Annotated in this window: 115 protein-coding genes and 1 riboswitch (1 of these 116 running past the window's edge); of the genes, 11 read left to right on the forward strand and 104 right to left on the reverse strand. The window is 41.1% G+C overall.

Annotation, left to right across the window (positions count from 1 at the left end; translation table 11 throughout):
• Positions 1–101, forward strand: a 101-nt coding sequence (locus tag FAY33_RS08100) for an IS3 family transposase (RefSeq protein WP_143320580.1), incomplete at its 5' end; no start/stop codon positions are given.
• Here FAY33_RS08100 and FAY33_RS08105 read toward each other — a convergent pair.
• From FAY33_RS08105 to FAY33_RS08290, 36 genes are all read right to left on the reverse strand, one after another.
• Positions 98–499, reverse strand: coding sequence for a DUF4163 domain-containing protein (locus tag FAY33_RS08105; RefSeq protein ID WP_143320582.1), 402 nt, complete (start codon positions 497–499; stop codon positions 98–100). The two genes, FAY33_RS08100 and FAY33_RS08105, sit on opposite strands and share 4 nt — an antisense overlap.
• A gap of 73 nt (positions 500–572) precedes the next feature.
• The gene (locus FAY33_RS08110) at positions 573–1,088 is read right to left on the reverse strand and encodes a hypothetical protein (RefSeq protein WP_143320583.1); all 516 of its coding nucleotides are present in this window, start codon (positions 1,086–1,088) and stop codon (positions 573–575) included.
• Positions 1,089–1,726: 638 nt separating this feature from the next.
• Entirely contained in the window at positions 1,727–2,386 is a 660-nt protein-coding gene (locus tag FAY33_RS08115) for a hypothetical protein (RefSeq protein ID WP_143320585.1), read from the reverse strand.
• A gap of 34 nt (positions 2,387–2,420) precedes the next feature.
• Positions 2,421–3,116: a lysozyme gene (locus FAY33_RS08120; RefSeq protein ID WP_143320587.1), complete on the reverse strand. Its 696-nt coding sequence runs from the start codon at positions 3,114–3,116 to the stop codon at positions 2,421–2,423.
• A 967-nt stretch (positions 3,117–4,083) separates the two neighbouring features.
• Positions 4,084–4,854, reverse strand: coding sequence for a hypothetical protein (locus tag FAY33_RS08125; protein ID WP_143320589.1), 771 nt, complete (start codon positions 4,852–4,854; stop codon positions 4,084–4,086).
• Positions 4,855–4,869: 15 nt separating this feature from the next.
• Positions 4,870–5,103 carry a hypothetical protein gene (locus FAY33_RS08130; protein WP_143320591.1) on the reverse strand — a complete coding sequence of 78 codons (234 nt, stop codon included), beginning with the start codon at positions 5,101–5,103 and terminating at the stop codon, positions 4,870–4,872.
• Positions 5,104–5,187: 84 nt separating this feature from the next.
• Positions 5,188–5,535 carry a hypothetical protein gene (locus FAY33_RS08135; protein WP_143320593.1) on the reverse strand — a complete coding sequence of 116 codons (348 nt, stop codon included), beginning with the start codon at positions 5,533–5,535 and terminating at the stop codon, positions 5,188–5,190.
• A gap of 8 nt (positions 5,536–5,543) precedes the next feature.
• On the reverse strand, positions 5,544–6,179 hold the full coding sequence (locus FAY33_RS08140; RefSeq protein ID WP_143320595.1) for a hypothetical protein: 636 nt from the start codon (positions 6,177–6,179) through the stop codon (positions 5,544–5,546).
• Positions 6,176–6,541: a lysozyme gene (locus FAY33_RS08145; protein ID WP_143320597.1), complete on the reverse strand. Its 366-nt coding sequence runs from the start codon at positions 6,539–6,541 to the stop codon at positions 6,176–6,178. The genes FAY33_RS08140 and FAY33_RS08145 overlap by 4 nt, the downstream gene beginning before the upstream one ends.
• Positions 6,542–7,351 carry a DUF4163 domain-containing protein gene (locus FAY33_RS08150; protein WP_143320599.1) on the reverse strand — a complete coding sequence of 270 codons (810 nt, stop codon included), beginning with the start codon at positions 7,349–7,351 and terminating at the stop codon, positions 6,542–6,544. It lies immediately after the preceding gene.
• Positions 7,352–7,645: 294 nt separating this feature from the next.
• Positions 7,646–8,416 (reverse strand): hypothetical protein, encoded by a 771-nt coding sequence (locus FAY33_RS08155; protein ID WP_143320601.1) that lies wholly within the window; start codon positions 8,414–8,416, stop codon positions 7,646–7,648.
• 210 nt (positions 8,417–8,626) lie between these two features.
• Positions 8,627–9,103, reverse strand: coding sequence for a PAAR-like protein (locus FAY33_RS08160; protein ID WP_143320603.1), 477 nt, complete (start codon positions 9,101–9,103; stop codon positions 8,627–8,629).
• Positions 9,104–9,247: 144 nt separating this feature from the next.
• On the reverse strand, positions 9,248–9,787 hold the full coding sequence (locus tag FAY33_RS08165) for a hypothetical protein (protein WP_143320605.1): 540 nt from the start codon (positions 9,785–9,787) through the stop codon (positions 9,248–9,250).
• Positions 9,788–9,806: 19 nt separating this feature from the next.
• Positions 9,807–10,499, reverse strand: a complete 693-nt coding sequence (locus FAY33_RS08170) for a hypothetical protein (RefSeq protein WP_143320607.1) — start codon at positions 10,497–10,499, stop codon at positions 9,807–9,809.
• On the reverse strand, positions 10,496–10,768 hold the full coding sequence (locus FAY33_RS08175; protein WP_143320608.1) for a hypothetical protein: 273 nt from the start codon (positions 10,766–10,768) through the stop codon (positions 10,496–10,498). The genes FAY33_RS08170 and FAY33_RS08175 overlap by 4 nt, the downstream gene beginning before the upstream one ends.
• Positions 10,769–11,302: 534 nt before the next feature.
• Positions 11,303–11,500 carry a hypothetical protein gene (locus FAY33_RS08180; RefSeq protein WP_143320610.1) on the reverse strand — a complete coding sequence of 66 codons (198 nt, stop codon included), beginning with the start codon at positions 11,498–11,500 and terminating at the stop codon, positions 11,303–11,305.
• A gap of 225 nt (positions 11,501–11,725) precedes the next feature.
• A complete protein-coding gene (locus tag FAY33_RS08195) occupies positions 11,726–12,379 on the reverse strand; it encodes a hypothetical protein (RefSeq protein ID WP_143320614.1) in 654 nt (217 codons plus the stop codon).
• A gap of 10 nt (positions 12,380–12,389) precedes the next feature.
• Positions 12,390–13,664, reverse strand: coding sequence for a PAAR-like protein (locus FAY33_RS08200; RefSeq protein ID WP_143320616.1), 1,275 nt, complete (start codon positions 13,662–13,664; stop codon positions 12,390–12,392).
• Positions 13,665–13,687: 23 nt separating this feature from the next.
• Positions 13,688–14,260 (reverse strand): hypothetical protein, encoded by a 573-nt coding sequence (locus FAY33_RS08205; RefSeq protein WP_143320618.1) that lies wholly within the window; start codon positions 14,258–14,260, stop codon positions 13,688–13,690.
• Between the two features lie 21 nt (positions 14,261–14,281).
• Positions 14,282–15,553: a contractile injection system protein, VgrG/Pvc8 family gene (locus tag FAY33_RS08210; RefSeq protein WP_143320620.1), complete on the reverse strand. Its 1,272-nt coding sequence runs from the start codon at positions 15,551–15,553 to the stop codon at positions 14,282–14,284.
• Between the two features lie 25 nt (positions 15,554–15,578).
• A complete protein-coding gene (locus tag FAY33_RS08215; protein WP_143320622.1) occupies positions 15,579–16,967 on the reverse strand; it encodes a contractile injection system protein, VgrG/Pvc8 family in 1,389 nt (462 codons plus the stop codon).
• Positions 16,968–16,969: 2 nt separating this feature from the next.
• Entirely contained in the window at positions 16,970–17,521 is a 552-nt protein-coding gene (locus FAY33_RS08220; protein ID WP_143320624.1) for a hypothetical protein, read from the reverse strand.
• Positions 17,522–17,558: 37 nt separating this feature from the next.
• Positions 17,559–18,251 carry a hypothetical protein gene (locus tag FAY33_RS08225; protein ID WP_143320626.1) on the reverse strand — a complete coding sequence of 231 codons (693 nt, stop codon included), beginning with the start codon at positions 18,249–18,251 and terminating at the stop codon, positions 17,559–17,561.
• On the reverse strand, positions 18,248–19,561 hold the full coding sequence (locus tag FAY33_RS08230; protein ID WP_143320628.1) for a hypothetical protein: 1,314 nt from the start codon (positions 19,559–19,561) through the stop codon (positions 18,248–18,250). The genes FAY33_RS08225 and FAY33_RS08230 overlap by 4 nt, the downstream gene beginning before the upstream one ends.
• Positions 19,562–19,600: 39 nt before the next feature.
• Complete coding sequence (locus FAY33_RS08235; RefSeq protein WP_143320630.1) at positions 19,601–21,478, reverse strand: PP2C family serine/threonine-protein phosphatase; 1,878 nt, start codon at positions 21,476–21,478, stop codon at positions 19,601–19,603.
• 30 nt (positions 21,479–21,508) lie between these two features.
• Entirely contained in the window at positions 21,509–22,354 is an 846-nt protein-coding gene (locus FAY33_RS08240) for a PP2C family serine/threonine-protein phosphatase (RefSeq protein WP_143320632.1), read from the reverse strand.
• A 21-nt stretch (positions 22,355–22,375) separates the two neighbouring features.
• The gene (locus tag FAY33_RS08245; protein ID WP_143320634.1) at positions 22,376–22,912 is read right to left on the reverse strand and encodes an FHA domain-containing protein; all 537 of its coding nucleotides are present in this window, start codon (positions 22,910–22,912) and stop codon (positions 22,376–22,378) included.
• Positions 22,913–22,992: 80 nt separating this feature from the next.
• Entirely contained in the window at positions 22,993–23,547 is a 555-nt protein-coding gene (locus tag FAY33_RS08250; protein ID WP_143320636.1) for an FHA domain-containing protein, read from the reverse strand.
• Between the two features lie 177 nt (positions 23,548–23,724).
• Complete coding sequence (locus FAY33_RS08255; RefSeq protein WP_143320638.1) at positions 23,725–24,258, reverse strand: hypothetical protein; 534 nt, start codon at positions 24,256–24,258, stop codon at positions 23,725–23,727.
• A gap of 62 nt (positions 24,259–24,320) precedes the next feature.
• Complete coding sequence (locus tag FAY33_RS20065) at positions 24,321–24,785, reverse strand: DnaJ domain-containing protein (protein WP_279231853.1); 465 nt, start codon at positions 24,783–24,785, stop codon at positions 24,321–24,323.
• Positions 24,786–24,887: 102 nt separating this feature from the next.
• Positions 24,888–25,316 (reverse strand): membrane-associated protease 1, encoded by a 429-nt coding sequence (locus tag FAY33_RS08265; RefSeq protein ID WP_143320640.1) that lies wholly within the window; start codon positions 25,314–25,316, stop codon positions 24,888–24,890.
• Positions 25,317–25,343: 27 nt separating this feature from the next.
• The gene (locus FAY33_RS08270; protein WP_143320642.1) at positions 25,344–25,775 is read right to left on the reverse strand and encodes a hypothetical protein; all 432 of its coding nucleotides are present in this window, start codon (positions 25,773–25,775) and stop codon (positions 25,344–25,346) included.
• 47 nt (positions 25,776–25,822) lie between these two features.
• Entirely contained in the window at positions 25,823–28,006 is a 2,184-nt protein-coding gene (locus tag FAY33_RS08275) for a transcriptional regulator (protein ID WP_143320644.1), read from the reverse strand.
• Positions 28,007–28,047: 41 nt separating this feature from the next.
• The gene (locus FAY33_RS08280; RefSeq protein ID WP_143320646.1) at positions 28,048–29,892 is read right to left on the reverse strand and encodes a vWA domain-containing protein; all 1,845 of its coding nucleotides are present in this window, start codon (positions 29,890–29,892) and stop codon (positions 28,048–28,050) included.
• Positions 29,893–30,107: 215 nt separating this feature from the next.
• Entirely contained in the window at positions 30,108–31,415 is a 1,308-nt protein-coding gene (locus FAY33_RS08285; protein WP_185967548.1) for a sensor histidine kinase, read from the reverse strand.
• Positions 31,412–32,134 carry a LytTR family DNA-binding domain-containing protein gene (locus FAY33_RS08290; RefSeq protein WP_143320649.1) on the reverse strand — a complete coding sequence of 241 codons (723 nt, stop codon included), beginning with the start codon at positions 32,132–32,134 and terminating at the stop codon, positions 31,412–31,414. The genes FAY33_RS08285 and FAY33_RS08290 overlap by 4 nt, the downstream gene beginning before the upstream one ends.
• Before the next feature lie 410 nt (positions 32,135–32,544).
• Between FAY33_RS08290 and FAY33_RS08295 the strand changes: the two genes are divergently transcribed.
• On the forward strand, positions 32,545–33,249 hold the full coding sequence (locus tag FAY33_RS08295) for a hypothetical protein (protein ID WP_207706010.1): 705 nt from the start codon (positions 32,545–32,547) through the stop codon (positions 33,247–33,249).
• Between the two features lie 19 nt (positions 33,250–33,268).
• Here the strand turns inward: FAY33_RS08295 and FAY33_RS08300 are convergent, their stop codons facing one another.
• The gene (locus tag FAY33_RS08300) at positions 33,269–33,595 is read right to left on the reverse strand and encodes a DUF4280 domain-containing protein (RefSeq protein ID WP_143320651.1); all 327 of its coding nucleotides are present in this window, start codon (positions 33,593–33,595) and stop codon (positions 33,269–33,271) included.
• A 190-nt stretch (positions 33,596–33,785) separates the two neighbouring features.
• Between FAY33_RS08300 and FAY33_RS08305 the strand changes: the two genes are divergently transcribed.
• Positions 33,786–34,250 (forward strand): TspO/MBR family protein, encoded by a 465-nt coding sequence (locus FAY33_RS08305; protein ID WP_143320653.1) that lies wholly within the window; start codon positions 33,786–33,788, stop codon positions 34,248–34,250.
• A 66-nt stretch (positions 34,251–34,316) separates the two neighbouring features.
• On the opposite strand, the gene FAY33_RS08310 is transcribed toward FAY33_RS08305, so the two are convergent.
• The 5 genes from FAY33_RS08310 to addB all read right to left on the reverse strand — a co-directional run bounded on the left by FAY33_RS08310 (position 34,317) and on the right by addB (position 44,453).
• Positions 34,317–35,711, reverse strand: coding sequence for an NCS2 family permease (locus FAY33_RS08310; RefSeq protein WP_143320654.1), 1,395 nt, complete (start codon positions 35,709–35,711; stop codon positions 34,317–34,319).
• A 31-nt stretch (positions 35,712–35,742) separates the two neighbouring features.
• The gene (locus tag FAY33_RS08315) at positions 35,743–36,672 is read right to left on the reverse strand and encodes an amidohydrolase family protein (RefSeq protein ID WP_347562670.1); all 930 of its coding nucleotides are present in this window, start codon (positions 36,670–36,672) and stop codon (positions 35,743–35,745) included.
• On the reverse strand, positions 36,669–37,022 hold the full coding sequence (locus FAY33_RS20135; protein WP_347562671.1) for a hypothetical protein: 354 nt from the start codon (positions 37,020–37,022) through the stop codon (positions 36,669–36,671). Before FAY33_RS20135 ends, FAY33_RS08315 begins: the two co-directional genes overlap by 4 nt.
• A gap of 141 nt (positions 37,023–37,163) precedes the next feature.
• A riboswitch (purine riboswitch) is annotated at positions 37,164–37,259 on the reverse strand.
• A gap of 80 nt (positions 37,260–37,339) precedes the next feature.
• Positions 37,340–41,032, reverse strand: a complete 3,693-nt coding sequence (gene addA, locus FAY33_RS08320; RefSeq protein ID WP_143320656.1) for a helicase-exonuclease AddAB subunit AddA — start codon at positions 41,030–41,032, stop codon at positions 37,340–37,342.
• Complete coding sequence (gene addB, locus FAY33_RS08325; RefSeq protein WP_143320658.1) at positions 41,010–44,453, reverse strand: helicase-exonuclease AddAB subunit AddB; 3,444 nt, start codon at positions 44,451–44,453, stop codon at positions 41,010–41,012. Before addB ends, addA begins: the two co-directional genes overlap by 23 nt.
• Before the next feature lie 157 nt (positions 44,454–44,610).
• Between addB and FAY33_RS08330 the strand changes: the two genes are divergently transcribed.
• Both FAY33_RS08330 and FAY33_RS08335 read left to right on the forward strand, forming a co-directional pair.
• Positions 44,611–45,051, forward strand: a complete 441-nt coding sequence (locus tag FAY33_RS08330) for a hypothetical protein (protein WP_143320660.1) — start codon at positions 44,611–44,613, stop codon at positions 45,049–45,051.
• A 77-nt stretch (positions 45,052–45,128) separates the two neighbouring features.
• Positions 45,129–46,517 (forward strand): MATE family efflux transporter, encoded by a 1,389-nt coding sequence (locus FAY33_RS08335; protein ID WP_143320662.1) that lies wholly within the window; start codon positions 45,129–45,131, stop codon positions 46,515–46,517.
• Positions 46,518–46,536: 19 nt separating this feature from the next.
• On the opposite strand, the gene FAY33_RS08340 is transcribed toward FAY33_RS08335, so the two are convergent.
• On the reverse strand, positions 46,537–47,409 hold the full coding sequence (locus FAY33_RS08340) for a YitT family protein (RefSeq protein WP_143320664.1): 873 nt from the start codon (positions 47,407–47,409) through the stop codon (positions 46,537–46,539).
• 441 nt (positions 47,410–47,850) lie between these two features.
• Between FAY33_RS08340 and FAY33_RS08345 the strand changes: the two genes are divergently transcribed.
• Positions 47,851–49,260, forward strand: a complete 1,410-nt coding sequence (locus tag FAY33_RS08345; RefSeq protein WP_143320666.1) for a spore germination protein — start codon at positions 47,851–47,853, stop codon at positions 49,258–49,260.
• A 44-nt stretch (positions 49,261–49,304) separates the two neighbouring features.
• On the opposite strand, the gene guaB is transcribed toward FAY33_RS08345, so the two are convergent.
• The 4 genes from guaB to FAY33_RS08365 form a co-directional block, all read right to left on the reverse strand.
• Positions 49,305–50,759, reverse strand: a complete 1,455-nt coding sequence (gene guaB, locus FAY33_RS08350) for an IMP dehydrogenase (RefSeq protein WP_143320668.1) — start codon at positions 50,757–50,759, stop codon at positions 49,305–49,307.
• A 204-nt stretch (positions 50,760–50,963) separates the two neighbouring features.
• Positions 50,964–51,473 carry a DUF6106 family protein gene (locus tag FAY33_RS08355; RefSeq protein ID WP_143320670.1) on the reverse strand — a complete coding sequence of 170 codons (510 nt, stop codon included), beginning with the start codon at positions 51,471–51,473 and terminating at the stop codon, positions 50,964–50,966.
• Positions 51,474–51,609: 136 nt separating this feature from the next.
• Positions 51,610–53,229: a chaperonin GroEL gene (groL, locus tag FAY33_RS08360; RefSeq protein ID WP_143320672.1), complete on the reverse strand. Its 1,620-nt coding sequence runs from the start codon at positions 53,227–53,229 to the stop codon at positions 51,610–51,612.
• Between the two features lie 56 nt (positions 53,230–53,285).
• On the reverse strand, positions 53,286–53,576 hold the full coding sequence (locus FAY33_RS08365; protein WP_124067675.1) for a co-chaperone GroES: 291 nt from the start codon (positions 53,574–53,576) through the stop codon (positions 53,286–53,288).
• A gap of 262 nt (positions 53,577–53,838) precedes the next feature.
• Between FAY33_RS08365 and FAY33_RS08370 the strand changes: the two genes are divergently transcribed.
• On the forward strand, positions 53,839–54,399 hold the full coding sequence (locus tag FAY33_RS08370) for a hypothetical protein (RefSeq protein WP_143320674.1): 561 nt from the start codon (positions 53,839–53,841) through the stop codon (positions 54,397–54,399).
• A gap of 85 nt (positions 54,400–54,484) precedes the next feature.
• Here the strand turns inward: FAY33_RS08370 and bioB are convergent, their stop codons facing one another.
• The 6 genes from bioB to rhaB all read right to left on the reverse strand — a co-directional run bounded on the left by bioB (position 54,485) and on the right by rhaB (position 60,258).
• Positions 54,485–55,441, reverse strand: coding sequence for a biotin synthase BioB (gene bioB, locus FAY33_RS08375; protein ID WP_143320676.1), 957 nt, complete (start codon positions 55,439–55,441; stop codon positions 54,485–54,487).
• 43 nt (positions 55,442–55,484) lie between these two features.
• Positions 55,485–56,021 carry a biotin transporter BioY gene (locus tag FAY33_RS08380; protein ID WP_207706011.1) on the reverse strand — a complete coding sequence of 179 codons (537 nt, stop codon included), beginning with the start codon at positions 56,019–56,021 and terminating at the stop codon, positions 55,485–55,487.
• A gap of 350 nt (positions 56,022–56,371) precedes the next feature.
• Positions 56,372–57,199, reverse strand: coding sequence for a rhamnulose-1-phosphate aldolase (rhaD, locus tag FAY33_RS08385; protein WP_143320678.1), 828 nt, complete (start codon positions 57,197–57,199; stop codon positions 56,372–56,374).
• A gap of 13 nt (positions 57,200–57,212) precedes the next feature.
• The gene (locus FAY33_RS08390) at positions 57,213–58,463 is read right to left on the reverse strand and encodes an L-rhamnose isomerase (RefSeq protein ID WP_143320680.1); all 1,251 of its coding nucleotides are present in this window, start codon (positions 58,461–58,463) and stop codon (positions 57,213–57,215) included.
• Positions 58,464–58,489: 26 nt separating this feature from the next.
• The gene (gene rhaM / locus FAY33_RS08395) at positions 58,490–58,804 is read right to left on the reverse strand and encodes an L-rhamnose mutarotase (protein WP_143320682.1); all 315 of its coding nucleotides are present in this window, start codon (positions 58,802–58,804) and stop codon (positions 58,490–58,492) included.
• Positions 58,805–58,818: 14 nt separating this feature from the next.
• Positions 58,819–60,258 carry a rhamnulokinase gene (gene rhaB / locus FAY33_RS08400; RefSeq protein ID WP_143320684.1) on the reverse strand — a complete coding sequence of 480 codons (1,440 nt, stop codon included), beginning with the start codon at positions 60,256–60,258 and terminating at the stop codon, positions 58,819–58,821.
• 357 nt (positions 60,259–60,615) lie between these two features.
• Here rhaB and FAY33_RS08405 point away from each other — a divergent pair, with 357 nt between their 5' ends.
• Positions 60,616–61,653, forward strand: a complete 1,038-nt coding sequence (locus FAY33_RS08405; protein WP_243126657.1) for a MerR family transcriptional regulator — start codon at positions 60,616–60,618, stop codon at positions 61,651–61,653.
• Between the two features lie 404 nt (positions 61,654–62,057).
• Here the strand turns inward: FAY33_RS08405 and FAY33_RS08410 are convergent, their stop codons facing one another.
• From FAY33_RS08410 to FAY33_RS08445, 8 genes are all read right to left on the reverse strand, one after another.
• Positions 62,058–62,579 carry a hypothetical protein gene (locus FAY33_RS08410; protein WP_143320686.1) on the reverse strand — a complete coding sequence of 174 codons (522 nt, stop codon included), beginning with the start codon at positions 62,577–62,579 and terminating at the stop codon, positions 62,058–62,060.
• A 232-nt stretch (positions 62,580–62,811) separates the two neighbouring features.
• Positions 62,812–63,057, reverse strand: coding sequence for a hypothetical protein (locus FAY33_RS08415; RefSeq protein WP_143320688.1), 246 nt, complete (start codon positions 63,055–63,057; stop codon positions 62,812–62,814).
• A 195-nt stretch (positions 63,058–63,252) separates the two neighbouring features.
• Entirely contained in the window at positions 63,253–64,242 is a 990-nt protein-coding gene (locus FAY33_RS08420) for an AraC family transcriptional regulator (RefSeq protein ID WP_143320690.1), read from the reverse strand.
• A 15-nt stretch (positions 64,243–64,257) separates the two neighbouring features.
• The gene (locus FAY33_RS08425; protein WP_143320691.1) at positions 64,258–65,100 is read right to left on the reverse strand and encodes a hypothetical protein; all 843 of its coding nucleotides are present in this window, start codon (positions 65,098–65,100) and stop codon (positions 64,258–64,260) included.
• A 15-nt stretch (positions 65,101–65,115) separates the two neighbouring features.
• Positions 65,116–66,537, reverse strand: a complete 1,422-nt coding sequence (locus tag FAY33_RS08430; RefSeq protein WP_143320693.1) for a PLP-dependent aminotransferase family protein — start codon at positions 66,535–66,537, stop codon at positions 65,116–65,118.
• 97 nt (positions 66,538–66,634) lie between these two features.
• Positions 66,635–68,308 (reverse strand): glutamine--tRNA ligase/YqeY domain fusion protein, encoded by a 1,674-nt coding sequence (locus FAY33_RS08435; RefSeq protein ID WP_143320695.1) that lies wholly within the window; start codon positions 68,306–68,308, stop codon positions 66,635–66,637.
• Between the two features lie 74 nt (positions 68,309–68,382).
• Positions 68,383–68,658: a GNAT family acetyltransferase gene (locus tag FAY33_RS08440; protein WP_143320697.1), complete on the reverse strand. Its 276-nt coding sequence runs from the start codon at positions 68,656–68,658 to the stop codon at positions 68,383–68,385.
• Positions 68,659–68,782: 124 nt separating this feature from the next.
• A complete protein-coding gene (locus FAY33_RS08445) occupies positions 68,783–70,471 on the reverse strand; it encodes a L,D-transpeptidase family protein (protein WP_143320699.1) in 1,689 nt (562 codons plus the stop codon).
• Positions 70,472–70,653: 182 nt separating this feature from the next.
• On the opposite strand from FAY33_RS08445, the gene FAY33_RS08450 reads away from it, so the two are divergent.
• Complete coding sequence (locus tag FAY33_RS08450) at positions 70,654–71,145, forward strand: hypothetical protein (RefSeq protein ID WP_143320701.1); 492 nt, start codon at positions 70,654–70,656, stop codon at positions 71,143–71,145.
• Between the two features lie 65 nt (positions 71,146–71,210).
• On the opposite strand, the gene FAY33_RS08455 is transcribed toward FAY33_RS08450, so the two are convergent.
• The 13 genes from FAY33_RS08455 to FAY33_RS08515 all read right to left on the reverse strand — a co-directional run bounded on the left by FAY33_RS08455 (position 71,211) and on the right by FAY33_RS08515 (position 83,410).
• Positions 71,211–71,735, reverse strand: coding sequence for a transcription repressor NadR (locus tag FAY33_RS08455; RefSeq protein ID WP_143320703.1), 525 nt, complete (start codon positions 71,733–71,735; stop codon positions 71,211–71,213).
• Between the two features lie 6 nt (positions 71,736–71,741).
• Positions 71,742–73,436 carry an ABC transporter ATP-binding protein gene (locus FAY33_RS08460; RefSeq protein ID WP_143320705.1) on the reverse strand — a complete coding sequence of 565 codons (1,695 nt, stop codon included), beginning with the start codon at positions 73,434–73,436 and terminating at the stop codon, positions 71,742–71,744.
• Entirely contained in the window at positions 73,424–74,200 is a 777-nt protein-coding gene (locus FAY33_RS08465) for an energy-coupling factor transporter transmembrane component T (protein ID WP_143320707.1), read from the reverse strand. Before FAY33_RS08465 ends, FAY33_RS08460 begins: the two co-directional genes overlap by 13 nt.
• A 14-nt stretch (positions 74,201–74,214) precedes the next feature.
• Positions 74,215–74,817 (reverse strand): ECF transporter S component, encoded by a 603-nt coding sequence (locus FAY33_RS08470; protein ID WP_143320709.1) that lies wholly within the window; start codon positions 74,815–74,817, stop codon positions 74,215–74,217.
• Positions 74,801–75,568, reverse strand: a complete 768-nt coding sequence (locus tag FAY33_RS08475) for a nucleoside phosphorylase (RefSeq protein WP_143320711.1) — start codon at positions 75,566–75,568, stop codon at positions 74,801–74,803. Before FAY33_RS08475 ends, FAY33_RS08470 begins: the two co-directional genes overlap by 17 nt.
• Positions 75,569–75,672: 104 nt before the next feature.
• Positions 75,673–77,082 (reverse strand): L,D-transpeptidase family protein, encoded by a 1,410-nt coding sequence (locus FAY33_RS08480; protein WP_143320713.1) that lies wholly within the window; start codon positions 77,080–77,082, stop codon positions 75,673–75,675.
• A 106-nt stretch (positions 77,083–77,188) separates the two neighbouring features.
• A complete protein-coding gene (locus FAY33_RS08485; RefSeq protein WP_143320715.1) occupies positions 77,189–79,267 on the reverse strand; it encodes a heavy metal translocating P-type ATPase in 2,079 nt (692 codons plus the stop codon).
• Positions 79,268–79,352: 85 nt separating this feature from the next.
• Positions 79,353–79,628, reverse strand: coding sequence for a DUF6110 family protein (locus tag FAY33_RS08490; protein WP_143320717.1), 276 nt, complete (start codon positions 79,626–79,628; stop codon positions 79,353–79,355).
• A gap of 322 nt (positions 79,629–79,950) precedes the next feature.
• Entirely contained in the window at positions 79,951–80,442 is a 492-nt protein-coding gene (locus FAY33_RS08495; protein WP_143320719.1) for a transcriptional repressor, read from the reverse strand.
• A gap of 60 nt (positions 80,443–80,502) precedes the next feature.
• Complete coding sequence (locus tag FAY33_RS08500) at positions 80,503–80,643, reverse strand: FeoB-associated Cys-rich membrane protein (protein ID WP_143320721.1); 141 nt, start codon at positions 80,641–80,643, stop codon at positions 80,503–80,505.
• A gap of 61 nt (positions 80,644–80,704) precedes the next feature.
• A complete protein-coding gene (gene feoB, locus FAY33_RS08505) occupies positions 80,705–82,888 on the reverse strand; it encodes a ferrous iron transport protein B (protein WP_143320723.1) in 2,184 nt (727 codons plus the stop codon).
• 72 nt (positions 82,889–82,960) lie between these two features.
• Positions 82,961–83,179 (reverse strand): ferrous iron transport protein A, encoded by a 219-nt coding sequence (locus FAY33_RS08510; protein WP_143320725.1) that lies wholly within the window; start codon positions 83,177–83,179, stop codon positions 82,961–82,963.
• Between the two features lie 15 nt (positions 83,180–83,194).
• Positions 83,195–83,410, reverse strand: a complete 216-nt coding sequence (locus FAY33_RS08515; protein WP_143320727.1) for a FeoA family protein — start codon at positions 83,408–83,410, stop codon at positions 83,195–83,197.
• A 175-nt stretch (positions 83,411–83,585) separates the two neighbouring features.
• On the opposite strand from FAY33_RS08515, the gene FAY33_RS08520 reads away from it, so the two are divergent.
• Complete coding sequence (locus tag FAY33_RS08520) at positions 83,586–83,945, forward strand: metal-dependent transcriptional regulator (protein WP_143320729.1); 360 nt, start codon at positions 83,586–83,588, stop codon at positions 83,943–83,945.
• Between the two features lie 100 nt (positions 83,946–84,045).
• On the opposite strand, the gene FAY33_RS08525 is transcribed toward FAY33_RS08520, so the two are convergent.
• The 9 genes from FAY33_RS08525 to FAY33_RS08565 all read right to left on the reverse strand — a co-directional run bounded on the left by FAY33_RS08525 (position 84,046) and on the right by FAY33_RS08565 (position 94,739).
• Complete coding sequence (locus FAY33_RS08525; RefSeq protein ID WP_143320731.1) at positions 84,046–86,106, reverse strand: M13 family metallopeptidase; 2,061 nt, start codon at positions 86,104–86,106, stop codon at positions 84,046–84,048.
• Positions 86,107–86,193: 87 nt separating this feature from the next.
• Complete coding sequence (gene rpsA / locus FAY33_RS08530; RefSeq protein ID WP_143320733.1) at positions 86,194–87,285, reverse strand: 30S ribosomal protein S1; 1,092 nt, start codon at positions 87,283–87,285, stop codon at positions 86,194–86,196.
• The gene (gene ispH / locus FAY33_RS08535; protein WP_143320735.1) at positions 87,266–88,117 is read right to left on the reverse strand and encodes a 4-hydroxy-3-methylbut-2-enyl diphosphate reductase; all 852 of its coding nucleotides are present in this window, start codon (positions 88,115–88,117) and stop codon (positions 87,266–87,268) included. The genes rpsA and ispH overlap by 20 nt, the downstream gene beginning before the upstream one ends.
• Positions 88,117–88,806 (reverse strand): (d)CMP kinase, encoded by a 690-nt coding sequence (gene cmk / locus FAY33_RS08540; protein ID WP_143320737.1) that lies wholly within the window; start codon positions 88,804–88,806, stop codon positions 88,117–88,119. The genes ispH and cmk overlap by 1 nt, the downstream gene beginning before the upstream one ends.
• Positions 88,803–90,059, reverse strand: a complete 1,257-nt coding sequence (locus tag FAY33_RS08545; RefSeq protein ID WP_143320739.1) for an NAD(P)/FAD-dependent oxidoreductase — start codon at positions 90,057–90,059, stop codon at positions 88,803–88,805. Before FAY33_RS08545 ends, cmk begins: the two co-directional genes overlap by 4 nt.
• A 66-nt stretch (positions 90,060–90,125) precedes the next feature.
• The gene (pap, locus tag FAY33_RS08550) at positions 90,126–91,625 is read right to left on the reverse strand and encodes a polyphosphate:AMP phosphotransferase (RefSeq protein WP_143320741.1); all 1,500 of its coding nucleotides are present in this window, start codon (positions 91,623–91,625) and stop codon (positions 90,126–90,128) included.
• 23 nt (positions 91,626–91,648) lie between these two features.
• Entirely contained in the window at positions 91,649–92,770 is a 1,122-nt protein-coding gene (locus tag FAY33_RS08555) for an aldo/keto reductase (protein WP_143320743.1), read from the reverse strand.
• A 131-nt stretch (positions 92,771–92,901) separates the two neighbouring features.
• Entirely contained in the window at positions 92,902–94,221 is a 1,320-nt protein-coding gene (locus tag FAY33_RS08560; protein ID WP_143320745.1) for an aspartate kinase, read from the reverse strand.
• Between the two features lie 59 nt (positions 94,222–94,280).
• Positions 94,281–94,739, reverse strand: coding sequence for a DUF523 domain-containing protein (locus tag FAY33_RS08565; protein ID WP_185967549.1), 459 nt, complete (start codon positions 94,737–94,739; stop codon positions 94,281–94,283).
• A gap of 261 nt (positions 94,740–95,000) precedes the next feature.
• On the opposite strand from FAY33_RS08565, the gene FAY33_RS08570 reads away from it, so the two are divergent.
• On the forward strand, positions 95,001–96,200 hold the full coding sequence (locus FAY33_RS08570) for an FprA family A-type flavoprotein (RefSeq protein ID WP_143320747.1): 1,200 nt from the start codon (positions 95,001–95,003) through the stop codon (positions 96,198–96,200).
• 96 nt (positions 96,201–96,296) lie between these two features.
• On the opposite strand, the gene FAY33_RS08575 is transcribed toward FAY33_RS08570, so the two are convergent.
• From FAY33_RS08575 to FAY33_RS08675, 21 genes are all read right to left on the reverse strand, one after another.
• Positions 96,297–96,869, reverse strand: a complete 573-nt coding sequence (locus tag FAY33_RS08575) for an accessory gene regulator B family protein (RefSeq protein WP_143320749.1) — start codon at positions 96,867–96,869, stop codon at positions 96,297–96,299.
• 13 nt (positions 96,870–96,882) lie between these two features.
• Positions 96,883–97,029 (reverse strand): cyclic lactone autoinducer peptide, encoded by a 147-nt coding sequence (locus FAY33_RS08580; RefSeq protein WP_143320751.1) that lies wholly within the window; start codon positions 97,027–97,029, stop codon positions 96,883–96,885.
• Between the two features lie 112 nt (positions 97,030–97,141).
• Complete coding sequence (locus tag FAY33_RS08585; RefSeq protein ID WP_143320753.1) at positions 97,142–97,798, reverse strand: 3-oxoacid CoA-transferase subunit B; 657 nt, start codon at positions 97,796–97,798, stop codon at positions 97,142–97,144.
• A gap of 4 nt (positions 97,799–97,802) precedes the next feature.
• The gene (locus FAY33_RS08590; protein WP_143320755.1) at positions 97,803–98,459 is read right to left on the reverse strand and encodes a CoA transferase subunit A; all 657 of its coding nucleotides are present in this window, start codon (positions 98,457–98,459) and stop codon (positions 97,803–97,805) included.
• The gene (locus FAY33_RS08595; RefSeq protein ID WP_143320757.1) at positions 98,456–99,211 is read right to left on the reverse strand and encodes an acetoacetate decarboxylase; all 756 of its coding nucleotides are present in this window, start codon (positions 99,209–99,211) and stop codon (positions 98,456–98,458) included. The genes FAY33_RS08590 and FAY33_RS08595 overlap by 4 nt, the downstream gene beginning before the upstream one ends.
• Positions 99,212–99,241: 30 nt before the next feature.
• Entirely contained in the window at positions 99,242–100,426 is a 1,185-nt protein-coding gene (locus FAY33_RS08600; RefSeq protein ID WP_143320759.1) for an acetyl-CoA C-acetyltransferase, read from the reverse strand.
• A gap of 209 nt (positions 100,427–100,635) precedes the next feature.
• Complete coding sequence (locus tag FAY33_RS08605; protein WP_143320761.1) at positions 100,636–101,946, reverse strand: sensor histidine kinase; 1,311 nt, start codon at positions 101,944–101,946, stop codon at positions 100,636–100,638.
• 8 nt (positions 101,947–101,954) lie between these two features.
• Complete coding sequence (locus tag FAY33_RS08610; RefSeq protein ID WP_143320763.1) at positions 101,955–102,698, reverse strand: LytTR family DNA-binding domain-containing protein; 744 nt, start codon at positions 102,696–102,698, stop codon at positions 101,955–101,957.
• 174 nt (positions 102,699–102,872) lie between these two features.
• On the reverse strand, positions 102,873–103,625 hold the full coding sequence (locus tag FAY33_RS08615; RefSeq protein WP_143320765.1) for a 5-oxoprolinase subunit PxpA: 753 nt from the start codon (positions 103,623–103,625) through the stop codon (positions 102,873–102,875).
• Between the two features lie 39 nt (positions 103,626–103,664).
• Complete coding sequence (locus FAY33_RS08620; protein WP_143320779.1) at positions 103,665–104,465, reverse strand: putative hydro-lyase; 801 nt, start codon at positions 104,463–104,465, stop codon at positions 103,665–103,667.
• Between the two features lie 32 nt (positions 104,466–104,497).
• On the reverse strand, positions 104,498–105,583 hold the full coding sequence (locus FAY33_RS08625) for a biotin-dependent carboxyltransferase family protein (RefSeq protein WP_185967550.1): 1,086 nt from the start codon (positions 105,581–105,583) through the stop codon (positions 104,498–104,500).
• Positions 105,529–106,212 (reverse strand): 5-oxoprolinase subunit PxpB, encoded by a 684-nt coding sequence (pxpB, locus tag FAY33_RS08630; protein WP_143320783.1) that lies wholly within the window; start codon positions 106,210–106,212, stop codon positions 105,529–105,531. Before pxpB ends, FAY33_RS08625 begins: the two co-directional genes overlap by 55 nt.
• Positions 106,213–106,217: 5 nt before the next feature.
• Positions 106,218–107,291, reverse strand: a complete 1,074-nt coding sequence (locus FAY33_RS08635) for a DUF4392 domain-containing protein (protein WP_143320784.1) — start codon at positions 107,289–107,291, stop codon at positions 106,218–106,220.
• A gap of 39 nt (positions 107,292–107,330) precedes the next feature.
• Positions 107,331–108,188 carry an aminotransferase class IV gene (locus tag FAY33_RS08640; RefSeq protein ID WP_143320786.1) on the reverse strand — a complete coding sequence of 286 codons (858 nt, stop codon included), beginning with the start codon at positions 108,186–108,188 and terminating at the stop codon, positions 107,331–107,333.
• Between the two features lie 9 nt (positions 108,189–108,197).
• Entirely contained in the window at positions 108,198–108,896 is a 699-nt protein-coding gene (locus tag FAY33_RS08645) for an ABC transporter ATP-binding protein (RefSeq protein WP_143320788.1), read from the reverse strand.
• Between the two features lie 4 nt (positions 108,897–108,900).
• Positions 108,901–109,689 (reverse strand): ABC transporter ATP-binding protein, encoded by a 789-nt coding sequence (locus tag FAY33_RS08650; protein WP_143320790.1) that lies wholly within the window; start codon positions 109,687–109,689, stop codon positions 108,901–108,903.
• A 2-nt stretch (positions 109,690–109,691) separates the two neighbouring features.
• On the reverse strand, positions 109,692–110,708 hold the full coding sequence (locus tag FAY33_RS08655; protein WP_185967551.1) for a branched-chain amino acid ABC transporter permease: 1,017 nt from the start codon (positions 110,706–110,708) through the stop codon (positions 109,692–109,694).
• A gap of 10 nt (positions 110,709–110,718) precedes the next feature.
• On the reverse strand, positions 110,719–111,609 hold the full coding sequence (locus FAY33_RS08660; protein ID WP_143320794.1) for a branched-chain amino acid ABC transporter permease: 891 nt from the start codon (positions 111,607–111,609) through the stop codon (positions 110,719–110,721).
• Positions 111,610–111,698: 89 nt separating this feature from the next.
• Positions 111,699–112,901 carry an ABC transporter substrate-binding protein gene (locus FAY33_RS08665; RefSeq protein WP_143320796.1) on the reverse strand — a complete coding sequence of 401 codons (1,203 nt, stop codon included), beginning with the start codon at positions 112,899–112,901 and terminating at the stop codon, positions 111,699–111,701.
• 273 nt (positions 112,902–113,174) lie between these two features.
• Positions 113,175–114,500, reverse strand: a complete 1,326-nt coding sequence (locus FAY33_RS08670; protein WP_143320798.1) for a glycosyl hydrolase family 28 protein — start codon at positions 114,498–114,500, stop codon at positions 113,175–113,177.
• Positions 114,484–115,343 carry the end of a glycoside hydrolase family 88 protein gene (locus FAY33_RS08675; protein ID WP_143320800.1) on the reverse strand. Its footprint extends 1,306 nt past the window's final position, so only the last 860 of its 2,166 coding nucleotides appear in the window; its start codon lies beyond the right edge, outside the window; the stop codon is at positions 114,484–114,486. Before FAY33_RS08675 ends, FAY33_RS08670 begins: the two co-directional genes overlap by 17 nt.

A 115,343-nucleotide genomic window follows, 5' to 3' on the forward strand; every position in this document is an offset into this window, starting at 1 on the left:
CTGATTATGTAAATTGGTTTAACAACCGTAGGATTCATTCTTCGCTAGGATACCTGACTCCGGTGAAGTATAGAATAAATACCCTTAAAAAAACTGTCTAAAAAACTGTTGACAATCCACTTGTGGGATATGAGCCTGATTGGCCTATTCCTTTAAATCTTACACTTATATAGGATTCACTCATATAGGATATATCATAGTTAATTTCAAGCATTAAGCCATCCATATTCCAATAATTCGCATAATCATTTAACGCTCCGTCTTTTAATCGTTTATTAATCTTAGTTTGTATATTTATATCTTCCAATCCATCTATTTGCGGATAGTATATTTTCACATTTGTGTTGTCTTCCTGGTTTTCATAAACATATTCGCATCTTTTATCAGAAACACTTTTAGATGCAGATTCATTGAAATTACCGTGGCTTATACTCTTCGAGCAACCACATAATAAAATCAAAAGTAAAGTTAATAAACATATCGAGTTTATTCTTTTCATTATCACTCCTTAAAAATCTTTTTATTGACTTTGTAATCAGTGGATATCTCTATTGGAATTCTCATAGGCAATCCTAACTTAACCGTTTCAATAAATATGTTATTCTTCCATTTGAGGCATAAATAGTTTCATTGTTCTTTATATACAAAAAACACAAATCATCAATTCGTATTTTATGTATGTATTCCTGTTCCCTTAAGACTTGATAATTATTAGGTAATAAAAAGTATACTATTGAATAATAGTCGCCTGTAATGCCTAAACTGCTGGCATAATTATAACCAATTTGCTCATCCTCTGATTGTAACGCATGGGTGTAAGTTTCTGGACCATATGCATATTGATATCTGTTCCCATTATACTCTGTATAATCCACTTCGAAATCTATTTCCTCACCTATAATACTCGTAATATCTGGGCCTCTTAAATTACCTTTTTCATCAAACCCAGAATAACTAGATGGTAATGAAAAATCTACTGGAACAGAATCAACAATTTTCCATTTCCCATAAAATAATTGGTCATAAGTAATGGTATTTCCTAATTCATATTCATCAACCTTTTTTTCTTTTGATTGAATTGGTTTCAAATATTCTTTTTTTGTCCTGTGCTATGTAAAGTAGCCTTATTAATAAAAAAAACAGCAAATAATATTACTAAAAAAACCAAATTTAATATTACAGAAATAATTAAGAGTCTTTTTCTTGTCATTTAGTGATCACCTTTCCATTTACTGCATCTATTGGCATATCTCCGTAATTCCCATCAAAGAATATTTTAAGAGTATTTCTGTCCTACTATACCATCCATCTCTATATACTTTATTTTCTGATTTCTTTTCAATTATTGCATCATAGTAATCATTAATGATGATTCTTAATTTGTTTTTCTCATACGAACCATTTTAAAGGTAGGGTAACAATCCGTTAATTACACCTAAAAAGCCAACATTATAAACAAATGCTCATAATTATCAATTGGAATAACAATCAACTTTTCTGGGTAAACGGCAGGTTTTAGACTCTTACAACTTCTAATCATATATATTTTTCTATTGGCTTGGCAGTCAATTAAGACTCAAATTGGACTTCTCTTTTCAATTTCTTTATTTAGTTGCGCCTAGTATATAGCCAATTTGCCCAGCCTCTGATTGTACTGCATACATATTTTGTATCCACCAAACATAGCTTATGTTAATTTGCAAACTTAAATTTAAAATTTCATTAATTAATTATGCTCTTTTTCATACATATCTGCATTTTTAATGAATGCTACTCGTTTCATCAAAAATTCAAAGCCATCATATTCAAATATCAATGTATTATTATCAATTATATAAAAACTTGTAGAATTAATAGGAAATAATTTATTTGTAGTCTCCAAGCAATTAACTTCTACATAATTAAAATAGTCTCCGCTAATTCCTAACTCCATTACACTAATTGAATGGTCACCTAAAAAATGCTGCTGCTGCCCATTTTCAATAACAGGAATTATATAAATCCAATAAGAGGGAGAGGTTCCAACAATTGTATTATTAAATAGTATTTCATTTTGATTGAAATAAATACGATTTCCTATAATATCCGGGGCAACTACTTCTTCTAAGTCTCCCTGAGGGGAAGGAAAAAGCCTACTTTTATAATTAAGATTATCGGTTATTTCCCATTCGCCATAAAACATTTTATAGCTAGAATTTATGAGGCTATTATTAATAGCTGTTTTACCTTCATCTTCAGGTTTTAGAGCCTCACAATCAGGTTCATAAGGTATCATAGGGGGGGCTTTTTTAGCATTATTATTAAGATATAAATAAATATTTGCTATACTTGAAATAATGAAAGCTAGAGTTACAATATAAATAAAAATTTTTTTTGAGAAAAACATATTGTTTTCACCTCTCCGTTATATTTTTTGAATATTAAAATTTATGACCTTGATATTCGTATATTCCCAACATAAAAATATTATATTCCGTTTCTCCTCTATCTTCATACCCCGCAGGTTGTTGAAACAATTTTTTGACAATGCCTTTACCCACTTTCAACTTTTCATCAAGATTTTCATAAATACTTCCCCTGCAATATCGATGAATTACTAGAGCATTAAATTGATCTTGATTCATTTTAAGTTTTAAATAATCTGTATTTTTTAATTTATTTATTCGTTTTGCATGTTGATCTAGCCTCTCTTTAAAATATTTATCACAATCTTTAATAGTGATTTTTAACTTCTTACCTTGAAAATACTTTTTTATTTCTTCATAATAAGTTTTCCTGCCATCTTTGTTTGCACTCTTATACTTTATTATTAGATCATTTACATATTTAATATCTTTATCAGTCATACCATGTTTTTTAAGCATGCTTAGCCCCTCTTCTGTGACATCATAGCCATGCCCATCAATTGTTGGTATATAAGTTCCCCAGCCTAAGGTAATTCCCCAATCACCTGCAAATTGAAAATAAATTTCTTTAATATTATTTCCATCCATTACAAAATAATCTATATAAGCATCTGAATATGGTGGGTATGGCAATTCAATATACTTTAAAAGAGCGCTAGCATTGTTTCCAAAAATAAATTCTGAACTATTACCATTGGGAACCTCAACCACACTTATAATCCCTCCTTAAAAACAAGTCAGAAAATCACCTGTAGTAATTGCATCAACAGACTTCCCCTTCGATTCATCCCATATCTTAATTTTAGAACTCTTTGCCTTACTCCAACTTTCAGCCAACATAGGGATACATTTTTGCATCGTAGTCTAAGGTTGAGATTTCACTGTTACATTCGTTCTTTCCGGATACCCAGCAGGGACTGGCAGTTTACAACCTTCAAACGTATATATATTTTCATTTGCTTTTCAGTCTGTACAAACTCCTATAGGACTTCCATCCTTTTGCACCACCCCATGATCATGCAACATATCAAATGCCGTTAATTTACTTCCTCCGCTGCGCATAGCACAGACCCGCTTTTTAGATACTTATTTTCTTTTTGAAACTGGCCATAAAATTCATAATGCCTGGCCATTAGTCCTTTGACTGTTTGTTCGTAACTTTCCACTTCACCATTTTCAGCATCTTTCCATTGTGCGTACTTTTTAATTTAATTCCCCTTAAATTTGAACTTAAAATCTCCAATAAACACAGCCTCGTTGGTAACTTTAACTCCTGGCTTAGCCACTTGCTTTTTATCCGCCATAATTACTCCTCCTAAAAAAACTATTAAATATCCTCTTCAACAGCCATGAATATCTTGTCCACAATCCTAACTTATCCGTTTCAATAAATATGTTATTCTTCCATTTGATGCATAAATAGTTTCATTGTCCTTTATATACAAAAAACACAAATCATCAATTCGTATCTTGTGTACGTACTCCTGTTCCCTTAAAACTTGATAATTATTAGGTAAGGGATTTCACTATCCCCTTAAAATGCAATGAAGTTTTTTTACCTTTTAGTAATTAGCTTTCCATTTACTATATTTTTTTAGTCTTCAAAAATTTTGAAGTTAGTAAAAACAGTTCTATAAACCATACTTGAAAATTTTATAAGTCATTTAAAAGTTGATCTCTATTTGTTTAAAATCTCAAAATATTTCGGATAAATTGCATCTGAAATTTTGTTATATGGAATCTTCACAGAGCCCTTTCCAGAGCAAAAGACAATATTTTTTGTTTCATCAATATACCAATTTGTTTCGCCCTGTGTATCCATTAATCTATCAATAATTTCTTGAGGTGTGAACAAATGAAATACATCTTTTTCTTGTTCAAGAGTATATATCATAAATGCATCCTTGAAATTATGAAATACAGGATTTGCAACACTGTTATAATCTGTTTCTATACCAGATCCATCATTACTATTAATTAATCTTTCATCAATTATCATAAAATCGGACAATTCAATCTTTTTACACGTTTTCATATCAATGGTAATGCCAAAAAATCTATCTGTATATCCCATAAAACCAAATACCCCTGATCCATTTTTATCATAAGCGTCAAAGCTATACCAAAAGCTAGAAATATATCTATTTGAAAAACCTGCACCACTTTCATAATGGTAATCACAACCTGGTATTGAAAAATCAACAAATGGCTTATTCATATAATCTTTTGCACCATAAAAAACCTGGTCCTCTAAAAGTTTGTTTATTTCATCTTGCTTCTTTGTATCCCTTAAATCACTAATTTGCGGATACTCCACATAGGAATCATTTTTCGTGTATGAAATTACGTTGATTGAGTAATTGTCATTTCTTCCGTCAATTAAGTAGTATACTAGTAAAGCTAACGCAATAAAAATTACAGTATATATTATAATTTTTTTATTTTTCACTGATTACCTCCTTGCTTAAAAAGGAAATTTATATTTTTGCATCCATAAAATATAAGCGTCTTCTCTTAATTTATACTCTGCATTAGTCATTTTGGGGTTCACTACCGCAGTAACATTATGAATATTTCCTGTATCCGCTTTACTATTGAGATTATTTTTACTCCAATAAAACACTGCGGCCTCGAATGGGTAGTTTATTGCAATATATTCAGCAGCTTTATTTACTATATCAGAATCGTCTTTTTCCAATTCCGTTTTCATCCATTTTTTAAATTCAATATAATGATAGTCCCGCGTTAGCTGTATCGCTCCACCTCCACGATATTTCGAGCCCTATTTAGTATATGAGTCAAACCATTTATTAATATTTGTTCTGGTGGAAGTGTTTGTAAATGGATGTTTATCCGTACCTGATCCTTCGAGAAATCTATATCCATTGCTGGCTTCAGCAGAGCATTCAGCAAAAAAAGCACATATTCTTTCTTTGCTACCAATTTGATGTTTTTGAAATAAAGAATTGATTTTATCAATATCTGTTTGATTAATCTCCCTATGTTTTCTCACAATTTCTGACGACATATCACTCATGGGACTGTCTTTTCCTGTACCAGACACTTTATAACCACAATGAATATTCTCATTTGCTTTGCAGTCGGTGCATATTTCTATTGAAATTCTCATAGGCAATCCTAACTTAACCGTTTTAATAAATAGGTTATTGTACCATCGGAAGCATAAATAGTTTCATTGTCCTTAATATATAAAAAACACAAATCATCAATTCGTAGCTTACGCACATATTTTTGATTCCTTTTCACTTGATAATTATTAGGCAATAAAAAGTATATTATCGAATAATATTCACCTGTAATTCCTAAACTTCCAGCATAATTATAACCAATTTGCTCCTCTTCTGATCGTAAGGCATGGGTATAAGTCTCTGGACCATATGCATATTGATATTTATTTCCTGAAAACTCCACCTTATCTACATCAAAAATTATTTCCTCACCTATTATACTTGTTATATCCGGACCTCTAAAATTACCTTCTTTATCAAACCCAGAATAACTGGAGGGTAAAGAAAGATCTGATGAAACAGAATCAACAATTTTCCATTTTCCAATAAATAATTGGTTGTAGGTAATTGTACTTCCCAATTCATATCCACCAACATTTTCGTCTACTGATTGGATAGGTTCCAAAGGTTCTTCTTGATCAATACCATTTGAAGTATCACTATTATTAAATAAAACATTTAAATATACAATCAAAAAACATAAATTCAGGATTATTGAGAATGACAAAATAATTTTTTTAATCATTGGATTATCACCTTTCCATTCACTGCATCAATTGGCATATCCCCATAATTCCCGTCAAAGAATATTTCAAGAGTTTTTTCTGTCCTACTATACCAACCAACCTTATATTTTTCTTTATCGGGCTTACTTTTAATTATTGCGTCATAGTGTGAATTAATAATATTTCTTAATGTACTTTTCTCATAAGAACCACTTTCAAGATACGGTAACAGTCTATTAATTTCACCCAATGCGCCAACGTTATACCTTAGTCCAACTAAAGAATTAAATTGATCTTGAGTTAATTTAGCATTAATGCCTGTAGAAATAAAATTTTCAAATCTGCCAAATGTTAAATTAGTATCAGTTCCATTTTCATACAATCAACGATTGTCTAAAATAGAGTTCCAAATTAAATTATCTTCTATCATAGCACTCTTTAAATCTTCATAATTTGAACCAAATCGATAATAATTTCCAAGAGGCAAAAGAATAATAAACTGATCACTAGTAAAATAGAAATTATTTTCACTAGTTTCAAAATCTTTTTTATGTTCGTCAAATATCTTTTTCAATGCAGACTCCTCGGCTTCTGTCGTATCCACATCAATTCCTTTAAAATAACGCGAATCTAACTTTTCTTTAAAAGAGCTATTAAAAATATCGGAAATAGTTATTTTTTTTCCAGAAGTTAAATCTATATTAGCAGAATACACCCTATCTATACCATGTGCATTTCCTTGCATATAAATATAACCTCCAAATTTAATACTAATAACCGTGTCTGTCGCATATTCGATTACATAATCCACAGACCAACTGGTTCCTTGCTCAATTCCGTTATCTATTTTTACAATTTCATTATACGGATTTAATGCTGCCTCTTTTATTATGGTATTAACATTTTTTTCCAATTTCTGATCCGCCATACCAGCTATTTGCGGATATAAAATTTTAATATTTATTTGCTTACTATCATCTATATAATCATAGGATTTTGTTAAAACATCATAGTTTTCTACTTGTTCTGTTTCCGCATTGCTCTTACTTTCAGATGCTTCTAATAAATCTATATTAAGCTCCGTAGAGATTTTACTGGAGGTATCATTAAAAAAATTTATGAAGGGTTTTATTCTATACGCACAGGATAAGATCACAACAGTCAATAATATAATGCATATTTTTGTTTTCATATTAATCTTATATAATGTATTCAAAAGCTAATACATATACTTTTCCTTTCTTTTAAATTTGTGACTGTACTATATTAAAATGCTTACGACTTTATTTTTTTTCTGTGGTTCAAGTACTCAAAAAAAATTATTTACAACTTTATCTGAATCATTTATAAACCAGAAAAATCGAAGCTACTTTATCACTCTAGATTTCTTATTCCAACCAAACCTGTGCTGATAAATTATGAATTTAATATAAAGAGTTCTATAAACAATACTTGGAAATTTTATAAGTCATTTAAAAGTTGATCTCTATTTGTTTAAAATCTTAGAATATTTTGGATAAATGGCATCTGAAATTTTGTTATACGGAATCTTCACAGAGCTCTTTCCAGAGCAAAAGACAATATTTTTTGTTTCATCAATATACCAATTTGTTTCGCTTTGTGTATCCATTAATCTATCAATGATTTCTTGAGGTGTGAACAAATGAAATACATCTTTTTCTTGTTCAAGAGTATATATCATAAATGCATCCTTAAAATTGTGAAATACAGGATTTGCCTCGCTGTTATAATCTGTTTCTATACCAGATCCATCATTACTATTAATTAATCTTTCATCAATTATCATAAAATCGGGTAGCTCAATTTTTTCGCCAGTTTTCATATCAATGGTAATACAAAAAAATCTATATGTATCACGCATAACACCTTCATTTTCTATTATAACTTCACCATATGAATTGAAGCTATACCAAAAACTTGCAATATCTTCATTAGCCAAACCTACTCCACTGCTAAATTCGTATACATAATCTGGATATGAAAAATCCACAATATATTTACCCATATAATTTTTAGCACCAAATAAAATCTGATCTTTTAAAAGTCGGTTTATTTTATCTTGCTTTTTTTTATCCTTTAAATCGTCAATTTGAGGATACGCTACATAAGAACCATTCTTTGTGTATGTTATTATGCTGGTTGAGTAACTATCATTATTCTTATAAACAAGGAAATATACTAGCAATGATAACAGAATAAATATTACAAAATATATTATTATTTTTCTATTTTTCATTAAATACCTCCTAATTAAATGAAAATACATACCATAATGTAAATTATTCCATATTCATATTATACTAAAAAAGTAAACATACCTAGACTCGTCAGATATGCCTAATTCCGGTTCTCCATCTCCATTCATAGTAACCGCTACATAAAATAGCGTATTGCTATGTCTGATTTTTCATTTCAATAGAAAACTCAGACATTACCATTTTCCAAGCTACAGGATCGCTTCATTTATACTATGGTCTACCTGTTTCCAGGCGGATCCTTCTGGAACCATTGGAACGCATATATGTGTATATTTATTATTGGTTGCCTTTTTAGCCTTTTTCCTATTTTGAAGAGTCTCTGCAGTCATTGGCAACCGTCCTGCATAATTGGTCTCTGAGCATAGACAGGATCCAAAATAATATATATTAGTTTTCCCACTATCAATTGTTGTCATCACTGGTAACTTTCCTTTATATATCCCATGATCCTGGTCTATATCAAATAAAGAATAATCGCTCCCATATGAACAGCTAAGTTTTGATCCCCTCAGAGCATATTTCTGTTTTGATATTATCCCATTATATTGCTGGTGCATGTACATAAGTTCAAGGTATTGCTCCTGCTGTTCTTTCTCCTTTACTTTCTTATTTCTTTTACTATCACTGACCCATACAAAATCTCCAATCTTATTAGTAGTCGACATAACATCTCCCATTCTGTTGATAAACTTCATTCTTGTATACGATAGTTTCATCTCTAATCATATAAAACACTTATTCCCTTTTTGTTAGAATCAATTTTTTCATTCTTCCCACGCCTCAGCAAGCATTCCGCATCCTATCCCTCATTATTTCTTACTGTATAATTCCACCTCACACAATCCCAATCCCGTTACTCCCCGCCGAATGAGACTCTCTGCCATATTCAATGACAAAATAGTATGCCTTTTTTTGAGACCCTTAACCCAGAATAGATTCCTGTCCAGTTCAACTTTTTCTCTTTCCGCATCAAGTGTTGCAGAAATACTTTCTCCATCTTTATACTGGACTTTCTGCAGTTGTATATCATTACTTTCATCTAACACCGGCAAGTAATATAATCTCGACTCTTTATTTAATTGATCTAACAAGATAACAATCCTAAAAAAACAATGCTCACGGTACATTTCTATTACTTCTTTTACCATCGGAGACACCAGCAAAAAGGGAAATAAAATAATGTCTGTAAAAATTGTATTTTCACAAGGTTCAATATTAAATAGTTGCCTCTCAGGTAATTTAGGAAAAGTATCAATTCGTATATCCCGTACATCAAATGTTCCATACCAATTTTTCAATTGGGGAGCATACTTTAGCTCCGGCGAATCCTGAATCTCAAAATATTTCACCCAGTCAACTCCTTTCTTCTTAAAACAACACCATCTCGTCAAATTCCATGGTCTCCTCCACATCAATAATCCCGAAATGATGCTCCCAGAACAGAAACACCTGGTAATTAACCGGAAGGAACATATCCTGCAAAAACTCCAGTCTTTCCCGTTCTGTTTCCGTCTCTTTATGCCCCACATACACCAGGACCTGCCTTGCCGCCTCATTATTGGCATATACCATGGATTCTGGGTACATGCACCGCCTAACTTCCCTGAAAAGGTATATGGTGCTACCGCACTGGTATAGCTTTAAGATCAGACGAAGCAAACGCCGAAGCTTTTCTTTTTCAAACTGTTCTGCCACTCGTGCCGCCTGACTTCCGCACACTCCCTCCAGCAGATCCCTTAACAGAAACCGTAGGGCATATTCTTGCTTGGACAATCCCTGTCTTAAATCCAGCGGAACCAAATACTGCATGGCACAGTCAAAAAACAGTCTCCTCGACGTTTCATATCCTTCCAGATTGATATCAAACATCTCTGCAAACTCTCTGGAGAACCGATAGAGCAGGTTCATCTCCACCTTCTTTTCTTCCAGCCCTCTGCTGTTGATTGTCTTCAGCGTTACTTCCGTATAAGGACTTCCATTCCTTGCCGGGATATATCGGATCTCCTCCCGACTGATCCCTGCTTCATCTGCTGCCAGGGCAGCTTCCCATGCGTAATTCATTCCATTACCCCCACACAGCGATATTCACCGATTTCTAACTGTATCTGAGAAATCACGAATCGTACCATGCTGCCATTTAAGTAATGCCCTGGTTGTTTTTCCTTAAATTTCAGCAATAGTACCTTCTGGCTTTCCATAGGAAACAGTTCAGCCCGGACAAACCAGTTCATTCCCTCCACAGCGGGATAATCTCTTACATTGGTACAAATCTCATATCCTGTAATTCCTGTGATGCAATAATAGGAATCACTGTAAAATCTCGAAAACACACAGTTTCATCAATCTTTTTGTTCATTCTCACATAGTGATGTATTCACACATCACTATGTGAGAATATTAAAGAAGTTCATAAATACTGAATTCTTAAAGATTCATGGTGTCATAATCCAGAAATTTAGTGTTCTTCATAGACCCATTATTGTACTGCAACTAAAATAACACAATATGAGTACACTTAATTCATATAATCTGAATAACGATATATTTCCCCTGTAAGATTATTTTCCCATGTCTGCTCTTCTTGATTCTCCCTCGTAAACCACTCTGAATGCTGATACGGTCCAGAAAAAAACCTTCCATGCTTTTTTCCGTAGAATTCAATATTCAAACAGACCCAACTTTTATTTTTTCGGTTTGAAGCCACCCTCTCTTTACTTTTATAATAACGATCAATAAAGCAATGCATATTAGGCTACTTAATAAAAGAATTATTATTAATAAAAAAGTGGGATTAAAAGACTCCATAAGGTATTCTCCTACTATTATTTTATTATTATTCAAAGTATACTAATCCTTTTAAAGGCTCATTCTTTATAGTTGTCTAAATCCACTTCCCCCCAGCCTCCCCATGATGATACCTTTACTTTTGTTTTTTTATTCGGTTCATCTATTTCCAACTCTGTAATGGTTACCCAATGAAGCTTAAATGAATTCTCTGCATGCTTACTTCCATCTGGTTCTGTTATAGTTACGTCACTACTTCCACTCGTCCCAATAAGCATTGCCACAGGACCCCTCAATTTTCCTCCACCCCGTTACCACATATCCTGCTGATTCTTCCTCTTTTAGGTAATACCATAATCCTTTTATTTTCATCCAGCCAAGTGCCATGTGTCCATTTTTTTCACAGCCACCTACCACCTTTGAGATAAAATAGTACCAATGATTTCTTATCTCTTTCCAACCAGTTACATCCCGCTTTTTGTGACGTTTTTAATTATTATTTTTTAAACCGCACGGTAATAAAGCTCATAATCAGGTATATGTTTTATACGCTTTAACTCTAAATAAGTGTCCTTATAATACATGATTAAAGTTTCATCATCTTTAATCATAAAACACATGTCGTATCCTTTTTCCGCACTTTCCGGTATAAAAATAGTAACATAATTTCCCACAATTCCCATCTCTTTCATTGTTGGCATATAGGGGAAATATGTAGTATTATCATCTAACGGAATTGTTATTATCTCATATCTAGGATAATTAATATTTACCTCTTCGCCTTGATAATAAAAATGGCTTTTCCAAAAAGAAAATGAAAACTTTTTCCCAATAACATCACTAATGTCTTGAGTGTCTATTCTATAACATTCCCCTACACTCTCAGTTACCATCCATTCTCCATATAATATCTTATATCCTCTATCCGTATTAAGATTATCATAATTATGTTCTTTTAAATCAGTATTTTCTGCTAAACCAAAGTTATTATCTCTACACACTTCTTTTTTCTCTGGGAAATCGTATGTTTCTCCTAAATTATTAGATTTAAATAGTACATTACCTTTTTGTTCTGGAATTATTCTTGTAATTAATATGCATAAAATAATTCCTCCAATAAAACAGCCTATATTTATACATAAATTTTTTTTATTCATTTATCCACCTTTACTTCATAAATAAAGGATATTTTCCTTCATTAAATAAATCAACTAATTGATCAGCTCGTTTTAAATCCCCCTTAGAACCTATTAAATCTTTTATAGCTCTTTCCCAATTTGCTTTTTCAATGCTTCTTGTATTTAGCAAGTTGTCAATATCGGAACCAAGTTTATATTTATGATACCTTAAATTAACAAGCGCATCAAATTGCTCTTGCGTGGCAGAATAATTATACTTTGTGAATAAATCATTTAAAGCAGCTTCATCCATTTTAATATCACTTTTCAAAAGTTTATCTACTTCTGTCATAGTCATATAAGTTGCTCCTGGAACTTTATATGATACTCCGTCTTTAGGAATATTGGCAGGAAGTAAAGATGCATTTTTTATGTACTTATCAACTAGAGATTTTTCTTCTTTATCTATACCGTATTCTTTTTTTGAAACATAATGTCCAAATCCAAATGTTATCCCTCCATCTGATTCCCACTTACTAGTTTTTGTGTTTTTTCTAAAAACATAATGTGGGAATATACCCATCAATTCTTCTCCATTAAATACGCCTAATCCCCAACCTTTTAATGTAGATAATGACGTTTCATGATACTTTAACAGTTGAAAACCTTTTTCACTAATAGTCATGATTTTATATTTCCCAACTACCGTATTTTCTGGAACCTCAACCACACTTATAATCCCTCCATAAAAACAAGTCAGAAAATCACCTGTAGTAATTGCATCAACAGACTTCCCCTTTGATTCATCCCATATCTTAATTTTAGAACTCTTTGTCTTACTCCAACTTTCAGCCAACATAGGGATACATTTTTGCATCGTAGTCTTAGGTTGAGATTTCACTGTTACATTCGTTCTTTCCGGATATCCAGCAGGGACTGGCAGTTTACAACCTTCAAACGTATATATATTTTCATTTGCTTTACAGTCTGTGCAAATTCCTATAGGACTTCCATCCTTTTGCACCACCCCATGATCATGCAACATATCAAATGCTGTTAATTTACTTCCCCCGCTGCACCATAACACAGACCCGCTTTTTACATACTTATTTTCTTTCTGAAACTGGCCATAAAATTCATAATGCCTGGCCATTAGTCCTTTGACTGTTTGTTCGTAACTTTCCACTTCACCATTCTCAGCATCTTTCCTTTGTGTATACTTTTTAATTAAATTCCCCTTAAATTTGAACTTAAAATCTCCAATAAACACAGCCTCGTTGGTAACTTTAACTCCTGGCTTAGCCACTTTCTTTTTATCCGCCATAATTACTCCTCCTGAAAAAACTATTAAATATCCTCTTCAACAGCCATGAAGATCTTGTCCACAATCTCAATCCAGAAATCCTTATCTTTTAACTTACAGCTAAATGTGCCATGAAGTACCGTTTTTCTCAACCGGATCAAATAAACACGATTATAGCTCTGTCCATCCAACTGGTATCCTTTGTACTCAAACCAGCTCATCTCGTTTCCCTGCTCTGTTTTGGTATCTGTCTGATTTTTAATTATGATGGAGGGATTGATATTTTCCAGGGCATTCTGGAACTGACCGCTCATAATTGCTATCTCTCCTTCTTTCAGCAAAACAGGCAATTGGTTAAAGCTAAGGTTTATGGTACTGCATAAGCTGGTTAAGATGAGATCAGGTGCCTCCAAAGAAGGATATTTTGTTTTTTTCATATCTTCCGGCATAACTGCAAATTGATCCGGCAATGGCAGATGGATTGATAAATCTGATAATGTTACCTGTGTAAAGGTAATCAACTCCTCTCCGGCATATATACCGTCTTCTAATGTAGTATGCTTCTGCCGTTCCAGTTTCCTTTTGGCCTCCAACAGTTCTTCGTCAAAATGTTCCATTATCTTCTAGCCACCTTTCTGTTATCCCTGACATATATTAAGTTCATCTGGGGTATTTATGGTTATTTGTCTGGCTTTTAACCGTATCTTTCCTTCTGCTGCTATTCTCAGTTCCTTTGACGTACTTATGGAAACAGCGCTATCACTAAGGGACAATCTTTGACCGTCCCCTCTGGAGAAGCTTACATTTTCTCCTGACAGACTGATGGAATTTCCATCTGCAATATCCAGCCCCCTGTCTTTATAATAACGCCCATCTTCCTGCTCCCTGTTTAAGCAGTGTATGACAGCTCCCTCCTGTTCATTAGCACCAAAGAAATATAAAAGGGCTCTTGCTCCTGGTTCCGGCATAGCATAAAGAATATTTCCCGTTTCCGGATACCATGGAAAGAAGTACTCACCAGTATCCATTCCCTGATCTATATCCAGTTCCAGTTTTACCAATTCCTTTTTTACTTCACTTACGGTTCCCCACAGCCCCAGACCAGCCGAATGAGTTTCATTCCGTGTGACATTCTGACATGCCACCATATTCTCAAGGATATATGTAAAAATCAGCTCTCCCTGTTCGTAACTGCCCATGACTTCCACGACTATCACATTTTGTCCCATATATGTCAACCGATCTCCAATTTTATAGTAATTCCTTTCTTTTATCTGGAAGCGAATTCCGGTTTTTCTTCCAATTGGACGTATCTGTGCAACACACTGTTCCTCTGATAGCGACGGGACCTCTTTCCCCTTCCTCATTCCAAACCATAAATTAGGTTTACCTGTTTCTATATCTGGAATAATATAATTTCCCACACCCCCTCCCAAGCGTTTTGCAAATTGCCAGGCAGTCTCTTCATAGCGGACCACCGGGCTCCCGATTTCTTTATCGGTCTCCTGGTTACGGATTACCTGTCCCCCTTCTGACTGTACTGCTTCTCTAACCACTTCCCCATAGGTCATATCCGTCTTCTGGAAAGATCTGCTGGATATCTTATGGTCCAACAGACAGGTAGCAGACATTGCCTCCAAAAATAACCTACTGGTTTTTCCTGTATCCGTTATCTGTGCATCCACAATATATCCGTGATAAACGATCTGTTCTTTTCCATCAGTTTTCAACCATATTTTTATACGGCTGCTATAGGATTGTATTGGATTCCACTGAATGTTTCTGTCTATGTACCCCTGTAATTCAAGCAGAGCATGACAATCAGGTTTCCATGAATAGCAGAAACGCTCCACATGCAGTACCGGAATGTCTGTTTCCATCTTCAAATTTCCTGCAAGTTTTATTTCCATTCCTTTTTCTCCCCGTCAAATAAATTTACAACACAATTTTAGCTCCCTGCATTTCAATATCTCCGCCCAGATTCATTTCTGTATCCCCCTGCCTTAACCGTATTTTTTTGGACGCGCTCATATCAATAGAAGAATTAGAGGTAGATATGTTTAAACTTCCTCCTGCCCGCACTGTCACAGAGCCTTCACTGATGATTTCAATTCCGTTTTCATCTGACAGTTCAATATACGTTCCGTCATTATTGGTCAATAAAATACGTTCCGGAGAAAGCTGGATTTCTTTGCCTTCCTTATTTCTCCAGAATTTACGTTCCGGATTCTCTCTTAACCCTGCACCGCTTTCATGGTGTGCACTGGCCACATATGCTTCCTGTTCCCTGGCTGTAGGAAAATAGAGTCGGACCGTATCTCCTGGCTCCGGCATACAGTACCAGCCAGTCCCATCCGCAGAGGAGTATACCGTGGAAAAGGAATACCAGCAGGATCCGGATTCTTCTTTATTTTCGTCACTGTGTATTTTTATCTGTACTTTTTCGTCCCTGACCTTTAACAAACTTCCTGACAGAGAAACACCGGTTATAAGGTTGTTATGAGTTTCCGGCTCCTGAAAGCCTGATCTGGTTTTCATAAAATAGGTATGATACAGTTCATTTCCTTTTATGCAGCTCTCCAGTTTCCAGATGAACAACTCCCTTCCATCTACTCTTCTTTTTTCCCCTAATTTATGGATTTCCCTGCTTTCCCAGATATAAGACACAGTATCTTCTGGCTGGATAGAAAGGCCATGATTTTTTTTATACCAGTATTCTTTCATATTATATTGCTTTCGATACTCACATGAGGTTTCTACCTCCATTTCCTTTCTATTTGGTATTCCAAAATGGTATTTTGCTCCCTTGCTCGAACAGTCTGCAAATACCACAGTACGATTCATGGAAGCCAGCCGTCTTATGAATTCCCAATCCGTTTCCCGATATTGCATAATAAAATGTTGGATTGCCTTCCCCTGCACCTCTGTCATAATTTTTCCAGCATCTTCATATTCCCTGTTACATGTATCTAGAAGGCTGCTATAGGTTAAGTCCTGTTTCTGAAAACTCCTCACATGCTCTTCATAATCCATAAGTTGAGTTCCTGACCGAAGGCTTAGATCCACAATACAGGTTCCATCCTTTATTTCCAGACTCAACTGTTCCATAACTCCATAAAACAGAATGGACTCCTCCTCTGAAGATACTGCAACCACCTGAACCCATGTCTGTCTCCTCCCAACCTTCATATAATCTTCTTTTCGGTTAAACGGAATTCGTCCTCTTATTTCTGCCTTTGCATGCTCATTTACTTTTTGGGTGGACTTATAGTCCAAAATCTGAAGGTCTTCGAACGGGCGAATCATTAACGTTTCTTCTCTCATTGCTATCTCTCCTCCTTAACTCTGCTGTACATTTCTACCTCACAAAGACTAAGTCCAGTTATGCCTCGCCGGATCAGGCTCTCTGCCATATCCATGGACAGAACAATGTGTCTTTTCCCCGAATCTCTGACCCAGAAAATGTTCCTGTCCAATTCGAGCTTTTCTTCCCATATTTCTTGATTTTCAGAAATACAGACTCCATTTTTATACTGCTTTTTCTGCAGTCGGATATCCATTGTCTCATCAAGGACTGGAAGGTAATACATTCTAGATTCCTTTTTTAACTGATCAATCAATATAACATTACAGAAAAAGCAGCGTTCACGGTACATTTTGATAACCTCCTGAACCATTGGAGATACCAGCAGAAAGGGAAATAAAATAACATCTGTAAACATGGTGTTATCGAAAGGCTCTAAGACAAATTGCTGTACCTTCGGCAAATTAGGAAAACCATCCAGGCAGATATTCCTCACATCAAATTTTCCATACCAGTTCTTTAACTTGGGAGCATATTTTAACTCCGGCGAATCCTGCATCACAAAGTATTTCATAGATATCTCCTCCAGATTGTAAAATAATGGTTCGTATTCAAAACAACACCATCTCATCAAATTCCATGGTTTCTTCTACATCAATAATTCCGAAATGATGTTCCCAGAACAGGAATACATGGTAATTAATCGGAAGGAACATATCCTGCAAAAACTCCAGTCTTTCCCGTTCTGTTTCCGTCTCTTTGTGCCCCACATACACCAGGACCTGCCTTGCCGCCTCATTATTGGCATATACCATGGATTCTGGGTACATGCACCGCATAACTTCCCTGAAAAGGTATATGGTGCTATCGCACTGGTATAGCTTTAAGATCAGACGAAGCAAACGCCGAAGCTTTTCTTTTTCAAACTGTTCTGCCACTCGTGCCGCCTGACTTCCGCACACTCCCTCCAGCAGATCCCTTAACAGAAACCGTAGGGCATATTCTTGCTTGGACAATCCCTGTCTTAAATCCAGCTGAACCAAATACTGCATGGCACAGTCAAAAAACAGTCTCCTCGACGTTTCATATCCTTCCAGATTGATATCAAATATCTCTGCAAACTCTCTGGAGAACCGATAGAGCGGGTTCATCTCCACCTTCTTTTCTTCCAGCCCTCTGCTGTTGATTGTCTCCAGCGTTACTTCCGTATAAGGACTTCCGTTCCTTGCAGGGATATATCGGATCTCCTCCCGACTGATCCCTGCTTCATCTGCTGCCAGGGCAGCTTCCCATGCGTAATTCATTCCATTACCCCCACACAGCGATATTCACCGATTTCTAACTGTATCTGAGAAATCACGAATCGTACCATGCTGTCATTTAAGTAATGCCCTGGTTGTTTTTCCTTAAATTTCAGCAATAGTACCTTCCGGCTTTCCATAGGAAACAGTTCATCCCGGACAAACCAGTTCATTCCCTCCACAGCGGGATAATCTCTTACATTGGTACAAATCTCATATCCTGTAACCTCGATGTAATCCCGGATATCCAGTTCCATGATTCGCCGGAAAAGATCAGTTTTTGTCATTAACTGCACACGGCTGTTTTCCGCCAATCGACGGATAAAGGAATCTTTTTTATGATTGGTCATCAGCGGCGCATCATAATCCAGAGAACGCAGTGTTTCTTCCTGAACAACACGAAGCACCCTCCAGCTTTCAAAGGTTTCTTTTTGGGATTTCATGACTATTTTATTTTTTTCATGTCGAATTTCCAGAATATCTTCATTGGCTTCGATTAAGTATCCGTCTCCTTCTGATTGATCCTCCAGTGAAAATTCATGTTCATAATAAATATCATTGATACTTGGTAACATAAAATCACCACTGTCAAACTTTACCCATTCCATGTTCCACAGAGGAATCTGACCATAGCAGACATACTCTCCAAACTCTCCAAAAGCAATCTTCGCTTTATCCAGAGAAATAGAATCCTCACCTTTTTCTATTTCTTCCGAACGGATATATACATCATAGAACTTGTCCAGATATGCCGTATTGATGGTTTCCCAGGGAACATGATTACTCTGGAATACCTGATAGAGTCGTTCCATAATATCCCGGTAACGCTTTGCCTGCTGAATATAGAATCTGGTTTCCTGTTTTTCGTCAATTTGCTCCAATGTGCCGGTAAAGCTTTGGACCTGTTCAAATTTCCTTCGTTCCTTTTCACTTGCTTTCAGGAAAATTGTTCCGATCCAGATTTGCTTTTCATCGGAAAGCTGCTCTGCCAGTATTTCCTCTTTTAAGTCTTCTTCAACCACCGGATGCAGAGTCTGGTTTGTTGGGTCGTAATGCCCCCTTTTTACAACGGTCATAACCGTCTCATACTGGTTAGCGCCTATCTCCAGTTCCTCATATACACGTTTTTCTAATTGCCGGTATCTCGATTCCGTACAGTGAATAAGTTTCCCCAGTCCTTCTGCCAGTACCTTCTTTGCATATTGCCTCTCATCTAAATCACTGATTTCCCTCAGTCTTTCTTCTATGTACCTTTCAAAATCAAAGGGATATTCCAGAATTGCGGATAAATGATTGTCCTTCCAGTTTTCCATATGTTCCTCCTATCAATCTATCCAATTTTTCTCGACATCTCAGACTCCCGGTCCGTCAGCAATCTGTGCCTTCTCCTCGACCCTTTCTGCCTTCTGGTTTTTACTCTCTTCCTTCTCTGCCTCCTGGCTTTCGTTCTCTTTTTCTTCTTTTTCCTGTTTCTCCTTATCCTGATCAATCGCCGTTTCCAGAATCTCAATCAGTCCATCCACTTCCGTCACCTTGTCATCCATCTTCAGCTGTTTGTAAATGTTCTTAGCAAACAGATACTGTTTCTTTGCTTCTAGTTTGTTCCCAGAGAATTCCTGCTCCCGGCCAGCATCTATGTAATCCTTGGCCTGCGTTTCCTTCTGTTCATTTTCCTCTGCCTTGCTATCACAGGAAGCTATCTTGGTCTGTATCAGTTCTCCATGGACAGTATCCCCCAACTGCTGATACTTTTCTAAAGCCATGGCAAAATAAGCCTTTGCCCCCTGATAATCTCCTTCGGTAAACGCCTTATCTCCCTCTGATGCAAGCTGAGCGGCACCCGTTTCACTGGAAGCTTTTTCCTTTGCCTCCTGTGTATCTGCCTCCTCTGCCTTATCGCGTTTACCATACAGGGCTTCCAGAGCCTCCATGGCCTCCTTACGCCCTTTTTCAAAATATGTCCTGGTAGCCAGACTCTTAGCCTGTAAGTACTTTTCTTCCGCTCTCACATAGTCTCCCTGGGCGGCCAGAGTATCACCCAACTGAATATAATCGAACACGGAAAGGTAATCCGTAATACGATTAAGCTGACCGTCTATGTATACATCTGCAATCCTGTCCGCATACCTGGAACGTTCTTTAGCCGTTATATAGGCTGACTGGGCATCCTCATATTTTTCGCCACTGTAAGCATCCTCTGCGGTGTTAATTGCTTCAATCATTTTTTGATAGTCAGAGAATTCCTGAATCTGCTTTTTATCATGCAGTTTTTCCGCCAGTTTAATCGCCTCTTTGCACTCTTCCTCTGCTCTCAGGAAATTTTTGTCCTGAATGTATTCAATGGTGTTGGTGTACTTTCGTTCCATTTCATCTCTATACTTTTGTCTCATATAGCTCAGCAGCCACAGTGCCAGGGTGATTGCAAGAACAATGACAATGACAACAGCAGTAATTATGATAATTTTCTTGGTTCGGTTCTTTTTGTTGGGATCCAGAAAAACCTTATCTATAAAAATGGCAGCAAAGGTATAATTATCCAAATTTTCAGGCTGTCTGGATAGTAAAAGATCCTCCACATTATCCAGTAATTCTTTGGGTTCTCCTTTTGCCTCAGAGAATACGTCATTCAGCTCTCCGCCATCTAAGTTTTCCCATATTCCTCTTGTGTAGATAGCAAGAATATCGCCGTTTATCAGTTTAATCTTTTTGGATACAAAAGGTCGTAATCCTTTTCCTTGTCCCAGATAGGCATATAAGTTGTTACGTTCCTCATGCCGGGAAAGGACATCTTCCGGAAGCTTCTTTTCCCTTATCATTTCTGTTCCGAGGGACATGTCCTGGGTCGATTCCACTGCTGTACCGTCCCGGTAGAGGCAGAGCCTGGTATTTCCCACATAGCCGTAACGTGCCTTCGCGTAATCCGTTATAATCACGGTAACGGAAGCCTTTAACCGTTCTTGGCTGTCTGCCGCAAAAAGCATCTGATTTGCTTTTTCCAAATAAGAAAGAACAGCCTGTTTTGTCATGGATGGGTGTTCCTGGAAGGCAAGGATGATACTCTGTGTGGCCAGTCTGGCGCTCTCGGCGTCGGGCAGGTCATTCAATCCGTCCGCTATGACATAACAGGCATACTGTTCCAGTTCTACAAAGGCGAAATAATCATTATTTTCCAGCCCTGAACCAGCCTCTGATATAAATGCCGTCTTGAATGTACTGTTTTGTTTCCTCATTCCGTGGTTTCCTCCCGGTTCCTTTCAGTTTTAGCGGATCTGCAGCACCACAACCGCTGCATTATCCTTTTCTTCCTCTTGACTTTTATTTACCAGTTCAATGATTTTAAATGCCTTTTCCTGACAGCTTCCTTCCTCTTCCAGACAGTCCTCAATATCTTTCCATCTGGCAGTTTCATACAAACCATCCGTCATAAGAAGCACATATTCACCGCCATAAAGGGTAATAGGAGTATCAAAGAATTCCACATCCCGAAATCCATCCTGCCCCACATAGTTATACAGCCTGTGATGATCCAGAAGGCTGACCGCCTCCTGTCTTGTCAGTTTTCCTTCCTTATATTTCTGTTTTGCCAGTACATTGATGGTATGGCCGGAAGTCACGGGCACCAGCTCCCGGTTCCGGTAGACTGCTGCTTTTACGTTACCCACAGTCGCATAATAGAGCTTTCGCTCCTTTATCATGACTGCCGCAACGGAAGCGCTGCCCTGGTTCTCCTCTAATTGATTCAAAATTTCCCTGTTTGCCCCCTGAAACGCCTTGCGAAAAGAATACTGGGGATTATAGAAAGCATTCCTGTCCTCAAACATGTCCAGAAATACCTGAACAGCCGTCCGGGCTGCGATCTTTCCACCAAAATGCTTTCCCATCCCGTCGGCTAAAACGGCCATGGAGCCTTCCTCTGTTTCCGTAATTCCATATTCATCTTCCTGTACTTCACGGTCACTAATGGTCCTGGAAGCTCCGATTTCACAGCCTAAACGTTTTCTTTTAGACATTCTCCATACATTATTAATTCCTATTTTGATGCGCAGGATCAGGAGTATTGCTCCAGCAGACCCAAGGAGAAGCAGAATTATTTCGGGAATTGTCATGGTTCCCCTCCATTCTAATATTTATATTGCAGGATTGGATTCCGATCCGCCTCCCTTGTCTTCCCACATGAAGTTTTCTCCACAGAAGGGAAGGAAAGCGAACTTACTGTCACCCATCTCAATTACATCATAAGCACTCAGTACCGTCGGTGTATAAACAGCGGCATCGTTATGATAAACCAGTCCGTTGCTGTCACCCGGAAGGAGCACGGTCTCCTTTTTCTTCGGGTCAAAGACAATTACACCGTGATTACGCCGTGAAATTTTGTTATCACCCAACACCTGAATATCCATATCATCCGCTCGGCCAATAAAATTCTTTCCGGATTTTATTTTATAGTCCCTCCCCTGCCTGGGACCGGAGATACAGACCAGCCAGCCGCATACCGGGGATGTCTCCTGTGTAAACAAAAGTTCTTCCAATTCCTCTTCATTCTTCCCGCCAGCTTCTTTCTTCTCTTTTGTTGCTGTTTCTATGTTACAGTAGGGACAGACAGTCCCATATCTTCTTGATGAAAATAGATGCCCGTTCTGGCACCGAATCAGATTGCCGCTCATATTCTTTTAGCTCCTTTTCTTTATCTGTTGTAATTTATTTAAAACTCAGTCAAACCGAAAATTGGTTCAGCTCCCCCCTATTACCTTAAAAGAAGCCTGTTTAAGCCTATGTACAAACAGTCTCCTCGTTCTATCCGGCAGGGAGTATCTGCAGAAAGTTTATAGACTCTCCCATCTCCCGCCTTTTTCACACTGATTCCATTGGCGCTGCCTAAATCCTCCACATACCAATTTCCTGTGGAATAATTCAACACTGCATGTTCAATATCTACCATACTGGCATAAGAGCTTCGACCCAAATCAATATCCACCTGGTTTTCTTTCACATCCCTTCCAATTACCATTGCTGTCTTTCCATATAGATCCCAGACCATTAGCTCTGTATCCTCTTCACTGAGCAGTACGGTTTCTGTAATCAGCTCTGATTCTGACGGCAAACCCATGCTCAGATGTCCCACTGTTTTCTTTTGTTCCTCCTTGTCTTGTACTGCCAAAATCAGAAATACAATCCCCAAAATTCCCGCTGTAACTAAGATAGCTTCCCTTCCTCTGACCTGAGTTGAATAAAAAATAACCACTCCTATAACTGCCAGACAGATGCAGGCACCAGCCAGATCAATTACCCTCTTTTTCATTTCCTCATTTCCTCCTTCCTTGAAAATATATTTTCAACCTCTATAGTAATCCACCAAAGACTTCTTTAAGACTTTGAGAAGAAACAGCATTATGTGTCACTTCAAAAAATGGTTTTCCACTCACTGTTGCTGTTAAGAGCAATATATTCATCTCTTATTATTCCTGCATGCAATCCATCATGATACCATATTTGTCCTGTTCCCAGTACTGTCAACCTGATGCCACACACTGTTTTCGCTTATAATCGGTACACATATGTGAGCCCGTTTATTTTGAGGAGCTTTTTGAGCTCGAAAACCCATAGAGTCCACTTCATTCGTCATCGGTAAACGCCCTGCATAATTAGCCTCAGGACATAAGCAGGAACCAAAATTATGAATATTGGATTCAGAACAGTCAGTTATGGTCATCACAGGGTTCACACCTCTATATACACCGTGATCTTCTATGCAGTCCAGCTTGGCATACCTGCTTCCATACTGGCAAAAAAGTATAGATTCTCGAAGAGCATACTTATGTTGCTCGACCATGCCGTAATACTGTTGATAACTGTACATTAGTTCAAGGCTCTGATCTTTACGTCTTTTTTCTTCTTGCCATTTTTCTTCGTTACTTCGTTTCTTTCCGTCATCAGGAAAAACAAAGTTCCACATTGCATTTGACATCTGAAAATCTTTTGTAGTATTAGACATAGCATTCACCTTATTCATTTCGGAAATATCTCATTACAATACCTACTATATTTTTCAGTCATATTCTTTTTGTTATCCTTTTACTTCTTAATCCCCATATATCTTTCAAACATCTCCGTCGCATCCAGCGGATTCGTCGTTTTTTTCTTATTTGGATTCATTTTATCCTCATTCACCTTTCCGCTTTTGGGGTGAAATCCGAAAAATTGTGCAAACTGATCCTCCATATTGGAGAAATTAATATCAGCCGATGGTCCGGGGCCAGCCTTGGAATTTTTGCTGCTTTTCCCTGATGTCTCTCCTTGGGTTTCTTTTTCCAGGGACTTGTCATAAGCCTGTCGTTTCTCTTTGTCCTCCAGCGTAGCGTAAGCCTCTGATACCTCTTTAAACTTTTCCTCCGCCTCTTTGTTCCCCTGATTTGCATCCGGATGGTATTTTTTCGACAGTTTTCTGTAAGCTTTCTTTATCTCATCCTCTGACGCAGACCGGGAAACGCCCAGTACACCGTATAAATCTATCATCTGCTCCGCCTTCTCTCCCGGCATAGGCAGAGCCTGCCGGGCATTGTTTTTCTCAATTCCTCATTTTCACCCTTATCTGGAAAAAGGGCGCGTCCGGATTTCTCCGGACACACCCTGTGTTACTGCTTATGCGGCCGGATAGCCACCTTCCACCGTAATCAAGCTTAACTTATCTTTTTTCTGCTTAATCGTTAATGTGAACGTTCCTGTTCCTTCCACATCTCCGAATTCTTCTTTATAGTCAATAACAAAAGCATTAGGGAAATAATACTTTCTTTCCATAATTCCAGCTGCAACATGCTCGATCGTTACCTTGCGGTAGCAATCTGCCTTTTCTGCCGGAACAGCTGACCATAAAGCAAGCTTTCTGGTACTGTCAAAGGGATCACCATCAACTGCTGTTAATATTCTTCCGGTGATGACAAGTGTACTTCCCACATCCTTTGTTCTGGCATTGGAATCAAGCGGAATATCTGTGGTGAATTTCACGCTGCGTACACATTCTTTTGCAATTTCAAAACTTTCAGTTCCTTCTACTGTTACTCTGTAAGACATATCTTATATCCTCCTTTCATTCCTCCATTATTCGCCGCCGAAGCCGCCTTCAATCTTAGTTACAGCGTTCTCATCCTTCTTCTGCTTCATGTGAATATAAAAGGTTCCTACACCGCTCTCATCATCCACTTCCTCGCTGTATTCCATAACAAATGCATTTGGAAGAGTGAAATGGCGTACCACCTGGCTGGCGGATACGACTGTGATCTCTGCGTTCCTATAACAGTCCGCCTTCTCTGACGGTACCTGGGACCACTGAGACAGCCCAAGAGTTGGATCATTTCCTTCTCCTCCTAACTTATAGAGCATCTTTCCCCATACCTTTACTGTAAGGCCAAAATCGGTTGCTCTTGCGTTAGAGTCTGCTGAGGAAATGGAGTCAAAATCCACTTTTGAAATGCTCCGCTCGTCAAAAACGATATCCTCTGGTCCTCCGGTGATTTTCATACGAAATCCCATGCTTACTTCCTCCTTTTCTTTTGAAAACATTTATGCTTCAAAGGCAATTATGCCTTATTGGCCGATAATCGGTTAATCTCAACTTCTAAATTCTTTATATTGCCATTAAAGGTGATATCCAGGGTACAGAAGCCGGTTTCTTCATTGATATTACAGCTGATATCATCTCCTGAGCCAAGAATTCCATTTAAAAATTCCCTTTTGGAAAGCCACTGGCTCTTTTGGCTATTGGGATTATTGGAAAAGAACTGGACAATGGAATCCTCTTTAAAATCTCCCGTTCCATGACGCAACACCCTCTCAATATAGGTAGTCACCTGTGTTTTATAAATCGGCTCAAACATGGAACCATCAGACATTAAGTTCCTTGCCTTGTAGATCATGATCTTTGTTATATTATTTCCTTTATAAGAAGCATTCTCCGAACTGAATATAAAACCAAAATTCTTCCGGTTAATGTCATTTTTAATAGAATTGGTAAATCCGGTGATTTCCTTTGCCATAGTGGTGCAGGCAATCAGTCCATGATCATCGGCTTCAATGTCAAACCTCACTCCTGGCAGTTCCATATCCAGTCTGACTCCAGGACCAAATTTTGACTTTAAGTATTCTGAACACTGATAAGCAGCCACGATTCCGGCAGCCACATAGGCAGCGCCCACATAGACACCATCGATCCACAGCTTCATAATATCTTCTTTTTCTTTTGAAAGCTCTGCTACCTGATTTTCTCCCACTATCATCCGGCTGTCCAGAATGACCCCGGACTTGTCCTTTGGAATAATTGTATAGTTAGGCAGGCAGGGAATAGCAAATTCACTGAATTCTTTTCCCATCAGTGCTGCACAGCGGTCCTCATATCTGGTGATTCCTTCTGTAGCCAAAGCATTGAAAGTTGTACTGTCATCCGCTTCGTAAGAAAAGAAACATTGTACTTTATAATCTTTAAAGACATCCAGAAGCCGGATTAAGGATTCCACGCTGTTGGTATCGTTCTTTTCCGTCTTGGCATTTCCCTTAAACCGTTCTCTTGTCAGCTTCATTTTACTATTCTGATCCAGAGATACATTCGGTACAACAGCGTACCATACGGTGTTCGTAAAATCATTTTTCCCATTAACTGTAGTCAGGTATGTAATCAGCCGTGGAATGTTACTGCTCTTTGCCAGCATCTCATTGGATACATTCGTTACCAGCATAGATGGACGCATTCCTTTTAATTTCTTTGGATATTGTTCAAAATAGCACCAGATACCCAGCAGGCTTTCAATCAGAGGCTTTACAGTTTTAATAAAAGCATCCTTGGATTCCTTATAAAATTCAAGATACGAATTATAATTGGAAACTTCTGACGCGATGTCAATGCTGCTCTCCATCGTAGACGACAGCGGGCAGAAGGTTCTTGCTACCAAGGCTCCCACATAATCATTATTTTCTTCATTTAAAGCTTCATAGTCGTCCTTCAACGCTTCGATCAGCCCGGTGTTCACATTATCATCAATGGTTGTCAACGCTGTTGTCTCAACTTTAGGTGCCTCTAAGACCCTCAGTTCCCCCTGCTCTCCCATGCTTAAAACACCTAACGCCAGCGGGGTATTGTCCTTTTTATCCCCTCCGTCTCCCAGGAGAAGTCTGGTCTTAATATCCTCAATTGCCAGAGGGAGCAAAGCCATAACATTGTTATAATTAGCACTCGCCTCTTCAAACATGACATTCAGCTTATCCCCTAAATCTTTCTTTTTGGGATCTTCTTCATCCAGTTTGGCGTATTCTCCATATGTATACTGCAGTTCCTTTCGGTTCTGTTTAATGGCATCCATGACTTTTTTCGGAGAAATCATATCCGTAAGTTTTTCGAACTTGAAATCCACATTGATGGTTCCCTCGGAGCGCTTGGTTTCCACCATGGACATCAGCATTCCCATGAATTCATTCTGCCTGTTCAACGGAATCTCCGTCAGCATTTCTTCCGGTACCTGCTCCGGCTTATCAAGCTGATAGGCCACCTTCTGGTTATTGGCATTGTAATAGCAATATACCGTTGGAGCAAACTTCTCTAAAAGTTCATCAAAGCTGCGAACCATTAAGTGATCATTGATTTCCTTAATCTTGTCATCAGACAAGCTTTCTACTCCTCTGACATCCCCTACTAAAGTTAATAAATCCAGTTTTTCCGGATTAATGACCTCCATGAGCATTGTCCGGTTTGTCTGCTTTATTACGTTTCCCATATTGCTAATTCCTCCTTTGTTATCTATCTGAAAGGATGTTGCTATGATTTCCTCTCACTTGGCTTTAAATTTTTATAATGAATCTCCATCTCTGTAGATTCATCTTCAAAAGTAATGGTGATCTTTTCGTTATAAAATACCGGGTATCCCATACCCTTTTTCAAAATTTCCATTCCTCTCAGTACGGTACATCGCTCTGATTGGTCCATAATGATTACGGAATTGTCAGGTCCAGGATAAATGATGATATCCTCTTCTCCAATCCTTCCAAGTTTAATCTTGCAGGAAGTAAGAATCTGACCAAGGGTCATCCGCCCACTGTTTCTGCCAAAAAGCGTATACGTCTGGGGAGGTACATCCCGGCCATCTGCAGTTCTCACCACATACATATTGAATTTACCGGAATAGGTACAGGTTTTGGTCTTCATCTTGACCGGTTCTTTTGAAGGCGGTGACTGCGCCACATAGATGACTGCAGCGTTCTTTTTCTTTATCCACCAAAACACAATAAGAATCAATACCAACCCAAGCACTCCCATAATCGCCCACAGCGGACGATAATCCGGTTCCGGCTCCGGTACTGGGTCTGGCGGTGGAAGGAGCTTTACATTCACCGGCTCTATAGTCCCATAGCGCTCTGCAAAACTGCTGGAATCAATTTCAACAGAAAGTTCTTTGAGCCCATCTATGGGAAGAGAAAAGGGAATACTTCCTCCGCTTATTTTTTCTGTTTTTAAAACATCATTGACACGGAAAGATACCTCCTGCCCCTCATAATAAGGAGTGTTCCACAGGTTTTCATTCTTGCCTCCGGAATCTTCTAACCAAATTTTCAGATCTACATAGTGATTATAAACCGGGGGAATATTTGCCTTTCTGTCCTTATCTCCTTCTGTTACAGCAGAAGCCTGTTCTTCCAGACGATAAGTGGTATCAACTACCGGTTGAGCTGCATACTCCACTGTCATATATGCTTCCACCCCCGCCAGATCCGGTGTCTGAAACCGGACATCTACGGTGTCTGCAGCTGGTCTGGTCATATCGACTACCGCAAAATTCTGCCCGCTTGTAATATGACCTTCCTCCGCAGAATAATCTGCTGCCACGTTCTGAAGCCCTTGACTTGAGGTCAGCATAATCTTTACATGTTCTGCTCCTGGAGAAGGCAGTTCCACATGAAGACTTCCTCCATTTCCATCTGTTACTCCCACTGATCTTTTAGGGATTTTCATCCGGTCATATAAAATACGGTTCATAATCTGTACAAGGGTACCTGATTGCCCCTGCCAGTAAATGGCTCCATCTGTCATCTCGGCACCATCAAAAATATGCATATGCGGATCATTTAATTCACTGCCTACAGCAACAATATATATTTTAATTCCAGCGTCTTTTGCTCTTTTTATTGCATCTGAATACAAAATTCGTGAAGACTCTTTTGCCTGTTGCCCGGGCATATCAATCTCCCCATCTGTTACCATGATAATACTCCGCCCCACATCTTGTTCATTTGAAAAAAGTCCAACTGCCTGATTAAGTCCCTCTCCAGCATTGGTGTAACCCTTGTATTCGATTGTAGAGAGTTGAGCTTCCATCTGTCCCATCTCAGAATTAATTGGAACAACTGACTGAACTCTTGTGTTATAAGACACCAGCCCAGCTTTATAATTTGTTGGCAGACTATAAATTATCTGTCTAATCCCATCAAGCGCAAGCCGATCTTTATCGTACGTATTCATAGAACCGCTAGTGTCAAGGAGAAATACCACCTCACCCTTTTTTACATTGAAGTTTTCTTTTGCTTGTTCTCCCATTGCAACCTGTGTTGCAGACAACAACACAATAAATATTCCAATGAAAAGAAAAGCTTTTTTTAACCTTCTCATACTATTCCTCCTGATATATCCTGATTCACCTTTGTTTCTATTTTCCACAGAATTACTATACAACAAAATTTGACAAAAAAACCATTCATGTAAGAAATAACGGGTTACATGTAAGTTTTGGTAATAAAAAGCTCTTTTTTGTACTATACTTCTTTTATTAAAACCAAAATAACAAAAAAGGAAGCACCATATATTTCATGACACTTCCACTTACTTTACTCAGTCTTTGGTTCATACAAAATAGCCTTTAATACAAACATTCCCTCTTTTTCTTCCGTCAACAAACTTCCATTATATTTTGCAGCGACTTTTTTCATGGAACGAATTCCAAGTCCATGAATGCCCTGTTTTTTCCTGGTTTTCAGACTTCCATCCGTTTCTTTCTCTAAATTTCCATCATACCGGTTCTTCACATAAAAGAGCAGGCAGCCCCGCTCGTACTTCATTTCAACCCACATCTCCCGTTTTTCTTCTTCCACACATTCCAGCGCTTCCACCGCATTGTCAAAGGCGTTCCCCTGGAGAACACAAAGATCGGTATCTTTTATGTTCATCTCTTTGGGCAGACTGATTCTGGTATCCAGGCGGATATTTCTTTTATGAGACTCCCGGTACAGATGGTTCACCAGGGAATCTACCACCAGATTGCCTGTCCATTCCTCTAAATACTCTTTTTTTACCGTGTCCCCAATCAACTGGTCCAGAACCGCTAACAGCCTGTCCCTTTCATTTTGTTTTACCAGTTCCCGGATATAAATTAATTTTTGCTTCAAATCATGACGCTTAGTACGAAGCTCCATGGTTTCTTGTTCTTCCAACTGCTTTTGCTGTCTGAATAAATTCATCTGTTTGATATACATGTCCTGATTTTTCTTGATTCTCGCCTCTTCCACCCGAATTAAATAGGCAGGATAAACCAGTAAATGAAGCAGAATCATTCCTACGGTTCCAAAAAACAGCCAGTAGAGATGTTCCCTGCAAGGAGAAACACCCTGCTCTGCAGATATAAAAAAAGTAAAATAAACGGTCATGGCAGCCATAAAGGGAAGGATTATAAATATCCCCTTTTCCATGGATTCTTTCGCAGCACCCTTAACCTTTATATACTGTGCAATTAACAAAACTACGAAAAGGAGACATAACCTGGATGCCCACAGAGAAATACGAAGCAGGAAGTCCCGTTCTCCTGCCAACATGGTGATTCCAAGCATGAAAAGCAGGTCTAAAAGCTGCCATATTGATACAAACAGGGCAGGAAAGGTAAGCCTCTTCCAAAGAGCAGAAGTATATCCAATCGCACCAATGAGCCCCATCGCCACCAAAGTGCAGAGCATATAAAAACCGGGAAATCTCCATGATATATTCCGTGCCGCATAAATTTGCCATAAAAAGAAAAGCAGCCAGCCTGCTGCCCCTCTTTCCATCTCTTTTTCCGTTAAAAATATATTTAAATAATATTTGGCAATCACCGTTCCAAGCATGGCAAAACAGAGATTCCCCGCTGTTAATAGTGCTTCATTCATACATGGCACCATTCCATTGCTTCATATAGATTCACTTCCACCTCTTTCTTCCGGCTTCGGCTGACCGGGAGGCAGATTCCATCCATTAATTCCACAATCTCTGCTGAGAATCTGGCAATATAACAAAAACTGACCAGATAGGATTTATGTATCCGTACAAATCTCATCTGCTGACCCTTTAATTCCTCTTCAATGGTCTCCAGATTCTTATAAAGTCTGTAGCGGCCGCAATTGCAGACAATCTCCGTCATCCGTCCCTTGCTTTCAAAATATACAACTTCTTTTAACAAAACCTTATAATCGGCTCTGTCATAGCGAAACCGGTAATACTGGTCTTCTCTCCCGATCATCTTTAAAATGTAATTAAAAATGTCGGTAAATTCTTCTTTGTTGACCGGCTTCACAAGAAAACCAATCGGAGTTGCTAAAAATGTTTCTTTCATGTAACTTTCGTGAGATGTCACAAAAACCATCTGTGCGGTTCTGTCCACTTCACGAATCTTCTTTGCGGCTGACAGTCCGCTTAACTGTTTCATTTCGATATCCATAAAAATAATATCAAAACGCTTTCCTCTCATCACTGCTCTTACAATCTCTTCCCCATCTGCATAGGTATGAATCTCTAAGTTTACCCCGTTTTCGTACCCTAAATCCAGCAGATCTTTTTCCATTTCCAACAGCAGTAGATGGTCATCATCGCACACACCAATTTCCAACATGGCCTTCCCTCCTACTATTATGTAATGCTTCAAAAACGCCTTTTAAATTTCCTCCGCTTACAACCTTTGTCCAATGGATTATAACTTTTTATAGCTTTGTAACCTTTCTATTAACCTTTTCAGCATATAATGAAATTCCAGTTTTTTCAACCCAAGTGCTAAAATTCGACACTTTAAGTGCCAAAATTTGCACATTCATTTTCTTTTGTGGTTCATAATGATAAGTCTTTTCAATAACCCAAGCCTATATTTCTACACGGAAAAGGCTCTGATTTATTAGACACTGGTGCTGACAGGCTGCCACTTTTGTGACACCTTCTTTATAAAATCTTCCTCATTGCATTACACTTTTATGATATAATCAACTTACAAGCTGGATTTTAACGAACGAACAAGGGGGAATTTTATTGATGCAAAAACAGATTCAACATTATAATGATTTTATTGAAACACTGTTAAATGCCGGATTTTCTATGGGTGGAGGAAACACAGAAGACATCTATTCTGTGGTTGACTGGGGCTGGAAACAACAGCCGCCCTATGAAACACCGGTTCGCTGGCATAACGGAGATCCGGATACAGACCCATGGGAATGGAGAATCCGGGTTTTGGAAGAACGGGATGACATCGCCTATGCCAAAGTATTTTTCAAAAAAAGCGGATATATTACCAGACAATGGGCTCCTTATTTTCTTGCAGTCCGCAGAGGGAACCAGACTTTAGAGGAGGAATACCAGGCGGGGAAAATCAGCAGTTATGCAAAACGTATTTACACCATCTTTTCTGATCACGAATGTGTGCCGTTACATTCCATCAAGGAACTTGCCGGATTTGGCAAAGAAGAAAAGTCACAATTTGAACGGGGATTGACAGAATTGCAGATGAAGATGTATTTAACTATGTGCGGAAGGCAGCAGAAGCGATCTCAATCAGGAGAAGAATACGGCTGGTCCTCTACGGTCTTTTGTACCACAGAGCATTTCTGGGGAGAAGATGTTTTTAAAGAGTCCGAAAAGATCAGCGCAGAAGATGCAGTCTCTAAAATCAGGGAGCAGATTCTTACCCTCAATCCAGGCGCAGAACTAAAAAAAATATTAAAGTTTATTAAAGGATAAGAATCTGATCCTATCCCCATCAAAGAGAATCAATCCGGATCACACCTCCGCAAAGACAGGACAAGACACTGGTGTTATAAAGCACTGCTTCCCCATTGATCTTATGTTCTTTGTCTTTCATCAGCCAGGGAATCAAAACAACGGGAACACATGGCTGTGGAGGTGTCATCCGGCTGCAGGTTCCAAAACAGGTAAAATTAATTCCTGGTTTATAATCCATAACCGTTGCCAGCTTCTTCCCCTCTGCCTCCCTGCCATGATTGGCAGACACCTTCAGACAGCACCCACAACTGCCCATGGAACACTTTAATGTAACTCCCTCCGTTACTTCAAACTTATCACTCATCGAATGTACCTCTCTTACCTTTGTTTCTATTATTCTTCAAATCCTGCAGTGATGAATCCTGCAATGATCCTGATTACAATATATACCATTTTAGGAAAAAAAGGAGCATCATGTATAAAATAACCGTTTATATGTAATAACAGGTAAGTTTTAACATAAAATATACCAATGATTGATATAGGAGACGCTTATGAATGAAAACACAAAAAAGTTCATTGCCTTTCTTTTACTCCCTCTTGTAGCAGGTGGAGTATCCGGATTTCTCTCACGAAACAGCATGAACTTATACAGTACCTTAAACTTACCCTCCATCTCTCCCCCAGGCTGGCTGTTTCCAATTGTCTGGACCATTCTATACATACTTATGGGAATCAGTTCCTATCTGATTGCTACCTCTTCCTCTCCAATGAGACAGGGCGCATTGTTGATCTATGGCATCCAGCTGTTCCTTAATTTTATCTGGAGCCCCATCTTCTTTGGACTGAGAAATTATCTGGTGGCATTTCTTGTGCTTCTGATTTTGTGGTATTTTATTGTCAGAATGATCCGTGCCTTTCTTCCCATTAACAGGACTGCTGCTCTGCTCCAGATTCCTTATCTTCTGTGGGTCACTTTTGCCGGATTTTTAAATCTTGCAATTGTTGTTTTAAATTGACAGCTCTGATATAATTAGAATCCTTTAAGAAAAAGGACTGGCGGATGTGATCCGTCAGTCCTTTTTTTAAATCAGAATATATTTTAGAACAAACAAAAATGCAAGAATATACATTAAAACACTGATCTTCTTTTCTTTTGCCTTTCCGGTTAACACATTGATTACTACATAGGAAATGGCTCCCATAGAAATGCCCTCAGAGATGCTGTACATAAAAGGCATGGCAATGATGGTGATATAAGCCGGAATTGCCTCTGTATAATCCTTAAAATCAATCTTAACAATAGAGGTAAGCATCAGGAAACCTACCACAATCAGAGCAGGTGCCGTTGCAAAAGAAGGAATTGCTAAAAAGATCGGTGATAAAAACAGGGACAATCCAAATAAAATAGCGGCAACCACTGCTGTAAGTCCGGTTCTTCCACCTTCTGCAACTCCCGCTGCACTCTCAACGAAAGCAGTGATTGTAGAAGTACCAAAGACAGCACCTACGGCTGTTGCAATGGCATCAGAGAGCAAAGACCCCTTAATCTGAGGAAGTTTCCCATCCTTATCCAGCAGGTTCGCCTTTGATGCAACACCGATAAGGGTTCCCAGGGTATCAAATAAATCAACAAATAAAAAGGCAAACATAACGACCAGGAAATCAAGGGAAAACGTTTTTGAGAAATCCATCTTCATAAAAGTAGGAGCCATGCTCTTAATTCCAAATCCAGTACTTAAGTCAGGAAATACACTGTGCATACCAAGTTCTGGATTAGGCTGATACAGCCCGGTCGCCTGGCAGACCATTCCCAAAATCCAGGTGATTAATATTCCCCAAAGCATATTGCCTTTAACATTTTTAACCACAAGGATTGCTGTGATTAAAATTCCGATAATGGATAACAGCACCGTGATTCCTACTGTATGGAATGTTCCGTCAACCACCGATCCTTTAAAGGAATAAAATGTTACAAGAGTGGAACCATCTACAACAATTTTTGCATTCTGTAAACCTATAAATGCAATAAACAAACCAATTCCAACGGAAACCGCATGTTTTAGGTTCATGGGAATCGCATTAAAGATGCCCTCCCGCACGCTGGTCAGAGAAAGAATAATAAAGAGAACTCCCTCAATAAATACGGCTGCTAATGCCATCTGCCAGGTATAACCCATATTTAATACAACCGTGTATGCAAAAAACGCATTCAGTCCCATACCTGGAGCCAGAACAATGGGATAATTGGCAAGCCATGCCATTAAAAGCGTTCCAATTAAAGATGCAAGTGCGGTTGCAGTAAATACAGACCCGCTGTCCATGCCTGTCGCGCCTAATACGCTGGGGTTTACCGCCAGAATATAAGCAGTCGTCATAAATGTAGTAACTCCGGCTACGATCTCCGTCTTAACATCTGTCCGGTTCTTTGATAAGTGAAATGTTCGATCTAAGAAACTTCCACCTTCTTTTATTGCCATACTGATACCTCCTGACAGCCGGACTTTCCCTTTAAAAAATCCGGCTTCCTTCTGTAAATTTTCCTTTGATATTCCTGTCATCCGACAGGTAAATAAAACGCTCCAGCCGCTCCTCTAAGGAAAGAGGCTGGGGATGAGGCAAACTGCTGTCATCAAGAATCAGAGCATCAAATTCATACCCCTTTAAAAAACTTCCAACATTTCCAAAGAAAGCCCCGCCACCTAAAGTACCCATATAAAATGCTTCTTTAACCGTAACCGGTTTCAGGCTTTCATCCAAAAGGCACCATCTTAATTTTGATACGGCTATGGCATCTGTCATTGCCCGGAATATGGACTCTCCGCTTCCTCCTGCAACATCAGTTCCAAGTCCGATCTTCATCTTCCGGTCCAAATAGGTTCTGACAGGAGCGATACCGGAGGATAAATTGGTATTGGACTGAGGACAGTGAGCAATAAAGACGCCCTGTTCTTTCATCATATGAATCTCTTCTTCTGTTGAGTAGACGCAGTGCGCCATAACCGTCCTGGCAGACTTCCCAAAAAGTCCAAACTGATTATAGGCGTCCCCATAAAAGCGGGAATCTGGACAAAGTTCTTTCACCCATGCGATCTCACTTTTATTCTCCGAGAGATGGGACTGGACCGGGAGCTGGTATTCTTTCTGAATGCCGGAAAGCCTCTCCATCAATTCATCCGTACAAGTGGGAATAAACCTGGGAGTCAGAATGGGAACAACATTCCTGTACTTTGCTTTTATCCCTTCCAGCCATAATCTGGTCTCTTGTTCAGACTCTTCTGCACTTTTTTCGCAATAGTAATTAGGAGAATTCCGGTCCATATTCACTTTTCCAACCATGGTCTTTAAGCCAGTCTCTTCCATATAATCCATCAGAACTTTTGTTGCCGGTCTGTGAATGGTGGCAAAAACACATGCCCTCGTAGTTCCGCTTCTCTTCATGGTTTCAGCAAATATCCCATATGCTTTTTTGCATAAGAAATCTCATGATATTTTGCCTCCTCTGGAAATGTATTGGTATTCAGCCAATCCAAAAGTTCCAGATCCATATTAAGTCCACGGAATGCGAACTGTGGCGCATGAATATGAAGATCAACCAGACCTGGAATAATCAGATTATCCCCGCAGTCTATAAGAGGAAAGCCCAAAAACTGCTCCGGCAGTTTCTGAAATACCCCCTCTGATTTTCCTTCTCTGCATACCACATATCCCTGTTCCACAGTCCTCAGCCGATTCGCATCTTCGCTGTAGCATATATTTCCTTTTAAGACAAAATCCCGATCACCAGTCATAGAACCTCCTGTCATATACTATAAAATAAAATGCGGCAGTTCCCATTGCAGCTTCTCTTTTCTTCTGTGCAATAAAAAACCACCGTTTCTTCTATCCTCTTTTGCGCACACACTGCAAAACACAGCCCTGGGGGCTGCGTTATGGTACATGCGAAAACTTATAGACAACTATTCCGGTAGCTGGTAGAAACACTCAACCAATTATGAGCATATATAAGTTTCTTTGATCCTGATTCTTTTTCATTGTAAACCTCTGACAGGTCGACTATACCATATTGGAAAACATTTTGTCAATGGGCATGGCATGTCTGGACACTTCAGGACTTTACCACAATCTCTTTTTGAAGAGTTAAAGAATATATAATTCCCTGTTTTACCCTTTTTCCCGTCATCTGCTCCAGCGCACGGGCATAATAATCCATCTGCACCTGATAGCGGTCGACTAATACCTGTTCTTCCCCTTTTTTTATATGATCAGTCTTATAATCCACCAGAACAAGACCATCCTCCTCTTCCATATAAGCATCAATAATTCCCTGTATTAAAATCAGTTCCTCTGACTCTAAAAGATCCATCTCCCTTGCAGGAATTCCAATTACGAACTGCTGCTCTTTCTTTAATCTTCCTTCCTTCTGCGCACTGGAAAGGCGCCGTCCAAGAGGTGACTTTAAAAAATTCATCAGCAGTTTCCTGGATATAGAAGACAGACTTTCTTCTTTCATCTTTTTTTCCTCACAGAACAGGTTAAGTGCCTTCTCCAGCTCCGTCTCTGTCTCAACAGCAGCAAAGTCAAGAAGCTCCAGAACACGGTGATACGCAGTTCCCAAAGCAGCTCCACCCGATTTTCTGCTTGTTTCTTCTTCTCTTAAAAACTCAGGAATCGTAGGAAGAAAGTCACTTTCCAAGTCATCCACAAACTGCCCCTGTTTTTTCAGTTCCGATACTGAAAGCTTTGTATGAAGTCCGATATCCGACTGATAGGGATACTGATATTCAAACGCTTCTTTCAGTTTCTTTTCATAACTTTCATCATAGACCTGTTCCGTATCCAGTGACAGAAGATAGTCTTTGGTCAGTTTCTTTGCAGCCTGACGCTCCACTTCCTTGCCAATGAGTTGGGAGAGCGAAAGCATACGGACTACCACACTGCCTGTATCCTGACCATTCTCCGATAAAATTCCTGTTTGGGAATACTTACCGGAAAGACTCATTAAAAGCCAGTCCAGATAGGAATCTGCTGTGGACAGGATGGTAAAAGGAATTTGTCCCCCGGTTCTGAAAACTTCGGAAAAACGGTCCATTTTTTTATCCAGATAGCGGTCCAATCCAGTCATAATCAGTTTTTCTTTTGCTCTCGTCATGGCAACATAAAGAACACGCAGTTCTTCTCCCATGGCAGACAGCTCCATCTTACGTTTGAGCACATGTTTTTTTAAGGTCGGAGCCTTTAAACGTCTTTCCAGATCAAGATGATCCGTACCAATTCCCAGATCCGGATCAATGAGAATCTTTCCGTAAGCGTCCTGTTTATTAAATTTTTTCCCCATTCCAGCCAGGAATACAACAGGAAATTCCAGCCCTTTGCTTTTATGGATACTCATAATTCTCACGGTGTCCTCTTCTCCCGCAAGGGAAGCTTCTCCAAAATCCGTATCATACTTTTTCAGATTTTCAATATAGCGGATGAAATGAAACAACCCCGTATAACTGGTCTTCTCATAAGCCGATGCTTTCTCAACCAGCATGGCAAGATTTGCCCTTCGCACTTCTCCTGCCGGCATCGCCGAGATATAATTATAATATCCGGTTCCCTCATACAGATCGTAAAGGAGCTCATGAATAGACAGATATGCTGCTTTCTCCCTATAAGACTGAAGCATCACAAAAAAATCACGTAACTTCCCAGGAAGTTCCTGATAATCCGGGTCCTCCTGATCTTCATGCTCCCGTAAATACTGCATCCATGCTCCATATAGCCCTTTATCCTGCCCTTTTTTACTTTTTTTCTTAAAAAGAGCGGTTATATGAGCCATTTCTTCATCGGTAATTCCGGCAAGAGGGGATTTTAACACGGCTGCAAGAGGAATATCCTGCATGGGATTATCAATGATATTTAACATGGAAAGAACCACCTCTACCTCCACAGCCGTAAAATATCCGGTCTTTGTCTCAGCATAAGCAGGAATTCCCTCATTCATAAGGACATTTACAAAATCCTCAGCCCAGCCGCTCAAGCTTCTGAGCAGAATCACCACATCCCCATACCCGGCAATGCGGTAACCACCTGTTCCGTTTAAAGCTTTATCCCAGATAAGCAGTCCTGTCTCCGGCTGGATCAATTCTCTGATTTTTGCAGCGATTGCCTTTGCTTCCAGTTCCCGGCTTGTAAAATCACCGGCATCGTCATCCATCTCTTTTAAAGCATTTCCCTCTGCATGAATCATAAGAAGCTCTGACTTCTCCCCCGCCCGCCCTTCACAAGGTGCATAGTCTGCCCCAGGATGGAGCGCTGTGTCTTTTGTATAGGAAATATTGCCCAGGTTCTTCGTCATAACCTGATAAAATACTTCATTGATGCTTTTTAATACTTCTTCCCGGCTTCGGAAATTCTGGTGGAGTTCAATCTTTTGATAATCTCCCTCTTCTTTCTTATAAGACTCGTATTTGTCAAGGAACAACTGAGGTCTTGCCAGACGGAACTGATAGATGCTCTGTTTCACATCTCCAACCATGAATACATTCGGGGTTCCAAACCGCTCTCTGGAAATACTGTTGATCAAAGCTTCCTGAACGTCATTGCTGTCCTGATACTCATCCACCAGAATCTCTACAAACTGAGCACTCAGTTCATCAGCCGCATCCGATGGGATCCACTGACCATCTTCTCTGGTCAAAAGAATTCCAAGAGCATAATGCTCCAGATCATTAAAATCCACCAGGTTCTTTTCCTTCTTTTTCTCCTGGTATCGTTGGGCAAATTCTCCTGCCAGATCAAGAAGCATACTTACCGCTTCTTTCGTTCCTTCTAAATCCGCCAAGACCTCTTTTGGCGATTCAAAGCAGTAAAGCTCAGTCAGTTTTGTGATTGCCTTTTTCACCCGGTCTCTGATACCTGTTACAAAAGCTTTCTTCTCCGGATCAATGTCTTTACTGCGGATGGAGGCAAGACGGTCAAATGAGACTGCTTTTAATCTTTCATTGAGTTTTTCATAATCAGGTGCTGAAAAAAGCCCGTTTAGAAGGCGCAGATCGCTGGTGAGCATGGGCAAGTAAGCCAACGGTCCATTCTCCTCTTCACACATTCCTGCAGCTTCTTCAATCTGAATTATAAATTCCGAAATCTGGAGTCTGGCATCATTCATGAGAAACTTCATCCACTCCGTATCCATTAAATGCCCCATATCACTGGTTAAAAGTTCATCCCGGCACCGGGTCAGCCAGTCCGCTGGCCATGGATTGCTTTGGGAAAAGGTATAGACCTGCATAATATAATCTTCAATTCCATGATCAGTCTTTCCGGTGGCATAAGTTTCTACAAATTGTTCAAATCTGTTTTCCCCTTTTTCATAGAAATCCTCCAGCATCTCCTTCATCACATCTGCTTTTAAGAGAATCAATTCCCCCTGGTCTGCTACCCGGAAAGCCGGATCAATATCCAGCTTGTCATAATGCTCCCGGATCAGTCCCAGGCAAAAGCTGTCAATGGTGGTGATCTGTGCATAAGGAATCATAGCCGCCTGCATCTGAAGGTGGGGATTTTCCGGATCTTCAAGAAGTTTCTCATCTACCGCTTTCAGCACACGTTCCCGCATCTCATCAGCCGCTGCTTTTGTAAAAGTCATCACAAGAAGCTGGTCGATTCTCGCCGGTTCTTCTCCTTCTGTAATCATTCGGATAATCCGCTCCACCAAAACGGCTGTTTTTCCGCTTCCTGCCGCTGCAGAAACAAGCAGATTCCGGTTTCTGCTTTCAATGACCGCCTTTTGTTCATCCGTCCACTGAATCGCCATGGTCTTTTGCCTCCTCTTCTCCCTCGATTTCCGTCCATACCTCATCTGATTTTAAGGATCTGAATTTACGGAACCCATATCCTGTTGTCTTTAAATCAAACCCACAGACCGCATGATAAGGGCAGTAATCGCAGGCACTTCTGCTGCCTTGTTTATAAGGAGTGACATCAATCACACCGTCTAAAATCTCTCTTCCTTCTGCCTTTAGCTTGTCCTTTACAAAATTTCTTAAGGCTGCAAACCGGTTTCCTCCTGCCACAGAAGAACGGTTCTCCTGAATGATTCCGTTTTTCATGGACACCGGAATCACATCCGATTCTTTTTCGATCTCATGGTCCAGATGGGATATCGCGTTGAAATCCGTATTTACAAGCCCATTCATGCGGAGCTGCCTTAACATTCTCTGCTCAATCTCTTCCTGGGACATAGCCCCTTCCTTATCCACAATGGGATCACCGATATTATAATAAAAGATTCCTGCTGGAACCACAGGCTTATCCGGATTCTTTCTCTCCTCCATTTCAAGGGCTGCATCCATATAAACGACTAGCTGGAGCTGCAGTCCATAATAAAGAGACGTTAAATCAAAAGCAGTGGAACCTGATTTATAATCAATAATCTTAACATAGACCGCTTCCTCATCCTCACACAAATCCAGTCTGTCAATCCTTCCCCGCAGATGAATTGCCTCTTCTTTGGAAAGGGGAATCCGCATTGCCTTTAAATGATCCGATGCAGAAAACGAAACCTCAAACCCTACAGGAGTAAAATCTCCTTTTTTCAACTGTTCCGTCAATGCCCACATAGTCCGGTCTGTAATCCGCTCTACTTTTCCCGCCAGATAAGCATTTCTGGCAGAGCTTTTTAAAATGGTATTGCCGTACTCTTCTGTCACCTGGGATACACAGCCATGAACCAGCGCTTTCCGCTCTTCTTCCGTCAAACTCTTTAAGTCCCTGCCTTCTTCTTTGACCTGCTGAAAACATAAGTCAATGGAATCATGAAACAGATTGCCTATATCCATAGCGGCTAGCTGGTATTCCTGTCGTTCCACCAGTTCCAGACCATAACTTAAAAAATGGGCATAGGCACAGGATGCATACTGCTCCATCCGGGTCACACTTCCACTAATGACAGATCCGTATAAAGCTTTTGCAGCCAGTTTACCAATTCCCTTTTTTTCATAGGCATAAAAGGCTGCCTCCAGAAGCTTCTTTCCCTCTGCTTGATACAGATCCGAAGTGAGAAAAGCCTTAAACAATTCTAAGAACTTCTCATCGCCTCCTGTAATCCGGTAATCCCGAAGCCCTTCCGAAAGGAAATCTCTGGCTTCCCGCATGGACAGAGGAACCCGGTCTTTTGATGGAAAAGTCTCTTTCAGTCCCGGGAAAAGTTTCTTTAATTCTCCGATTAATGTAGATGGACGCATACTCTTGCCTGCGCCATCCATTGCAGAATAGGAGAGAATTAATTCCTGTTCTGGTTTCGTCAGTGCCAGATACAGATAAAATCGCTGACGAAGTCCTTCTTCCTTTGCTGTAGGTGCCAGTTCAATTGCCTGGGTTCCTAAAAATTCCCGTTCCCGATCTGTAAATAAGCTGCTTTTTTCTTTCTTCACCGGCACAATTCCGTCATTAACGCCGACAAAAAACAGAATCTTTACATGGTCAAGTCTTGTTCTGGTAATATCACCCACTACCACACGGTCAATAGAAGCAGGAATCAATCCAACCTTAATTTCCGTAAAACCGGCATCTAATATCTCCGCATATTCTCTTCGGCTTACATGTTCCTCTCCCAAAAGCCCGGCAAGCCGGTCAAACAAATCCATAACCAGACCATAAACCTGACTGTATTCTTTTGAAAGACTGAGTTCTCCCCTGCTTTTAAATTCCTTTTCAAACAAAAGCATCCGCTCTTCAATCTTCAGTTCCATAAGAAGGACGGTCACCGCCGCAGTCATGGTCTTTACTGTGGAATTTTCGTCACGAAATGCTTCTCTCAGGCGTTTTAAAGGCGCAAGGATCTGATCTTTAAATTCATTCATCTCCTCCAGGTTAAGCTCTTTTGCTCCCCGGTACCAGCCTTCCCATGTGCTGCTCCATCGCTTAAATCCACGGATGCCCATAGCAATCACGTAATTTTCCAGACGATCTGTTTTTTCCTTTTCCTCTTCTGTAGTCACCAGCCCGGTTCTTAAATACCGAAATACCGATTCATAAGAGAAATCCTTCTGTATCATCTCAAGTGCAGCCCGGATCAGCTCCACCATAGGGTTTTTTAATATACTTTTTTTATCATCCAGAAAATACGGAATCTGATTCAGTTGAAACTGATGGGTGATTTCATTTCCATAAGTGCCAAGATCTCCGGTAATCACTGCCATATCCTTATACCGCAGCCCATGAAACCGGATTGCCTCTTCCATGGAGTGGATCAGAAAGGAAATCTCCTCAGAAGGGTTTAATGCTTTGATAATCCGTATTCCCTCTGTATCACCGCAAGTCTTTTTTTTGTAACGGTACAGATTCTGTTCCAGAAAGTCAAGAGCCTTTCCCTTATGCTCTCCCAGCGACGTATAACGGACCGCAGGATGATCTGTTAACAGAATATCTTTATCTCTTGAAATTCCTGCTTCTTCTGCCAGATTGGTTACTCTGTAGATCATCTGGCGGCTCATGTAAAAGAGTTCCTGCATTCCCAAAAAACGGTTCATATTCTCCGAAGGATCAATGGTAACCGTCACAATCACCTGTTTGCAATAACGCAGTAACAGACCCAATATCCGGTACTGAACAGGGGTAAATCCGGTATAACCATCCAGTGTAATCACACTTTCTTTCATAAGCCTGGACTGGGGAAGAACCCTGCAGAACACATCAAGAATCTCTTCGGTTGTAATAAATTTATCTGCAATATAGTCCTTAAATCCCTGGTACATCACAGAAATATCTGAAAGCTTCTGCCGGAGCATAGGACTTATGCTGTCTGGCAGATTGACAGACAGCATATCCGGTGTCACCCCATACTGATAGAGTTCTGAGAGCATGGATTTTAACTGGGAAATAAATCCGTTCTTTGATAAGTGCTCCTGATACAGCACCAGGTCCTTTTTCTTACCGGAAGCCACTTTTCTCAGTACCATGGACTTTCCCATATCATCAAGAACCTGAGGGTTCTCGATAGAAAGCTCTTCAAAAACCCGGTAGGCAAGTCGGTTGAAGCTGACAATATCAATATTCATAACGCCGTGACTGGGGTGAAGGGAAACGATCTCCTTCTGGGTCTGCATCGTAAACTGTTCTGGAACAATCGCAATATAACGGGTATCCGGTTCTGTAATGGACTGGCGGATCAGCTCTTTATAAAGCCTGTAGGTCTTTCCAGAACCGGAACCGCCTAATATAAATTGAAGGGACATAGTCTCTTTGTCTCCTTTTTCCTTGCATTTTATGTAAATAAAACATCTGTTTGTTTACCATATTAACACAGATTGCCATCGACAACAATGAAATCTTAGGCATGAAATATCAATCTTTTTAATACACTATAACAAAACTGTACGGAGGGCTTTTTATATGAGCTCAAAAACAAAAATCGTCGTATTACGAATGAAAGAAATCATCTACACAGCAATCTTCGTCGGCCTTGGAATTCTCCTTATTACCTTGTTTTTAGTCATGTTCCGTCCAAAAAAGGATTCCGTTCCCACGTCAGGCGATGCCGTGCACTATGTTCCGGGTGTCTACACCTCTGCCATAACCCTGAATAATCAGGATATTAATGTTTCGGTTACTGTGGATGCCGGCAAAATCACTTCTGTGAACCTGGTTTCCTTAAACGATGCCGTGACTACCATGTATCCGCTTATGCAGCCGACTATGAGTACGTTATCGGAACAGATTGTTAAAAATCAGTCCACGAAAAACATCTCCTACCCTTCCGAATCCCGTTACACTTCCGGCGTTCTTTTAAAGGCGGTGGACCAGGCACTTCAAAAAGCACAGAAAGCCAATTAGCGGGGATTGTGTTTTTTCATTTAAGACTGTATAATGAAAAAACCAGATACATAATTACATAAATGAGGAAAACAGACATGAATCAAACTACAAAAGCACAAGATGCGCCGGGGCATAACGGGATTACAGAGGGAGTGATATGGAAACAGCTTCTTCTGTTTTTCTTTCCCATTTTATTTGGAACTTTTTTCCAACAGCTTTACAACACCATTGATGCAGTCATCGTGGGAAGATTTGTAGGAAAAGAAGCACTTGCTGCAGTGGGAGGTCCTACGGGAACTCTGATCAATTTGCTGATCGGGTTTTTCATAGGGCTTTCTTCTGGTGCAACCGTAATCATCTCACAATTTTACGGCGCTAAAGAGGAAGATCATGTAAGCCGGTCTGTCCACACCGCCATTACATTCTCCATTGTCACCGGAATTGTATTCACCTTTATAGGAATTCTCGGAGCGCCATTTGCTCTAAAGTCCATGGGAACTCCCGATGATATCCTTCCATATGCAGTTTCGTTTATTCGGGTTTATTTTATCGGTATAACAGCAAATTTAATCTATAATATGGGAGCCGGAATCTTAAGAGCTATTGGAGATTCCAAACGCCCCCTTTATTTTCTTATTGCAAGCTGCTTTACAAATGTCATCCTGGACATCCTGCTGGTAGTATACATTCCACTGGGTGTTAAAGGAGCAGCAATTGCCACCATTTTATCCCAATTGCTCAGTGCCGTTTTGGTGCTTCGGCTGCTGATCCGCACAAAAGAATGTTACCGGCTGATTCCTAAAGCTTTACGGATTGATCCGCATATGCTCAGGCGCATGATACGCATCGGTTTTCCAGCCGGGCTTCAATCTGCCATGTACTCTCTGTCAAACATTATCATTCAGGCGAGCATTAATACACTTGGCACAGATACCATCGCCGCCTGGACCGCTTATGGAAAGATTGACAGCGTATTCTTCACCATTGTCAGCGCTTTTGGCATCTCCATTACCACCTTTGTGGGGCAAAATTATGGAGCCGGAAAAAAGGACAGGGTCTACAAAGGAATCCGGGTCTGTATGGCCATGTGCTTTACCGCTTCCATTGCTTTAAGTATGCTGCTTTACACCTTTGGATCCCATATTTTTCTATTTTTCACACCGGATTCAGATGTCATTGCAATCGGAACACAAATCCTCCGATATCTGGCTCCGGTCTATATTACTTACATCTGCGTGGAGATTCTCTCCGGTTCTCTCAGAGGAACCGGCGACTGCTGGATTCCCATGCTCCTTACCTGCGTCGGCGTCTGTGTTCTCCGTGTACTATGGGTTTTAATCGCTGTTCCTGTTCATAGAAACATTAAAACAGTCATATTCAGCTATCCCATGACCTGGATCACTACGTCCATTTTCTTTCTTCTATATTTTAACTTTTTCAGCCGTCTGAAAAAACACCGTTTTCCTGCCATAGGAAAAAGATAGCCTTTTAATTCTGCTCCCTTTATTCCATGGGTGCCCAATAAAAAGTTCCATAAAACTGTTCCGTCTTAATCAGGTTTACAATCACATGTTCATCCACTTCATAAAACAGGGATACAATGTCCTCCACTTCATAAGAGGACACCACGGTATGAAGAAGGAACATCTTCTTTTTGCTGTAGCCGCCCACTGCATCTACACAGGAAATGCCATGGTGAAAGGTTTTGATATACTGGTCAACAAGCTGAGGACCTTTTGCCGTGGTAACCTGGAGAGTAACTCTTTCATATCTGTGATGAAAGGTAGAGATAATCTTTGTGGCTACAAACTGGAATAAGATGGAATACCCTGCGTATTTCCAGCCAAAGATAACACCAAAGATACATAAAAGAATCACATTGCCCACAAACACCTCAGACCAGATGGATTTCCCTGTCTTATTGGAGACATAAAGAGCAATGAAATCAGTTCCGCCTGTGGACGCATTTCCGCGAAGCGCAAGAACAATTGCGAATCCGTAAAGTACTCCTCCAAAAATAACATTGAGTATCTCATCCTGAAAAACCGGAGGAAAATGAAACAATTTTAAAAAAATACTTGCCAGAAATACCTGTAAAATGGAAAACAGAGTAAACCGCTTGCTGATACTTCTGCTGCATGCCCACGCCACCGGAATATTCAATAGAATCATTCCAAGGGATGTGGATATATTAATTCCAAACAGGGATGTTATCCGGTCAATTAATATGGCAATTCCTGTAAATCCGCCTGATAAAAGTCCTGCTGGTTCAATAAATCCCTGAATAACAAAAGTCTGAAGCAAAGCCGATATCACAACAGCAGCCGTTGTCATTACAATTCTTATCCGCTTATCTCTCCTTAGTTTCTTCCACATAATATTCCTCCTTGTCATTAACTGATATTATATGTAAATTCTAATTTCATATCAATATTTTTATTAGAGCATAAAATTCTGTGATACAAAAAAAGGATTGCCTTTCCCCCACAGAAGGCAATCCTCTGTCACGATCCACGACCGTCACATCATATAATTTTTGCTCCCCGGCATCCCCATGCCGAAATTAAGCACATAAGACACCCCTTTGTGCTTCTCACAAACATGATAATACCACAGATTTCCAAAAAAGTCAATGTTTATAGTGTATTATTCCCAAAAAAACCAGGATAACCGAAACACATTTCCACACTTTTCATATATTTTCCATCATAAAACCTTATATTACGATTGTCTCCTTTAAAACATATTTTTAGAAAAAATGCACATACTTTCTTTATTGCCCAATGCTGCTACTTTCGATTGCAAGGAGATGATGTCATGGATTTTTCAGCCAGCCTTACAGATAATATGAATTATTTAAATAACAAACTGGATGTTGAGGGGAACTTTGATCTGATTTACCGGACCTTTGATATCGGAGGACGGGAAGCCTGCCTGTATACCATTGAAGGTTTTACAAAAAGTGATACATGGCAGAAAATTATGGAGGATTTTTCTTCTTTGAAAAAAGAAGACATGCCCTTTGATGCCCATGAGTTTTCAAAAAAGCTCTTTCCATACAGCCAGGTGAGCCTGGTAAAAGATGAAGTAACTATGATTCGATCCCTGCTTTCAGGGATATCCTGCCTTTTTATTGACGGATATGATAAATGTCTCATTGTAGATTGCAGGAATTATCCTGCAAGAGGTATTACAGAACCGGAAAAAGATAAGGTTCTTCGGGGTTCCAGAGATGGCTTTGTTGAAACCCTGACTTATAACACCGCCTTAATCCGGCGCAGAATCAGGGACCCAAAACTCACCATGGAGATCATGAACACCGGAGAAAGCTCCCATACGGATATTGCCATCTGCTACTTTAAAGGACGGGTAGATGAAAAACTGCTTGCCATGATCAAGGAACGAATCTACAAGTTAAAAGTAGATGCCCTTACCATGAATCAGGAAAGTCTGGCAGAATGTATCTATCCTCACAAATGGTTTAATCCATTTCCCAAATTCAAATACTCTGAAAGACCGGATACTGCTGCCGCCTCTCTGCTGGAAGGAAATATAGTTATTCTGGTTGATAATTCCCCCTCAGCCATGATCCTGCCTTCTTCTGTTTTTGATATTATTGAAGAAGCAGACGATTATTATTTCCCTCCGGTTACGGGAACCTATCTTCGTTTATCCCGCTTTATGATCTCCATACTGACCCTGTATCTGACTCCTCTGTGGCTGTTTCTCATGCAGAATACAGATCTGATTCCTTCCTGGCTGGAGTTTATAAAAATATCGGAACAGCCCCAGGTTCCTCTCCTCTTTCAGCTTTTGATTCTGGAATTTGCCATTGATGGACTCCGGCTGGCTGCCGTTAATACTCCCAGTATGCTGACCACCCCGCTCAGTGTGATTGCCGGTATTGTACTTGGGGAATATTCCGTAAAATCCGGCTGGTTCAACAGTGAGACTATGCTGTATATGTCCTTTGTTACAATTGCAAACTATTCCCAGTCCAGTTTTGAACTTGGTTATGCCTTTAAATTCATGCGTATGATTATTCTGGTAACAACGGCTCTGTTTAACGCATGGGGATTTTTTGGAGGAATTCTCTTATCCATTTGTGCGGTTGTCTTTAATAAAACCATTGCAGGAAAAAGTTATATCTACCCACTGCTTCCATTCTCTTTCTCAGAATTAAAGAAACGGCTCTTTCGCGGACGACTTCCCCACAGGGAAAAATAAGAATAAGAGGCAGGGATTTAAAAAGATCCTCTGCCTCTTATTCTTTATTCGTCTATGCTGTAGTTCGGTGCTTCTTTTGTAATATGGATATCATGTGGATGGCTTTCCTTTAAGGAAGCTGCTGTAATCTTCACAAATCTTCCATTATCCTGGAGTGCCTTTACATTCTGGGCTCCGCAGTATCCCATACCAGAGCGTAAACCGCCCAGCATCTGGAATACGGTATCTTCTACCATTCCCTTGTAAGCAACACGGCCTTCCACGCCTTCTGGTACCAGTTTCTTGGCATCAGACTGGAAGTAACGGTCCTTGCTGCCATTCTCCATAGCTGCAATGGAACCCATTCCACGGTAAACTTTATACTTTCTTCCCTGGTAAAGCTCAAAAGTTCCAGGACTTTCATCACATCCTGCAAACATGCTTCCCATCATACATACGCTTCCGCCTGCTGCTATTGCCTTTGTCAGATCACCGGAGTACTTGATTCCGCCATCGGCAATGACCGGAATACCATATTCTTTGGCAACTGCAAAACAATCCATAACGGCTGTAATCTGAGGAACACCAATACCGGCTACCACACGGGTTGTACAGATAGAGCCGGGACCAATGCCAACCTTAACCGCATCTGCTCCTGCCTCAATAAGGGCTTTTGTTGCTTCTCCGGTAGCAATATTGCCTGCAATGACCTGAAGATCCGGATAAGCTTCCTTAATCATCTTCACGCATCGTAATACGTTATCAGAATGTCCATGTGCGGAGTCAAGAACAACCACATCAACTTTCGCTTTAACCAGTGCATCTACACGTTCCAGAACATTAGCTGTAATTCCAACACCAGCTCCGCATAAAAGTCTGCCTTGTCCATCCTTTGCAGATAAAGGATATTTGATCTGCTTTTCAATGTCCTTGATGGTGATTAATCCCTTTAAGTTAAAATCATCATCAACAATAGGAAGCTTCTCCACTCTTGCCTTTGCCAGAATCTGTTTTGCTTCCATAAGAGTAATGCCTTCTTTTGCTGTAACCAGATTCTCAGAAGTCATGCACTCCTTGATTTTTCTTCCAAAGTCTTCCTGGAATTTTAAATCACGGTTTGTCACGATACCAACCAGCTTCTTTCCCTCTGTAATTGGCACACCGGAGATTCGAAACTTGCCCATCAGCTCATCTGCATCTCTTAATGTATGTTCTGGAGAAAGAAAGAATGGGTCCGTTATGACGCCGTTTTCTGAACGCTTAACCTTATCAACCTCATCCGCCTGCTGTTCAATGGTCATATTCTTATGGATGATACCGATACCCCCCTGTCTTGCCATGGCAATTGCCATACGGTGCTCGGTTACAGTATCCATACCTGCACTCATAAGCGGAATATTCAGCTTGATGGTCTTTGTAAGGTTGGTTGATAAATCAACCTGATTGGGTATTACTTGAGAATATGCAGGAACTAACAGTACGTCATCAAAAGTAATACCTTCGCCAATAATTGTACCCATTAATATTTCCTCTCCTTCTTTAGATTTTTATTCATACCGCTAAGAAGCGGTTTGCTTGTTAGTTACATAGTTTAACAAATTTTATACAGGTTGTCAACGGACATTTTTTCGCATTTATCCGTCATAGGTGGACAGAAAACGATTCATTCTCCATAAAGAAAAAAAGGGGGGAACGGTTTATTACCATTCCTAACCCTTTTACTCTTACATCTGTGAAATTACCTTCCGGGGTGCTGTCATCTTCATACAGCGAAGCAGCTTGTCATTTGGCTCAAAAATAACTTTTGTCTTTTCAGAACCAGACTGGCTGATCAATGTATAGGTCTGTTTCCCCGGCAACTGAGAAGAAAAATCCAGTACCTTCATATTCTGTGTCTCGTGGTCCCTTGCTTCTGTTGAACCAGTAGGCGCCACGATCTGTATCTCCTCCATGGAAGCCTCCCAGGCTTTCTTCCTTTTACTCTTGCCGTAAATCCGGTCAATCGACAACGAACTGGTCACATAGAGATATTCATATTCCACTTCACTGTTTCGGAATACCAGATATGTAACTCCTCCGGCAGCAAAAAGTATGATTACTCCGAAAATCCCGAAAGCCGGAGAAATTGCCAGGAAGAATGCCATTACGCACAAGATTCCCATCACAATTTTTAATACCATGGTATAGGCTGGTGCTTTTCGCTTCACAAGCCATTCTGCATACATTTCATTCATAATGATACTGGATCCTTTCTTCCCTGAAAGCTTACCAGGGCATAAAGGCATCCCTCTTAAGTGTGTCTTCTCTTTTTCCCATGTAATCATGGCATAAAGGGATGCCTTCCATGCACGTTCCCTGTAACGGTAGGTTTTACATCATATCCATTCCGCCTGGTGCAGGCATTGCAGGTGTCTTTTCTTTTATATTAGCAACAACAGACTCTGTTGTCAATAAGGTAGATGCCACACTGGTTGCATTCTGAAGTGCACTTCTGGTAACCTTTGTAGGATCTAAGATTCCTGCTTCCACCATATCTACATATTGTTCTTTATAAGCGTCAAAGCCTGTACCGACCTTAGACTCTTTTACTTTATTAATGATAACGCTTCCTTCCAGTCCTGCATTGGCTGCAATGTGGTATAAAGGAGATTCCAGAGCTTTTAAGATGATTTTTCCGCCAGTCTTCTCATCTCCTTCCAGACCAGCTACCACATCTTCAATCTGGGTAATTGTGTGGATATAAGCAGAACCGCCTCCTGCAATAACGCCTTCTTCTACGGCTGCTCTTGCTGCGGATAACGCATCTTCCATACGGAGTTTTGCTTCTTTCATCTCAGTCTCAGTTGCAGCACCTACACGGATTACTGCCACACCGCCGGATAACTTGGCAAGTCTCTCCTGTAATTTCTCACGGTCAAAATCAGAAGTAGTCTCTTCGATCTGGCTCTTAATCTGACCAATTCTTGCATTGATCGCTTCCTTATCGCCACAGCCATCAACAATAACCGTATTCTCTTTCTGAACCTTAACAGATTTTGCACGACCAAGTAAATCAAGGGTTGCATTCTTAAGTTCATAGCCAAGTTCTTCGGAGATAACAGTTCCGCCTGTTAATACGGCAATATCCTGTAACATCTCTTTTCTTCTGTCACCATAGCCAGGTGCTTTTACACCAACAACATTGAAAGTTCCTCTTAATTTGTTAACAATAAGAGTAGTTAAAGCTTCTCCTTCAATATCTTCTGCAAGAATCAGAAGTCTTGCGCCGGACTGTACAACCTGCTCTAATAATGGAAGGATCTCCTGAATGTTGGTAATCTTTTTATCGGTAATAAGAATATATGGATCATCAAGATTCGCTTCCATCTTCTCCATGTCGGTGCACATATAAGCGGAAACATAACCTCTGTCAAACTGCATACCTTCTACCAGATCCAGTTCTGTCTTCATGGTCTTGGATTCTTCAATGGTAATAACACCATTGTTGGAAACCTTCTCCATAGCGTCTGCTACCATCTCGCCAACTTCATCGTCTGCTGCAGAGATTGCCGCAACTCTTGCAATAGAAGCTTTTCCCTTGATCGGTTCACTCATCTTTGCAATGGCTTCTACCGCCGCATCTGTTGCTTTTTTCATACCTTTTCTCAGCACGATTGGATTCGCACCTGCTGCCAGGTTCTTCATTCCTTCATTGATCATAGCCTGAGCAAGAACGGTTGCGGTTGTGGTTCCATCACCAGCTACATCATTGGTCTTTGTAGCAACTTCTTTTACTAACTGTGCTCCCATATTTTCGAAAGCATCTTCCAGTTCAATTTCTTTTGCAATTGTCACACCATCGTTGGTAATAAGAGGTGCTCCAAATGATTTATCAAGTACAACATTTCTTCCTTTCGGCCCTAACGTTACACGAACAGTATCTGCTAACTGATTCACACCTGATTCAAGTGCTTTTCTTGCATCTACACCATATTTAATCTGCTTTGCCATGATTCATTCCTCCAGTTTTCTTCAAAAATTATAGAAAATCCAAAATGCTATCTTATTTATTCGATCACTGCTAAAATATCGTTCTGCTTAACGATTACATACTTTTCATCGTCTTCGCCTGTCTCAATTTCGGTTCCGGAATACTTGGAGAAGATTACCTTGTCGCCTACTTTAACCTGCATGGTAACTTCCTTGCCGTCTACCAATCCGCCAGGCCCTACTGCGATGACTTCCGCCTGCTGTGGCTTTTCTTTTGCCTGACCCGGCAGAACAATACCGGACTTTGTTGTCTCCTCTGCAACCAATGGTTTTAACACAACTTTGTCAAATAATGGTACTAATTTCATTGCAATTCCTCCTCATAGCTTTCTGCTTATTTCTTTCTTTTGGCCTTCCGAAAGAAGTTTTATTTTATTCACATAATAAGTTATATCACTCATTATTAGCACTGTCAATAGTTGAGTGCTAACTTTATGATTTTTTTACATTTTTTACATAAAAAAGAAGGACATATACTTATTTAGTTTATAGAAATTTTCTTATTATATACCTTTCTTTTTTGTAACAGAAGTATTACAATGAGGAAGAGAATGAAAGGAGTGTTTTTTTATGGCAAAAAAGGGTAATGGTTTTGGGAAGTTCGTGGCACTGGCCACAATCGCCGGTGCTGTCGCTGCAGGCATCTCATATTTTACAAAATACAAATCTTTCCACAAGGAACTGGAAGAGAATTTCCATGATTTTGAAGACGATGGGAATGACGATATTTCTAAAATTGACAGCACCATGAACCGCAGCTATGTCTCCTTAAACGCTAATAAGGACGAACTGAAAACGGCTGCTTCTGACATGGCTGATGCTGCAAAAGACGCTGCTGTTGCTGCTAAAAATCTGGTAAAGGATGCCGCCAGTATCGTGGGTGATACTGCAAAGGAAGCAGCAAATGCTGTGGCATACACGGCAAAAGATATGCTTGATTCCGCATCAGAAAAAGAAGACACCAAAGAAGAAACAGAGGATATTACAGAAGACGGGGGTCTTGATTATACTGCTTCCCAGGGCGGACAACCCATGGAAAACGACGATAGAGAACCGGAAGATGCAGCAGACTCTATAACAGAAACACCTTCCGACGATACGACTACCATTGAGGAAGATGATATCTTATAGCAATTCATGCTCTACAGGGCAAAGAAGCTGTTCCTACTAGGTTTCAGGCACTTTCATGTAGGTAACAGCTTCTTTTTTATTACACTCAGGGCTCAATATAGTACTGGAAACCTGCGTCTGTAATCATTTTAATGGTATCATCAATTCCTTGTCCATCCGCAGTCAGATAACCGGAAGCAAAGATAGAATCAACCGCATAAAACATGAACTTTTCTTTTCCTTTTAGATATACCTCTCTCCCTGCCGCACATCTGATATCGGAATCCGGATTTAATAACCGGGCAAGGCATAATACTTTCAGACAATATTCCCCAGACAAATAAGAAGTATCCATATCCTCTAACCCGGTTCCTTCTATTGGAATCAAGAAATTAATTGGAACCGCTTTGGGACCGATTGCCTGAATCTCAAAAAGCATATCAACAATATCACGCTTCTCTTCTCCAAGCCCTGCAATTCCGCCACAGCATAGTTCAAATCCCATGTTTTTCAGCATCTTTATATTGGCTATCCGTTGATCATAGGTGTGGGTCGTACAGATATTGGGGTAATATCTTCTGCTGGTATTCAGATTGTGATTGATCCGGTCCACTCCAGCTTCTTTAAGAACTTCCGCCTGGGAAGGCGTTAAAAAGCCAATGGAACAGCAGATGGGGGACTGGGTTTCTTTCTTTAATTTTCTTATCTCATCTGCAAATTCATGAATTTCCCCGTCAGAGAAACTGATTCCGCTTAATCCAATGCAATGGCGGGCAAGATTCTTCTCCTTTACCATATATCCGTCTTTTAAGAGCTTTTCATAGGTTACAAGCCTGTATTTATCAATATGGGCTTTGGATTCATGAGACTGGGCGCAGTAGGCACAATCCTGGGTACAATTACCGCTGCGGGCATTGGTGAGAAGCTGAATGGATACAACATTCCCTTTATGCTTCTTCCTTATAGAATACGCTGTTTCTAAAAGCTCTGGAAGTTCTTCATCAGGTAAATTAAGAATTGATAATGCCTCTTCTTTTGAAAGTTCTTTTTCATTATATGTCATGTCGTTCCTATCTCCCTCTCTGTTATTGGTTTCTAAGCAGTGATCAGCGGCTGTTCAAGGACAAAACCGGATTTAACTTTTTGATAAAGAAAATGCTAAAACATGTTTTAAGACAATCTCCCGGCAAAAAAGGAACCACACAGACCAAAAGCGCTGCGGTAAAGCCAGTATGAGTAATATAGGAATACCACAATGTGCCGAATAAGTATGTGACGACCCAACCCGAATATATGGCGGCTGCCAGAACCCCTACAGTCCTTTTACCAGATTTCTCTATTATGAATCCAGTTATAAATGCAGATCCAATATAGGCAAGGATGTACCCGCCAGTTGGACCAATAACTCTCATCAGACCTCCGTTAAACCCGGAAAAGACAGGAAGCCCCACAGCCCCAAGCAAAACAAAAACAAGCTGGCTTAACGCCCCATATCTTGCTCCTAATAAGCCTGCAGCAGTAAACGTAGATAAGTGTGCAAGGTTAATGGGAACCGGACCAATTGGAATGGATATCTGTGATAAAACTGCATTTAACGCTGCAAATAGTGCACATAATGTTAGCTCTTTTGCTGGTATTTTCATATGTAATTTCCCCCTATAACGAATTTAGCAGCATTATTTTTAAACTGCCATACTTTTGGTTCTATCCGATTATACAAAGAGAATTTTATATTGTCAACCTTTTATATATAAATGGTTGACAATTTGTTTTTGATCTGCCGAAGCAATTTTATTGAAATTTTAAAGTTAATCTTATTTGACTAAGCAGAATAAGCCCAGGCAATTACCTGGGCTCATCTAAAACGTATTAATCCTTGTATGAAACAAAAGCTCTACCGCAAAATTTACATAATATTGCAATTGGAACGTCTGCATACTCCCCATATGACTCAAACCAGGGGGGAACATGACATATTTATGGAGTAAGGTCTTTATTTCTCATAAAGAAATTCTTCCGGCAATGTCACTTTAAAATCACGCGCCAGATCACGGAAGTTGCCGGCTGTGATGGTCTGAAGTTTATCTGGACGGATAGACAGAACCTTCACAAGAATCTCCGCAGATTTTTCAATGGTGTGCATGAGACCAAAGGTGAGATCAAAATCTTCTCCGGAAGCAAAAAGACCATGGTGTGCCCAGACAGCGGCATCATATTTCTTCATCAGTTCACTGGTTGCAACCGCAATCTCCCGTCCGCCTGGAACCATCCAGCCTACCACACCAATTCCGTCCGGGAATACAACTGGACATTCTGTCGCCATTTCCCATAACTCTCTGGTAAATACTTTATCCTCCAGAGGAAGGACAAAAGTAAGGGCAATCACATTGGCCGGATGAGCGTGATAAATAACTCTGTGTCTGCCATCTGTTGCAGCTTTCTTTACTTCATGGTTCATCAGATGAGAGGGAAGTTCACTGGTTGGACGTCCTCCCTTACAAAGTCCCCATAAGTTTCTGTAGTTTTCACCGCTTTCATCTACTTCTATGATGCAGGCATTGGCTTCTGGATCCAGAATCACATTGCGGAAATACTTTCCGCTTCCGGTAACCATAAAAAACTCTCCTGCAAGACCTTTTACGGTTGTACCAATGGGCTGCCAGGAACCATGAAAGGAAAGTTCCTCCTTTATAGATTCCACCTCTTCGGGTTTAATCCGGTAACTTAAATTACCGCCGTTTCTCTCATGCCAGTTCTGTCTGAATCCATCGTCACATAAACGAATAAAGCCTTTTACAAATTCTGCATCTAAAATTTTCATGTCTATTTTCTCCTTATTTCCGGTTTAACAGTACTTCTTTTTCATAGTTTTGAATCTCTTTAAACCAGTCTTCTTTTGCTGGTACTCCATTCAATTCGCAGAAATAATTCCACACATCTCCAATGGGATACAGTTTTAATTCTTCCTGAAGCATCATCAGTTCCGTAAAGTTACGGGAATTCTGCAACTGGGAAAGCTCTTTACCAGGAAGAAGCAACGCATTTAACAGAGCTTTCTGCATATTCCGCATGCCCACAACCCATGCACTCAAACGGTTGATGCTCGCATCAAAAAAGTCAAGACCTAACAGAACACGATCCGCGCCTCCTCTGATAATTTCTTTGGCAATCTCCTTTGTCTCATCATCAAATAATACTACATGATCACTATCCCAGCGAACCGGTCTGGTTACATGAAGTGCTACTTTATCAAAGAATAAAAGCATAGAGGAAATCTTGTCAGATACTACCTCTGTGGGATGATAATGTCCGCTGTCTAACAGGCAGAGAATGTCATTCTTGGACGCATAGTTCATATAGAACTCATGAGAACCTACCGTACAGCTTTCCATTCCAATACCAAATACTTTTGATTCCACTGCCACCAGCACTTTTGTTTTATCATAATCTATAGAAAGAATCTGATCAAGGGAATCCTTTAAGCGGGCTCTTGGAGAAGTCCGGTCAGCAGGAATATCCTTAAATCCGTCGGGAATCCAGATATTCATGGTACAGGGAGTGCCCTGTTGATCTGCAAGGTATTCGGAAATACGAATGGATGCTTTTACATGGTCAATCCAGAACTTGCGGATGGTCTCATCTTCACTTGACAATGTGGCATTTTCCGCTTTCTCATGGGAAAATAAAGTAGGATTAAAGTCAATGCCAATTCCTCTTTTCTTTGCAAACTCTGCCCATTTTGCAAAATGCTTCGGCTCTAACTGGTCTCTGTCCACCCATTCTCCTTCTTCAAAAATAGCATAGCTTGCATGAAGGTTAATCCGGTGTTTTCCTGGAATCAGACTTAACGCTTTATCAATATCTGCCATCAGTTCTTCCGGATTCCTTGCTCTGCCAGGATAATTGCCGGTAGCCTGAATTCCGCCGGATAGAGCACCTGCCCCGTCAAATCCAATTACATCATCTCCCTGCCAGCAGTGCATGGAGATGGGAATCTGTTTCAATGCTTCTAAAGCTGCATCTGTATCTACGCCAATGGCTTTATATGTTTCTTTTGCTGACTCATATCTTTCTTTTACTGTCATGGTTTTCTCTTCTCCTTTTATTTTCATTAATCCAGATGAAATACTGGTTTAAGCCCATCTGACACCGGACTATTATCTGGATTTGTTTTCATAATATCCGCCATAAAATCCCACCATTTGCGGTTAATGGGTGTATCCGAGGATTTTGCCCACAGCGTTTCATCCTCTACCTCAATATATCCATATAACACGTTGGTCTTTTCATCCAGAAAAATAGAATAATTATGACCGCCATACTCATGGATCATCTCTTTCATCTCAGGCCAGAGCATATTGTGTCTTTTTTCATATTCCTCTGCCATTCCTTCATTTAAGTACATTTTGAATGATTTTCTTACCATAGAATTCCCTCCTTTTACAATAGCGGTTCCGGTTTATATTCTTTTACAGAAAAGGACTGGAACACAACTTCCCTTGCCTGTTTTAATCCTTCAAATTCATGACATGCCAGCATTTGTGCCAGAAGATTGCCAATGGCTGTAGCTTCTCCTGGACCGGCATATACGGTTCTTTTCGTGCAGGTTGCTGTCAGTTGATTTAAATATCCTGCATTAGACCCTCCTCCAACAACATGAATGGCTGGATAAGTCTTACCAGTAATAGACTCCAGTTCCTTAATGGTATCTCCGTAACATGCTGCCAGGCTGTTATAGATTACAGCAGCAATCTCTCCCGGAGTCTCTGGGATCTGCATGTTTGATTTCTCACAGGAATCTTTGACTGCTTTTATCATGCTCTGGGGTGCCAGAAACACATCGTCATTGCAATTTACAAGAGATGGAATCTTCTCCTTTGCTGCCAGATCACAAAGCTCTGCAAAGGAATAGTTCTCCCCTTTTTCGGAGAATTCTTTCCTGACAGACTGAATCATCCACAGCCCCATAATGTTTTTCAAATACCGGTAGCGATACTCATATCCACCTTCATTGGTAAAGTTCGCTTCCATGCTTTTCAAAGAACAGTTTGCCTCTTTTAATTCCGTTCCCATAAGGGACCAGGTTCCGGAACTGATATAAAGAATATCTTCCATAGAATTTTCTTTTTTAGGAACAACAGGAACTGCCATTACCGCAGAACCAGTGTCATGGGTGGCAGGAAGAATTACCTCACAGTCAAACCCCACTGTTCTTTGTATATCTTCGGTCAGATTCCCCACTCTGGTGCCCGGCATGGAGAGAGGTCCGAATAACTGTTCCGCAAACCCCAGCCTTTTAATAAGATCATAATCCCAGTCAGCGGTTGCAGGATTGACCAGTTGGGTTGTGGTCGCATTGGTATATTCCTGTTTTTTCACCCCAGTAAGCTGATAATGAAAATAATCTGGAATCATAAGAAGTGTCTCTGCCCTTTTAAGGTCCTGGGGATTTTTCTCCTTTACTGCCATAAGCTGATAGATCGTATTAAAAATCTGCTTTTGAATTCCTGTTCGTTCATATAAATCAGACAGGGAAATGGTCTTATATAAAATCTCGTCCATACCTTTTGTTCTATCATCCCGATATCCCACTGCATCTCCAATTATCCGGTCTTCTTTATCAAGTAAAACAAAATCTACAGCCCAGGTGTCAATTCCCATACTTACAGGTATCTTCCCTGTGTTTTTGCAGACCTTCATACCTTCTATAATCTCTGAAAATAAGGACTCCAGATCCCAGCAAAGCTGCCCCTCAATCTGTTTCATTCCATTTTCAAAACGGTAAATTTCTTCCAGAAAAATCTTACCGTTCTTTTTTGTTCCAAGAATATGCCGTCCGCTGGATGCCCCTATATCAACTGCAAGATAGTATTTCTCCATGGATTCCCCTCCCTTATGTTTCTACTCCTATCATAGTTGATTGTCACAGAAAAGATAAGGACGCTGTTTATATAAAATAGCGTCCTTATTTGCACCTTCTATATTAAGTTCATATTTGCAATGTTTTTTGAAAAACCTTTATGTTATTTCGCCGTTTGTCCCATTTTGCTCCACTAATTCAGTTTAACTAATCATTGGTAATGACATTGCTTTTGCGGCTTACTCCTCAAGTACATGCACATTTTTTTAATTAGAAAAATATTAATACTTGACATTTACCCTAGAATAACCTTTATAGTAATATTATAAAATTTAGTGTATTGAGAATACACTTATTTAAAAGGAGGATGTATATGTATGCAATCAGTATATAATAATATGTATAAAATAAATGAAGTTGCAGAAGAATTTAATGTTAATCCAAACGTTTTACGATTCTACGAAAAAAAGAAATTATTAAACCCAAGTCGTAACGATAATGGCTATAGAATGTATACCATTGAAGATATACTACAGTTCCAAATAATTTTATTATACCGAAAAATGGGGTTTTCAATTGATAATATCTCAAAAATACTTACTGATGAGGGTAAACCTATTGAGATGTTTTTTAAGCAATATAATCAGCTAAATCATCATATACACACTATGAAATTGATAGGTGATTCATTAGAGAAATGTATTGATTTAATGTTTGACGATGATAGCTATCTAAACAGTTTAATATCTGCCATGAAAAAAACAGCTGGTTACATAACTCAGTTGGATAGTTGGGAAGATAAATGGGGTTTTGATACTATTGCAGTGGATTATGATAATTTTATAAGAAGACCTCACCCTGGTTTAGATTTTTATAAAAATTATGATAAAGTTATACGAATTACTGAAGAAAAGGTAAATGAAAGAACAGGCAATGTAGTTGAAATTGGTGTAGGTACTGGTAATTTAGCTAGTAGATTAATGAATACCCAAAATATAATAGGTATAGACCAATCCGTAAATATGTTAATGGTTGCTAAAGGTAAATTTCCTAAATTAAAACTCCGAATTGGGACTTTCATGGAATTGCCATTACAGGAAAATTCTATGGACACTATTGTAAGCTGCTACGCTTTTCATCACTGCAATAATGATGATAGAAAGATAGCATTGAAAGAAATGGATAGAGTTCTAAAACCGTGCGGGAGAATTATAGTAACAGACCTGATGTTTTATGATGAAGAGGCAAGAAAAAATTTCGAGAAACACTGTTCAAAAGCTGAATATAGAGATTTACAAGATGAATATTTCACAACTGCAATAAATATAAAAGCTGATGCGAAAAGACTAGGATTTTCATGCATTATGGAGCAAATTGATGAACTTATTTGGATTTTAACTTTTGAAAAACAGTGATAAATTGTTGATAGATATTAACAATGGCACAATACTACTCCCGATACCGGGAGTAGTGTAATGAATTTTGTGTCTCTATATATAAAATGGCTTACTTCGGTAATGTAATTAGTTAAATAACTCATTTCAGAAGCGAGCCCTTTTATTTGGCTATTGCTAATGCATCATGCTCCACAGTGGACAAATCACCTACAAACAGGTCGGTCCTATATGGGCTACTTTTAACACGGTTGGTCGTTCATATTTAAATATTGATGGCTATTGCTCTTCTACATCTAAGCCGTTTATTAGACTGCCATATCCCAATGGTGATGGTTCATTAACTATCGTAAACACAATAAATATTTCAAGTGGTGATTTTACAATTTCATTTCCGGTAAATAATTATCAAATGAACGCTGCTTCTATGCCTGTTTCGGTAAAATATCCTTTGCTTCCAGTACTGCAATCAAAGTTTCTACCTGATCATTAATCTTTCCAAACTCTTTTTTATTCGAATATTCCATACTGGTTACACGGAATGTAAGGTCGTCCAGTTTTCGTGCAGTAATTTCCTGCTTAATCTCCAGAATCTCCATTCGATCAGACAGATTTTTGACATCTGCCTTGAGTCCGCTTACCTCAGTCTTGAGACTCTGGACATCGCCCTTAAGCTCTCCTACTTCTCCTTTGAGACTTTGGAATTCGCCCTTAAGTCCTCCTACTTCCCCTTTAAGACTTTGGAATTCGCCCTTAAGACCTCCTACCTCTCCTTTGAGACTTTGGACATCGCCCTTAAGCTCTCCTACTTCCCCTTTAAGACTTTGGAGTTCGCCCTTAAGCCCTCCTACTTCCCCTTTGAGACTCTGGATATCCTCTTTCAACGGATTAATTTTGTCGTCCATTATCGACGAGATTGCCTGCAAATCCTCTTTGGTCAATGCCATATCATCAACTCCCTTTTCTCGCACACTGCTATATGTGGATTATATCATGGTCAAAGTATAAAGTCTATGGAATTATCAAGGTTCTAAGATCTTCCATATAACCCAAAACTGCCTGGAATCATCTTCTTTCCTCTTCCAATTATGATATCATAAATATAGCAATAATGCAAACATATGTTCGATATTTTTGCAAAAAACAGACCGGCTTCCCATAAGGTTCCGGTCTATGTTCTTATTCCGCCTGTGCCTCTGTCTTTGATGAAACAAGCAGTTCCTTCAAATCCATAATAGACATCTCATGCTCGTCCAAAATTGTTGATACTTCCTTGAATTGCTCTAACTTTATTTTATCCTGAATGTCTTTTTCTCTTTCTCCTAATGTAATCAGACAATCCTTATACTGTTTGATGGATTCCTGCACCTCTTTTAATTCTTCTTCCAGTTTTTGAAGCGGTGTCTTTCTTACTCCTCTTGGCATATTGGTTCTCTCCTTTTCAAGAATTTATTATCAACCATATATTAAAAAGTATATGCGCAAGAGTTTTTATTTATTACTTTCAAATCTTGTCTGAAACATTTTTTCTTTCAAACATTTTTCGAATATTATAAGTTTAAAACAGACCTTCCACTTTTCTTTTGCAGGTTTTTATTCCACTTATAGACCTTATGATTCTCATGTTTTTCGATCTGCTGAACCTGCGGCTTTATCTTTCTGCCTGTACTCTTTTGGGGACATACTGTAATATCCACGGAATATCCGGTGAAAATAACTGGTGTTGTCATACCCTACTGCCAGTGAAATATCCGTGATAGAAAGCCTGGTGTTCAAAAGTAAAAAGGAAGCCTGATTTAATCGTTTAATCTGTAAAAGCTGTTTATAAGTTCTTCCAGTCAGTTTCTTAATGGTCCGGCTCAGCCAGTAAATATTATAGTTTAATAATTCTGCAAGTTGAGTCAGCTCCCCTTCTTTATAATTCTCATCAATAAACTTTAAAACCTGAAAGATGATTTTCTGTTCAAACCCTTCATTTGTGTGGCGGATCTTATCCGTATAGTGCATGAGCTGTAGAAATAAAAGTCCCATGGTAATCTGATTTAAGCTTCTTTTATTGGGTTGATCATACAAAAGCGTCCAGACCATATTTTCAACCAGATTCTGTACTGGAAGCACGTCTGCCACCTGAAAATGCAGATAGCTGGCATAACGGGGATCGAAACAAAGACTTCCTACCAGAAACTCTCTTAGAAGATTCTCTTCTTCCCCCATCATCTCAAAAGTGGTATCAAAAAATTCCGGCAGAATAATAAAGTTTACTGCAATGTCTTCCTCTCCCGCAGGAAATATCTCCTGGGTTGCATGTTGATTGAGAAAAAGAAGCTCACCTGTTTTTAATATTACCTTTTCCCCGTCGATCAGATGAGTGGTATGACCTTTGCACATGTAAATAACTTCAATATAATTATGTTTATGTTCTGGAAAATGCACGAACCTGGTATGGGGTCTGATGCGGATCAGCTTTCCATGCTCCAGCATCTTTTTGCTGTCAATCACCAGATCTCTGCCTTCTGTATAGCGGGTCCGGTCGATCTCAGTCCGCCCGTTTATAATCTCCTTTTCTTCATCCGTAATGATTCCCAGACGGTCTATAATCTCCTGGTTCACCTGGAAAGACCTCCTTTATTCAGTCTCAAATCCAATAAAATTTTTCCATCTGTCATCTTCCAGCTCTTTCTCTGTCAGAGTATAGGCATGGCTCTTTTCTTCGTTTGCCATCAGCTTGTAGGTAACCGTACCTGTCTCATCCTCATCCCTGATCCAGCGGTCATCCAGCACAATCCGCCCCTCTCTGGTCTGGAATGTCCAGGATGCACTTTCTCCCCCTGCATTGGTACTGGAGTAAACAACATTTCCCTCCATCTGGTCTTCCAAAAAAACACCTTCTTTGGCACTTAACTGGTTAATATCTTCTGTCACACCGTCATAGTAGTTGTAACCACTGGCTCCGCTCCCGTTCATTCTGCCATTTTTCCAGATTCCATAAGAATAATCATACCGCTGTCCCTCTTCAAGAGAAATCACCTGTAAAGCAGTGCAGAAGCCACTTGGAAGTCCATCACGAAATTCCCCATAAAAAACAGTAGAAGGTTTTAGAAAAACAATGCCTTTAGAAAGAGAATGTCCCTTTTTCAGCACGGCTCCATCATACATAAGAGGGAATTCTTTCCAGGGAATCTCGTAACTGTTTAATAATCTTGCAGTTCCTTCCAAATCCTTGCTGGCAAAACGCAGCATTAAACTATCTAAAAATTCTTTTTCTTCAGAAGAAAGAGAGATTTCTCCTTCTGGTTTTGTTTCTAAAGATTCCTTTAAAACAGCAGACTCCTCTATCTTTGATTCTGCTATATTCTTTCTGTTTTCAAAAACCCATGCTCCCAAAAGCCAAAGCACTAACACTGCCGTCATGCCCAAAGCTGCCATTATGCGGAGGTGATTCTTATTGGTACGATCCAGCCATCTCATAGCTTATTCCTCCCTTCACTCACTCAATTCCCAGGCATTATAAAGAAGAGAAAGTCCTTTTATAATCTCCGCTTCCGTAAGGCTGGCAAATCCAAGAACAACCGTCGGAGGATATGGGTTATGTTCCTGATGGATAAAATAACCTGACATTCCATAAACCTTAACCCCTGCCTCCCCTGCTTTTTCCACGAGAAACTTTTCCGTTCTATTTTTTTTATCCGTCAAAAGAAGGTGTAATCCTGCATATTCCCCCTGTATTATAAACTGACTCTCGAATGCTTTCAGTTCCGAAACCAGCACATCATGCTTGGATTTATAGACAGCCCTCATCCGGTTTAAATGCCGTTCATAATGCCCCTCGGCCATGAACTGATTAAGAATCTTCTGGTCAATACGGGAAACTGTGGAAGCATAGAAACTCACCTTTTTCCGGTAAAGAGACAATAAAGCATCTGGCAATACCATATAGCTTACCCGAATGGCAGGAGCAATGGATTTTGAAAATGTTCCGATATAAATCACCCGCTCTTGCTGGTCCATACCCTGGAGAGCGGGAATCGGCTGACCCTTATAGCGGAATTCACTATCGTAATCATCTTCAATCAGATATCTTCCCTCTTTCTTGTATGCCCATAACAAAAGTTCCTGCCTTCGTTTTACAGGCATAACAATCCCTGTCGGATACTGATGGGAAGGCATGACATATGCGGTATCCGCACCGCTTTTTTCCAGAAGTTCCACATTCATTCCCTGGTTATCCATATAAACAGGGACAACATGATAGTTCAGACTGTCAAACACCCGGTATGCCTGTTTATAGGTTGGATTCTCCATTGCAATAATCCGGCTATCTGTCAGAATCTGAGACAATAGCATAAGCAGATATTCACTTCCTGCTCCCACGATGATCTGATCTACAGAACAATTAACTCCCCTGGCAGAATGAAGATAGGTCCGTATTGTCTCCCGAAAGGAAACTTCCCCCTGAGGATCTCCTGTTAAAAATAATTCCCGGTTATCATCCACCAGCGTATTCTTGGATATCTTTCTCCATGTATTAAAAGGAAATGCACCAAGATCAATTCCCCTTGGGGAAAAGTCTACTTCATATTCTTTCTTTTTCTCTCTGAAACTTTTCGAAAAAAAAGGGATTTCCTTTTCTCTTTGTTCCTGACCGGTATGAACCAGACCATCAATTTTTAAAACGTAATATCCTTTATAAGGAACGGCTTCAATATATCCTTCCGACAGCAATTGTTCATAAGCCATCTGAGTGGTACTCCTGCTGATCTTTAAATGCTCTGCTAAAAGTCGGGTAGATGGAAGACGGGTGGATGGTTTTAAATTACCTTTTTTTATCTCTTCCTTCATATAATTATATATTTGAATGTAATAAGGCAGACCTGCCTGATTCTTAAGCGGAATCATCAGCTCCATAAAAATCCCCCTTTCTTCATAATAGAAAATGCCACACGTCCTCATTTTGCGGTCATGCAGCATCTCTTTATCTGACCGGCACGTCAGCCTGTCACCATTATTTTTTAATTTTAAAAGAACTCTTTAAGGATACAATCCGGTTAAATACCAGATGATCCGGTGTGCTGTCCTTGCAGTCAATACAGAAAAATCCGTTTCTTACAAACTGGAAGCTGTCATATGCTTTTGCCCCTTCAAACCCAGGTTCCACATAGCAGTTCTTTATGATAGTAAGGGAATTTGGATTAATATTCAGACTTCCGTCTTCATTCAGTTTTCCCTTTTCTTCATCTACAATGTTCTCATACAGACGGCATTCTGCCTGAATCGCTGTAGAAGCAGTTACCCAGTGAATGGTTCCCTTTACCTTTCTTCCCTCAAATCCAGAACCGCTTCTTGTCTCCGGATCATAAGTACAGTGAACCACTGTCACATTGCCATCCTCATCCTTTTCACAGCCAGTACAGGTTACAAAATAAGCATTCATCAGACGCACTTCGTTACCCGGGAAAAGACGGAAATACTTTTTCACAGGTTCTTCCATAAAATCTTCCCGCTCAATATAAAGTTCTCTGCCAAAAGGTAACTTTCTGGAACCAAGTTCCGGATTCTCCATGTTATTGGCTGCATCCAGATATTCTATGGTATCTTCCGGATAGTTATCAATCACCAGCTTAATGGGGTCCAGAACCGCCATCATTCTGGGGCGTTTCAGCTTTAAATCTTCCCGGATACAGTATTCAAGCATGGCGTAATCCACAGAACTATTCGCCTTTGATACTCCTACCAGATCCACAAACATGCGAAGTGCTTCCGGTGTATACCCCCTTCTTCTCAGGGCTGCAATGGAAACCAGACGGGGGTCATCCCAGCCATCTACCACCTGGTCTTCTACCAGTTTTTTAATATAACGCTTACCAGTTATTACATTGGTCAGATAAAGCTTTGCAAACTCAATCTGGCGCGGAGGATTGGCAAATTCACATTCCTTTACCACCCAGTCATATAACGGTCTGTGATCTTCAAATTCCAGTGTACAGATGGAATGGGTAATCTCCTCAATCGCATCTTCAATTGGATGAGCGAAATCATACATGGGGTAAATGCACCAATCATCGCCTGTATTATGATGGGTCATACGGGCTACCCGGTAGATAACCGGATCACGCATATTAATATTCGGAGAAGCCATGTCAATCTTTGCACGAAGCACTTTCTCTCCATCCTGATATCTGCCTTCCTTCATCTCTTCAAAAAGCTTTAAGTTCTCTTCCACGCTCCGGTTCCGGTAAGGACTTTCCTTTCCGGGATTCTTAAAATCTCCCCGGTATTCCCGGATCTCATCGGCTGTCAAGTCACAGACAAATGCCTTTCCTTTCTTAATTAAAAGAACTGCCCGGTCATACATCTCCTGAAAATAATTGGACGCAAAGAAAAGGCGGTCTTCAAAATCAGCCCCCAGCCACTTCACATCTTCCATAATGGATTCTACAAATTCTGTCTTCTCTTTTGTGGGGTTTGTATCGTCAAAACGGAGGTTGAACTTTCCACCATACTTTTGAGCAAGACCATAGTTAAGCAATATGGATTTTGCATGTCCAATGTGCAGGTAACCGTTTGGTTCCGGCGGAAACCTGGTCTGTACATGATTGTAAACTCCTTCTGCAAGATCCTTATCTATCTCCTGTTCAATAAAGTTTTTCGAAACCACTTCTTCTTTGATCTCTTCCATCTTTCTTCCTCCATGTCAGTACTTCCAATAATACATAATCATACCATACTTCATCCATTTCGAAAAGGGGGGATTTATTTTCTTGCGGCTTCGTTCCAGATTTCCAACTTTTCTTCATATTGCTGATTGATCCATTCCAATGCCTGCTCTCTTCCTTCTTCTGAAAAAGGAAATGCGCACCTGGTCTTTTGCTCTTCCGGAGTTGCTTCATAACTATAGGGTTCTGGATATACCGCTGCCAAAAGCTCTTCTCCTTCTTTATTCAGCCGGTAACGCATCCCTTTCATACTTCCAGTATAGGCTTCCTTTTTAAAAAACTGCAAAGGCACAAATGTATTTGTTTCCAGCATTTTCCATCTTCCTTTCTTCTTTCTCTGGCTTCTATTGGTTTTATCGTCTCAATTTCCCTAAAATTAAGAGAAGGACTGCTCATCTGTTTCCAATCAAACAAATGAGCAGCCCATATCTTTATCATTACATTCCCGGACCAATCTCCTTCTTTCCAGAACTTTGAGGAACTCCCGGACCAGCCGGGGCCTGGGCAGATGATGTTGGAGTCACTGCAGGCGCAGTGGATTGGGGAGCCGTCGTTGGTGCAGGGGCAGTTGCTGCCGGTGTGGTTGCTGCCGGTTGCGTCGTCACCGGAGCGGTTGTGGTTGGTGAAGTTGTCTGATCAGGCGCCTTTGTCTCCTCTGGCTTTCCTGATCCTCCTGTAGAAGTCTTTGCCTCGGTTCCAGGTAAATGGTAACAGAGAACCGGTATTCCGGCATTGATATTTTCAAAAATCGTCTTCGCCACAGCAGGAGGTAAATTGACACATCCATGAGATCCTCCGGTCTTATAGATGGAACCTCCGAAGCTGCTGCGCCACTTGGCATCATGAAGTCCGATATTACCATTAAACGGCATCCAATAAGATACCGGAGTTCTGTAGTTTTCCCCTTTTAAGGTGGCATCCCGCTCTTTATAGGTAAGGGAATATGCCCCCGCCGGAGTAGACCAGCCTTTGGACTCGTTGCCGGATACAAAATCAGAATCAACAATCAGCTTTCCATCTTTATAAAAATACAGATGCTGTGCTGTCAGATTGATCTCTAAATATGTATTACCATAGTCTGTGCTGCCATGGCTGGCTGCTTTCTGTTTATAAACAGGTTCTCTGGTCTGACTGCTGCCGGAACGGATCAGTTGCGCAAGTTCGTCTGCTTCTGAGCTTTGATTAATCTTCCAGCCATAACTTCCTCCGGTGATTTTCACAGTCTTCCCATAAGAAGTCTTTAAATTCTTTGCTTTGTATGCCGTATCATACCGGTCAGCCAGTTCCTTTACAAAAGACTTTACTGATCCGCTGTCCAGATACACCTTACCGTTTTCATCCGTTTTGATCCATTTGGATATTATGTCTCCGCCAAGAACCTTTTTTTCATCACCCATTTTATAGGTAATGGTAGTATTTACATACTGATTCATGGTCTGGACCCTGCTGACAAGTTCCGGATCATCTGTAGGGATTTGGGGTGAGATATACGCGTTTGCCTCTTCGAGAGAAAGTTCTGGTTTCAGTTCTTTTACTGCTTCAGATATTGCTGTCTTTGCTTTATTAAGATCCAGTTCTTTTCCCTCTTTGGCAGGTATAATATGATATCCCTGACCAGATCTGTAATCCGAAACAGAAGCATCCATTGCTTTATCTTCCGCATTTTCTTTCATAAAAGGGAACCCAGACACTGTCTGCTCAAACTTTTCCTCATTATAACGGATCATGGTATTAAGTTCGTATGACTGCGGTTTTTTTAAGTGCTTTACCCAGGAAAGAGGCTTCTGATCTGCCACCAGTTGTTCTAAGGTTCCGTCAAAAACAGATTCCAGCGCGATATCGCTGCTTTTTAATTCTTCCCTGTCCCCTCCCCGCAGCTGAATGGTTAATTTGTAATCTCCAATGTTGGTGGAAATCATCTTCTTCACCTCTTCGGGAGACTTTTTTGACACATTCATCCCGTTGATGGTGGTGTTTGGGAAAAACACATGATTATAAGCTCTTCCCATCTGAACGTATGTAAACGTAGCAATCAGTGCTGCTGCCACAGTTCCGGTTCCGATCACTGCCCAGCCTTGTAATCCAAAGGATCTCTTCTTTCTGCTACGCTGCTTTTGTTTTTCCATTTATTTCCTACCTCTTTACTAGCCTTTTAGTTCAGCATTCATTATAACTTAAAAACCAGAAATATGTCTAAATATTTCCGGTATATTTCTTGACGTTTTTATTACGATTTTTATTTAAAATGTCTCACAACCGGTTTTCATCTATCATAAAATGAAGGTAAGAACACCCCAAAGGATCCGCTATGACACGTTTTGTCCCTGTTTACGGAACCGTTATTTCCGTCAATCCACAAACCTCTTCCCAGTCAGATTCCTGCTCCGTCTTTATCTCGGTTATGAGCGACAATATGGGGGAAGTAAATTTTATTGTTGATGCCGATACTTATGTGCTGGATCAGCATACCTTTGAAAATGGAGATTCCATTATCGCCATCTATGACACCAACGGACCGGTTCCACTGATCTATCCTCCACAGTTTCATGCCGTTATACTGGCAGAAAATGACGATGATTATGAAGCTATGTTCGATTATTTTAATCAGGACCTTTTAAATACAGACCAGACATTAATGCTGAATATTTCAGATACAGATGATATCGACATCCTTCTTCCCAACGGACAAATTTTTGTTCAAAATCCCGGAGGACATTATCTGTTTGTCTTATATAAGTATACGACCCGCAGTCTTCCCCCAATCACCACCCCTGATGAGATCATTGTTTTCTGTCCCTAGGAACTGTCCGAAACAAATGAAAACACCTGGCTTTACGGTATTCCCAAAAGTCAGGTGTTTATAGATTATTCTGCTATGAGATAGCCCAGTTTTTTCAATTCCTGTTCAATCCGGTCTAAATGCCTGTGTGAATCTGCAGCAACCGTATGGTAATGACAGCCATTGGTCAGAATCTTTAAGGGCTTGTCCGAAGAATTGTTTAACGTTTCTATAAATTCTTCTGCATCAAGCCGGTTATGAATCATCAGATCCACATGGATTTGCCCGTAGACTTCATGCTCAATCATCACATCTAAAAGTCTGCCGCCATAATCTACGATGGCAAAAAGTTCATTTAACGTGTCCTCTGTGGTGTGACTGACCGGGAATACCCGAACGCAGGGGGCTTTTGTTTCTGTTGATTTATGTCTGATTACATAGCCTTTGTTGGTGGATAGAATCTCCTCCTGCTCCGCTCGCATCAGTGCCACATCCTGAACCACCACCTGTCTGCTCACTCCCACTCTTTTTGCAAGTTCTGTTCCCGAAACAGGTCCTGCCTCTTTACTCAGTATTTCTATAATCTTTTTTCTTCGAATTGTTCCATCCAATTTATCTTATTCCCTGCCTTCTTCTTCCATATCCCGGGGGATTAAAAATATGCCATCATAACCTAAAAATTCTAATAATTCTGTGGTATGGGGCTGTTCCAATCTTCCCTTTTTTAAAGATTCCTTGTCATAAAAAACAGTTTCCTTTGGTCCATCTGCCATGATTGTCCCATGAGCCATAATAATTATCCGCTCGAAATATTCTGCGGTAAAATCCATATCATGAAGGATTGCCAGAACAAATACGTTCTGCTCACTCAGGTTTCTGATAAGATTCCCAAGCAGTTTTCTTCCATTTGCATCCTGACCAATGGTTGGCTCGTCAAGAATCAAAACCTCTGGTTCCATGGCAAGTACAGAAGCAATGGACACCATCTTGCGTTCGGATAAGTCCAGATCATAAGGATTCTCCTCTTCTGTGTGGGACAAACCAGTCATCTCCAGTGCTGCCCTTGCTTTTTTCTTCGCTTCCTCTTTCTGAAACCCCAGATTCAGAGGCCCCACCATAACTTCCTCTAAAACCCTGGTTTTAAATATCTGATCGTCAGGATTTTGAAATACATAGCCCACCTTCCCGGAAAGCTGTGCCACTGTTTTTTTTGAAATATCTTCCCCCTTTAGAAAAATCTTTCCTTCCTGCGGTTTTAAAAGCCCTTTTAACAATTTCACCAGTGTTGTTTTACCTGCCCCATTCTGACCGATGATAGCGGTTGGTTCTGCTCCAAGATTCAGAGAAAGTGACGGAATTACCGGCTTTTTCAAATCATAGCCAAATCTTAGATTTTCAATAACAAACCAGTCTTCTCCCTCTTTCATCTCCTGTTTTTTCTTGTGGCTTCTGCCCTTAAGATTCTTTGGAAATCTTTCCCGGAATGCATCCGTCTGTGCTTTTGTAACCGGATAATTTCTTTTATCTCCCTCCTCCAGATATAAGGAAATTCGTTTACACACTTCCGTATAAACGGGAGGGCGTACTCCAAAACTCTCTAAGTCCATTCTGGAAAAAATCCGTTCCGGTGTATCAAAATCTACCTGTTTTCCCTGATGCAAAAGCAATATCCGGTCGCAGTATTCTGCCATTTTTTCCATCTTCTGTTCTACCATAAAAACCGTAATTCCTGTGCTTTTCAACTGTTCTACCATCTGAAATACTTCTTCACTTCCCATAGGGTCCAACTGGGAAGTAGGTTCATCTAATACCAGAACTTCCGGCTTCATCGCCAGGATACTGGCAAGTGCCACTCTCTGGATCTGACCTCCGGATAGATCAAAGGGATTGCTGTTCCTGTGTAGCTCCATATCAAATCTTTTTAAATTCTCTTTCACCCGCTTTAGAATCTCATCTTTTGGAATTCCAAGATTTTGAAGACCAAATGCAATCTCCTCAAAGACCGTTTCCTTTGCGCCGGAAAGCTGATTAAACGGATTCTGAAACACCAGCCCTACATGACGGCATAACTGGGCAATGGGTACTTTGGCTGCCTCCAGTTCTCCAATTCTAATACTTCCCCCATAAGCTCCCCGGAACATGGTGGGAACCAGTCCTGCAAATGACTGACATAAGGTACTTTTCCCTGCCTTGTTTTCCCCGATAATTCCCACAAACTGTCCCTTTTCCACGGTAAAACTGATTCCATCCAGGGCAAGCTGCTTTGTATGGGGATAGCGGTATTTCAATTGATTTACTTCTATAAAAGCCATGGTATGATCCTCCAGAGAATTGATAAGAAAAGTAAAATTCCGAAAAAAGCAATAAACTGCCTGTCAGATCTTCCCAACTTATAGTCCTGCAAAAATGTTTTCTTATGCCTGGAGTCAAATCCCCGTACCTCCAAAGCAATTGCCCGTTCTCTGGTATTGATCAGAGAACTGTTCACTACCGGGGAAATCAATGGAATAAATGCTTTTGCTCTTACAAACAGACTGCCTTCCGTCTCCATTCCCCGGCTTCTCTGGGCATCCATAATCGTACTCATGGTGCTTATCATCTGGGGAATAATTAAGAATACAGAAGAAATCATATATCCAAATTTAGGAGGAAGACCTGCCTGTTCCAGGCAATCCACCAAAACGGCAGGTCTGGTGGTCAGAACAAAAACAGCAAATGCCAATAGCATGTTTAAAATGTTAAGCCCGATCCGGGACGCATAAAAGATTCCCTCATCATAAAAAACAAGCGGTCCCAGAGTAAAGAGAATCTGTTCGTTATTCTGGTTAAAAAGTCCGTGAATAAGGAAAACCGTCAGAATAATGGGAAAAGCGAATGCAATCAGAGGGAAGATCTTTTTTATGATCCTCCCATTCAATGCCAGAATAAGACTGACAGCCAAAGTAAAAGCATACAGCCAAAGTTCTTTACCAAGAACCGGAATCAGGATTGAAGACAAAATATAACCTAATTTAGCAAATGGGTGAAGCCTTGTTAAATAAGTATTCTGCTCCACATAGAGACTGATGGTTTTCATAATGCCCCTTTCTCTTAATCCAGACTTTCTACGTCCTCATTTACTTCATAGAGAGCGGTAAGCTTCTTTGGAAATCCTTTTACAATTGCAAAAACAATGAGAAGGGTGATGATTTTATCCGGAACATCAACCACTACTTCATCAAGGAACGATCCTAAAAATACAGGAAGTTTGATAGCCTGTGACCATGCAAATACAGCATCTCCCCAAATATTACCTGTGGTTCCTCCCCAAAAATAGATATTTAAAGGGGTGGAGATAATAACTGCAGTCATTCCTGCCACGCAGGCCGTTAACATTGCTCCAGACAGTGTCTTCATATGCCCAAGCCTTGCCATGATTCCAACACCAGCTCCAAGAAAAAGACTTGTCAGCGCATAGACAAGGGTAATGGAATCACCTGTAGTAAATCCAAAGATTAAATTGTTGGCAGCCCCACAGATCGCCCCAATGACAGGACCTCCCAGAATTGCACCAATGCAGGTACCAATGGAATCCAGCCACAAAGGCAGCTTTAATACAGAAGCAAACAACTTTCCTAAATAATTGATACCAATGCAGGCTGGAATCAGAACAAAACAGGCTGCGTTCCATTTCGTTTTAAATAATTGATTCATCTTTCATTCTCCTTTTTTTATCGACCTGGACAAATGCCAAAAGTGCGGTAAGAATCTCTGCTCCTTCCCCTGCCACCATTGCTGCATCGCCGTCTGTATAGCGATTAATGTTATCTTCTAAGGATTCCTCATACTCGACAACCGTATTCAAAATAGAGGCTGTCATAATTTTTCTTATCCGTCCGGCTACAAACAGCGCTGCGGTTTCCATATCAGAGCCAAGAATTCCTTTCTCTGACCAATATGTTCGTATTTCCTCTTCCTGATCCGTGTAAAAACTGTCATGGCTTCTGACAATCCCTACCTGGTATCCAAATTGTTTTTCTTCTGCACTTTGTATGCAGGCATTTAATAACTCCGTATCAGGAATTGCCGGATAACATAAGTCTGCATATGCGGCTGAGGCACCATCCTGGCGCACCGCACCATTGGCTATAATCAGTTCCCCCAGAGAGATTCCCTTTTGAAGCGCACCGCAGCTTCCGATCCGGATCATTGCCTTTACACCGATCTTACTTAACTCCTCTACAGCAATGGCTGCAGAAGCTCCTCCGATTCCAGTAGAAACAGCCAGTATGGTGATCCCCTGAAATTTCCCTTTTATGCTTCTAAACTCCCTGTTAAAAGCCAGTTCCTCCACATCCTCCAGATAAGAAGCAATCCGGTCAAGCCGGCCGGGATCACCCGGAAGCAGTGCATATGAAGCTGCCTGTTTCTCTCCTAACTGAATATGAGGCATGATTTCTGCCATAGATTCTCCTCCCTTGTCCTTTTTTGCTGAAATCAATGTAACACAAAGAGACTGTCTTGTCAATGAAATAACAGGTGACAAGACAGTCTCTTTGTGTTATGAATTTAATTATGGCAGATCACAGGGATTCCGCTGTAAATCAGATTATATAAATCCTTGGCTTTCTTTGGCGGAAGATTAATACAGCCATGGCTTCCGCTTTTTTGATAAATGGTTCCGCCGAACTTCGCCCTCCAACTGGCATCATGAAAACCGATTCCGCCATTAAAAGGCATCCAGTAATCCACATGGCTTTCATATTCGTAAGTACCATCCGCCTTTTTAGGCCCCCGGAGAATCCGGTCTGTCTGCTTATAGTTTAATGTATAGATTCCTTCTGGAGTTATGTAATTCTTTGACACATTACCGGTAACACAAGGTGCATCCCATACCAGGGTTCCGCCTTTATACATATAGACATGCTGGGCAGCCATATCCACCTCTACAAAAGTATTCCCCCAATCAACATTCCGGTCAGCCGCACCGACTGCATATTTGGGCTCTTTTGTCTGGCTCTGTCCAGTCCGGATTACTGCAATCAGCTCCGGAACTTCTGCCGCCTGGTTAATCCTCCAGCCATAGGCGCTGGTAAGAGATAAGTCCCTGCCGCTTGTGGTATGGAAATTTCTTGCTCTTCCCGCAGTATCGTACTTGTCCGCCAGCATCTTCACATAAGCACCTGCTTTTTCCGGGCTTACCTGAATCACTCCGTCGGCAAGTCCTGTGATCCATGAACAGATTTCTTCTCCACCCAGCACTTCGGACTTACTGCCAAAAACGTAAGTAACTTCCATCTCCCTTACCCGGTTTAAAGCATCACACTGTGCCTTTATACGTTCGTCGTCCTTCGTAACAGTAATAGTATCATAGCATTGAGATTCTTCCAGGTTTAATTCCTTCATCTCCTGACTCAATGCACTTTTTACAGTGCCTTCCAGCTTTCCCTCATTCACACTGTTCCCCTGAACTTCTGAAAGGATGGAAAAGGGTTCTCCCTGCTTCCAGTCTGACACTCTCGCATTCACAGTAGCTACAATATTGTCTCCGCTTACAAAGGAGAGCCCATGGATCTTATCCTTTAACTTCTGTTCATCATAAGTCACTGTACTCTTTAGTCTGTGGCTGTTATCTTCTGCAGGTCCTGCCACTCTGCCGTTCTGATTCTGTTCTTCCAGAACCGCTTTTAACCCATCGGTTATGACCACCTGGTATCCGATGTCAGAGCCTTTGATTACTTCTGTCTTTCCATCTCTGCCTTTGAGAGTTAAATGATACTCTCTTCCATAAAAACCTTCTATCTGTATTTTGGCTTCTTCTACTGTCATTCCACCGACAAGAACTCCGTTGACCTTTGTTCCAGGTACAAACTTAGAAGCCTCTTCTCCCAGTGCAGCCATTGCCCCTGACAGGATAAATAACACTGCCAGAAACATCACTTTTCCTATTGTACGCACATGATTTTGTTTCCTGTTCATTTCCTTCAAATCCTTTGCTGTATTTATGGAAATATCTCCCATACTGTTTAGGGTAACACGATTTTAAAGGAATAACAAGCGTAAAAATCACTTAATTTTTAATCGTTTACTCCTCTAATAAATTCTGCATACTTCCCAGACTAATTGCCAAAGTAGACAGGTTATGAAGAAGGGCAGACGTGGTGGGAGCAATCATTCCTGCTGCACCCAAAACAATAAGGCTGGCATTAATTCCAACAATATTCCGGTAATTCTTATGAATACGCTTCATCAGGCTGATGCTTAAAAGTTTTAGTGTGACAATCTCAAAAAGGTTATCTGCCGCTATGGTTATATCTGCAATCTCTCTTGCAATCTCCGCTCCGTCACTGATGGCAATTCCAACATCTGCAGCAGATAATGCAGGGGAATCATTGATTCCATCTCCCACCATAATCACCCTGTGACCAGCCTCTTTTTCCTTTTCAATAAATCGTGCTTTCTCTTCCGGTAAAACTTCTGAATAATATTCATCCACACCAACCCTGGCAGCCACGGCTTTTGCCGTTCGTTCACTGTCTCCGGTCATCATAACTACCTTTTTAATACCAGCTCTCTTTAATGACTCAATCACTGCTTCCGCCTCTTCCCGCAGAGGATCTTCCACGCAGATTACAGCCGCAAGCTTCTGATCCATGGCAAGATAAAGGTGACTGCAGTCGTCTGGCAGAGTCTCAAACTTCTGCTGATCCCCCTCACTGATGATGCAGCCCTCATCTTCAAAAACGAAATGATAGCTTCCAAGGATTATCTTCCTGTTTTCAATAGAAGAAGCAATTCCATGAGCTACAATGTAATCCACTTTTGTGTGCATCTCCTCGTGTTCCAGTCCCAGATCTCTTGCCGCCTGAACCACTGCTTTTGCCATGGAATGAGGAAAATGTTCCTCCAGACATGCTGCAATACGAAGCATCTCCTCTTTACTTTCTTCTCCAAAGGTAACCACTTCTTTTACAGTTGGTTTTGCTTTTGTCAGAGTTCCTGTCTTATCAAAAACCACCACAGACGCATCAGCCACTGCTTCCAGATACTTTCCGCCTTTTACGGTCATATGATACATGGAAGCTTCCCTGATTGCCGATAAAACAGAAATAGGCATGGCAAGTTTTAATGCACAGGAAAAATCCACCATAAGAACGGACAAGGCTCTTGTAACATTTCTTGTCAGAAGCCAGGTAAGTCCAGTTCCTAAAAGTGTATATGGAACCAACTGGTCCGCCAGATGGCTCGCCTTGCTCTCAAGAGAGGATTTCAGCTTCTCCGATTCCTCAATCATGGCAGCAATCTTCTCAAACCTGGTGGAGCCGGAAGCTTCTCTGACTTTGATAAGCAGTTCCCCTTCCTCTAATACAGTTCCTGCATAAACGTATCCGCCTGTTTCTTTTCTGACTGGAAGAGCTTCGCCTGTTAAAGAAGACTGGTTAACCAGTGCTTCTCCTTGTTCCACTTCACCATCAAAAGGAATGACATTTCCCATGCGCACCATAACAAGATCAGAGGGTTGAATCACAGAAGCCTCCACAAGCACTTCCTGACCGCCGCTTACAAGCCATACTCTCCCCACATGAAGAGACATACTTCTCGCCAGATCTCCCACGGATTTTTTATGAGTCCATTCTTCTAAAAGTTCTCCGATTCCAAGCAAAAACATAACAGAACCTGCTGTATCCATCTCTCCCCGGATCAGGGAAACACCAATGGCAACAGCATCTAATACCGCAACTTCTACTTTCCTTAAAAGAAGACATTTCAGCCCTTTGATAAGATATCTGACTGATTTTATTCCAACAAAAAAGGTGAGCACAGGAGCTGGCAAAAGGATCTTCCCCGCTGTCCGAAACAACACTTTTGTTATCATCTTTTCCTGATAAAAAGCATTTAACTCTCTTCCCGAATGTTCTAAGACACCTGCAGGCACCTCTATCTCATGGAAATGATATTGCTGCAGGATCTCTATGATTTCCTCTCTTTCTCCTACATAGGAAATCACTGCACCGGCTGTCCGTTCGTATACCTTTGCTGCCGTCACATTCTTCTGCTGATGAAGATAATACAGTAAGGTATCCGCCTCCTTATAAGTCATCTGCTTCTGAACAAGATGGAGGCGGATCCGTCTTGGTATTTCATGTTTTATTATAAATTTCACGTTTGTTCCTCCGTATAGAAAACGGGGCCTCTTTCTATACGGCCCCGCTCTTTTTGCTGCTTTTCTGCTCTGGTTTTTCTACCTGTTACGCTTCTGTTTCCTGTAAAGCGTCCTCTAAAACCACTTCTTTTGCTGCACGTTCCTCATTGATCTGCTTTGCTTCTGCAAGAATATCCTCTGCATTCTCCTGTACTGTGGTTGCAGTCTTCATTACACATTCTTTGGCACGAAGAACAGCAGCCGTACAATTCGTATATACCTTTTTTGCGTCCTTACTGGAAAGAACCTTAACACCAGCCGTTCCAAATAAAATACCACCTATAAATATTCCTGTATTTTTAAGTTTTGATAAATCCCACATCTTATGTATCCTCCTTATTTTTTCCAAAATCTTTATTTTATCTATAATACCAATTCTATTTTAGGTTAGTCAAAGATAATTGTTTTTATTGATAAAATTTATCCATTAATGTCAATCTATGTCATGTTTTGGTGAAATTATACATCCTAATCGCTGTCAATTCCATAAGATCTGTTCCAGGCGTCATAATCACCCCAACATAAAATCAATTTAATTTTGTAAAGAAGTTCTATAAAATTTCTATAAAATAAAAAAAGGCCAGTATGACCTTTTTTATTATAATCTAAAATCAGTTAGTTTTGACTAACCCGAAACCAACGAATTACGAACATTCAATCTGTTCACACTCGCATGGTCTTACAGATATAGATGAAATCTTCTGATCATCCAAATACCCACATGCAGATAATCCTGCCCTGACCACAGAGTTCCAGTTCTTGGCAGAAAGATGATAGGTCGTTTCATCATCCAGAATTACGGTACACGCATCTTCCATAGAACAGGTTTCGGAATAGGCAATCTTATACATGTTTTTCCGGCTGATTGCTCCAATCTCTTCTAAAACATTGACCATACGATAAACTGTTGCAGCCCCTATACTCTCATCAACTCTGGATGCTTTATAATAAATCTCCTTGCAGCTGGAACATTCATGTTCAAGAATAATATCCAAAAGTGTAAGGCGCTGTTTTGTTATTCTGCATCCTTTTTCCTTGAGTTTCAAAATAATAAGCTCTTTCTGCATCTTTGATCTGTGATAGCTTCTTGAATCAGTCACTTTTCTTTTTTCACTGATAATATTGCGTTCTTCCATTTGTGCACCTCCATTTTCTGATATGAAAATCAAAACCATTCACCTCTTGGCTAATCATGTCTAATGGGAACAATGTCCCCCGCAGCTTCCGCATTCTCCTCCGCACTGAATGGATTTACCATTCTTTTTGTCACGGATCATACCTCTTATAATCAATGCTACCACACCGGTAACAACCAGCAATACTACAACAGTTCCCATGAGATACCTCCTATATTTCGAGCCTGCACATTCATGCAGGCTCTTTTTCATGTAGTGTGGCTTATTTCGCACCTGCCGCACGTTTTACACTTACTTTTGATGAAGCTGTATCTTTTGCAGGTCTTACTAAAAGATAAATGAATCCCGCAATAAGAACAAATGCAACTACTGTAAACACTCCGAAGGTTCCTTCTGTAACCAGCATACCAATCTGATATACACACAGTGATACCACATAGGCAAGAAGTGTCTGATAACCAATGGCAAACCAGAACCATCTGATGTTATTCATCTCTCTTTTAATGGCACCCATTGCTGCAAAGCATGGAGCACAAAGAAGATTGAATACCAGGAAGGAATAAGCCGCCAGAGTTGTCATGCTTCCTGCAAGAGTTCCCCAAATTTCACTTCCATCTTCTGCTACTTCTGCAAATCCGTAAAGAATACCAAAGGTTCCTACTACGTTCTCTTTTGCTACAAGACCTGTAATCGCTGCAACAGCAGATTTCCAGTCTCCCCAGCCGAGAGGAGCAAAGATCCAACTGAATGTAGTTCCAATCGCTGCCAGAATACTATGGTCAAGTTCCATGGTATCTAACAGTCTGAACTGTCCGTCAACCCAGCCGAAGAAGGAAGCAAACCATATAACAATAGTAGCTAAGAGGATAATGGTTCCTGCCTTTTTAATGAAAGACCAGCCACGTTCCCACATACTTCTTAAAATATTCTCAACTGTAGGCATATGATAAGCGGGAAGCTCCATAACGAAAGGAGCCGGATCTCCTGCAAACATCTTTGTCTTTTTCAACATAATACCAGAACAGATAATCGCTGCAATGCCTACAAAGTAAGCACTTGGAGCTACCCATGCTGCACCGCCGAATAAAGCACCTGAGATCAGGGCAATAATTGGAAGCTTGGCTCCGCATGGAATAAATGTGGTTGTCATAATGGTCATCTTACGATCACGGTCATTCTCAATGGTACGGGAAGCCATAACACCAGGAACACCGCATCCGCTTCCGATGAGCATCGGAATAAAGGATTTACCGGAAAGACCAAATTTACGGAAAATACGGTCCATGATAAATGCAACACGTGCCATATATCCGCAGCTTTCAAGGAAAGCAAGGAATATAAAGAGTACTAACATCTGAGGTACAAATCCCAGAACTGCACCAACACCAGCAATAATACCGTCAAGAATCAGACCCTGAAGCCAGTCTGCACAGCCTATAGCAGTTAAAATACCCTCTACAACAACAGGAACACCAGGAACATCAATTCCAAAGAAGCTGAATCCATCACCGAACACACCATCATTTGCCCAGTCTGTTGCCCATGTACCTACTGTGGTAACGGATACATAATAAACGAGGAACATAACGGCTGCAAAGATGGGAAGAGCCAGATAACGGTTGGTAACGATCCGGTCAATCTTATCGGACACCGTAAGTTTTTCCGTTTTATTCCTGGTAAAGCAATCCTTAATGATGGAGGATATATAGACATACCGCTCATTGGTGATAATACTCTCTGTATCATCGTCCATCTCACGTTCAATTGTAGCGATCTCATCTGATACATCAGGAACTCTGCTTAACTGGCTTTCAATCTTACTGTCTTTCTCCAGAAGCTTAATGGCAAAGAAACGTCTCTGTTCTGACGGCACATCGTCTGACAGTTTATCTTCGATGGAATCAAGTACCTGTTCCACTTCTGCCTGAAATTTATGAACCGGAACTGCACCAGATTTACTTTTTGCAATTGCAACTGCCTTTTCTGCAGCCTCTTTAATACCATTGCCTTTTAAAGCGGAGATTTCCACCACTTCGCAGCCAAGCTTCTGGCTTAACTTGCTGATATGTATCTTGTCTCCGTTTTTCTCCACAATATCCATCATATTGACCGCCATGATAACCGGGATGCCCAGTTCCATAAGCTGAGTGGATAAATAAAGGTTACGCTCAATGTTGGTTCCGTCTACGATATTTAAAATCGCATCAGGACGCTCTTTGATTAAATAATTTCTGGCAACAACTTCTTCCAATGTGTATGGAGAAAGGGAATAAATTCCAGGTAGGTCCATGATAATAACATCTTTGTGACCTTTTAACTTTCCTTCTTTTTTCTCCACTGTAACGCCAGGCCAGTTCCCCACAAACTGGTTTGATCCTGTAAGTGCATTGAATAATGTTGTCTTTCCGCAGTTCGGATTACCTGCTAATGCAATCTTGATTGACATACTCTACCTCTTTCTATCTTTTCGCGTTGATTTATCTGAAATTAGTTTTCTCTAACTCATATGCAAAAAAAATTACTCTACTAAGATCATCTCGGCATCGTCTTTTCGGAGTGATAATTCATATCCCCTTACAGTCACTTCCACCGGATCACCAAGGGGAGCAACCTTTCTTACGTAGACATCCACGCCTTTTGTAATTCCCATGTCCATGATTCTTCTTTTTACCGGACCCTCGCCAGTCAGTTTTGTTACTTTGACTGTCTTCCCGCATGGGATCTCCTTCAATGTCATCTCTTCTTCCTCCTTTTATCCTACCATTATTTTATTGGCCATATCTTTTCCAATCGCTACTCTGGAATCCTTTACATTAACAATCATGTTTCCACCCATCTCGGAAACAACTGTTACGATTCCACCTGCAACAAAACCGAGGTTTTCCAAAAAACGTCTTGTCTCTTCTTTCCCGCCGATCTTACGGATCACATTCGGCTCGCCAGCTTTCACCATTGTCAACGGCATCATTCGTCATCTTCTTTCTTTTTTATTGATAATCATTTACATTTCCTGTAGGTTAGTATATGCTAACTTTTGTGAGTTGTCAAGATTTTTAAACACTTTTTTCCTGGTATTTTTTATTTGATGTTCTTCGTGCCATATGATATACTAAAAGTATGATTGAATGGAGGTAAAACTTACAATGCGCACCAATGAATCATCCGAAAATTATCTGGAGGTTATACTGGTTCTGAGCAAGACCCGGCCTGTTGTCCGCTCTGTGGATGTGGCGGAAGAACTTGGGTTTAAAAAATCCAGCGTCAGTGTTGCCATGAAGAACCTCCGTGAACGAAACCATATTACCGTTACCAAAGAAGGCTTCATCTATTTAACCGAAGAAGGAAGAAAAATTGCAGAGATGATTTACGAGCGGCATGAACTTCTCACACAATGGCTGATGGAACTGGGTGTGAGCAAAGAGACTGCCGAGGATGATGCCTGCCGGATTGAACATGTAATCAGCAAAGAAAGTTTTGAAGCACTGAAAAAACATATTAACTAGCATATTAACTATGGCGTGTCTGAAACAGGCAGTTTTCAGACACCCCATAAGAAAAAGCCATTCCAGGATATCCTGATATGGCTTTTTCTTTTTTTCCGCTTTACCAGATCTTCACTCTCTGCTCTGGCGGAACAAACATCTTATCCTGCTCTTTTATTTCAGGATATGCCTGATAGAACGCATCGGTAGCGCCAAGAACTGCATTGACCCGAACCTTTGCAGGGGAATGGACATCTGTGTTTAGTCTTTTTATCATCGCTTCCCGAGTATACTTTGATGCCCAGATGGTTGCATACTGCCGGAATAACAGTCTCAAAGCATTCTCATCATCACCGGTAATTGCCGTAATACATGCCATGGAACCCAGATCTGCAATATTTTCATCAAGGGTCTGTTTTCCATTAACCATACGCCCTTCAACCCCCTCCTGGCGGTCATAGTAAGCCGCAACCTCATCTGCCAGTTTTTCAAATCTGGCTCTGTCCTCTTTCGTCCACCATACATGATAGTTTCCATTTTCATCAAACAGGGAACCGGAAGAATCAAATGCGTGACTGATCTCATGGGCAATGATCATGCCGATTCCACCAAGGTTGGAAGAAAAATCCGCATCCCTGTCATAAAATGGAGGCTGCAGAATCGCGGCTGGAAACACGATCTCATTACCGGTTGGATTATAATAGGCATTGACGGTCTGAGGTGTCATCGCCCATTCTCCTTTATCCACCGGTTTCTTTACCTTCTCTTTCTGGACTTCATTTTTTGCCTTTACAAGTGAAAGAATATTATCAATCAGGTTTCCATCTTCCTTTGCAGAAAGAACAGAAGCTTTTTTGTAATCATCGGGCCACTGGTCTGGATACCCAATCTTTAATGTCATATTGTCAAGCTTTTTCAGTGCTGCTGTTTTTGTTTCCTCTCCCATCCAGTCCAGATTATCAATCTGGATCTTGTATCCCCTTATAATCTGCTGCACCATGTCTTTCATTGCATTTTTATCAGTTTCTGAAAACTGCTGTTCCACATAAAGCTTTCCAAATTCAAACCCAAGAATATCCTGCGTCATTTCACCAGCCAGCTTTTCATTGGTTTTCTTTTCTTTTATACCATTCTGCAGATTATGCCAATCCACATAGCTATCCCTTATTTCCGGAGTGAGATAAGAACCAAAATCATGAATCAGGCAGAAGACAGAATAATTCTTCAACAGCTCCAAAGATTCTTCTGTCAGATATGTTCCGATTGCTTTCAATTGCTCTTCCTGACTTACTACATAAGTGCCTGCACCGGAAAGACCTGCTGATTTTAAAAACTGGTCCATGGTATTTCCCGGTAATAACTGGTCCAGTTCTTTTTCGGTGTAAGGATTGTAGATAAACCCTGGGTCATTTCTCTTACTCAATGGAAGAGCGCTCTTAGCCAGATCCTTCTGTAATGCAAATATATCCTTTGCAGCCTTTTCTCCTTCTTCTCTGGTCATTCCAGAGTACTCCATGATTTTTCCAATATAAGCTTCATACTTTTTCATCAGTTCTGCCTGGGAACTGTCTTCTAAGGTTTCTTTTCCCGGTCCCAGATCAGCACCGTTCATGTATAGAGCATACCTGCTGGAATCTTTCATATCTTCTGACCACTGGGGAAGAAGAATACTTCCCACACCCAGATCTGAATATATGACTCCTGCTGCCTCCAGATACTCTTCCAGATCTTTTGCTCCCCTGATCTGGTTGATGTAGGGCTGCAGCTTGCCAAATCCTGCTTTTTCCCTTCCCTCCATATCCAGTGCAGTCAGATAAAGGTCTGCAATCTTTTGCTTAAGGGTTCCAGGCTGCTCCTGATCCCGATTGTCTACGGCTTCCTTAAGAGTTTTATTAAGAACTTCGTATGCTTCTTTGTCAAGCTCATAAAAATAACTCCAGTTGTTGGAATCCTTTGGAATCTCCTTTTCCCTTAACAGTTTTCCATTGACATAATCGTAATAATCGTCCTGCAATTTCACCTCATTTTCTGACTGTTGTGTGGAATGTTCTGCTTTTCCCTCCACATTCACCGGCTTTGCGGCTGTCTGTTCGGGTTCCGGTTCCGACTTTCCTTTGCAGCCAGACAGTACAAAAGATAGTACGAACACAAGCATCAGACATAATCTGGTTTTCCTTTTCATAGGTTCCCCTTTCCCGTCTTTCTTGTTTTTGAAGTCCAAAAAAGGAAGTGGATCTCTCCACTTCCTTATCCGTCTATCTTATTATGTTTAAACTTCGTCAGAATATACAGGAGAATCTTCTTCGTCCTGGATCTGAAGTGCTTTGATGCTTAAACTGATCTTTCTGTCATCTTCATTAAAATCAACTACTCTTGCTTCGATCTCCTGACCAATTGCAAGTACATCAGATGGCTTCTCTACATGTTCTCTGGAAATCTGGGAAACATGGAGTAATGCATCAACGCCTGGCTCCAGTTCAACGAAAGCACCGAAATCAGTCATACGGGCAACTCTGCCGATTACAACATTGCCTACTGCATACTTTTCAGAAGCATCTCTCCAAGGATTTGTCTCAGGGAACTTTAAACTTAAGGCGATCTTATCACCATTGATATCTTTGATTAAAACGCTTAATTTCTCTCCAGCCTTAAATGCCTTCTTAGGACTTTCTACTCTGCCCCAGCTCATTTCGGAAATATGGAGTAAACCATCAGCACCGCCAAGATCAATGAATGCACCGAAATCAGTTACATTCTTGATGGTACCTTCTACCACATCGCCAGCATGAATCTTTGCAAATAATTCTTTCTGAAGTTCTGCTCTCTTAGCAACCATAAGCTGCTTTCTGTCGCCGATGATTCTTCTTCTTCTTGGATTGAACTCGGTAATAACAAATTCAATCTCCTTATCCGCATATTTGGATAAGTCTTTCTCATAAGAATCAGATACTAAGCTTGCAGGAATAAATACTCTTGCACCTTCAACAACAACACTTAAGCCGCCGTCGAGAACCTGTGCAACCTTAGCAGTGAGTACTTCGTGGTTTTCGAATGCTTCTTCCAGCTTCTTATTGCCTCTGTCTGCTGCCAGTCTCTTATAGGATAAAGCAACCTGGCCTTCACCATCGTTAACCTTGATGACTTTGGCTTCCATCTCTTCTCCAACCTGTACAACAGTTCTGAGATCAAAATTCTGGTCATCCGTGTACTCGTTACGCGGAATGATGCCGTCAGACTTATAACCTATATTCAAGACAATTTCATCTTCTTTTACGTCGATGACTTTACCAGTGACGATCTCTCCTGTACGTATAGTTTTCAATGATTCTTCTAACATTTGTTCAAAACTTAACTCTGACATTAGTATGAACCTCCTCGATAATATGATTCGGGGTTGAAGCCCCGGCTGTAATACCTACGCTGCGCACAGAATTTACACAATCAGGATCTAAATCACCTAGTGTCTGGATATAGTAAGTATTCTTACATTCCCTTCGGCATATGTCGTACAGCTTCTGGGTATTAGAACTGCTCTTTCCGCCTATGACAATCATGGCATCCACTTCTGAAGCTATCCGCTTTGCTTCCACCTGTCTTTCCTGTGTTGCATTGCAAATCGTATTTAAAACAAGTATATCATACCTCGTTTCAGAAATTTTTTCAACTAAATCTTGAAATTTATTGTAATTAAATGTCGTCTGTGATACAATACACAGCCTTTCACCTTCTGATAACGGTAATGTTTCCACTTGTTCGGGTGTTTCCACCACTAAAGTATTGGCATTTCCCCAGCCTTTAATACCCTGCACTTCCGGATGCGTTTCATTGCCGATAATAATAAGGCGTCTTCCATCCTGATTCTGTTCCTGCGCTACCCTGTGGATCTTCCTCACATAGGGGCAGGTGGCATCAATAATCTCAATGCCGTTTTTTTCCATTATTTCATAAATGTGTCTGCCCACTCCGTGGGACCTTATGACAACCACAGCGTCTTTTACCTGTTCTAATTCTTCTTCTGTCTGGATGACGGTTACACCTTTTTCCTCCAGATCTTTTACCACTTCCTCATTATGGATAATAGGACCGTAAGTATAAATTGCCTTATCCTTCCGTTCCAACTGCTCATAAACCTGATCCACAGCCCGTTTTACACCAAAACAAAAACCTGCTGACTTTGCCATCTTCACTTCCATTACCGGGATTCCCCCCTTCCTGTCTTTTGACGGAACAACGAAAGGATCTGCTCTTCGACCTGTCTTGCTGTCATGAACGAAGAATCCAGTAAAATCGCATCCTCTGCCTGCTTTAAAGGGGAATTCTCCCGGTTCATATCCCGGTTGTCCCGTTCTATAATGTCTTTTTCAATGTCCTCCAGCGTATACTGGGATTTATTGTTTCTCAACTGGGAATAACGCCTTCTGGCACGGACTTTTGTGCTGGCAGTCAGATAGATCTTAAGATCCGCATCAGGCAGAACGCAGGTTCCAATATCCCTGCCATCCATAATGACATTCTCCTGCTTTGCCAGCTTTTGCTGAAGCTCAACCAGTTTTTTGCGCACCGGCAGATAAACAGAAGTGGCTGATGCCATATCGCTTACCTCCGGTGTCCGGATCAGACCAGAGACGTTCTCTCCGTTTAAGAGCACCTGCTGTTCGCCGTTTTTATAGGCAATGGTTACGTTCACTTCCTTTGCAGCCCTGGAAACAGCCCCTTCGTCATCTGCGGATATGCCATTTCTTAAAAAGTGAAGTGCCATGGCACGGTACATGGCTCCGGTATCCACATACACGAATTGCAGTTTTTGGGCAACGGACCTGGCAATCGTGCTTTTTCCCGCTCCTGCAGGTCCATCAATGGCTATATTGTAAACCTTTGTCATCTTCTGTCTTTCTCCTCTCCCGCAGCATTGCCGGCCGCCCAGCCCGTAGACCAGGCAATCTGTAAATTAAAACCGCCGGTTACCGCATCCAAATCCAGCACTTCTCCTGCAAAATAAAGACCGGAAACAAGTTTGGATTCCATGGTGGAAGGATTCACCTCTTTTACCGAAACACCGCCCTGAGTAATAATTGCCTCCTGGTAGGACCGGAGTCCGCTAAGTGTGAGTGAAAAGCCTTTTGTCAGCTCAATGATTCTCTGCCGTTCTTCTTTTGTAATCTCATTGACTTTTTTTTCCGGAGGAATCCTGCTGGCATCTATGATGACCGGTACCAGTTTTGCCGGATATAAATGATTCAGGGAATTCTTAAACTGCTTGTTCATGGCTTCTTCAAAATCCCGTAAAAGTCTGGCATCAAGCTGTTCTTTTGTCAAAGCCGGTTTTAAATCTATAGAAAGGGTAAGGGGTCCTTTTTTCAGTTCCTTTGCCGCATAACTGCTGGCACTTAAAAGCACGGGGCCACTGACCCCGTAATGAGTAAAAAGCATCTCCCCAAACTCCCGGTAAATGACCTTTTTTCCTCTCGAAATGGAAGCTTCTACATTGCGCAGAGACAGTCCCTGAAGTTCCTTGACCACAGGATCTTCTACAACAAAAGGAACCAGTGCAGGAGACAGGGGGGTTACGGTATGTCCCACTTCTTTTGCCAGTTCATATCCAGCTCCGGTGGACCCGGTTGTCTGATAGGAGAAACCGCCGCAGGCAATAATTACCCCATCGCCGGACACGGCCTCTTTCTTTCCTCCGCTTTTCACCCTGATGCCTGTTATCCCACCATCTTTTATTACCAGGTCTTCCACTTCACTGCGGTAATGGATCACAACACCAAGTTCCAAAAGTCTCTGGGTCAGGACACGGATTACATCGGAGGATTTATCGGTAACAGGAAATACCCGGTTGCCCCGCTCTGTTTTTAAGGGGCAGCCAAGCTGTTCCAGCAGATCCATCATATCAAAATTCGTAAAACCATAAAAACTGCTATATAAAAATTTGGCATTGGTTACAACATTCTGGAACAGTTCTTCCGTATCACAGGCATTGGTCACATTGCAGCGCCCTTTTCCCGTAATAAAAACTTTTTTGCCAAGCTTTTCATTTTTCTCAAAAATATGGACGGTACTGCCCTTCATGGCTGCTGCTATACCAGCCAGCATCCCTGCAGCGCCCCCGCCCACAATCAAAACCGTATTCATGCTGTTTCCTCCTGGTTGTTTCACTCCTCTTCTACTTTACACGAAAAGAGAGGAAAATACAAGCAGTCATGAACTTTTCTTTTTCTCCCGGATCTTTGCTTCCAGAGCTTTTACAACAGTCTTTAATATCCTTAATCTGGCATAATACTTACAGTTTCCTTCTACCACAATCCAGGGAGCATGGGTGGTTGAAGTCCGCACCAGCATCTCATTGACTGCTTCTTCGTACTGATCCCATTTCTCTCTGTTTCTCCAGTCCTCATCCGTAATCTTCCATTGCTTGAAAGGATTTTCCTGCCGGGCAATAAAACGCCGCTCCTGCTCCTCTTTATCAATGTGAATCCAGAATTTCAACACAACTGCTCCTGCGTTAGCCATGTGTCTTTCCATCTCGTTGATCTCCTGGTATGCCCGCTTCCATTCCTTCTGGCTGCAGAAGCCTTCAATCCGCTCTACCAATACCCTGCCGTACCAGGTCCGGTCAAATAAAGCGATGTGGCCTGCTTTTGGAACATGATTCCAGAAACGCCACAGGTAATGATGCTCCTGTTCCATGTCATTGGGCGCTGCCGTTGGAAATACTTTATATCCCCTGGGATCAAGATGGCTGGTTAAACGCCTGATGGCACCGCCTTTTCCTGCTGCATCCCAGCCTTCAAACCCCAGAACCACTGGTATCTTTAACCGGTAGATCTGGCTGTGAAGATGCTCCAGCCTCTTTTGAAGCTGATCAATCTCTTTTTTATATTCCGATTTTGATATGCTTTTCGACAAATCTATGCCAGAAAGGACATCATTCTGATACTTTTGAAAGGGAACCGGATCAGAGGCTTCTTCATCGGATTTATAAGGTCTATGTTTTTGCAGTTTCTCTTCCAGGCAGTCCGCCACCTCTGTAATGATCTTAACTGCAGCATAGTGGGGGTCTGTAGCTTCAATAATCGTCCAGGGAGCATAGTCGGAATCTGTCTGTTCCAGCATCTCTTCACAGATGGCTAAAAAGCGGTCATATCCTTTATTCCTGCGCCAGTCACTGGCAGATACACGCCAACTGGTATCCTTATCTTTCTTAAGCTTCTGAAACCTTTTTTTCTGTTCTTTTTTTGAGATATAGAGAAATAATTTTATCATCACCATACCATCATCGGTAAGCTGCCGCTCAAAGGACTGGATATCCTTTAATGCTCCCGGCAATGCTTCCTCCGATATCGTTCCATCAAACCGTTCCATGGTCACCTGCCGGTACCAGCTTCTGTCAAAAATTGCAATCCGTCCTCTGCCTGGCAGTTTTGTCCAGAAACGCCATAAAAAGGGGTGCATCCGTTCTTCCTTTGTAGATTTATCATTGGCATACACATCAAACCCTCTTGGGTCTAATGCCTGTATTAAATGATTGATCTGAGCCCCTTTTCCAGATGCTCCCATGCCTTCAAAAACAACCATGACCGGAATATTGGCATCCTTACATTTGCGCTGCAATTGTCCTAGACGCTCCCTCTGCTCTTTGATCTGTTTTTTATAGGCTTCCTTCTCTATGGTTTTTGACAAATCAATTTTTTCCAGCATAAACCGCCCTCCTTGTGTGCGGGTCAGGCCTCCAGTTTTTGAAATACTTTTGATACTTCCGGCATAACCTGACTGATCTTAATCATCTGAGGGCACTCCTTTTCACAGCGGTGGCACGCCTTACATGCTTCCGCTTTTACAGAAATGGCACGGTAACCCTCTTTTGCTTCTTCCTCTTTATGTGCGGCTGTCATATTGTAAAGGCTGAAAATATCCGGAATGGGAAGTCCAAAGGGGCAGGGAACGCAGTAACGGCATCCGGTACAGCCTACCAATGCCATGGAATCGTATACTTCCTTTGCCTTTTTATAAATCTCCTTTTCCTCTCCGGTTACCATATGGATATGACTGCGGCTGGCATAGACAAGGTTATCTTCTAACTGTGTCTCTTCGCTCATACCGCTTAAAAGCAGACTTACTTCCGGCTGATCCCACAAAAAGTCAAGGGCATATTCCACACAGGATTTATCTGCTGGAAATACTTTTTTAACATGATCCGCAGGATTTGCAAGCCTTCCTCCTAAAAGAGGTTCCATAATCACTACGGCAAGACCCTTATCTGCTGCAGCTTTTAAACCTTTTGCTCCTGCCTGATGGGTAATATCCACATAATTATACTGGATTTGACAAAAATCCCAGCCGTCATAATATTCTAGGATATCCTGAAATACATCATATGAATCATGGAAGGAAAATCCAAGATACCGTATTTTTCCGGATTTTCGTGCTTTTTCCATTTGTTTTACCAGATCCAGCTTCTTTACTTTTTCTTCGAAACGTTCTCTGCTTAAAGCATGAAGAAGATAGAAATCAATGTGGTCTGTCTGGAGTTTCTCAAGCTGTTCATCCAAAACAGTCTCAAAATCTTCTGGTGTTTCAAGCTTCCATACCGGACACTTGGTGGCGAGATAGGTCTTATCCCGGTAACCGGATAAAAGTGCTTTTCCTACGACCCGCTCACTTTCTCCCTGGTGATAGGGATATGCCGTATCCACATAATTCACCCCTTCATCAATGGCATGCCGGAGCATGGCAATGGCACGTGCTTCATCAATCTGATTATCTTTTGTAACAGGAAGTCTCATAGCTCCAAACCCCAGTGCTGATACGCTCAATCCTGTCTTTCCAAATTTACGATACTGCATAATTACCTCCGCATGAATGATTTATTTATTAAGAAGATTGTACCATATTCCTATATGTTTCCAAAGTGTTTTATTCCAAGAAATCAAAAAGACAGAAGCAGCGGCACTAAGGCAGCTCTTCTGTCTTTTTCTTAACTTTCTGTCATAATGAACATGTCATAAATTGCTTTAATGGCTTCTTCAAAATCTGAATTCTTTACCCCGATGATAATGTTGAGTTCACTGGAACCCTGATCAATCATTTTTACATTCACTCTGGAATGGGCAAGAGCTGAGAAGATTCTTCCAGCAGTCCCTCTGGTCGCTTTCATTCCCCTTCCAACCACTGCGATCAGGGCAAGGTCTGATTCCAGTTCAAGAAAGTCCGGTTCCACTGCTCTATGGATTCCTGCAATGACAGACTGCTCAAACTCTTCAAACTCTGACTGATGCACAAACACGGTCATAGTGTCAATTCCAGAAGGAATGTGCTCAAAGGAAACACCGAATTTTTCAAATACTTCCAGCACTTTTCTCCCAAAACCAACTTCCGCATTCATCATGGCTTTTTCAATATTAATGGAACAGAAACCTTTCTTCCCAGCAATTCCGGTAATGGTGTAACTGGGCTTTCTGCAGGTGCTTTCCACAATTAAGGTTCCCTGGTCTTCCGGCTTATTGGTATTTCTGATGTTAATCGGAATTCCTTCTTTTCTTACTGGAAATATGGAATCTTCATGAAGCACGCTGGCTCCCATATAAGCAAGTTCTCTCAGTTCCCTGTATGTAATGGTCTCAATTACTTCCGGGTCTTTGATAATCCGGGGATCAGCCACTAAAAATCCTGACACATCTGTCCAGTTTTCATACATATCCGCATGGATTGCCTTTGCAACGATGGAGCCTGTTACATCAGAACCGCCTCTGGAAAATGTTTTGATGGTTCCATCATGTTTTGCACCGTAAAATCCGGGAATAACTGCCTTTTCCACATGTTCCAGCCGTTCTCCCAGTTCCTTATCTGTCAGTTCTGCTTCAAAGTTGCCATCCGCATCAAAAAAGATCACCTCTGCTGCATCTACAAATTCAAATCCAAGATACTCTGCCATGATAATTCCATTTAAATATTCTCCTCTGGAGGCAGCATAATCTTTTCCGGCATTCTTAAGAAAATTCTCTTCTATCTTTGTGAATTCGAAATCAAGATTCAAGTTTAACCCAAGTCCGTTTATGATCTCATCATAACGTTCTTTTATCTTCTCTAAAATCTTTTTATAGCTTTTGCCCTCTGTTGCTGCCTGGTAACACTGATAAAGCAGGTCTGTTACCTTTTCATCTTTGTCATTTCGTTTCCCAGGGGCAGACGGAACCACATACCGTCTTGCCTTATCAGAACGAATGATGTCGCCCACCTTTTTAAACTGCCTTGCACTGGCTAAAGAACTTCCCCCGAATTTCACAACTTTTTTCATAGTGTCTTTCTCCTCTGATACCGGTTTTGTCTGAATATTTAACGGAAATGATAGCTTAATTATAAGCCGCTGTCAAGTGTTTTTTCAGAGATCCCACTCTCTCCCATTACAGTAATTCCATTCTTTTCTAAAAGCCTGGCAGTCATTCCGCTTCCCGAAATCTTTGTTCCAGTAAATGTACCATCGTAAATCACTCCGTGACCGCAGGATGGACTCCTCTCTTTTAATATGGCTCGTTTGCAGTTATAAAGTTCTGCAAGTTTTAAGGTTTCCAAAGCCCCTTTTTTAAAGCAGCCAGTCACATCTTTGCCTGTCCGGTCCATTACTCGTTCTCCTTGTCTTTCTGCCGGCTCTCTGGGGGTCATCAGACCTCCAAGCTGTTCCGGGCAGACCGGAATTAAATGATACTCTTTCATCAATGAAACCACAGACTCCGCTCTTCCATTTTTTCCATCATAACGGCAGTTAACACCAAGCAGACAGGCGCTTACCAGAATATTCTCCTTTTTTCCCGACACTGATTCTGCCCCCTTTCATGAATTCTACTGTACCAAAAAACGAAAAAGTGTTCAATAAATTTTTATGGATTATTTGCAATCCTCCAGATAATACTGGATATAATTTGGGTCATTTTAAGAAGATAGAGATAAAATTATTCAAAAAGGCTTATAATACCTGTAAATACACCATTATGCCAGAAAAAACAATGACATTTTTCTTAAAATATAGTATACTTTTATTGATAGGATAGAACGAACGAAAGAAAGGAAGGCTGCAACATGTACTGTGTAAAAAAAATCAAAGACGACTTATTCTGGGTTGGGGGAAGTGACCGCCGTCTCGCTCTGTTCGAAAATGCTTACCCGATTCCGAGAGGAATTTCTTATAACTCATACCTTTTGCTGGACGAGAAGACTGTTCTTTTTGATACGGTTGACCGGGCAATTACCGGCCAGTTTCTTGAGAATGTGGAAGCGGTTTTAAACGGAAGAAATCTGGATTACATCATTGTCAATCATATGGAGCCGGATCACTGTGCTACTCTTGGAGACATTGTAAGAAGATATCCGGATGTGAAAGTCATCTGTAATGCCAAAACTGTCCCCATTATCAATCAGTTCTATGAATTTACCGTTGATTCCAGAGCCATCGTTATAAAAGAAGGGGATTCTTTTAGTTCCGGCAAGCATAACTTCACCTTTTACCTTGCTCCTATGGTTCACTGGCCTGAGGTTATGGTTACCTACGACACCACTGACAAGATTCTGTTCTCCGCTGATGCTTTCGGCACCTTTGGCGCAATGAACGGTAATTTATTCGCCGATGAGGTGAATTTTGAACGTGACTGGCTTGATGATTCCAGACGATACTATTCCAACATTGTAGGAAAGTACGGTCCTTCTACCCAGACACTTTTAAAGAAAGTCACTCCGCTGGATATTCAGATTCTCTGTCCGCTTCATGGCCCGGTATGGCGCTCTGACATCTGCTGGTATGTTGACAAATACCAGACCTGGAGCAGCTATGTACCAGAAGAAAAAGCGGTTATGATTGCTTATGGCTCTATCTATGGAAATACAGAGAATGCAGCCAACATCCTGGCTTCCCGCCTGGGAGAGCTGGGCGTACGAAACATTGCAGTATACGACGTATCCGTAACCCATCCGTCTATACTCATCGCTGAAGCATTCCGGTGCAGCCATCTGGTCTTCGCTTCTGCAACCTACAATGGAGGGGTATTCAGCAATATGGAACATCTTCTTCAGGATATGAAAGCACATAATGTCCAGAACCGTACGGTCGCTTTGATTGAAAACGGCACCTGGGGAGTTATGGCAGGCAAAAAGATGGCAGAAACAATCTCCCAGATGAAGAATATGACCATTCTTGATCAGACGGTAACCATTAAATCCTCTGTAAAAGAAGATCAGCTTACGGAATTAAACGCCTTAGCAGACACCATTGCAAAAAGCTTATAATTAAAAAAGAGCCGCTGTTAAGCAAGTATATTTACTTGCTGCAGCGGCTCTTTCTGTGTAAAGAAAAGGTGCCGGGAAATGCCGGACACCTTTTCTTTAATGAAAAAACGGTCTCTTCTTAATTTTACCAAGAATTAAAAGAGGTGCTGCACCACAGACCGCACACCGGAGAAGACTTCCTATAAACTGGAAACCGAAAACGGTGAGGGCGATACAGGCAAAATTCACAAGCATAAGAAGCAGCCTGGTTTTCCTTCTGTAGTATTCTACTTCCTTTTCATCTAACTGTTTATTCTCATTCTCTACCGGACACAAAAAGAAAATCACTGCATCGGACAAGAGAAATGCACTCCACCATATGTACTCGTTTATCCCAATAGAAAACAGGAAAAACAAAAGTGCCACATAACAACAGGAAAAAAGATAACATCCTGTTTTTGTTCTGGCGTGGTATCCGCCTGCATTTCTTCGTAATGGTATCAGCACACAGCCAATCACAATTGCTTCCGGCAGCATATGAAAACAGGCTGCAAGAAGCAGATAGGAAATACAGTGGAGAGATTTTAAAATCAGACACTCCAGACCAAATTGATAGAGTTTTGCATCCTCTTTTGGGATGATCTGATTGAAAACCAGTCTTTCGATCATGAATTTTTCTAATGAAGCCATGAGTCTGACTGCCTTAGAATTTTCTTAACTTTTTTGCATTCTCAGGTACCTGAGGCTGATAGCCGATGAAGAAACAGGAGCTGTTTACCTCTGTTTTTGCTGATTTTAAAACCACCTTTGATGCGGCTTTTAAAGATAAGTTTTTTAAATTAAGTTTCATTTTTGTTTCCTCCTTTTTTTGTCTTCCTATTAATAAATTATATGAATCTCAACTTTCATTATGACTAATCGCAAGTAATTTAACAAATCTTTAACAGAAATGGGATCACCTGCTATACTGCCATAAACTTTAAATTAGATGGCACATTTAAATGTGCTTCTGTTGCTCTTTGGACTTCGTCCACAGATAAACCTGGTGCGATTTCTTTCAGAACCAGACCCTCTCCCGGAACAACGTCAATCACTGCCATATCCGTTACAATGGTCTTTACCACTTTAACGGCTGTCAGGGGAAGGCGACAGTGTTTCAGTATTTTGGGTGCTCCGTTTTTGCTTACATGCTCCATGGCAAGAATCACTTTCTTTGCTCCCACTACCAGATCCATGGCACCTCCCATTCCCGGCACTTTCTTTCCCGGTATGATCCAGTTTGCCACGTTGCCTTCTTCATCTACCTCTAAGGCACCTAACACGGTAACATCTACATGACCGCCCCTTATAATTCCAAAAGACAGGGAGCTGTCAAAAAAACTGGCACCTTTTACGGTTGTCACATAGTTTCCCCCTGCATCAATGCAGTCCAGGGTTTTATCCTGTTCACCGGCATTGGGACCAACTCCAAGAATTCCATTTTCTGCCTGGAGCATTACATGGACATCCTTTGGAATATAGTTCGCAACCAGTGTTGGCATTCCCACTCCTAAATTGACTACATCGCCATCCTTTAATTCCTTTGCGATCCTCTTTGCGATAAAATCTCTTTTATTCATTCCCTCAGCCCACCTTTACAATTGCGTTCACAAAAATGCCAGGAACATTTACATGGTTAGGATCAATTTCTCCTGCTTTTACATATTCATCAACTTCTGCAACAACATAGTCTGCTGCAGTTGCCATTACAATATTAAAGTTGCGGGAAGATCCGTCAATAATTAAGTTTCCTTCTTCATCAGCTTTCTGTGCTTTAATGAAAGCTACCTCCGCCTTTAAAGGCTCTTCCAGAAGATATTCCTTGTTATTTACTTCAATTTTTCTCTTGCCTTTTTCCACTTCGGTTCCCAGTCCCACTGGTGTTAAAACACCACCAAGACCAGATCCGCCTGCCCTTATTTTTTCAGCAAGAGTTCCCTGTGGATACAGTTCTATTTTCGCCTCTCCGGTCATTAATAGTCTTCCTGTTTCAGGATTTGAACCAATGTAAGAAGCCAGAACATGAGTCACTCTTCCACTTTTAACAAGCTGGTAGATGGATAGTTCCTGGGTTCCTGTATCGTTGGATATAATGGTTAAATCACGGGCAGGATTTGTTTCCAGAAGAGCTTTTACCAGATTTTCCGGATGACCTCCTGCTAAAAATCCGCCTACCATAATCTTATCCCCGTCTTTCACCCGTTTCACGGATTCAGAGGCTGATACCAGCTTACTTTTCATCTTTTGTCTCCTCCTTTCTGGTAATCATACAAAACTCTGCCATAAGGTAAGGTTAAATCGGCAATTACATGGGTTCCTTCGATGCAGTTTATCACTGGCAGATCTGCCACGGGAGCATTGACATGGGAAACCAGATGCAGTCTGGCAGGTCCTGACCAGCCGCCTTTCACCACAATGTCCTGAAGTTCATAGGCAATTAACTGTGCGATCAATGGCTTCCCATCTGCATCAGGAATTAATTTTAAATTGACCTGCATTTTGGATAAACCGGGGAGAATCCTGTCTTTATCCATCTCATGGTATTTAAAAGGCATGGTTCCCATAGCAACCTGCATGTGGTTATAAAGCAACGTGCCGGTAAGGGTCTCCGTGTCCTCTACTCTCAGGGACGGAACACCCCATTTTTTTGGAAAACCCCAGATTTCCCTGCCTGCCAGTATGGCAGGACCGTTATTTAAATACATCTGAGCAGTGAAGTTGCAGGGCACTCCCTGATAAATACAGGGGATGACCACACCGCTTTCTTCGTAAGATCCAAGACCTGAGGCATCCGGCATCCGGATCCATTCGTATAAAACCGTATTGCTTCCGTCTGGCTCCAGAGGTTCTGGAACTGCCTGGCTGATTTTAACGGGATCAGACTCATAGCGAATGGTAAGATATTCCCGGTTTAAAAAACGGCAGGGGGGCCGTCCATAACTGGCGCTGACTGCCGGCATGGACTGCAGCAAACGTATTTCGTCTTCTTTCATATTCATCTTCCTTTCTGTACATAAATGCTTTTAAACCAGTGCATTCTCCACCAGCATGGCAATTCCCATTCCGCCTCCAATACATAGGGAAGCGATGCCGTAATGAGAAGATCTTCTTGCCATTTCATGAACCAGGGTGACCAGTATTCTTGCACCGCTTGCTCCTAGTGGATGTCCGATTGCGATTGCACCTCCGTTGACGTTGACTTTTAAAGGATCAACTCCAAGTTTTTTTGATACGGCTACTGCCTGGGAAGCAAAGGCTTCGTTTAATTCAAAAAGGTCAATATCATCAATGGTAAGCTTTTGCTTTTTAAGAAGAGCAGAAACAGCTTTCCATGGTCCCATTCCCATATAAGCCGGATCAACTCCCACTAAGGAATATCCTTTTATGTACGCCGTTGGAGTCAGACCGTGCTCCTTTACTTTATCTTCTGACATAACAAGCATGGCGGCGGCTCCATCACTGATGGGAGATGCGTTTCCTGCTGTTACCGTTCCATCCTGTTTGAATACAGTCCTCAGTCTGGACAGTTTATCCAGGGAAGTGTCTGGTCTTACATGTTCGTCCTTTGAAAAAGTGATCTCCTCTTTTCTGGTTTTCACCGTCACAGGAACAATCTCCTTTTTAAAAACATTTTTCTCGTTTGCCTGCGCTGCTTTTATCTGACTGTGATAAGAGAATTCATCCTGCTCTTCTCTGGAAACTTTATATTTTTCCGCAACATTTTCAGCCGTCATTCCCATATGAAAATCATTGATGGCACAGGTTAGACCATCTTCCAGTAAACTGTCAACCAATTCCCCATTACCAAGCCGGTATCCGCCTCTTGCTTTCTTTAACAGATAGGGAGCATTGGTCATGCTCTCCATTCCGCCTGCCAAAAGAATGCTGCCCTCTTCCGCTAAAATGGTATCGTAAGCCAGTGCTACAGAATGAAGACCAGAACCACATACTGTATTAATCGTAGTTGCAGGTGTTTCAACCGGAATTTCTGCTTTTATTGCTGCTTGCCTGGCTGGATTTTGACCATTTCCTGCCTGAAGAACATTTCCCAGATAAACTTCATCAATCAGAGACGGGTCCAGATTGCTTTTTTCCAGACAGGCTCTTATTACTGCTGACCCTAAATCAATGGCACTTAAAGGTGAAAGTGTACCACGAAAAGAGCCTACAGCCGTCCTCAGGGGATTGACCAGAGCTACTTTTTTCATAAACATACCTTCCTTTCTTTTCTCAGCAATTACTTACTTGTGGTGTTCTAATGTTTCCAAATTTTCTTTGGTACATTTCCATTTTCGTACTCCTGGTTTGTAATTTCAATATCCGCTGCATAACTTACAGATTTTCGTGTATGGGGTACAGAAAAAGGGAACCGATCTAAGGATCAGCTCCCTTTTTTCCTGTAACGGATCATCCATTTTTACAGGCTGAATATAATTTTACAGCTAAAAATCTTATTCTCTTCTCCAAGCACCATGCTCCCATTATATTTCTTAATGACCTGCTCCACATTCATTAAACCGATTCCATGATTCTTTCCTTTTCGTGACACCGGTTTTCCTGCACACCACTGTCCAATCGGGCTGGTGCTGTTGCAAAGATTTACTACGATAAAATCATTGTATTTATCCAGCCTCATCTCAATGAAACGGTTTGCAGGAACCAGATCACATGCTTCAATGGCATTATCCAGCAGATTGCCAAAGACCGTGGTCACTTCAATCGGTTCCATAAAGCTTAAATCAACAGCGCCGATCTCCAGCCTGAAATCAATGGAATGAAGATTTGCAATCTTTCTTTTATCATTTAAAATTACATTTAAAATGGGATTGTTGGTAAATTCTTCTAAAGACAGGGGCATAAGCATCTGGCTGATCTTCTGGGTGTATGTAATGGCAAGCTCGTCTTCTTTTGACTGATACATGCTTTCAATCATCCTTAAATGCTTATCCACGTCGTGAAAAATCTTCACGGATTCCAGATATTTTTCTTCCTGTTCTTCATAAAATTCATATTGGAGCACAGACTGCTGTTCTAAAAGCTTCAGTTTCACTTTTAACTGATTGTTTTCCTCCACAAATCTGGCAAAATATAAAAAGTACAAATCTGCCAGAAGGATACAGCCCATATTTACCAGAATAAGAATCCGTTCCGTTTTACTGGTTACTTTTGTAATGACTGAAATAATCACAGCCAGATTGGCAATGCTGAATCCAATAATAATCAGTTCGATCAGGCACTGGGTTCTGGTAAAGGTAACATTGGAGTCATTCTTCCACACCTTTATGATAATCAGATAATAAAAGATCAGAACAAACAATTTGGAAAAGGTCATCTCCATGCTTTCCAGCATAATGGGCTGGACCACCTGAATTCCCAGTTTCCAGAAGATATAATCCAAAAGTTCCACACCTGCAGTTTCGCATATGGTCAAAATCAGAATGGACATAATGACTTCGATAATCCGATAGATGGATTTTTTATTTTTATTCTCATACAAAGTCAGATTAACAAGTATCAAAGAAAGCATCCAGATAATAATATTCAAAAAAGGGCTGTTGAGCCAGTTCACCCAAACCACAAAAATAAATACGCCCGCCTTCATTAAAAAATATAATAAATTATTATGATACATTCGATCATTTCTCTCTTCGATTATCTGAAAAACAATGACCGTATTGATCAGACAAGAAATAATTGTTCCGAATATAAAAATAATATAATCTTCCATGGATTCTCCTAAATGACGCTTTGTATGTATTTATTTAATTTTTTCCTGAAATCCACTGATTTTTTCTGGGAAACAGGAAGTTTATCCAGATTACTCATAAAGACTTCATATCCTTTGATCCTCTTCACATGTTTTAAATTGACTAAAAAACATTGATGACAGACTTCGAAATTGTATTCTTCCATCTTTTCTGCCAGATCTTTCATTCGGTCTTTAAAAAAGTACTCTTCACGTTCCAGTTTCATTCTAATCCTTCTGTTGAAATATTCAAAGTAAAAAATGTCATTTACTTCAAAATTCTTTATTCTGGTTTCTACTTTTCCCTGTTTTGTGATTTCTAAAATCTCAAATGTCACGATTTCTGACTTTTCATGCTCTTCCTGTATGTACTCCAAAATCTCATCTAATTGTCGATCCATCTTTTCTTTTGTTACCGGTTTCTCCAGATAGGCAAAGGCATGGACATAATTGACCGCCTGTCTGCAATATTGCCGATAGCTGGTGGTATAGATGACCTTCATATTCCGGTCAGCCTCCCTTATCTTTTGTCCCACCTGAATCCCGTTGATTCCCCCAAGAGCGATATCAAGAAAAACCAGATCAAAATGCTCGTGGAACGCCAAAAATTCTTCTCCCGATTCAAAGATACGAATCTGATATGGAATACTTTTGGACTCCATATATTCTTCTACCAAAGTTTTAATTTTTATAGAATCTTTTTTGGTATCATCACAAATAGCAATAGAAAACATTCCTACCCTCCTGTTATGTCTGGAACTTATTCTCGTGTCTGTTTTCAGTACGGCAAAAAATGATGCCTCTCTTCTATCATAGCACCATTTTTTCCAGAAACTTAAACATGTATAAAATAACAGTTTTCATGTAATTATTTGCAATGAAAATACAATGAAATGCATTAAAAGCCATTAAAAGCTCTTTATTTCAATTCCTTTTTGTACCAGTCTTTCCCGTATCCGTTTAACAAATTCCAATGCTTTTTCTCCGTCTCCATGGACGCAGATGGATTCTGCCTCAATGGAAATCTGAGCTCCATTCGTGGCAGTCACTGTTCCATTTTCCGCCATGCCAATGGCCTGGCTGACCGCTTTTTCTTCGTCTGTGATCACCGCTCCTTGTTTGCTTCTTGGGACCAGGGTTCCGTCACTCTCGTATGCCCTGTCTGCAAACACTTCACTGGCACAGGGGATGCCACATCGTCTGGCTGATGCAATCATCTGGCTTCCGCTTAAAGCAAGAAGAACCAGATCCGGGTCAACATCTGCTATGGCGTGGCAGAGAGCTTCCGCCATTTTCTCATCTCTGGCAGCCATGTTATAAAGAGCACCGTGGGGCTTTACGTGATAAAGGGGAATGGAAGCACTGTCACAAAATGCTTTCAATGCTCCGATCTGGTAGGTGACACAGGCTTTTACCTCTCTGGGGGAAAGATTCATGTTTCTTCTTCCGAAACCGGAAAGATCAGGAAAACCCGGATGGGCACCTGCCCTCACTCCATACTTTTTACAAAGTGCCACAGTCTGCTCCATCACAAGAGGATCACCTGCATGAAATCCGCAGGCAATATTAGCTGATGTGATCAGCGGAAGGATCTCCTCGTCCCTTCCCAGCCGGTATACGCCAAAACTTTCTCCTAAATCGCAGTTTAAATCAATGGACATACAGACCATCTCCTTTCTCTATTCTTTGCATTGTTAATCCTATTTTAATCTGGAGTTTTTCATGTCTGTAATAAACATATGTCCGGGAGCATGGGTGATTGCAAAGGACGGCCGGCTGTTCATGACCACTGCCTGAGGCGTTACACCGCAAGGCCAGAACAAAGGAACTTCCCCTTCTTTTATTGTGACAGAATCTCCATAGTCCGGGCGGCTGATATCCTTGATCCCAAGGACTTCTGGATAGCCGATCTGTATGGGAGCACCGTGAACCTTTGGCATTGCTCCTGTGATGGCAACTGCCTCCGGCACCTGATGATGGGGAATTGGTCTCATACTGACCACCATGTTTCCAGAGAACATTCCGGCAGGAACACACGGGATATTTGTATTATACATGGGAACATTCACCCCTTCTTCCAACTGCCTTACCGGAATGTCCGCTTCCAAAAGCTCTGCCTCAAACGTAAAACTGCAGCCAATTAAGAAACTAACCAGTTTTCCTTTTGTCTTCTGGTATTCATCAAAAAGCTCTGATACGTCCGTGGATTCTCTGGTATAAACCCCATCTTCATAAATCCGGTATCTGGGAATATCGGTTGTTAAGTCACTGCCCTTTGCTGTCAGGGAAAATGTCCTGCTGCCTGCATCGGATACTTCAAGTAAAGGACAGGACCTTGGATTTCTCTGACAAAACAAAAGAAAATCATATGCCAGTTTCTCTGGAAGAATAACCAGATTTCCCTGCACATATCCCTTGCACATGCCTGTGGTCGGCTCCTTTATAATCCCCTTTCTGATCAGGCGCCTTACTTCTTCTGGTTTATAACCTGCCATATCCATATAGATTCCTCCCTTTTCATGGTGATTTTCTGTTACTGGCTTATCCTGTGCTTTAACTTTTCTTTGAAGCCGAGGAATTTCTCTTCTTCCTTACGCCTTATCTCCACTGCCTTTGCCGGGGAAACAAACTGAAATGTCACATGATCTCCTGGCCGCATCTGGGCAAGAGCAGAAACATCGGTGCTGATTACAGTCGCAATCTTGGCATAACTGCCGGTTGTCTGATGATCTGCCATCATGACCATTGGAACCCCCGAAGCTGTTATCTGCACAGAGCCTTCCGAAATTCCATCTGAAATAATATCGGCTCCCTGTTTCATTCCAATCAGAGGTCCTTCCAGTCTGCACGCCATCCGGTCACAATCACTGGAAAGCCGGAAGGGAGACTTTATGAAAGTTTCTTTTCCTTCCCTGGTAAAGGCATCTTCCTGAGGTCCTTCTACCGCCCTTAAAAGAACATATCCCGTTGCTGCGTAAAAACGGTAAGGAGTCGAAGGTCTTCTGAGCCAGCCTTTCTTTTCGTCAACGGAAAACCATGTTTCTCTGCCTTTTAATACTTCCAGAAAAGAGTTCACCTGCTCTGGAGTATTTCCCGTATCCAAATGGTCTAAAGCCTTAAGAGGACGTCCTTTTAACCCACCCAGTCCGCATTTTAAGTTGGTGGACCGGCTTCCCATAACAAGAGGAACCTCAATTCCCCCATAAAGTCCCATATAGGTTCTAAGCCCTGATTGGGCATACTGAAATTTCAGCCGGTCACCTGCCTGGGCTGTTACCATACGATACATGGAAATGGGCTGTCCGTTTAAGGAAGGACGCATATCCGCACCGGTTAAGGCAAAGATTTCCGGAGAAGTAAAGCAGATCTCCCCACCGAAAAAGGTTAATTCGATTCCGGCGCACTGCTTTGACTCTTCCAGATTGCCTGCAAGCAGATTGGCAAGCCTTAAAGAATATTTGTCACATGCTCCGCTTTCCTGAACTCCCTGGCTTTGATATCCGGTTCTTCCCCAGTCCTGTATGGTAGATAAAGAACCTGGTGAAACAATCTCCAGCCCCATATTTACCACCTCGCTTCCTTTTCTGCCTGCTGGAACTCTTTGGGACTGATCGGACAAAACCTTATGCTGTCTCCAGCCTCATAAGGCATCTTAAGCCCATTGTTCCACTGAAAAAGCTTCCATGGAGTTCTTCCGATCAACTGCCAGCCTCCTGGAGAATCCACGGGATAGATTCCAGTCTGCTCTCCTCCGATTCCCACACTTCCTGCTGGAATTAAGGTTCTCGGCACATTTAACCGGGGAGTCATAATTCTCTCATCCATTCCCCCAAGATAGGGAAATCCAGGCAGAAACCCCAGCATATAAATTCTGTAATCTCTGCCGGAATGAATCTCAATGACCTCTTCTTCCTTTAATCCGGCACGCTCCGCCACATAACTTAGATCTGGTCCATATTCTCCTCCATAGCATACGGGAATGGAAATTACGTTTCCAGAAGAACTCTTTTCCTCCCAGACAGCAGGAGAAACGGTTTTTAAAAATTCAGCAACTGACTCAAAATCAGTGATCAGGGGATCATAATAGACCAATAAAGAACAAAAAGCAGGTACCGTTTCTACAATTCCCTCCATAGGGAAGGCTGCAATTCTTTGATTCAGCTCCATGACCTTTCGGTTCACTGATTCACTGATGGTTTTTCCCATTTCTGCCAGAACTGCACGATCTCCTACTGCTTTTATTTTCATGTTCCTTATCCCCTTTCTTTAAAAAATCCCTTTTCTATCACTGGCTGAAACCAATGCTCTGAATGATAGGAGCAGCAGACTGCGTAAGTGGTGCACTGACGCATGAGACTGACAATTCCTGTGTTCAGGGCGATATCAAATCCATCAATTCCAGGAAGAAGAGAACCTGTCATATCTACAAGTCCGCACCGGGAAGCGGCACGCATTAACTCTCCTTCCATCTCTTCCCGGTGAAGAATCTCCATATCCCTTTTTAAGTATGCAAGAGCCGCCATCAGGGCATAACAGCCCCAGTCCGAACAGGTGGCAGTGATCACATGGTCCGCTCTGCTTGCAGCAAGAATTCCGCCTTTGCAGCCGCAGATGCACTCGCCCTTCCCGGTAAAAGGCACATAGCGGGTAATATGCTCCCCAATGGTTCCCATCCCAATCTCATTGCCCAGATCTCCAATTGCAATGTTTAAAATTCCTTTTTTACGGAGCATCTCCCATAAAATATCGCTTTTTGCTTCCAGGTCTGAAACATCTTTTCCCACTGCATTGTGATAAATACCATAACAATTGGCACCAGGTGCTTCTACAGATATCACTGCAGAAGGCAGAGCTTTTTCCATCAGCCATTCTCCATCAATTTTAGCTCTTAATGAATTTTTTGTAAAGGAAAGGACTCCCATACTGTGAGGAAATTCTCTTACGGCATCCACATCTTCATAAATATGCAGTCCCACCACTCCGGCACATTTTTTTACAGGTTCCACACATTCCTCAGGGCACACAATAACGGGTTTTGCCCCAAACGCCAGCACCAGGGATCTTGCTAACAGCAAAGAGCTTACCATTCCATCCATCTCCGGATCTTTGTGGGGAAGTAAGATAAATCCGGTGAGAATATAGACCAGATCGCCATCTTTAACCGTTTCACATAACCGTTCTGCTGCTGCCATGGCAAGAGGTTCTCCCATGGCACTCCGGCTTCCTGCATACAGAATCCGGCATACCCCATATCCTCTGGGATCAAGATTCATCAGGGCATCCAGATTCTCTGCCACATTCCTTTTTTCCAGTTCTTTTCGATTCATATCATTCCCTCCGGTATCTTCCATGATTTTCAGTCTCAATCAGTCAAAGAGACTCTCCTTTTCCGTATAAGAAAGATATTCTTTGATCACTTCATCCTGGATCTTTTTTAAAGTCACCGGATCTTTTCCTCCTGCTGGTACGCCATCAATCTCATTGGCATGCAGGCAGAAGTTAGAAGAAGAGGTTACAATGATTTCATCTGCTTCCATTAACTGTGTCAAGGAAAATGCTTCTTCCATTACCTGGATTCCAAGCTTATAACAGGCTGCAATCATATGAGTTTTTGAGATTCCACGCAGAATGAACTGGTCGTTGGGGTGGGAGTAAAAGACCCCGTCTTTTAAAATGGACACATTGCTGTGAGCACACTCTGTAACCACGTTACCCCTGTGAAAAATAGTTTCATCCGCCCCGGCTTTCTTTGCCTTCTGAGATGCCATAACGGAAGGAATTAGATTTAAGGTTTTTATGTTGCAATGAAAAAAACGGGTATCTTCCATGGTAATCAAGGATATGGGAACCTCCGGATCTTTCAACCGGTTCGGACGGATCATGACCCACAGCTTTCCAGTCATCTCGTCACTGTATACATGATTCCGCTCACCAGCCCCTCTGGTAACCTGCCAGTATACAAAGTGAGTTTCCCCCTCCACCATTTTCAAAAGACTTGTCAATAGCTCTCCAAGCTCCTTCTTTTCCATGGGAATCTTAATGTCCAGAGCCTTTGCGCTGGAATAAAACCGATCCAGATGATCCTGCAAAAGATAGACTCTGTGATTCCCTCCAACAGTGGCGTCATAAACCCCATCTCCAAAGAAATGAACCCGGTCCTGAAATGGGATTAACAATTCCTCCGGTGTTCCAATTGTTCCATCATAATAAGCCAGTTCTTTCATATGCTCCTCCTATTGTCCAAGATACGCTTTTTTCACCCGCACATCTTTTAATAAATCACCTGCATTTCCTTCCATGGTGATCTTACCTGTTTCCATGACATATGCACGGTTCGAAATGGATAATGCCATTTTTGCATTCTGCTCCACTAAAAGAATGGTAATGCCGTTTTTGTTTACCTCTTTGATAATGGAAAAAATCTCTTTTACCAGCAGGGGAGACAGTCCCATAGAAGGTTCATCCATTAAGATCATCTTTGGTTTTGCCATAAGCGCCCTGCCTACGGCAAGCATCTGCTGCTCGCCGCCTGATAAGGTTCCTGCAAGCTGTTTTTTCCTCTCTTTTAATCTGGCAAACCGGTCATAAACCTGCATCATGGTGGTTTCCATTCCTCTGGTATCAGTAAATGCTCCCATTTCCAGATTTTCCTCCACTGTCATCTGAGGAAAGATGTGCCTTCCTTCCGGAACATGTGCCAGTTTCAGGCAGATGATTTTACTTGGTTCTGTCTTTCTTAAATCGGTTTCGTCAAAAAGGATTTCCCCCTGATCCGCCTTAATCAATCCGGTAATGGTTCTAAGTATGGTGGTTTTTCCAGCCCCGTTTGCACCAATTAAGGATACAATCTCCCCCTCATGTACTTCTAAAGAAACGCCATGTATGGCTTTTACCACCCCATATGACACTTCCAGATCGTTTACTTTAAGCATCCTGTTATTCCTCCTCTTTTCCAAGATAGGCTTCAATGACCCGTTCATTGGCGGCAATCTCTTCTGGAGTTCCAGAAGCAATGGTGGTTCCAAAATCAAGCACCTTAATCCGCTCACAGATCTTCATAACCAGGCTCATATCATGTTCGATGAGAAGAACAGAAATGCCGAATTCTCTTCGGATATAGTTGATAATCTCCAAAAGTTCCTCTGTTTCTGTGGGATTCATTCCAGCCGCCGGTTCATCCAGAAGAAGAAGCTTCATATTGGTAGCAAGAGCTCTGGCAATCTCCAGCCGGCGCTGCTGTCCGTAAGGAAGATTGCCTGCCTGCAAGTCTTCGGTTCCGGTTAAATGGACCATTTCCAAAAGTTCCTTTGCCCGTTTCGTAAGATTTGTTTCCTGCTCCCAATATTTTGGCGTGCGGAACACTGCATGGAACAGGCTGTAGGCACCTTTCGTGTTCATCGCACATTTAATATTGTCAATTACAGACATTTTCTTGAATAACCGAATATTCTGAAATGTTCTGGCAATACCTGCTTCTACAATCTGGTGAGTTTTTTTTCCGTTCATTCTCTCCCCGTTTAAATAAAAGGACCCTTCCGTAGGACGGTACACTCCGGTGATTAAATTAAAGATGGTGGTCTTTCCTGCACCATTGGGGCCGATCAGACCAACTAATTCCGCTTCTCCGATTTCCAGATCAAATCCATTTACTGCCTTTAATCCTCCAAACTGGATTCCCAGATTTTCAGCCAGCAGTACGGGAGTCTTTTTTTCCAACTGTTCCATTTTTACCTCCCTCCCTTTTCTCTGCTCTTATTGGCTTTCAACCCTTTCTTTCCCCCTGTCAGACGTTTCAACAGACGGGTCAGGGAAAATTCCCAGGTTCCAAAGATTCCGCCTGGCTTAAAGATCATAACGAGCACCAGAACTACGGAGTAAACAAGCATACGGTACTGGGAAAACTGGCGGGTCATCTCAGGCAGAGAGGACAGGAATGCAGCTCCTATAATTGAACCAGTAAGAGAGCCGGTTCCTCCGATAATTACTTCCGATAACAGTTCCGCAGAGTACATGAAATTAAAATTAGTAGGAATCATGGCAGTCATGTAATGCGCGTAAATTCCTCCTCCCACACCTGCAAAAAATGCAGCAACCGTAAAAGTCAGCACTTTATAATAGGTAACATTAATTCCTGATGCACTGGCAGCAATGTAGTCTTCCCGGATGGCTTTGACCGTCCTTCCAAACCTGCTTCGTACATACATATACATCACGCCTACACAGATTGCCATAATCCAGTAACTCCAATAAAAATCAGACAGCTTTAAGATTCCGCTCATGGTCTTTCCGCCTCCTGTAATGGCAAAGTTACAAAAACAGACCCGTATAATCTCCGCAAATGCCACTGTAACAATGGCAAGATAATCGCCTCGCAGCCGGAGGGCAGGAATACCTACTAAAACTCCGGTAATTCCTGCTGCAATACCGCCTGCCAGAAGTGCAAGTATAAACAGGGGGAAATCCGGAATTCCTCTTCCTGCAAGAGCATTGGATACAATGGCGGAAGTATAGGCTCCCACAGACACAAAGCCTGCATGACCCAAAGAGAATTCTCCCATACACCCTACTACCAGATTCAGGGAAGCAACCATGACAATGGTGTAACAGGCTGTGGTGGCAATCCCTTTCATATACTGGGTAGAGGCTCCCAGTATTTTGGATTCAAAAAGAAATACAAACAGAAAAAACACTGCCAGCACGCCCAGAATATTAATGATGTAAGAAACTTTATATCGTCGTTCCATGGCCCACCCCCTAAACTTTCTCGCCCACATTCTTACCCAGAATGCCAGACGGTTTTACCAAAAGTATAACAATTAAAATTCCATAAGTAATTGCCTCATACCAGCCAGGTGCAAACAGCTTTACAAATATTTCAATGAGACCTACTAAAATACCGCCTAACATGGCTCCCGGAATGATTCCGATCCCACCAAGCACTGCTGCAATAAATGCCTTTAATCCCATCATGGAACCCATATCATTGGTTACTCTCGGATATCTGGTGCAGTACATCAGTGCTGCAACCGCTGCCAGAGTGGAACCAATGGCAAAGGTGATGGTAATGACCTTATTGACGTTAATCCCGGATAAAATGGAGGCATCCACATCCTGGGGAACTGCCCGCATCGCCTTTCCCATTCTGGTTTTCTTAATAAAAAGCTGCAGCCCTGCCATCATGGCAATTCCTATTCCTATGGTTAAAAGCACATTGAGGGGAAGGGATGCACCCAGTATATTCACCGTTGGAAAATCAAAGATCTTCTGGATGTTCTGGGGTTTTGCCCCAAACAGCACCATGGCAAGGTTTTCTAAAAAAAGGCTCATGGCAAGGGCTGTAATAAGGGCAGACATGGAACCCGCTTTGCGGACCGGCTTATATGCCACAATTTCAACCACAACTCCCACCGACGCACAGACAAGCATTGCCAAAAAGACTGACAGCCACGGAGGCATTCCGGCATTTATCATCAAGGGGATGGTATAAAATAAGGTGTATGCTCCAATCATGATAAAATCCCCGTGGGCAAAGTTTATCATGCGGATGATTCCATAAACCATGGTATAACCAAGAGCAATCAATGCGTATATGGCTCCCTGATTCAAGCCGTTAATCAGACTCTGGAAAAATAGCGAAAATGTCATAAGGGTTTTTCCTTTCTCTTTCAAAAAGGAAAATGTGCACCAAAGACGCTTCCGCCTTTTTTGCACATCTCCTGATTGTGTTTACTCTGTTATTTCTTTGTGCCTTCCGGCGAAAGAGTCATGAGCCACTTCACTTTGCCATCTTCATAGGTATTAATGGCCACTGATTTTTCAGGATCTCCATTTTCATCAATCGTAAAGGTTCCGCCCACTCCGGTAAAGGTCATTCCTGTCATCCCTTTTACCAGAGATGCCGTATCATTTCCGCCCCCATTTTTTGCTGCTTCTATCAGCATGTAAATAGCATCATAATAAAGGGCTGCACAGGCATTTAAGCTTTCAGAACCATATTTCTCTGTATACTTTGATACGAAGTTTGAAACTTCCGGTGCCGTATCCTCAGAAGAATAATGATTGGTAAAGTAACAGTTTTCAAATGGTTCTTCAAATCCCTTTGTATCGGCTCCATCCCAGCCGTCGCCTCCCATAATCGCACCGTCAAAACCGGAATCTCTTGCTGCACCGACTAAGAGGGGAACTGTATCAAGGAATGCCGGGTAAAACAGAAAATCTGATCCCTTTGCCACAACCTGGGACGTCTGGGAAGAAAAATCCGTATCTTTGGTGGTACATTCCCCTACATAAACCACTTCAATGCCATTTTCTTCGGCATTTTCTATAAAGGCATCTTTCAACCCATTGGAATAATCATCGTCCTTTGCATAGATAACAGCGGCTTTCTTCCAGCCCTTTTCCTTGGCAAACTGAGCTGCCATCTTGCCCTGATAGGGATCAATGAAGCAATCTCTAAAGATGGTTGGACCTTTTAAGGTAATGTCTTTATTGGTTGCTCCTGTTGCAACCAAAAGCATGTTATCCTTTGATGCCTGTTCTGCCATTGGCAAGGTTACCGAAGAGAAAAAGCTTCCTACCACCGCATCCGGACTTTCTTTCATCAGACTGTTATAAGCATTAATCGTCTGTTTGGCATCGCTGGCATCATCTGCCATCTTTCCCCCGTTGATGATCTCCACCTTATATTCAGAATCACTGGCATTGATCTCTTCCGCCGCCATGGCAATGGCATTTTGTGCTCCCTCGCCGTAGATGGCAGAGCCTCCGGTTACGGGACCAATAACCCCCACCTTAATGGTCTTTCCATCAGAAGCAGTCTTTGTCTCGGGAACAGCCCCCTTGCTCACAGAACTTTGCTGGGCTGATGAACCACAGCCAATGAGAAAACTGGCGGATACTACCGCAGTCAGGACAAGAAAACATAATCTTTTTTTCATATTCGGTTCCTCCTCTTACTTTTCTTCATTCAAACAGTCCGGGAAACAAAAAAGAAGCTTTCCCACAGTAATACAGGGGAAAACTTCCTCGTTCTCCATTCAATCCGGGGCTGGCCGAAAAGACCGCCCAAAGACGAAAAGAGCCGCAACCGTAGCTTCACGGTTGAGACTCCTTTGTTCTCTTGTTTGATATGTTGGGTGAATTATAGCATCTGTGTTCTCAAAACACAATAGTTTTTTTCAAATCTTCTGATTTTTTATTTTTTTAGCCCATTACCGGATATCGTACTGGTCATTCTGGCTGTCATTTGGTCCATCAATGGAAATCTCCACATCTTTCCAGTTCATGTGTTTCACTCCCTGAATTCTTCCCAGTTCCTTTGCCTGAATCTTCACATGGTCAAAGGTAACCTGTTCCATTGGCTTTTCCGGAAATGCGTCAATCTCAAACGCTCTGGAAGGTCCCTGGTAATCCGGCTCATTGACAGACGTTACATTGCGGATGGTAATATTTTTAACCTTGGGAATTCCCGTCTCTTTTTCTACGTTCTGGGTCAGGGTCTTCCAGTGTTCTGGAATCTCACCTTCATAATCTTCTGGCAGCCGACAGTAACTATAGGCTGGATGCCAGTTTAAACACATGCTGAAAGGATACTTTACATTAACCATCTCAAGATTCTCCACCAGCACATCCTCAATAAGCCCGCCTCTGGTTTTTGCAGATTTCATACGGAAACCGCAGTCCGTATTATGGTATTTCAGATCCCGGATCACAATATTTTTTGCTCCCCCGGAAGTCTCACTTCCTATGGTGACTCCTGCTCCGGTTAAAATCTCACAATCTCTTATGACCACATCCTCACAGATTCTGTTTACCCGAAGTCCGTCTGCATCCCTGCCGGATTTGATACAGATGCTGTCATCGTTGCATGCCACTTTGCAGTGCTCCACAACAACATGACGGCAGGAATCAATATCAATCCCATCGGTACTTGGTCCTTCATTGTCATGAATATAAAGCCCGTTTACATGGACATGCTCTGAATAACATAGATGAATGTTCCAGAAGCCGGAACGAAGGCTTTCAAACCCGGAAAGCTCAATATCCTGGCTTTCCATCACCACCATATTGCGGACCCTTGCACAGTCGTAATCCACACACCACCGGAGATTCTTTGCATCGTATTCTTTTCTCATTCCGCCTTTTTGGTCCTGTCCCCAGTACTTGTTCCACCAGTAAGGCCCCTGACCGTCAATCGCACCCTTTCCCGTAACCTTCACATCTTTCTGGCCATTGATATTGAGTATGGCGGCAGGCCAGTCCATCTCAATTCCAGCCACACGGGTGCGGATTACCGGATACCGGCTCTCCTCTGTGGTTCCAAGAAGCACAGCCCCTTCTTCCATATGAAGTTCCATATGGCTTCCTAAAAATAAAGAACTGGTCAGATAAGTTCCTGCCGGAAGGAGCACCGTTGTCCTCTGACTTTCTGATGCCTGTGCCGCTGCCGCATCAAAGGCGGTCTGCAGGGCTTTGGTATCCAGTGTTATTCCATCAGCTGCTGCCCCATATTCTTTTACATTAAAAATCAAGTTCATCGTAAACCTCCTTCATCTTCTCCACTTCCATTCCTGCAAGCAGGACAATTCCGGTTCCATGGGTATCATTTAAATTCCACCCCAGATCCCTGGCATAATATTCTTTGCTGAAGGAATACCCGGACCCTCTGCAGACTCCGTAAATATTGCCCTTCCAGTCAATCGCCTTTAAACAGAGTGCCTCCCAGCCTTTTAAGGCGGCTTCTTCATAAATTGCTTTCTCTGACAGCCAGCCGCAGCGCACTCCTCTTGCAAAACCATAGATAAACATTGCCGTACAGGAAGTTTCTTCATAGGAATCAGGGAATGTAAGAACCTGATGCCACATTCCATCTGCTCCCTGAAGTTTTACATATCCTCCGCACAGCTTTCGAAAGATGGCAAGAACCTCTTCCCTTCCTTTAAAATCAGCGGGCAAAACAGCTAAAAGTTCCGAAACGGAAAATAGCACCCAGCCATTTCCCCGTCCCCAGGGTACCTTTGTCTGCACCTTATAATGGGTATCATAGATATGGGACATAATTTCAAGCTCCGGCATGTAAAGATACGAAAAAAAATTCTTCACCTGTTTTACTGCATCCTCCAGGTAGATGGTTTCCCCGCTTCTTTCATAACACCGGCATAAAAAAGGAATGCTCATATACAGATCGTCTGCCCAGAGAGTCTGATTCATAATGGGCATATAGGAATGATTGCGGTAAAAAGTACCATCAGGCAGTCTTTGCTGTCTGTTCTGTACAAAATCTGCAATCTGGTCCGCAATCTCATCACCTTTGCCAATCTTTTGATCCTTCATCACCTCTAAAAGTGCAGAGGCAAAGGAACCGCAGTCATCCAGACTGT

Origin of the sequence: Clostridium sp. HBUAS56010 (genome assembly GCF_007115105.1) — a bacterium.
GTDB lineage: Bacteria > Bacillota > Clostridia > Lachnospirales > Lachnospiraceae > Lacrimispora.

Bases quoted from the DNA above. Each gene is read 5' to 3' on its own strand.
- FAY33_RS08410 (WP_143320686.1), bottom strand. From the start codon at position 62,579: ATGGCATTGACCAAAGAGGATTTGCAGGCAATCTCGTCGATAATGGAC.
- FAY33_RS08335 (WP_143320662.1), top strand. From the start codon at position 45,129: ATGAATCAAACTACAAAAGCACAAGATGCGCCGGGGCATAACGGGATT.
- FAY33_RS08445 (WP_143320699.1), bottom strand. From the start codon at position 70,471: ATGGAAAAACAAAAGCAGCGTAGCAGAAAGAAGAGATCCTTTGGATTA.
- FAY33_RS08580 (WP_143320751.1), bottom strand. From the start codon at position 97,029: ATGAAACTTAATTTAAAAAACTTATCTTTAAAAGCCGCATCAAAGGTG.
- FAY33_RS08415 (WP_143320688.1), bottom strand. From the start codon at position 63,057: ATGCCAAGAGGAGTAAGAAAGACACCGCTTCAAAAACTGGAAGAAGAA.
- FAY33_RS08660 (WP_143320794.1), bottom strand. From the start codon at position 111,609: ATGACATTTTCGCTATTTTTCCAGAGTCTGATTAACGGCTTGAATCAG.
- rhaD (WP_143320678.1), bottom strand. From the start codon at position 57,199: ATGAAAATTTTAGATGCAGAATTTGTAAAAGGCTTTATTCGTTTATGT.
- FAY33_RS08370 (WP_143320674.1), top strand. From the start codon at position 53,839: ATGGCAAAAAAGGGTAATGGTTTTGGGAAGTTCGTGGCACTGGCCACA.
- FAY33_RS08405 (WP_243126657.1), top strand. From the start codon at position 60,616: ATGCAATCAGTATATAATAATATGTATAAAATAAATGAAGTTGCAGAA.
- guaB (WP_143320668.1), bottom strand. From the start codon at position 50,759: ATGGGTACAATTATTGGCGAAGGTATTACTTTTGATGACGTACTGTTA.
- FAY33_RS08235 (WP_143320630.1), bottom strand. From the start codon at position 21,478: ATGAGGAAACAAAACAGTACATTCAAGACGGCATTTATATCAGAGGCT.
- bioB (WP_143320676.1), bottom strand. From the start codon at position 55,441: ATGACATATAATGAAAAAGAACTTTCAAAAGAAGAGGCATTATCAATT.
- FAY33_RS08465 (WP_143320707.1), bottom strand. From the start codon at position 74,200: ATGAAAACCATCAGTCTCTATGTGGAGCAGAATACTTATTTAACAAGG.
- FAY33_RS08515 (WP_143320727.1), bottom strand. From the start codon at position 83,410: ATGATGCCGTTGACAATGGTGAAAGCTGGCGAGCCGAATGTGATCCGT.
- FAY33_RS08150 (WP_143320599.1), bottom strand. From the start codon at position 7,351: ATGAAAACAAAAATATGCATTATATTATTGACTGTTGTGATCTTATCC.
- FAY33_RS08315 (WP_347562670.1), bottom strand. From the start codon at position 36,672: ATGAAGAGAAGCGGAACTACGAGGGCATGTGTTTTTGCCACCATTCAC.
- FAY33_RS08590 (WP_143320755.1), bottom strand. From the start codon at position 98,459: ATGAAAAGTAAGCTGGTATCAGCCTCTGAATCCGTGAAACGGGTGAAA.
- addA (WP_143320656.1), bottom strand. From the start codon at position 41,032: ATGGCGATTCAGTGGACGGATGAACAAAAGGCGGTCATTGAAAGCAGA.
- FAY33_RS08520 (WP_143320729.1), top strand. From the start codon at position 83,586: ATGCGCACCAATGAATCATCCGAAAATTATCTGGAGGTTATACTGGTT.
- FAY33_RS08500 (WP_143320721.1), bottom strand. From the start codon at position 80,643: ATGGGAACTGTTGTAGTATTGCTGGTTGTTACCGGTGTGGTAGCATTG.
- FAY33_RS08470 (WP_143320709.1), bottom strand. From the start codon at position 74,817: ATGAATCAATTATTTAAAACGAAATGGAACGCAGCCTGTTTTGTTCTG.
- FAY33_RS08380 (WP_207706011.1), bottom strand. From the start codon at position 56,021: ATGAAAATACCAGCAAAAGAGCTAACATTATGTGCACTATTTGCAGCG.
- cmk (WP_143320737.1), bottom strand. From the start codon at position 88,806: ATGACAAAGGTTTACAATATAGCCATTGATGGACCTGCAGGAGCGGGA.
- FAY33_RS08305 (WP_143320653.1), top strand. From the start codon at position 33,786: ATGAATGAAAACACAAAAAAGTTCATTGCCTTTCTTTTACTCCCTCTT.
- FAY33_RS08345 (WP_143320666.1), top strand. From the start codon at position 47,851: ATGGATTTTTCAGCCAGCCTTACAGATAATATGAATTATTTAAATAAC.
- FAY33_RS08425 (WP_143320691.1), bottom strand. From the start codon at position 65,100: ATGAGATGGCTGGATCGTACCAATAAGAATCACCTCCGCATAATGGCA.
- FAY33_RS08265 (WP_143320640.1), bottom strand. From the start codon at position 25,316: ATGTCTTACAGAGTAACAGTAGAAGGAACTGAAAGTTTTGAAATTGCA.
- FAY33_RS08270 (WP_143320642.1), bottom strand. From the start codon at position 25,775: ATGGGATTTCGTATGAAAATCACCGGAGGACCAGAGGATATCGTTTTT.
- FAY33_RS08605 (WP_143320761.1), bottom strand. From the start codon at position 101,946: ATGGAAGATTATATTATTTTTATATTCGGAACAATTATTTCTTGTCTG.
- FAY33_RS08585 (WP_143320753.1), bottom strand. From the start codon at position 97,798: ATGAATAAAAGAGATTTTATCGCAAAGAGGATCGCAAAGGAATTAAAG.
- FAY33_RS08115 (WP_143320585.1), bottom strand. From the start codon at position 2,386: ATGTTTTTCTCAAAAAAAATTTTTATTTATATTGTAACTCTAGCTTTC.
- FAY33_RS08610 (WP_143320763.1), bottom strand. From the start codon at position 102,698: ATGTTTTCTATTGCTATTTGTGATGATACCAAAAAAGATTCTATAAAA.
- addB (WP_143320658.1), bottom strand. From the start codon at position 44,453: ATGTCCCTTCAATTTATATTAGGCGGTTCCGGTTCTGGAAAGACCTAC.
- FAY33_RS08340 (WP_143320664.1), bottom strand. From the start codon at position 47,409: ATGTGGAAGAAACTAAGGAGAGATAAGCGGATAAGAATTGTAATGACA.
- FAY33_RS08230 (WP_143320628.1), bottom strand. From the start codon at position 19,561: ATGGAAAACTGGAAGGACAATCATTTATCCGCAATTCTGGAATATCCC.
- FAY33_RS08650 (WP_143320790.1), bottom strand. From the start codon at position 109,689: ATGGAACAGTTGGAAAAAAAGACTCCCGTACTGCTGGCTGAAAATCTG.
- FAY33_RS08225 (WP_143320626.1), bottom strand. From the start codon at position 18,251: ATGAATTACGCATGGGAAGCTGCCCTGGCAGCAGATGAAGCAGGGATC.
- rpsA (WP_143320733.1), bottom strand. From the start codon at position 87,285: ATGTCAGAGTTAAGTTTTGAACAAATGTTAGAAGAATCATTGAAAACT.
- groL (WP_143320672.1), bottom strand. From the start codon at position 53,229: ATGGCAAAGCAGATTAAATATGGTGTAGATGCAAGAAAAGCACTTGAA.
- FAY33_RS08140 (WP_143320595.1), bottom strand. From the start codon at position 6,179: ATGATTAAAAAAATTATTTTGTCATTCTCAATAATCCTGAATTTATGT.
- FAY33_RS08255 (WP_143320638.1), bottom strand. From the start codon at position 24,258: ATGAATAAGGTGAATGCTATGTCTAATACTACAAAAGATTTTCAGATG.
- pap (WP_143320741.1), bottom strand. From the start codon at position 91,625: ATGCTGGAAAAAATTGATTTGTCAAAAACCATAGAGAAGGAAGCCTAT.
- rhaM (WP_143320682.1), bottom strand. From the start codon at position 58,804: ATGGTAAGAAAATCATTCAAAATGTACTTAAATGAAGGAATGGCAGAG.
- feoB (WP_143320723.1), bottom strand. From the start codon at position 82,888: ATGTCAATCAAGATTGCATTAGCAGGTAATCCGAACTGCGGAAAGACA.
- FAY33_RS08640 (WP_143320786.1), bottom strand. From the start codon at position 108,188: ATGAAAGAACTGGCTTATTATGATGGAACAATTGGAACACCGGAGGAA.
- FAY33_RS08195 (WP_143320614.1), bottom strand. From the start codon at position 12,379: ATGAATAAAAAAAATTTATGTATAAATATAGGCTGTTTTATTGGAGGA.
- FAY33_RS08495 (WP_143320719.1), bottom strand. From the start codon at position 80,442: ATGGAAGAACGCAATATTATCAGTGAAAAAAGAAAAGTGACTGATTCA.
- FAY33_RS08300 (WP_143320651.1), bottom strand. From the start codon at position 33,595: ATGAGTGATAAGTTTGAAGTAACGGAGGGAGTTACATTAAAGTGTTCC.
- FAY33_RS08330 (WP_143320660.1), top strand. From the start codon at position 44,611: ATGAGCTCAAAAACAAAAATCGTCGTATTACGAATGAAAGAAATCATC.
- FAY33_RS08600 (WP_143320759.1), bottom strand. From the start codon at position 100,426: ATGAAAAAAGTAGCTCTGGTCAATCCCCTGAGGACGGCTGTAGGCTCT.
- FAY33_RS08390 (WP_143320680.1), bottom strand. From the start codon at position 58,463: ATGACAGTAAAAGAAAGATATGAGTCAGCAAAAGAAACATATAAAGCC.
- FAY33_RS08210 (WP_143320620.1), bottom strand. From the start codon at position 15,553: ATGGAAATAAAACTTGCAGGAAATTTGAAGATGGAAACAGACATTCCG.
- FAY33_RS08310 (WP_143320654.1), bottom strand. From the start codon at position 35,711: ATGGCAATAAAAGAAGGTGGAAGTTTCTTAGATCGAACATTTCACTTA.
- FAY33_RS08280 (WP_143320646.1), bottom strand. From the start codon at position 29,892: ATGAGAAGGTTAAAAAAAGCTTTTCTTTTCATTGGAATATTTATTGTG.
- rhaB (WP_143320684.1), bottom strand. From the start codon at position 60,258: ATGGAGAAATACTATCTTGCAGTTGATATAGGGGCATCCAGCGGACGG.
- FAY33_RS08635 (WP_143320784.1), bottom strand. From the start codon at position 107,291: ATGAATCGAAAAGAACTGGAAAAAAGGAATGTGGCAGAGAATCTGGAT.
- FAY33_RS08355 (WP_143320670.1), bottom strand. From the start codon at position 51,473: ATGAATGAAATGTATGCAGAATGGCTTGTGAAGCGAAAAGCACCAGCC.
- FAY33_RS08160 (WP_143320603.1), bottom strand. From the start codon at position 9,103: ATGTCGACTACTAATAAGATTGGAGATTTTGTATGGGTCAGTGATAGT.
- FAY33_RS08555 (WP_143320743.1), bottom strand. From the start codon at position 92,770: ATGCAGTATCGTAAATTTGGAAAGACAGGATTGAGCGTATCAGCACTG.
- FAY33_RS08285 (WP_185967548.1), bottom strand. From the start codon at position 31,415: ATGAATGAAGCACTATTAACAGCGGGGAATCTCTGTTTTGCCATGCTT.
- FAY33_RS08215 (WP_143320622.1), bottom strand. From the start codon at position 16,967: ATGAGAGAAGAAACGTTAATGATTCGCCCGTTCGAAGACCTTCAGATT.
- FAY33_RS08200 (WP_143320616.1), bottom strand. From the start codon at position 13,664: ATGGCGGATAAAAAGAAAGTGGCTAAGCCAGGAGTTAAAGTTACCAAC.
- FAY33_RS08275 (WP_143320644.1), bottom strand. From the start codon at position 28,006: ATGGGAAACGTAATAAAGCAGACAAACCGGACAATGCTCATGGAGGTC.
- FAY33_RS08220 (WP_143320624.1), bottom strand. From the start codon at position 17,521: ATGAAATACTTTGTGATGCAGGATTCGCCGGAGTTAAAATATGCTCCC.
- FAY33_RS08670 (WP_143320798.1), bottom strand. From the start codon at position 114,500: ATGAACTTGATTTTTAATGTAAAAGAATATGGGGCAGCAGCTGATGGA.
- FAY33_RS08490 (WP_143320717.1), bottom strand. From the start codon at position 79,628: ATGTGGGATTTATCAAAACTTAAAAATACAGGAATATTTATAGGTGGT.
- FAY33_RS08440 (WP_143320697.1), bottom strand. From the start codon at position 68,658: ATGCTGGAAACAAATACATTTGTGCCTTTGCAGTTTTTTAAAAAGGAA.
- FAY33_RS08250 (WP_143320636.1), bottom strand. From the start codon at position 23,547: ATGAAAAAGAGGGTAATTGATCTGGCTGGTGCCTGCATCTGTCTGGCA.
- FAY33_RS08365 (WP_124067675.1), bottom strand. From the start codon at position 53,576: ATGAAATTAGTACCATTATTTGACAAAGTTGTGTTAAAACCATTGGTT.
- FAY33_RS08575 (WP_143320749.1), bottom strand. From the start codon at position 96,869: ATGGCTTCATTAGAAAAATTCATGATCGAAAGACTGGTTTTCAATCAG.
- FAY33_RS08620 (WP_143320779.1), bottom strand. From the start codon at position 104,465: ATGGATATGGCAGGTTATAAACCAGAAGAAGTAAGGCGCCTGATCAGA.
- FAY33_RS08105 (WP_143320582.1), bottom strand. From the start codon at position 499: ATGAAAAGAATAAACTCGATATGTTTATTAACTTTACTTTTGATTTTA.
- FAY33_RS08180 (WP_143320610.1), bottom strand. From the start codon at position 11,500: ATGCTTATTGGGACGAGTGGAAGTAGTGACGTAACTATAACAGAACCA.
- FAY33_RS20065 (WP_279231853.1), bottom strand. From the start codon at position 24,785: ATGCCGGGAGAGAAGGCGGAGCAGATGATAGATTTATACGGTGTACTG.
- FAY33_RS08245 (WP_143320634.1), bottom strand. From the start codon at position 22,912: ATGAGCGGCAATCTGATTCGGTGCCAGAACGGGCATCTATTTTCATCA.
- FAY33_RS08155 (WP_143320601.1), bottom strand. From the start codon at position 8,416: ATGAAAAATAGAAAAATAATAATATATTTTGTAATATTTATTCTGTTA.
- FAY33_RS08450 (WP_143320701.1), top strand. From the start codon at position 70,654: ATGACACGTTTTGTCCCTGTTTACGGAACCGTTATTTCCGTCAATCCA.
- FAY33_RS08560 (WP_143320745.1), bottom strand. From the start codon at position 94,221: ATGAAAAAAGTTGTGAAATTCGGGGGAAGTTCTTTAGCCAGTGCAAGG.
- FAY33_RS08240 (WP_143320632.1), bottom strand. From the start codon at position 22,354: ATGACAATTCCCGAAATAATTCTGCTTCTCCTTGGGTCTGCTGGAGCA.
- FAY33_RS08545 (WP_143320739.1), bottom strand. From the start codon at position 90,059: ATGAATACGGTTTTGATTGTGGGCGGGGGCGCTGCAGGGATGCTGGCT.
- FAY33_RS08435 (WP_143320695.1), bottom strand. From the start codon at position 68,308: ATGGAAGAGATCAAAGAAGAAGTGGTTTCGAAAAACTTTATTGAACAG.
- FAY33_RS08290 (WP_143320649.1), bottom strand. From the start codon at position 32,134: ATGTTGGAAATTGGTGTGTGCGATGATGACCATCTACTGCTGTTGGAA.
- FAY33_RS08665 (WP_143320796.1), bottom strand. From the start codon at position 112,901: ATGAAAAAAAGATTATGTTTTCTTGTCCTGACTGCGGTAGTATCCGCC.
- FAY33_RS08595 (WP_143320757.1), bottom strand. From the start codon at position 99,211: ATGAAAGAAGACGAAATACGTTTGCTGCAGTCCATGCCGGCAGTCAGC.
- FAY33_RS08570 (WP_143320747.1), top strand. From the start codon at position 95,001: ATGTACTGTGTAAAAAAAATCAAAGACGACTTATTCTGGGTTGGGGGA.
- ispH (WP_143320735.1), bottom strand. From the start codon at position 88,117: ATGGAAGTGAAGATGGCAAAGTCAGCAGGTTTTTGTTTTGGTGTAAAA.
- FAY33_RS08205 (WP_143320618.1), bottom strand. From the start codon at position 14,260: ATGGAACATTTTGACGAAGAACTGTTGGAGGCCAAAAGGAAACTGGAA.
- FAY33_RS08170 (WP_143320607.1), bottom strand. From the start codon at position 10,499: ATGAATTACGCATGGGAAGCTGCCCTGGCAGCAGATGAAGCAGGGATC.
- FAY33_RS08475 (WP_143320711.1), bottom strand. From the start codon at position 75,568: ATGGCAGAAATCATGCCTCATATTCAGTTAGGAGAGAAACAGGCAGCT.
- FAY33_RS08480 (WP_143320713.1), bottom strand. From the start codon at position 77,082: ATGAACAGGAAACAAAATCATGTGCGTACAATAGGAAAAGTGATGTTT.
- FAY33_RS08510 (WP_143320725.1), bottom strand. From the start codon at position 83,179: ATGACATTGAAGGAGATCCCATGCGGGAAGACAGTCAAAGTAACAAAA.
- FAY33_RS08460 (WP_143320705.1), bottom strand. From the start codon at position 73,436: ATGGCTTTTATAGAAGTAAATCAATTGAAATACCGCTATCCCCATACA.
- FAY33_RS08135 (WP_143320593.1), bottom strand. From the start codon at position 5,535: ATGAGAATTTCAATAGAAATATGCACCGACTGCAAAGCAAATGAGAAT.
- FAY33_RS08295 (WP_207706010.1), top strand. From the start codon at position 32,545: ATGCAAAAACAGATTCAACATTATAATGATTTTATTGAAACACTGTTA.
- FAY33_RS08645 (WP_143320788.1), bottom strand. From the start codon at position 108,896: ATGCTTAAAGTAAACGATCTGGAAGTGTCATATGGGGTGGTAAAAGCC.
- FAY33_RS08430 (WP_143320693.1), bottom strand. From the start codon at position 66,537: ATGGAGCTGATGATTCCGCTTAAGAATCAGGCAGGTCTGCCTTATTAC.
- FAY33_RS08525 (WP_143320731.1), bottom strand. From the start codon at position 86,106: ATGAAAAGGAAAACCAGATTATGTCTGATGCTTGTGTTCGTACTATCT.
- FAY33_RS08655 (WP_185967551.1), bottom strand. From the start codon at position 110,708: ATGGAACGACGATATAAAGTTTCTTACATCATTAATATTCTGGGCGTG.
- pxpB (WP_143320783.1), bottom strand. From the start codon at position 106,212: ATGAAAATAAAAGCAGTAGGAGATCGTGCAGTTCTGGCAGAAATGGGA.
- FAY33_RS20135 (WP_347562671.1), bottom strand. From the start codon at position 37,022: ATGACTGGTGATCGGGATTTTGTCTTAAAAGGAAATATATGCTACAGC.
- FAY33_RS08615 (WP_143320765.1), bottom strand. From the start codon at position 103,625: ATGTCCATTGATTTAAACTGCGATTTAGGAGAAAGTTTTGGCGTATAC.